The organism is Neorhizobium tunisiense (assembly GCF_039631515.1).
GTDB lineage: Bacteria > Pseudomonadota > Alphaproteobacteria > Rhizobiales > Rhizobiaceae > Neorhizobium.
In genome coordinates, this window is record NZ_JBDIUU010000004.1 from 227,737 (window position 1) to 341,369 (window position 113,633).

The 113,633-nt window shown below is 59.9% G+C and carries 107 protein-coding genes and 6 pseudogenes (2 of these 113 only partly in view); 55 read left to right on the forward strand and 58 right to left on the reverse strand.

Features of this window, described 5'->3' with window-relative positions; genetic code table 11:
* A protein-coding gene (locus ABCW43_RS17375) for an iron-siderophore ABC transporter substrate-binding protein (RefSeq protein WP_345926651.1) crosses the window boundary here: on the reverse strand, positions 1-617 show its 5' portion. Its footprint begins 394 nt before the window's first position; only the first 617 of its 1,011 coding nucleotides appear in the window; it begins with the start codon at positions 615-617; its stop codon lies off the left edge, out of view.
* A 312-nt stretch (positions 618-929) separates the two neighbouring features.
* Between ABCW43_RS17375 and ABCW43_RS17380 the strand changes: the two genes are divergently transcribed.
* On the forward strand, positions 930-3,068 hold the full coding sequence (locus ABCW43_RS17380; protein ID WP_345926653.1) for a TonB-dependent siderophore receptor: 2,139 nt from the start codon (positions 930-932) through the stop codon (positions 3,066-3,068).
* Between the two features lie 10 nt (positions 3,069-3,078).
* On the opposite strand, the gene ABCW43_RS17385 is transcribed toward ABCW43_RS17380, so the two are convergent.
* Positions 3,079-3,966 (reverse strand): helix-turn-helix domain-containing protein, encoded by an 888-nt coding sequence (locus ABCW43_RS17385; RefSeq protein WP_345926931.1) that lies wholly within the window; start codon positions 3,964-3,966, stop codon positions 3,079-3,081.
* Positions 3,967-4,118: 152 nt separating this feature from the next.
* On the opposite strand from ABCW43_RS17385, the pseudogene ABCW43_RS17390 reads away from it, so the two are divergent.
* Positions 4,119-4,303, forward strand: a pseudogene (locus ABCW43_RS17390) (5-deoxy-glucuronate isomerase); the annotation flags it as partial.
* Positions 4,300-5,061, forward strand: a complete 762-nt coding sequence (locus ABCW43_RS17395) for an SDR family oxidoreductase (protein WP_345926655.1) — start codon at positions 4,300-4,302, stop codon at positions 5,059-5,061. The pseudogene ABCW43_RS17390 and the gene ABCW43_RS17395, both read left to right, overlap by 4 nt.
* Before the next feature lie 92 nt (positions 5,062-5,153).
* Here the strand turns inward: ABCW43_RS17395 and kdgR are convergent, their stop codons facing one another.
* Positions 5,154-5,948, reverse strand: a complete 795-nt coding sequence (gene kdgR / locus ABCW43_RS17400; protein WP_345926657.1) for a DNA-binding transcriptional regulator KdgR — start codon at positions 5,946-5,948, stop codon at positions 5,154-5,156.
* 191 nt (positions 5,949-6,139) lie between these two features.
* Between kdgR and bglB the strand changes: the two genes are divergently transcribed.
* From bglB to ABCW43_RS17450, 10 genes are all read left to right on the forward strand, one after another.
* On the forward strand, positions 6,140-7,258 hold the full coding sequence (gene bglB, locus ABCW43_RS17405; protein ID WP_345926659.1) for a beta-galactosidase BglB: 1,119 nt from the start codon (positions 6,140-6,142) through the stop codon (positions 7,256-7,258).
* A 123-nt stretch (positions 7,259-7,381) separates the two neighbouring features.
* The gene (locus ABCW43_RS17410) at positions 7,382-8,665 is read left to right on the forward strand and encodes an ABC transporter substrate-binding protein (RefSeq protein WP_345926661.1); all 1,284 of its coding nucleotides are present in this window, start codon (positions 7,382-7,384) and stop codon (positions 8,663-8,665) included.
* A gap of 71 nt (positions 8,666-8,736) precedes the next feature.
* Positions 8,737-9,630, forward strand: coding sequence for a carbohydrate ABC transporter permease (locus tag ABCW43_RS17415; RefSeq protein WP_345926663.1), 894 nt, complete (start codon positions 8,737-8,739; stop codon positions 9,628-9,630).
* Between the two features lie 19 nt (positions 9,631-9,649).
* Entirely contained in the window at positions 9,650-10,528 is an 879-nt protein-coding gene (locus ABCW43_RS17420) for a carbohydrate ABC transporter permease (protein WP_445738970.1), read from the forward strand.
* 12 nt (positions 10,529-10,540) lie between these two features.
* Positions 10,541-11,635, forward strand: a complete 1,095-nt coding sequence (locus ABCW43_RS17425; protein ID WP_345926665.1) for an ABC transporter ATP-binding protein — start codon at positions 10,541-10,543, stop codon at positions 11,633-11,635.
* A 35-nt stretch (positions 11,636-11,670) separates the two neighbouring features.
* Positions 11,671-12,927: a Gfo/Idh/MocA family protein gene (locus ABCW43_RS17430; RefSeq protein ID WP_345926667.1), complete on the forward strand. Its 1,257-nt coding sequence runs from the start codon at positions 11,671-11,673 to the stop codon at positions 12,925-12,927.
* Positions 12,928-12,932: 5 nt separating this feature from the next.
* Positions 12,933-13,955, forward strand: a complete 1,023-nt coding sequence (locus ABCW43_RS17435) for a Gfo/Idh/MocA family protein (RefSeq protein ID WP_345926669.1) — start codon at positions 12,933-12,935, stop codon at positions 13,953-13,955.
* On the forward strand, positions 13,952-15,022 hold the full coding sequence (locus tag ABCW43_RS17440; protein ID WP_345926671.1) for a Gfo/Idh/MocA family protein: 1,071 nt from the start codon (positions 13,952-13,954) through the stop codon (positions 15,020-15,022). The genes ABCW43_RS17435 and ABCW43_RS17440 overlap by 4 nt, the downstream gene beginning before the upstream one ends.
* A gap of 338 nt (positions 15,023-15,360) precedes the next feature.
* On the forward strand, positions 15,361-16,389 hold the full coding sequence (locus ABCW43_RS17445) for a four-carbon acid sugar kinase family protein (protein WP_345926673.1): 1,029 nt from the start codon (positions 15,361-15,363) through the stop codon (positions 16,387-16,389).
* Between the two features lie 3 nt (positions 16,390-16,392).
* Complete coding sequence (locus ABCW43_RS17450; RefSeq protein WP_345926675.1) at positions 16,393-17,097, forward strand: FadR/GntR family transcriptional regulator; 705 nt, start codon at positions 16,393-16,395, stop codon at positions 17,095-17,097.
* 62 nt (positions 17,098-17,159) lie between these two features.
* On the opposite strand, the gene ABCW43_RS17455 is transcribed toward ABCW43_RS17450, so the two are convergent.
* The 3 genes from ABCW43_RS17455 to ABCW43_RS17465 are packed head-to-tail and all read right to left on the reverse strand — an operon-like array spanning position 17,160 to position 20,429.
* Positions 17,160-18,278, reverse strand: a complete 1,119-nt coding sequence (locus tag ABCW43_RS17455; RefSeq protein WP_345926677.1) for an iron-containing alcohol dehydrogenase — start codon at positions 18,276-18,278, stop codon at positions 17,160-17,162.
* Between the two features lie 10 nt (positions 18,279-18,288).
* Entirely contained in the window at positions 18,289-19,236 is a 948-nt protein-coding gene (pdxA, locus tag ABCW43_RS17460; RefSeq protein ID WP_345926679.1) for a 4-hydroxythreonine-4-phosphate dehydrogenase PdxA, read from the reverse strand.
* A complete protein-coding gene (locus ABCW43_RS17465; RefSeq protein WP_345926681.1) occupies positions 19,236-20,429 on the reverse strand; it encodes a sialidase family protein in 1,194 nt (397 codons plus the stop codon). Before ABCW43_RS17465 ends, pdxA begins: the two co-directional genes overlap by 1 nt.
* Positions 20,430-20,863: 434 nt before the next feature.
* On the opposite strand from ABCW43_RS17465, the gene ABCW43_RS17470 reads away from it, so the two are divergent.
* The 8 genes from ABCW43_RS17470 (at position 20,864) to ABCW43_RS17505 (ending at position 29,516) form a co-directional block, all read left to right on the forward strand.
* The gene (locus tag ABCW43_RS17470) at positions 20,864-22,363 is read left to right on the forward strand and encodes an ABC transporter substrate-binding protein (RefSeq protein WP_345926683.1); all 1,500 of its coding nucleotides are present in this window, start codon (positions 20,864-20,866) and stop codon (positions 22,361-22,363) included.
* A gap of 75 nt (positions 22,364-22,438) precedes the next feature.
* Positions 22,439-23,353 (forward strand): ABC transporter permease, encoded by a 915-nt coding sequence (locus ABCW43_RS17475; protein ID WP_345926685.1) that lies wholly within the window; start codon positions 22,439-22,441, stop codon positions 23,351-23,353.
* A gap of 11 nt (positions 23,354-23,364) precedes the next feature.
* Positions 23,365-24,288 (forward strand): ABC transporter permease, encoded by a 924-nt coding sequence (locus ABCW43_RS17480; RefSeq protein ID WP_345926687.1) that lies wholly within the window; start codon positions 23,365-23,367, stop codon positions 24,286-24,288.
* On the forward strand, positions 24,281-25,897 hold the full coding sequence (locus tag ABCW43_RS17485; RefSeq protein WP_345926689.1) for an ABC transporter ATP-binding protein: 1,617 nt from the start codon (positions 24,281-24,283) through the stop codon (positions 25,895-25,897). Before ABCW43_RS17480 ends, ABCW43_RS17485 begins: the two co-directional genes overlap by 8 nt.
* A gap of 36 nt (positions 25,898-25,933) precedes the next feature.
* Entirely contained in the window at positions 25,934-26,815 is an 882-nt protein-coding gene (locus ABCW43_RS17490; RefSeq protein WP_345926691.1) for a dihydrodipicolinate synthase family protein, read from the forward strand.
* Between the two features lie 408 nt (positions 26,816-27,223).
* On the forward strand, positions 27,224-27,997 hold the full coding sequence (locus tag ABCW43_RS17495) for an amino acid ABC transporter substrate-binding protein (protein WP_345926693.1): 774 nt from the start codon (positions 27,224-27,226) through the stop codon (positions 27,995-27,997).
* Positions 27,998-28,077: 80 nt separating this feature from the next.
* Entirely contained in the window at positions 28,078-28,758 is a 681-nt protein-coding gene (locus ABCW43_RS17500) for an ABC transporter permease subunit (protein WP_345926695.1), read from the forward strand.
* Positions 28,755-29,516 carry an amino acid ABC transporter ATP-binding protein gene (locus ABCW43_RS17505; protein WP_345926697.1) on the forward strand — a complete coding sequence of 254 codons (762 nt, stop codon included), beginning with the start codon at positions 28,755-28,757 and terminating at the stop codon, positions 29,514-29,516. Before ABCW43_RS17500 ends, ABCW43_RS17505 begins: the two co-directional genes overlap by 4 nt.
* 346 nt (positions 29,517-29,862) lie before the next feature.
* Here the strand turns inward: ABCW43_RS17505 and ABCW43_RS28850 are convergent.
* The 5 genes and pseudogenes from ABCW43_RS28850 to ABCW43_RS17530 all read right to left on the reverse strand — a co-directional run.
* Positions 29,863-30,472: pseudogene (locus ABCW43_RS28850) on the reverse strand (phospholipase effector Tle1 domain-containing protein).
* A gap of 339 nt (positions 30,473-30,811) precedes the next feature.
* Positions 30,812-32,149, reverse strand: coding sequence for a CHAP domain-containing protein (locus ABCW43_RS17515; RefSeq protein WP_345926701.1), 1,338 nt, complete (start codon positions 32,147-32,149; stop codon positions 30,812-30,814).
* Between the two features lie 11 nt (positions 32,150-32,160).
* On the reverse strand, positions 32,161-33,444 hold the full coding sequence (locus tag ABCW43_RS17520) for a hypothetical protein (protein ID WP_345926703.1): 1,284 nt from the start codon (positions 33,442-33,444) through the stop codon (positions 32,161-32,163).
* Between the two features lie 1,665 nt (positions 33,445-35,109).
* Positions 35,110-35,584: pseudogene (scpB, locus tag ABCW43_RS17525) on the reverse strand (SMC-Scp complex subunit ScpB); the annotation flags it as partial.
* Positions 35,467-35,733 (reverse strand): annotated as a pseudogene (locus ABCW43_RS17530) (hypothetical protein); the annotation flags it as partial. The pseudogenes ABCW43_RS17530 and scpB, both read right to left, overlap by 118 nt.
* 217 nt (positions 35,734-35,950) lie before the next feature.
* Here ABCW43_RS17530 and ABCW43_RS17535 point away from each other — a divergent pair.
* From ABCW43_RS17535 to ABCW43_RS17570, 8 genes are all read left to right on the forward strand, one after another.
* Positions 35,951-36,415, forward strand: a complete 465-nt coding sequence (locus ABCW43_RS17535) for a mobile mystery protein A (RefSeq protein WP_345926707.1) — start codon at positions 35,951-35,953, stop codon at positions 36,413-36,415.
* Between the two features lie 4 nt (positions 36,416-36,419).
* Positions 36,420-37,013 (forward strand): mobile mystery protein B, encoded by a 594-nt coding sequence (locus ABCW43_RS17540; RefSeq protein ID WP_345926709.1) that lies wholly within the window; start codon positions 36,420-36,422, stop codon positions 37,011-37,013.
* 45 nt (positions 37,014-37,058) lie between these two features.
* Complete coding sequence (locus ABCW43_RS17545; protein WP_345926711.1) at positions 37,059-37,229, forward strand: hypothetical protein; 171 nt, start codon at positions 37,059-37,061, stop codon at positions 37,227-37,229.
* 254 nt (positions 37,230-37,483) lie between these two features.
* On the forward strand, positions 37,484-37,714 hold the full coding sequence (locus tag ABCW43_RS17550) for a hypothetical protein (protein WP_345926935.1): 231 nt from the start codon (positions 37,484-37,486) through the stop codon (positions 37,712-37,714).
* On the forward strand, positions 37,711-38,355 hold the full coding sequence (locus ABCW43_RS17555) for a lysophospholipid acyltransferase family protein (protein WP_345926713.1): 645 nt from the start codon (positions 37,711-37,713) through the stop codon (positions 38,353-38,355). The genes ABCW43_RS17550 and ABCW43_RS17555 overlap by 4 nt, the downstream gene beginning before the upstream one ends.
* A complete protein-coding gene (locus tag ABCW43_RS17560; protein WP_345926715.1) occupies positions 38,352-39,299 on the forward strand; it encodes a phosphatidate cytidylyltransferase in 948 nt (315 codons plus the stop codon). Before ABCW43_RS17555 ends, ABCW43_RS17560 begins: the two co-directional genes overlap by 4 nt.
* Entirely contained in the window at positions 39,299-39,694 is a 396-nt protein-coding gene (locus ABCW43_RS17565; RefSeq protein WP_345926717.1) for a hypothetical protein, read from the forward strand. Before ABCW43_RS17560 ends, ABCW43_RS17565 begins: the two co-directional genes overlap by 1 nt.
* Complete coding sequence (locus tag ABCW43_RS17570) at positions 39,691-40,332, forward strand: CDP-alcohol phosphatidyltransferase family protein (protein ID WP_345926719.1); 642 nt, start codon at positions 39,691-39,693, stop codon at positions 40,330-40,332. Before ABCW43_RS17565 ends, ABCW43_RS17570 begins: the two co-directional genes overlap by 4 nt.
* Positions 40,333-40,434: 102 nt before the next feature.
* Here the strand turns inward: ABCW43_RS17570 and ABCW43_RS17575 are convergent, their stop codons facing one another.
* The 5 genes from ABCW43_RS17575 to ABCW43_RS17595 form a co-directional block, all read right to left on the reverse strand.
* Entirely contained in the window at positions 40,435-41,157 is a 723-nt protein-coding gene (locus ABCW43_RS17575) for an amino acid ABC transporter permease (protein ID WP_345926721.1), read from the reverse strand.
* Positions 41,158-41,160: 3 nt separating this feature from the next.
* Entirely contained in the window at positions 41,161-41,820 is a 660-nt protein-coding gene (locus tag ABCW43_RS17580) for an amino acid ABC transporter permease (protein WP_255742465.1), read from the reverse strand.
* 72 nt (positions 41,821-41,892) lie between these two features.
* A complete protein-coding gene (locus ABCW43_RS17585; RefSeq protein WP_345926724.1) occupies positions 41,893-42,738 on the reverse strand; it encodes a transporter substrate-binding domain-containing protein in 846 nt (281 codons plus the stop codon).
* Between the two features lie 98 nt (positions 42,739-42,836).
* The gene (locus ABCW43_RS17590; protein WP_345926726.1) at positions 42,837-43,607 is read right to left on the reverse strand and encodes an amino acid ABC transporter ATP-binding protein; all 771 of its coding nucleotides are present in this window, start codon (positions 43,605-43,607) and stop codon (positions 42,837-42,839) included.
* Between the two features lie 26 nt (positions 43,608-43,633).
* On the reverse strand, positions 43,634-44,782 hold the full coding sequence (locus ABCW43_RS17595) for an NAD(P)/FAD-dependent oxidoreductase (RefSeq protein WP_445738971.1): 1,149 nt from the start codon (positions 44,780-44,782) through the stop codon (positions 43,634-43,636).
* Between the two features lie 166 nt (positions 44,783-44,948).
* Here ABCW43_RS17595 and ABCW43_RS17600 point away from each other — a divergent pair, with 166 nt between their 5' ends.
* The gene (locus ABCW43_RS17600; RefSeq protein WP_345926730.1) at positions 44,949-46,067 is read left to right on the forward strand and encodes a LacI family DNA-binding transcriptional regulator; all 1,119 of its coding nucleotides are present in this window, start codon (positions 44,949-44,951) and stop codon (positions 46,065-46,067) included.
* Between the two features lie 85 nt (positions 46,068-46,152).
* Here the strand turns inward: ABCW43_RS17600 and ABCW43_RS17605 are convergent, their stop codons facing one another.
* Both ABCW43_RS17605 and ABCW43_RS17610 read right to left on the reverse strand, forming a co-directional pair.
* Positions 46,153-46,875 carry an RraA family protein gene (locus ABCW43_RS17605; protein ID WP_345926732.1) on the reverse strand — a complete coding sequence of 241 codons (723 nt, stop codon included), beginning with the start codon at positions 46,873-46,875 and terminating at the stop codon, positions 46,153-46,155.
* 72 nt (positions 46,876-46,947) lie between these two features.
* Positions 46,948-47,733, reverse strand: coding sequence for an IclR family transcriptional regulator (locus ABCW43_RS17610; RefSeq protein WP_345926734.1), 786 nt, complete (start codon positions 47,731-47,733; stop codon positions 46,948-46,950).
* A gap of 211 nt (positions 47,734-47,944) precedes the next feature.
* On the opposite strand from ABCW43_RS17610, the gene ABCW43_RS17615 reads away from it, so the two are divergent.
* The 5 genes from ABCW43_RS17615 to ABCW43_RS17635 are packed head-to-tail and all read left to right on the forward strand — an operon-like array spanning position 47,945 to position 53,286.
* Positions 47,945-49,465, forward strand: a complete 1,521-nt coding sequence (locus tag ABCW43_RS17615; RefSeq protein ID WP_345926736.1) for an ABC transporter substrate-binding protein — start codon at positions 47,945-47,947, stop codon at positions 49,463-49,465.
* Between the two features lie 41 nt (positions 49,466-49,506).
* Complete coding sequence (locus ABCW43_RS17620) at positions 49,507-50,427, forward strand: ABC transporter permease (RefSeq protein ID WP_345926738.1); 921 nt, start codon at positions 49,507-49,509, stop codon at positions 50,425-50,427.
* Positions 50,424-51,341 (forward strand): ABC transporter permease, encoded by a 918-nt coding sequence (locus ABCW43_RS17625; protein ID WP_345926739.1) that lies wholly within the window; start codon positions 50,424-50,426, stop codon positions 51,339-51,341. The genes ABCW43_RS17620 and ABCW43_RS17625 overlap by 4 nt, the downstream gene beginning before the upstream one ends.
* The gene (locus tag ABCW43_RS17630) at positions 51,341-52,312 is read left to right on the forward strand and encodes an ABC transporter ATP-binding protein (RefSeq protein ID WP_345926741.1); all 972 of its coding nucleotides are present in this window, start codon (positions 51,341-51,343) and stop codon (positions 52,310-52,312) included. Before ABCW43_RS17625 ends, ABCW43_RS17630 begins: the two co-directional genes overlap by 1 nt.
* Complete coding sequence (locus tag ABCW43_RS17635; protein ID WP_345926743.1) at positions 52,309-53,286, forward strand: ABC transporter ATP-binding protein; 978 nt, start codon at positions 52,309-52,311, stop codon at positions 53,284-53,286. Before ABCW43_RS17630 ends, ABCW43_RS17635 begins: the two co-directional genes overlap by 4 nt.
* Before the next feature lie 81 nt (positions 53,287-53,367).
* Here the strand turns inward: ABCW43_RS17635 and ABCW43_RS17640 are convergent, their stop codons facing one another.
* Both ABCW43_RS17640 and ABCW43_RS17645 read right to left on the reverse strand, forming a co-directional pair.
* Positions 53,368-54,729 (reverse strand): sigma-54-dependent transcriptional regulator, encoded by a 1,362-nt coding sequence (locus tag ABCW43_RS17640; protein ID WP_345926745.1) that lies wholly within the window; start codon positions 54,727-54,729, stop codon positions 53,368-53,370.
* Complete coding sequence (locus ABCW43_RS17645; RefSeq protein ID WP_445738960.1) at positions 54,726-56,255, reverse strand: sensor histidine kinase; 1,530 nt, start codon at positions 56,253-56,255, stop codon at positions 54,726-54,728. Before ABCW43_RS17645 ends, ABCW43_RS17640 begins: the two co-directional genes overlap by 4 nt.
* Between ABCW43_RS17645 and ABCW43_RS28855 the strand changes: the two genes are divergently transcribed.
* Both ABCW43_RS28855 and ABCW43_RS17650 read left to right on the forward strand, forming a co-directional pair.
* The gene (locus tag ABCW43_RS28855) at positions 56,241-56,597 is read left to right on the forward strand and encodes a hypothetical protein (RefSeq protein WP_445738961.1); all 357 of its coding nucleotides are present in this window, start codon (positions 56,241-56,243) and stop codon (positions 56,595-56,597) included. The genes ABCW43_RS17645 and ABCW43_RS28855 overlap by 15 nt on opposite strands.
* 203 nt (positions 56,598-56,800) lie before the next feature.
* Positions 56,801-58,144 (forward strand): dicarboxylate/amino acid:cation symporter, encoded by a 1,344-nt coding sequence (locus ABCW43_RS17650; protein ID WP_445738962.1) that lies wholly within the window; start codon positions 56,801-56,803, stop codon positions 58,142-58,144.
* 123 nt (positions 58,145-58,267) lie between these two features.
* Here ABCW43_RS17650 and ABCW43_RS17655 read toward each other — a convergent pair whose 3' ends face one another.
* From ABCW43_RS17655 to ABCW43_RS17670, 4 genes are all read right to left on the reverse strand, one after another.
* On the reverse strand, positions 58,268-58,489 hold the full coding sequence (locus ABCW43_RS17655) for a hypothetical protein (RefSeq protein ID WP_345926749.1): 222 nt from the start codon (positions 58,487-58,489) through the stop codon (positions 58,268-58,270).
* Positions 58,490-58,716: 227 nt separating this feature from the next.
* Positions 58,717-59,721, reverse strand: a complete 1,005-nt coding sequence (locus ABCW43_RS17660; RefSeq protein ID WP_345926751.1) for a sensor histidine kinase — start codon at positions 59,719-59,721, stop codon at positions 58,717-58,719.
* Complete coding sequence (locus ABCW43_RS17665; protein WP_445738963.1) at positions 59,718-59,942, reverse strand: hypothetical protein; 225 nt, start codon at positions 59,940-59,942, stop codon at positions 59,718-59,720. The genes ABCW43_RS17660 and ABCW43_RS17665 overlap by 4 nt, the downstream gene beginning before the upstream one ends.
* Positions 59,943-60,071: 129 nt before the next feature.
* Positions 60,072-60,281 carry a cold-shock protein gene (locus tag ABCW43_RS17670; RefSeq protein WP_046632143.1) on the reverse strand — a complete coding sequence of 70 codons (210 nt, stop codon included), beginning with the start codon at positions 60,279-60,281 and terminating at the stop codon, positions 60,072-60,074.
* 405 nt (positions 60,282-60,686) lie between these two features.
* Between ABCW43_RS17670 and ABCW43_RS17675 the strand changes: the two genes are divergently transcribed.
* The 4 genes from ABCW43_RS17675 (at position 60,687) to ABCW43_RS17690 (ending at position 63,901) form a co-directional block, all read left to right on the forward strand.
* Positions 60,687-61,295 carry a J domain-containing protein gene (locus tag ABCW43_RS17675; protein ID WP_345926754.1) on the forward strand — a complete coding sequence of 203 codons (609 nt, stop codon included), beginning with the start codon at positions 60,687-60,689 and terminating at the stop codon, positions 61,293-61,295.
* Between the two features lie 190 nt (positions 61,296-61,485).
* Entirely contained in the window at positions 61,486-61,782 is a 297-nt protein-coding gene (gene groES, locus ABCW43_RS17680) for a co-chaperone GroES (RefSeq protein ID WP_210012046.1), read from the forward strand.
* A gap of 63 nt (positions 61,783-61,845) precedes the next feature.
* On the forward strand, positions 61,846-63,480 hold the full coding sequence (groL, locus tag ABCW43_RS17685) for a chaperonin GroEL (protein ID WP_345926758.1): 1,635 nt from the start codon (positions 61,846-61,848) through the stop codon (positions 63,478-63,480).
* 157 nt (positions 63,481-63,637) lie between these two features.
* Positions 63,638-63,901, forward strand: a complete 264-nt coding sequence (locus ABCW43_RS17690) for a hypothetical protein (RefSeq protein WP_345926760.1) — start codon at positions 63,638-63,640, stop codon at positions 63,899-63,901.
* A 63-nt stretch (positions 63,902-63,964) separates the two neighbouring features.
* Here the strand turns inward: ABCW43_RS17690 and ABCW43_RS17695 are convergent, their stop codons facing one another.
* The gene (locus ABCW43_RS17695; RefSeq protein WP_345926762.1) at positions 63,965-64,267 is read right to left on the reverse strand and encodes a YkgJ family cysteine cluster protein; all 303 of its coding nucleotides are present in this window, start codon (positions 64,265-64,267) and stop codon (positions 63,965-63,967) included.
* 380 nt (positions 64,268-64,647) lie between these two features.
* Here ABCW43_RS17695 and ABCW43_RS17700 point away from each other — a divergent pair, with 380 nt between their 5' ends.
* Entirely contained in the window at positions 64,648-64,851 is a 204-nt protein-coding gene (locus ABCW43_RS17700; RefSeq protein WP_037079265.1) for a cold-shock protein, read from the forward strand.
* A 100-nt stretch (positions 64,852-64,951) separates the two neighbouring features.
* Here the strand turns inward: ABCW43_RS17700 and ABCW43_RS17705 are convergent, their stop codons facing one another.
* From ABCW43_RS17705 to ABCW43_RS17730, 6 genes are all read right to left on the reverse strand, one after another.
* Positions 64,952-65,110 (reverse strand): hypothetical protein, encoded by a 159-nt coding sequence (locus tag ABCW43_RS17705; protein WP_345926766.1) that lies wholly within the window; start codon positions 65,108-65,110, stop codon positions 64,952-64,954.
* Positions 65,111-65,242: 132 nt separating this feature from the next.
* Entirely contained in the window at positions 65,243-66,160 is a 918-nt protein-coding gene (locus ABCW43_RS17710; protein WP_345926768.1) for an SMP-30/gluconolactonase/LRE family protein, read from the reverse strand.
* Positions 66,161-66,184: 24 nt separating this feature from the next.
* Entirely contained in the window at positions 66,185-67,132 is a 948-nt protein-coding gene (locus tag ABCW43_RS17715) for an ABC transporter permease (RefSeq protein WP_345926770.1), read from the reverse strand.
* A complete protein-coding gene (locus tag ABCW43_RS17720; RefSeq protein WP_345926772.1) occupies positions 67,129-68,070 on the reverse strand; it encodes an ABC transporter permease in 942 nt (313 codons plus the stop codon). Before ABCW43_RS17720 ends, ABCW43_RS17715 begins: the two co-directional genes overlap by 4 nt.
* On the reverse strand, positions 68,067-69,530 hold the full coding sequence (locus ABCW43_RS17725; RefSeq protein WP_345926774.1) for a sugar ABC transporter ATP-binding protein: 1,464 nt from the start codon (positions 69,528-69,530) through the stop codon (positions 68,067-68,069). The genes ABCW43_RS17720 and ABCW43_RS17725 overlap by 4 nt, the downstream gene beginning before the upstream one ends.
* A 93-nt stretch (positions 69,531-69,623) precedes the next feature.
* Entirely contained in the window at positions 69,624-70,640 is a 1,017-nt protein-coding gene (locus tag ABCW43_RS17730; protein ID WP_345926776.1) for an ABC transporter substrate-binding protein, read from the reverse strand.
* Between the two features lie 240 nt (positions 70,641-70,880).
* Between ABCW43_RS17730 and ABCW43_RS17735 the strand changes: the two genes are divergently transcribed.
* The gene (locus ABCW43_RS17735) at positions 70,881-72,119 is read left to right on the forward strand and encodes a GAF domain-containing sensor histidine kinase (protein WP_345926941.1); all 1,239 of its coding nucleotides are present in this window, start codon (positions 70,881-70,883) and stop codon (positions 72,117-72,119) included.
* Positions 72,116-72,832, forward strand: coding sequence for a response regulator (locus ABCW43_RS17740; RefSeq protein ID WP_345926778.1), 717 nt, complete (start codon positions 72,116-72,118; stop codon positions 72,830-72,832). The genes ABCW43_RS17735 and ABCW43_RS17740 overlap by 4 nt, the downstream gene beginning before the upstream one ends.
* A 239-nt stretch (positions 72,833-73,071) precedes the next feature.
* On the opposite strand, the pseudogene ABCW43_RS28860 reads toward ABCW43_RS17740, so the two are convergent.
* Both ABCW43_RS28860 and ABCW43_RS17745 read right to left on the reverse strand, forming a co-directional pair.
* Positions 73,072-73,269: pseudogene (locus ABCW43_RS28860) on the reverse strand (hypothetical protein); the annotation flags it as partial.
* Positions 73,197-73,400 (reverse strand): hypothetical protein, encoded by a 204-nt coding sequence (locus ABCW43_RS17745; protein WP_345926780.1) that lies wholly within the window; start codon positions 73,398-73,400, stop codon positions 73,197-73,199. The gene ABCW43_RS17745 and the pseudogene ABCW43_RS28860, both read right to left, overlap by 73 nt.
* 182 nt (positions 73,401-73,582) lie before the next feature.
* Between ABCW43_RS17745 and ABCW43_RS17750 the strand changes: the two genes are divergently transcribed.
* The 4 genes from ABCW43_RS17750 to ABCW43_RS17765 all read left to right on the forward strand — a co-directional run bounded on the left by ABCW43_RS17750 (position 73,583) and on the right by ABCW43_RS17765 (position 77,824).
* A complete protein-coding gene (locus ABCW43_RS17750; protein WP_345926781.1) occupies positions 73,583-74,254 on the forward strand; it encodes a response regulator transcription factor in 672 nt (223 codons plus the stop codon).
* Positions 74,254-75,591 (forward strand): sensor histidine kinase, encoded by a 1,338-nt coding sequence (locus tag ABCW43_RS17755; protein ID WP_345926943.1) that lies wholly within the window; start codon positions 74,254-74,256, stop codon positions 75,589-75,591. The genes ABCW43_RS17750 and ABCW43_RS17755 overlap by 1 nt, the downstream gene beginning before the upstream one ends.
* Positions 75,592-75,692: 101 nt before the next feature.
* Complete coding sequence (locus tag ABCW43_RS17760; RefSeq protein ID WP_445738964.1) at positions 75,693-76,580, forward strand: DUF3313 domain-containing protein; 888 nt, start codon at positions 75,693-75,695, stop codon at positions 76,578-76,580.
* A 398-nt stretch (positions 76,581-76,978) separates the two neighbouring features.
* Entirely contained in the window at positions 76,979-77,824 is an 846-nt protein-coding gene (locus ABCW43_RS17765; RefSeq protein WP_445738972.1) for a MipA/OmpV family protein, read from the forward strand.
* A 132-nt stretch (positions 77,825-77,956) separates the two neighbouring features.
* Here ABCW43_RS17765 and ABCW43_RS17770 read toward each other — a convergent pair whose 3' ends face one another.
* From ABCW43_RS17770 to ABCW43_RS17810, 9 genes and pseudogenes are all read right to left on the reverse strand, one after another.
* Complete coding sequence (locus tag ABCW43_RS17770) at positions 77,957-79,612, reverse strand: alpha-keto acid decarboxylase family protein (protein ID WP_345926947.1); 1,656 nt, start codon at positions 79,610-79,612, stop codon at positions 77,957-77,959.
* 35 nt (positions 79,613-79,647) lie between these two features.
* A complete protein-coding gene (locus tag ABCW43_RS17775) occupies positions 79,648-80,472 on the reverse strand; it encodes an MBL fold metallo-hydrolase (RefSeq protein ID WP_345926949.1) in 825 nt (274 codons plus the stop codon).
* Positions 80,473-80,562: 90 nt separating this feature from the next.
* Positions 80,563-81,585, reverse strand: coding sequence for a TIM barrel protein (locus ABCW43_RS17780; RefSeq protein ID WP_345926785.1), 1,023 nt, complete (start codon positions 81,583-81,585; stop codon positions 80,563-80,565).
* A gap of 135 nt (positions 81,586-81,720) precedes the next feature.
* Positions 81,721-82,658: pseudogene (gene iolE, locus ABCW43_RS17785) on the reverse strand (myo-inosose-2 dehydratase).
* Entirely contained in the window at positions 82,655-83,182 is a 528-nt protein-coding gene (locus ABCW43_RS17790; RefSeq protein WP_345926787.1) for a hypothetical protein, read from the reverse strand. Before ABCW43_RS17790 ends, iolE begins: the two are co-directional and overlap by 4 nt.
* Positions 83,179-84,303 carry a ferritin-like domain-containing protein gene (locus ABCW43_RS17795; RefSeq protein WP_345926788.1) on the reverse strand — a complete coding sequence of 375 codons (1,125 nt, stop codon included), beginning with the start codon at positions 84,301-84,303 and terminating at the stop codon, positions 83,179-83,181. Before ABCW43_RS17795 ends, ABCW43_RS17790 begins: the two co-directional genes overlap by 4 nt.
* Before the next feature lie 73 nt (positions 84,304-84,376).
* A complete protein-coding gene (locus tag ABCW43_RS17800; protein ID WP_345926790.1) occupies positions 84,377-86,248 on the reverse strand; it encodes a GMC oxidoreductase in 1,872 nt (623 codons plus the stop codon).
* A gap of 36 nt (positions 86,249-86,284) precedes the next feature.
* Positions 86,285-87,739: a glycoside hydrolase family 15 protein gene (locus tag ABCW43_RS17805; RefSeq protein WP_345926793.1), complete on the reverse strand. Its 1,455-nt coding sequence runs from the start codon at positions 87,737-87,739 to the stop codon at positions 86,285-86,287.
* 877 nt (positions 87,740-88,616) lie between these two features.
* Positions 88,617-89,588, reverse strand: a complete 972-nt coding sequence (locus tag ABCW43_RS17810) for a mannonate dehydratase (protein ID WP_345926951.1) — start codon at positions 89,586-89,588, stop codon at positions 88,617-88,619.
* 386 nt (positions 89,589-89,974) lie between these two features.
* On the opposite strand from ABCW43_RS17810, the gene ABCW43_RS17815 reads away from it, so the two are divergent.
* The 5 genes from ABCW43_RS17815 to ABCW43_RS17835 are packed head-to-tail and all read left to right on the forward strand — an operon-like array spanning position 89,975 to position 95,039.
* Entirely contained in the window at positions 89,975-91,519 is a 1,545-nt protein-coding gene (locus tag ABCW43_RS17815) for an ABC transporter substrate-binding protein (protein ID WP_445738973.1), read from the forward strand.
* Between the two features lie 26 nt (positions 91,520-91,545).
* Positions 91,546-92,574 (forward strand): ABC transporter permease, encoded by a 1,029-nt coding sequence (locus tag ABCW43_RS17820; protein ID WP_345926797.1) that lies wholly within the window; start codon positions 91,546-91,548, stop codon positions 92,572-92,574.
* On the forward strand, positions 92,571-93,473 hold the full coding sequence (locus ABCW43_RS17825) for an ABC transporter permease (RefSeq protein ID WP_345926799.1): 903 nt from the start codon (positions 92,571-92,573) through the stop codon (positions 93,471-93,473). The genes ABCW43_RS17820 and ABCW43_RS17825 overlap by 4 nt, the downstream gene beginning before the upstream one ends.
* Positions 93,460-94,305 (forward strand): ABC transporter ATP-binding protein, encoded by an 846-nt coding sequence (locus ABCW43_RS17830; protein WP_046630264.1) that lies wholly within the window; start codon positions 93,460-93,462, stop codon positions 94,303-94,305. Before ABCW43_RS17825 ends, ABCW43_RS17830 begins: the two co-directional genes overlap by 14 nt.
* Positions 94,302-95,039, forward strand: a complete 738-nt coding sequence (locus tag ABCW43_RS17835; RefSeq protein WP_345926802.1) for an ABC transporter ATP-binding protein — start codon at positions 94,302-94,304, stop codon at positions 95,037-95,039. The genes ABCW43_RS17830 and ABCW43_RS17835 overlap by 4 nt, the downstream gene beginning before the upstream one ends.
* 147 nt (positions 95,040-95,186) lie before the next feature.
* Here the strand turns inward: ABCW43_RS17835 and ABCW43_RS17840 are convergent, their stop codons facing one another.
* The 16 genes from ABCW43_RS17840 to ABCW43_RS17915 all read right to left on the reverse strand — a co-directional run bounded on the left by ABCW43_RS17840 (position 95,187) and on the right by ABCW43_RS17915 (position 112,211).
* Entirely contained in the window at positions 95,187-95,591 is a 405-nt protein-coding gene (locus ABCW43_RS17840; RefSeq protein WP_345926804.1) for a type II toxin-antitoxin system VapC family toxin, read from the reverse strand.
* Positions 95,588-95,821, reverse strand: coding sequence for an AbrB/MazE/SpoVT family DNA-binding domain-containing protein (locus ABCW43_RS17845; RefSeq protein ID WP_345926953.1), 234 nt, complete (start codon positions 95,819-95,821; stop codon positions 95,588-95,590). Before ABCW43_RS17845 ends, ABCW43_RS17840 begins: the two co-directional genes overlap by 4 nt.
* A 270-nt stretch (positions 95,822-96,091) precedes the next feature.
* Positions 96,092-96,355 (reverse strand): hypothetical protein, encoded by a 264-nt coding sequence (locus ABCW43_RS17850; RefSeq protein ID WP_345926806.1) that lies wholly within the window; start codon positions 96,353-96,355, stop codon positions 96,092-96,094.
* Between the two features lie 92 nt (positions 96,356-96,447).
* Positions 96,448-96,684, reverse strand: coding sequence for a hypothetical protein (locus tag ABCW43_RS17855; protein ID WP_345926807.1), 237 nt, complete (start codon positions 96,682-96,684; stop codon positions 96,448-96,450).
* Positions 96,685-97,617: 933 nt separating this feature from the next.
* A complete protein-coding gene (locus ABCW43_RS17860; RefSeq protein ID WP_345926809.1) occupies positions 97,618-98,445 on the reverse strand; it encodes a class I SAM-dependent methyltransferase in 828 nt (275 codons plus the stop codon).
* 80 nt (positions 98,446-98,525) lie between these two features.
* A complete protein-coding gene (locus tag ABCW43_RS17865; protein WP_345926811.1) occupies positions 98,526-99,239 on the reverse strand; it encodes a ThiF family adenylyltransferase in 714 nt (237 codons plus the stop codon).
* A 64-nt stretch (positions 99,240-99,303) separates the two neighbouring features.
* Entirely contained in the window at positions 99,304-100,752 is a 1,449-nt protein-coding gene (locus ABCW43_RS17870) for an aKG-HExxH-type peptide beta-hydroxylase (RefSeq protein ID WP_345926813.1), read from the reverse strand.
* 268 nt (positions 100,753-101,020) lie between these two features.
* The gene (locus ABCW43_RS17875; RefSeq protein WP_345926815.1) at positions 101,021-102,718 is read right to left on the reverse strand and encodes a S8 family serine peptidase; all 1,698 of its coding nucleotides are present in this window, start codon (positions 102,716-102,718) and stop codon (positions 101,021-101,023) included.
* A gap of 33 nt (positions 102,719-102,751) precedes the next feature.
* Positions 102,752-103,774: a phosphatase PAP2 family protein gene (locus ABCW43_RS17880; protein WP_345926817.1), complete on the reverse strand. Its 1,023-nt coding sequence runs from the start codon at positions 103,772-103,774 to the stop codon at positions 102,752-102,754.
* Between the two features lie 39 nt (positions 103,775-103,813).
* Positions 103,814-105,637 carry an AfsR/SARP family transcriptional regulator gene (locus tag ABCW43_RS17885; RefSeq protein WP_345926955.1) on the reverse strand — a complete coding sequence of 608 codons (1,824 nt, stop codon included), beginning with the start codon at positions 105,635-105,637 and terminating at the stop codon, positions 103,814-103,816.
* A gap of 445 nt (positions 105,638-106,082) precedes the next feature.
* Entirely contained in the window at positions 106,083-107,153 is a 1,071-nt protein-coding gene (locus tag ABCW43_RS17890) for an ABC transporter ATP-binding protein (RefSeq protein WP_345926819.1), read from the reverse strand.
* Positions 107,150-107,977, reverse strand: a complete 828-nt coding sequence (locus ABCW43_RS17895; protein WP_345926821.1) for a carbohydrate ABC transporter permease — start codon at positions 107,975-107,977, stop codon at positions 107,150-107,152. Before ABCW43_RS17895 ends, ABCW43_RS17890 begins: the two co-directional genes overlap by 4 nt.
* A complete protein-coding gene (locus tag ABCW43_RS17900; protein ID WP_345926823.1) occupies positions 107,974-108,876 on the reverse strand; it encodes a carbohydrate ABC transporter permease in 903 nt (300 codons plus the stop codon). The genes ABCW43_RS17895 and ABCW43_RS17900 overlap by 4 nt, the downstream gene beginning before the upstream one ends.
* A 73-nt stretch (positions 108,877-108,949) precedes the next feature.
* Complete coding sequence (locus ABCW43_RS17905) at positions 108,950-110,182, reverse strand: ABC transporter substrate-binding protein (RefSeq protein ID WP_345926825.1); 1,233 nt, start codon at positions 110,180-110,182, stop codon at positions 108,950-108,952.
* Positions 110,183-110,259: 77 nt separating this feature from the next.
* Positions 110,260-111,165 (reverse strand): sugar phosphate isomerase/epimerase family protein, encoded by a 906-nt coding sequence (locus ABCW43_RS17910; protein ID WP_345926826.1) that lies wholly within the window; start codon positions 111,163-111,165, stop codon positions 110,260-110,262.
* A gap of 11 nt (positions 111,166-111,176) precedes the next feature.
* Positions 111,177-112,211: a Gfo/Idh/MocA family protein gene (locus ABCW43_RS17915; RefSeq protein WP_345926828.1), complete on the reverse strand. Its 1,035-nt coding sequence runs from the start codon at positions 112,209-112,211 to the stop codon at positions 111,177-111,179.
* 144 nt (positions 112,212-112,355) lie between these two features.
* On the opposite strand from ABCW43_RS17915, the gene ABCW43_RS17920 reads away from it, so the two are divergent.
* Together ABCW43_RS17920 and ABCW43_RS17925 are read left to right on the forward strand one after the other, a co-directional pair.
* Positions 112,356-113,372, forward strand: a complete 1,017-nt coding sequence (locus ABCW43_RS17920) for a LacI family DNA-binding transcriptional regulator (RefSeq protein WP_345926830.1) — start codon at positions 112,356-112,358, stop codon at positions 113,370-113,372.
* A 224-nt stretch (positions 113,373-113,596) separates the two neighbouring features.
* Positions 113,597-113,633, forward strand: partial view of a chromate resistance protein ChrB domain-containing protein gene (locus ABCW43_RS17925; protein ID WP_345926832.1) — the 5' end (the start) only. The gene runs 776 nt beyond the window's last position; the window shows 37 of its 813 coding nt (coding positions 1-37); it begins with the start codon at positions 113,597-113,599; the stop codon falls past the right edge of the window.

Sequence of the window (113,633 nt, forward strand, 5' to 3'; positions counted from 1 at the left end):
AACATCGCCGATTTGCCCTGGAGCTCAGGGTGTCCGCCAACCACCTTGGCGATGTCGGCTTCGATCCTGGCGATCAACGCGTCGCCCTGAGGGGCCATGCCCATCCCGGCACTGTTCAATCGTATCATGTCGCGCCAGTCGGTCGACCAGGGCGCTTCGGGATAGGCGACGACCGGTGCGATCTGGCTCAGCGTGTCGTAGTCCGATTGGCTCAAGCCGGAATAGGATGCCAGGATCACATCGGGCCTGGTGGCGGCAACCGCCTCGAAATCGATGCCGTCCCCTTCGTCGAAAAGCACCGGCTTGCCGGCATGGAGCGCGGTCAGCCTTTCGGCTACCCAGGGCAGCACCCCGTCGCCGTCATCGTCGCCGAAATTGGCCCTGGCGAAGCCGACCGGCACGACGCCGAGCGCCAGTGGCACCTCATGGTTGGCCCAGGCGACGGTCGCTACCCGTTCGGGCTTTTGAGGAATGATCGTCGTGCCGAACGCGTGCTTGATGGTGATTGGATAGGCCGTTCCTTCGCCCGCCCAGGCGCCTGCCCCGGCGCTGCAGAGCGCAACCACCCAAACGCATATCGCCGCCATTTTCACGGCCGAAAGCAATAACCGCAGCATCGTCAAACTCCGCAGACTTAAGTGGACTTCCACTTTCAGGTTAAGAAAGCCGCGTCAACCGCCCTGCAAGTCCTGATCGACAGGAGGACTGAGATTTCCGTGGGATCCTACAAAGCGCGGGAAATTTACAATACTAGACAAACATGCTCAAGTTAATAGCCATCCCCGGGGCATATCAGACCAAGCCATTGCGGCCGCCATGACCGGGAGAAATCTCCTCGCGGGGGGTGTCAGGATGTCGTTCGGGATGGTTCCCCAGACCTGGCATCAGTCTCGGCGATTTCTCGCCGCATCAACTTCTGGAACGTGAATATGGACAATGAAAGAACAAGCGCTCGCTCAAGACCGGCCCTTATCCGCTACCGGAATGCGGTCCTTCTGGCTTGCACGGCGCTTGTCGCCTTCACGCCGACCATCGTGCTTGGCCAGGAAAATTCGAACGACGATACGACACTCGCACCGATCGTCATCCAGGGCAGCGGCGCCGGCCTCGATACCGAGAACGATTCGAAGTCGATCGTCGCGACGAAGACGACCGGGGGCGGCAAGATGGTGACAGATATTCTGGATACGCCCGCCTCAGTCTCCGTCATCACATCCAAGGAAATCCAAGAGCGTGGTGCAAGCAGCGTCGAAGAGGTCTTGCAATACACCGCAGGTGTCACCGCCGACTTCTATGGCTCCGACGACCGTTTTGACTATTTCAAGATCCGCGGCTTCGACGCTTACATGTACCGCGATGGACTGCTCATCGGCCGGCCGTTCGGCGGACTTCGGGAAGAAGCCTACGCCTTTGAGCGCGTGGAAGTGCTCAAAGGTGCGAATTCTACCGGTTTTGGCGTCTCCGACCCAGGCGGTTCGGTGAATTTTGTCACCAAACGGCCGAAGAGCGAGCGTTTCGGCGAAGCCTACGTGACGGGTGGCTCCTTCGACCACGCCGAAACGGGCTTCGACTTTGGTGACAACATTACCGAGGACGACACGTTGTCCTATCGCCTGACCGGCAAGTTCAAACGAGCCGAGGAAGAATACGACTATTCTCAGGACGACGAAAACTTCATTATGGGCGGACTGACCTGGCGCCCGAGTGGCGACACCAGCCTGTCCGTCGTCTATGATCATCTGGACCGCCAGGGAGTACCTGGCGGCGGCGGGCACCCTGTGGGCTCGAATTTCGACCGAAGCCTATTCCTGGGCGAACCGGACTACAACTACCGCGATGTGAACCGCAATACGCTCAGCGTCATGTTCGACCATGACTTCGGCTCTGGCCTGACGTTCAACTCAAGTGCGCGTTACAGCAACACCAGGAGCAATTTCGGCTATGCTTACGTAGCGGCTGCACCGGCGGCGGGTACGACAACCGTGGACCGAGACTTCTTTGCAAACGACTCGTCGGCTGAAAACTTCGTTATCGACGCGCACCTGCAATATGACGCCAGTTTCGAGAATGTGGACAGCCGCAGCCTGTTTGGGGTCGAATATAACAACCATCACGGCACAACCAACAATTACTACGGCGATGCACCGGACATCGACTACACAAATCCGGTCTATACCGGGCGGCCTGCCTCGGTCCCGCTCTACCAGAGCCTGGTCAACGACCAGAAGACCAAGGCGATCTATTTCCAGCAGGAACTAACCTTCTGGGAAAAACTGACCGCGACGGTAGGACTACGAAACGACTGGCTTGATCTCGAACAGACGAACAACCTTGCTGTTGCTCCAGCCAGTCCCCTCACCCGGGCCGACGTCGCCGAGTTTACGAAACGGGCGGCGCTCAGCTATAAGATAACTGACGAAATCGCCACCTATGTAAGTTATGCCGAGTCGGCGGTCCCGGCCACAATTGGCCTGGAACCGGAGCGTGGCGAACAGTGGGAGGTCGGGGTCAAATACCGGCCATCCGATTTTCCGGCGTTGTTCAGCATCGCGGTCTACGATCTGACCAAGGAAAACATCACACTCAACATTGGCGCCCCGCCCGTGGCAACCCCGGTTGGCAAGGTCAAGTCCCGCGGGGTTGACTTCGAGGCCAAGGCCGAGATGACGAACAACCTCAGCCTCACCGCCGCCTATTCCTATATTGATACCGAGATCGTTGAAAATGCGGGTGCAAACGAAGGCAACCGTCTTGCCATGGTGCCGGAACACACGGCTTCAGCCTGGGTAAACTACACACTGGAAGCGAACGGGCCACGAGGCGACATGACGTTCGGGCTCGGCGCACGCTACATGAGTTCGTACTTCGTCAACAACGCCAATACGGTAAAGTCTGACCCGAGCGTAGTTTTCGATGCGGCATTCACATACGCGATCCAAAAAAACACGACGTTCCAGCTCAATATCAGCAATCTGTTCGATGAGAAGCACGTGGCCAATGGTGGTTTCGGGGCCGATTGGTACAATCCCGGTCGCGCGATCTTTGCGACGCTGCGCCAGACCTGGTAGCGCAATTGTCCTAATGGCTTTGCCGCATCCGGCGCCAGGCGGCTGGCGTATCGCCCGCAATCTGCCTGAACGCCTTCGTCAAATGTGCCTGGTCGGTGAAGCCTAGCTGGGCCGCGATTTCTGCAACGGCCAGATCGCTTTCAACGAGCAGCCTTTTCGCCAGGTCGATGCGCCTTGCCAGTTGCCATTGCAGCGGCGTTTTACCCGTGGTCTGCTTGAAGACATTGGCAAACCAGCTTTCCGAAAGGCCGACGGTCGCCGCCATTTCGGCTACCGTCAGGCGGCAGTCGCTCAAGCCGTCGATATGGGACACCAGCTTGTTCATCTGCGCTTGGGTCAGCCGGCCATTGGCCTTTTCGGCTTCATGGTCGGGGATGTCGAGAAGACCGGCGACAATGCTGCCCACAAGACTTTCGGCATAGACGGCGTGCTTTGACGGGCTTGATATTTCGTCAACCAGCAAACCCGCCAGCGTCTCGATGGCGCCGACATCCTGAAGCTCCACCGGCCGGCGCACCGCGGCCAGAGCGGCAGAGGCCCCAACCGAGGGCGACAGGAACCGGAGCAACCGATCCTTGTGCATGTGCAGGTTGAGGTGCGAAAAGCGGTGTTTGGTTTCGCTGCTGGTCCACATGGGAACGCCGGCGGGAACATAGACCGCACGGGTCATCGGACGGTAGTGCTGCGAGCCGTCCCGGTTCGACATGCGAATTCGAGCCGACACGTCGTTGAAGAAAATCATAATGCGCGGGTCGTCCGCCAAATAATAGCCCGTGGCGCCTGACTGACTTTCCGCTTCCCAGAAGACACTCACCAACCCGTCGAAACGACGCCATCTGACCGGAGCGACAACCCTTATCCCCTCCGTATGCCAAGTCATCGAATGCCAATAACTCAACCCGGTATCCTTCGCCATCTGCCACTGGAATCATCTACCTGCCACCACGGCGTATCAAACAGATTCTCCGGGCGACGCCTCATAATATGAGAAGTGGTGTCAGGTATATAAAGCCTGCGGGCGGATAGTAAAGCTCCGCGCCGCAAAGCCCGCTGACCCGCCGCAGCGACACCTTCCTTCTTGACAAAAGAGTGCATCCGACCTTCACCTCACTTGGCCATAGGGGGTAGATCTTCACGATCCTGGTCGACCGGCATCGCCGCGGCATGATCCTCGTCACGATTATCTTTTGAATGCCTTTCCCGGTATTCAGGCCATGCGGGAGAAATTTCTATGAACATTCAGCATCCACTTTTCGACCTGCACGGGCGCCATGCCGTCCTCACCGGTTCGAGCCGGGGCCTCGGCCTTGCCATGGCACGCGGGCTCGCCTCCGCCGGAGCCCGAGTCACGCTGAACGGGCGCGACGAGGCCACGCTTTCCGCAGCCGTAGAACAATTGAAGACGGAGGGCTACGAAGCCTCCGGGCTGGTCTGCGACATAACCAGGGCCGACGAAACGGAGGCCGCGTTCGCCGCCATCGGAGCGGTCGATATCCTCGTCAACAATGCCGGCATCCAGATCCGCGCGCCCTTCCTGGAGCACAGCGCCGAAACCTGGCGGCGGATGTTCGACACCCACGTGATGGGCGCGGTGCTTCCCTCGCAAGCGGTGCTGCCTGGCATGATTGAACGCGGCAGCGGCAAGATCATCAACATCTGCTCGCTGATGAGCGAAGTCGGTCGCAAGACCGTCGTGCCCTATACGACAATGAAGGGCGCGCTGAAGATGCTGACCCGCGGGATGGCGACGGAGTTGGCGCATCACAACATTCAGGTCAACGGCATCGGCCCGGGCTATTTCGCGACCGCGATGAACCGCGCGCTGAAGGACGATCCGGCATTCGACACCTTCGTGAAGAACCGCACGCCCGCCGCTCGCTGGGGTCAGCCGGAGGAACTTTCCGGCGCCGCAATCTTTCTGGCCTCTCCGGCATCGGACTTCGTCAACGGCCAGGTTCTCTATGTCGATGGCGGCATCCTGGCGGCTCTTTGAGGCGCTTCGCTTCCGCAATGTCCGATCGGCGTCAACAAAAGCGGCGCATGTGCCTTCATGGATCCGTCAGACGTCGGTGAAGCCGTCAGGCGTTAGCTTTTTGCCGGCTGGTAGCCGAGCCCGGCCGAGGCGGTGAGCCCTGCCATACGCAGGAGTTCGACGTATTCGGATTTCCGACTTTCATCGAAGCGGAACAGCGGAAAGGAAATCGACAGCGCGGCGATCGGTTTTCCGAGGTAGTTGAAGATCGGCGCCGCCATGCACCGCACACCCGCCTCGCTCTCTTCCACCTCTTCAGCAAAGCCACGACTGCGGGTTATATGCAGTTGCTCAAACAGTTCCTGCGGATCGGTAATGGTTCGCGGCGCGAGCTTCGTCAGTTCCATCTTGCTGATCCGCTCGCGGATCTCATCGTCATCGCGCCATGCAAGAAGCGCCTTCCCAAGCGAGGTGCTGTGCAGCGGATTGCGCAGCCCGAGCGTCGATTTCATCGAAAGACTGTAGGCCGAATCGTATTTGTGAATGTAGACCACCTTCTGGTCGCGATCGTCGAGAATACCGAGATTGACGGATTCGCCGGTTACCCGCGAAAGCTTTCCCATCGCTTGATCCGCCACGCGCAGCAGATCCGTCTGCTCGGTCAGCGAGCGTGCGCCCAGGCTGAAGAGTTTCAGCGTCAGGCCGTATTTTTCCGTCTCCGCATCCTGCTCCACATAGCCGAGTTCAACCATGGTCTGCAGCAGCCGATGCGCCGTGGTCTTCGACGTCATGGCCCGTTGAGCGAGATCCGCGAGGCTCACCTTCTTTCCCTCGACCAGCGCCTCCATCACGGCGAAGACCTTGAGGACGGCGGCGACATTTTCGGTTTTTGAGTTCAACTCGGACATAGCGCTTGTTCTATTTTTTTCGAAATCCTATTCTGGAATTTAGAAAAACCTGTGTCAAGATTACGGATGGGACATTTGGAAGGTTGGCTGAGAACCACAGTGTAACAGAAAAACACGGTTGAAAAGCCATAAGGAGTGTGATTTCCTAAAATCCGGAACAACATTCCGAATATTTGTGGAGGACGTCCGGCATGCATCCGCTGCTGCGGCAAAAGCAACACCTGATCCAGCGCGGCGACGTGTGCGGTCTGATCGATCGGCTGATCGACAACCTTATCCATATCGAGGATCGCACCGGCGAATTCCTGCTGCGCCTCGACGACGGCCGGGTCATCGACACCAAAGGCTGGGCGGGCTGGGAATGGACCCATGGCGTGGCGCTTTTTGGCCTTCTCAAATATTGGCAGCTGACCGGCAATCAGAAGGTGATGGACATCATCGTCGACTGGTTTGAAGCCCGGCTTGCGGAAGGAACCCCTACAAAGAACATCAATACGGTCGCACCGTTTCTGACGCTTGCCCATCTCTTCGAGCTCACGGGAGATCCGCGGTGGCGGCCCTACCTGGAAACATGGGCCGAATGGGTCATGCACGAGATGCCGCGCACCCGCGAAGGTGGGCTGCAGCATATCGTCTATAACAGTGTCAACGATCAGCAGATGTGGGACGACACGCTGATGATGAGCGTGCTGCCGCTCGCCAAGATCGGCCTCGTGCTCAAGCGCCCGGAATTCGTGGAAGAGGCAAAATACCAGTTCCTGGTTCACGCCCAATATCTGTGCGACACGCAGACCGGTCTCTGGTTCCACGGCTGGACGTTCGACGGCAATCACAATTTCGCCCGCGCTCGCTGGGCACGCGGCAATAGCTGGATCACGATCGCCATTCCGGAATTCATCGAGCTCCTGGACCTTGCGGAAAACGATCCCCTCCGCCGCCATCTCGTATCCCTGCTCGGCCGGCAGGCCGCAGCGCTGAAACTCCACCAGCACCCATCAGGCCTGTGGCATACGCTGATCGACGATCAGTCGAGTTATCTGGAAGCCTCGGCGACGGCCGGTTTTGCCTATGGCCTGATGAAGGGCGTACGCAAGCGGCACCTCGGCAGCGAGTACCTGGAAACCGCCGAGCGGGCCATGAAAGGCGTGATCGACAACATCAGCCCGGAGGGAGAACTCCGGCAGGTATCCTTCGGCACGGCGATGGGTAGCGATCTCGATTTCTACCGGCAGATCAAGCTGACCTCCATGCCCTATGGGCAAGCGATGGCCATGCTGTGCCTGACTGAACTTTTGCGCAGCTTCGTTTAGCAATCTGCGTCGAGGAAGAATGGAGCATGTCCGGCGGGAGGAGCCGGCATGCAGCCAAGCCATGAACAACCATAACGCATCCGGTGCCGATGAGGCGCTCCGGGTCAGAAGGAGGAGGACGAAATGACCAAACTGACGAGACGGGCATTATTGGGCACCATGGGTGCGGCGGCAGCCGCGTCCGCGCTTCCGACCATGCCGGCGTTTGCTGCCGATCGCTCGATCCGGCACTATTGGTGGGGCAATCCGGAGCGCGACAAGCGCACCTTTGCCGTTATCGACACATTCCAGAAAAAGAATGCCGGCATCAAAGTCTCCGGCGAAACGATCGGCTGGGGCGACTACTGGACTAAAATGGCGACCCAGACCGCCGGCCGTAACATGGCAGACCTCGTGCAGATGGATTACCGGTTCCTGTTCGAATACGTCAATCGCGGAGCCCTGAAGCCGCTCGATGAGTTCGCGGGCAAGAGCCTGATGATCGCCGATTTCGACAAGGGCCCCCTTGATGGCGGCAGGGTCGATGGAAAGCTCTATGCCCTCAACATCGGCTCGAACAGCCAGGTCATGGTCCACAATACGCGCGCCTTCCAGGAAGCGGGCATCGATGCCGACCTGATCAACTGGACCTGGGACGATTTCGCCAAGGTGTGCGAAAAGATCACCTCCAAATCCGGCGGCAAGATGAAGGGGTCGGACGATCTGTCCCTGATGATCGAGACCTTCGAATCCTGGGTTCGCCAGAACGGCCGCGAATTCTACGGTCCCGACGGCAAGGTCACGGCGACAGTCGGGGACGTCACCGGCTGGTGGCAGATGTGGGCTGATCTGCGCAAGGCAGGGGTCGTTCGCGACAAGAACAAGACCGTCATTCTCGACCCGCCGATTGCCGAGTCGGGTGTCGCCGTCGGCGACACCGCCATGTCGCACTATTGGTCCAACCAGTTGGTCGGCATCCAGGCTGTGTCCAAGGACAAGATCGGTGCCGCCATGGTGCCCCACAAGGCGGGCGGCAAGCCCGGCCAGTTCATCAAGCCCTCGATGTTCCTGTCTCTCAGCCGAGACGCGAAGGACACGGAGGCCGCGATTGCCTATATGAACGCCTGGGTCAACGATCCTGAGATTACAGGAATTCTCGGTCTGGAACGCGGTATCCCTTGTTCGCCGAAGGTCCGCGCCGCGCTGGCCCCGAAACTCACCGAGGTGGAGAAGCTATCGGTCGATTATTTCACCGCGATCCAGAGCAAGGTCGGCCCGCTGCCCTTGCCAGCGCCCAAGGGAGCCGGAGAGGTACGAGACGCCTTCATGCGCATCGGCACCGATGTCGTCCTTGGCAAGGTGGAAGTGGCGAAAGCCGCAGGCACCTTCATCGAGGATGCCCAGGCGATCATCGAACGCGCCCAGTAACAGGCGCTGGATATCGAGGCCCCGGTCACTTCCGCCGCCGGGGCCTCTCTTCCGACAACAAGGTCGTTTCGATGAGACGTTTTTTTGCACGCAATGCTCCGGCCTATGTGTTTCTTCTTCCATGGCTGATCGGGTTCTTCCTGCTCGCCCTGGGGCCTATCCTTGCGTCGCTTTATCTTTCCTTCACCCGCTATGACATGGTGAGCGCGCCCCGATGGATCGGCTGGGGTAATTACGAATACATGTTCACGCGGGACCGCCGCTTCTGGAAAGCGCTGGAGGTGACGTTTACCTATGTCGCTCTCGCCGTGCCCGCCCGCCTGATCATGGCTCTCGGCGTCGCCATGCTGCTCGACAAGGGCTTGCGCACGATCGGCCTTTACCGGGCAATCTTCTACCTGCCGTCGCTGCTCGGCGCTTCCATTGCCATCGCCATCCTGTGGCGCCAGCTTTTCGCTGCCGACGGCGTCGTCAATCAGGTTCTGGCTATGGTGGGAATTCAGGGAGCCTCGTGGATCACCGATCCCGACACCTCGCTTTATACGCTGGTCGTGCTGGCCATGTGGCAGTTCGGCTCCCCCATGCTGATCTTCCTGGCGGGTCTGCGCGGCATACCGCGCGATCTCTACGAGGCGGCGGAAATCGACGGGACACCCGGCTGGCGGCAATTCACCCGCATCACCTTGCCACTTCTTGCTCCGGTGATCTTCTTCAATCTGGTGCTGCAGACCATCGATTCCTTCAAGACCTTTTCCAGCGCCTTCATCATCTCCAACGGCACCGGCGCTCCGGCGGACAGCCTGCTGTTTTATACGGTCTACCTGTTCAACGAAGCCTTCAAATTCTTCCGCATGGGTTATGCATCGGCGCTTGCCTGGTTCCTGCTGGTCATCATAGCGACCTTCACCGCGATCGCTTTCTTCACTTCCAAATATTGGGTGCACTATGAAAACGAGCGCGACTGATCTGGAGCTCGCCATCCAGATGGACGAGGCCGCGCGCGTAGCTCACGAGCTGCGGCTGAAGCGCGACAGACAAAACCGCAATGGCCGGATCCTGAAGCATATCTTCCTGATCATCGTGTCCTGCGTCATGCTCTATCCGCTGTTCTGGCTGCTCGCCTCCTCCTTCAAGCCGGAGAACGAGATCTTTGGCAGCCTGACGCTCTGGCCTTCCGAGTTTCGGCTCGACAATTACACCAAGGGCTGGTACGCCCTGCCGATCTCCTTCACCGTCTTCTATGTGAATTCGGCGATCGTCACCGGCCTGTCGGTGATCGGAAACCTGGTCTCATGCTCGTTTGCGGCCTATGCCTTCGCGCGATTGAGCTTCACCGGACGCAGCTTTTTCTTCGCTCTGATGATGATGACCCTGATGATCCCCTATCACGTGGTTCTCATCCCCCAATATGTTCAGTTCCTGAACCTCGGCTGGGTCGACACCTATCTGCCCCTGGTGGTGCCGCGTTTCCTCGCCTCCGATGCCTTTTTCATCTTCCTGATGGTGCAGTTCTTTCGGCAATTGCCGCGCGAGCTGGATGAAGCCGCCATGATCGACGGCTGCTCGCCCTTCAAGATCTATTGGGCAATCATATTGCCGCTTTCGCTGCCGGCCATGGGCACGGCCGCGATCTTTTCGCTCATCTGGGTTTGGGAGGATTTCCTCGCCCCGCTCATCTACCTCAACGACATCAAGAGCTACACCGTGCCGCTGGCACTTCGCCTCTTCCTCGACCAGGAAGGGCAGTCCGCCTATGGCCAGATGTTCGCGATGTCGGTCCTCTCACTGGTCCCGGTCGTCATCTTCTTCGTCCTGTTCCAGAAACTCATCGTGCGCGGCATCGCCACCTCCGGAATGAAATAGGGAACAAGACGCATGGCAGGATTGACGCTTCGAAACGTCGGCAAGCGCTATGGGGCGCTGTCCATTATCCAGGGGCTGAATCTGGACATCCACGACGGCGAGTTCCTGGTTCTCGTCGGACCATCGGGCTGCGGAAAGTCGACGCTGCTGCGCATGATCGCGGGCCTCGAAGACATCAGCGAGGGAACGGTCTCGATCGGCGGCAAGGTCGTCAACGACCTGCCCGCCTCCAGGCGCGAACTGTCCATGGTGTTTCAGAGCTACGCCCTCTACCCCCACATGAGCGTGCGAAAGAACCTGGCTTTTGGTCTCCAGAACTTCAAGGTATCGCGCACCGAGGTGGAGCGGCGGGTGGCGGAGGCGGCGCGCATCCTGCAGATCGAGCAGCTTATGGACCGCAAGCCACGCCAGCTTTCTGGTGGCCAGAAGCAACGTGTCGCCATTGGCAGGTCGATCGTGCGCGAGCCGCAGCTTTTCCTGTTCGACGAGCCGCTTTCCAATCTGGATGCGGAGCTGCGCGTGCAGATGCGGGCGGAACTGGCCTCGCTCTACGCCCGCCTCGGCACCACCATGATCTATGTGACCCACGACCAGGTCGAAGCGATGACCATGGCGAGCCGGATCGTGGTCCTGCGGGGTGGCAAGGTCGAGCAGCTCGGCACGCCCCAGGAACTTTATACCCGGCCGCAAAACCTCTTTGTCGCGGGCTTCATCGGCTCTCCGAAGATCAACATGCTGCAGGCGAAAGCGACGCGCGGAGCGGGCAGGACCATTGTCTCGGTGGCCGGCATGCCTGACTTTGCGATTGCCGAGCTTCCGACCGACGATCAGGCGCTGACCTTGTGCGTGCGGCCCTCGTCTCTGCGTGTCGGCAGTGGCGATGTCACAGGCCAAGGCACAATCCGGCTGGTGGAATACCTGGGCAGCGAGACCTTGCTGCACATCACCCTGTCTTCGGGCCAGGTTCTGCTGGCCACCGACAACGGGCGGACGCCCTACCGAATGGGTGACCCGGTCACCATCGGATTCGACCTTTCCGACCTTCACTATTTCGATAGCGCAGGTCAACGCATCGAACCCATCCAGAAAGAAAGCCAAGTACAGTGAAGATCGCTATTGTTGGATGCGGCTCGCGGCATCAGATGTTCCGCGAATCCGTTGTTGAAGATTACGCTGACAGACATGAGATCGTTGCCCTCTGCGATAGCAACGCGCATCGTCTCGGCGAAGCGGCGCAAGCTGCCTCAAAGCCCGGAACGAATGGTGTCGCCACCTACCTCGCCGCCGATTTCGACCGCCTGATCGCGGAACAGAGGCCAGATACGGTCGTCGTCGCAACGCCAGATTTCCTGCATGCCGATTACATTATTCGTGCCTTCGAGGCCGGCTGCGATGTCATCTGCGAAAAACCGCTGACGATCGATCTCGGCCGTCTCAAGCAGATCGTCGACGCCCAGGCACGCACCGGCCGAAAGGTCACGGTGACTTTCAATTATCGCTATTCACCGGCACGCACCCAGATCAAGGAGCTGATTTCCTCGGGAGCGATCGGCACGGTGACGGCGGTCGATTTTCGCTGGCATCTCGACCGGGTTCACGGCGCTGATTACTTCCGCCGCTGGCACCGCCAGAAGGAGAATTCCGGCGGTCTCCTGGTCCACAAATCCACCCACCATTTCGATCTTCTCAACTGGTGGCTGGGGACCGTTCCGACCGAAGTCCTGGCTTCCGGCCGCCGCGTCTTTTACCGCCCGGAAATGGCGGTGGAACTTGGTCTCGCAGGTCGTGGGCCACGCTGCAGCGACTGTCCCGTCGCCTACAAGTGCGATTTCCGCCTCGACCTCGCAGCCGACGAGAACCTGCGCAAACTCTATGTGGAGGCTGAGCAGGAAGACGGTTATTTCCGCGATCTCTGCGTGTTCGACGAAGAGATCGGCATCGAGGATACGATGCAGGCGCATGTCCGATATGCCTCGGGCGTCACCGCGAATTATACGCTGACTGCCTATTCACCGTGGGAGGGATTGGAGATCAAGTTCCAGGGTACCAGGGGCGACATCACCCATCGGCATGTCGAGGTTCATGGCGTGTTCGGCGGCAAACGCGCCCATGCGGATGAAGATGCGATCACCACGGAACACCACCTGGCCGGCGAGCCTCCGCGCCAGCTTGCCGTTCCGAAGGCTGCGGGAGATCACGGCGGCGCGGATCCGGTCATGTTGGGTTATATCTTCGACCCGGAAAACATGCAGCCCGACCCCTATGGCCGGGCCTCCGATCATGTTGCCGGCGCCTGGTCCATCCTCACCGGCATAGCCGCCAACGCTTCCATAGAGACGGGTTCGCTCGTCAACATCCAATCCATGCTTCGCGCGCGCGGCATCCGCCTGAACAGGTAGTTCCCATGGCTTTTAACCTTCGCATCGGCGTCATCGGCATAGACCACGGACACATCTACGGCATGATTAACGGCATGCTGGATGCCGGTGCCACGCTCGTTGCATGGACAACCGGCGAGGAGACGCCGGAGGCGGTCCGCAAGAGATTCCAGGAAACCTATCCGGATCTGCCGGCCCGGCCGATGCAGGCCATCCTCGACGATGAAAGCATCGTCCTTGTCCTGTCGGCCGGCATCAATAGCGAACGCGCCGATATCGCGGTGGCGGCGATGTCGCACGGCAAGGACGTTCTGGTCGACAAACCCGGCTGTACCAGCCTGGAACAGCTGGCAGCTATCCAACGCACGGTCGGGGAGACCGGGCGACGCTGGGTCGTGTCCTTTTCCGAGCGCGTCTCAGTGGAAAGCGCCACCCTGGCGGATCAGCTGGTCGCCGAAGGCCGGATCGGCAAGGTGGTTCAGACGGTTGGGCTCGGACCGCATCGCTTGAATGCCCATCTCAGACCGGACTGGTTCTGGGACAGAACTCGCTGCGGCGGAATTCTCGCCGATATCTGCGCCCATCAATTCGACCAGTTCCTGCATTTCACCGGATCGACCGAGGCACATGTGGTTTCGGCCCACGTGGCCAATGTCGCAAATCCGGATCGGCCTGCATTTCAGGATTTCGGCGAAGTGCTGCTGGAAGGCAATGGCGGGCGCGGTTATGCCCGGGTCGACTGGCTGACGCCGGACGGTCTTCCCGTCTGGGGCGATGGCAGGATGACCATTCTGGGAACGGAAGGTTATATCGAACTGCGCAAATACATCGATATCGCCGGCCACGACGGCCAGGACCACGTCTTTCTGGTCGACAAGTCGGGCGTGCAGCGGTTCGAGGCGAGAGGTGCCGGAAAACCGTTCTTCGCCCGCCTGGTTGCCGATCTGGAAAGGCGAACCGAGACTGCCATGACCCAGTCCCATGCGTTCCTGGCCACCCGGTTGGGGCTGCAGGCGCAACTCGTCGCGGAAGAGAACGCAGACCGATGACGGAGCGCATCCGTATCGCCGTCATCGGCGCGGGCATAGGCAAGGCTCATATCGCCGCCTATGCGCAATTGGCTGATCTGTTCGATGTCCGTTACGTCTGCGATCTCAATCTGCCTCGCGCTGAGGACGCGGCGCAACAGGCTCCAGGCAGTCGGGCTGTTCCAGATATCAACCAGGTCTTCGCCGACCCCCTCGTGGATCTGGTCGATATCTGCCTGCCGCCTCAACTGCATGCGCCGATGACGCTTGCCGCACTCGAAGCCGGAAAACACGTCGTCTGCGAGAAACCTCTCGCGGGTTCGATTGCCGAGGTGCGCCGGATCGCTGAGTGCTCCGCACGCACAGGACGGCAGGTCTTTCCCGTATTCCAGTATCGCTATGGCGCCGGCTACCGGGCTGCGCATGAATTGAAGGTGCGCGGGCTTCTGGGCAGGCCTTACGTGGTGGCGCTGGAGACACACTGGCAACGCGGACCTGACTACTACGCGGAGCGCTGGCGGGGCACCTGGAAAGGCGAGCTCGGCGGCGTGCTCGTCAGTCATGCCTGTCATATCCACAATCTGACGACTCATCTCGTGGGAGATGTCGTGGAGGTTGCCGCCTTCCTCGATACCCGCGTCAATCCCATCGAGACCGAAGATTGCGCCGTACTTTCGATGCGCACTGCAACGGGCGCGCTGATCACGTCCTCAGTCACCTTGGGTGCAGCCGGAAATAGCTCGCGGCTGAGAATGTGTTTCGAGCATGTCACGGTTACATCGGGCGCAGAGCCCTACCAGATAGGGGCAGGTCCGTGGAAATTCGAAGCCACCGACCCGTCGCGGCAGCCCGAGATCGATGCGGCAACTCGAGAAGTACCCGACGTGCTTCCACGATTTCCGGGATTATTCGCGGATGTCCATGCACGCCTCACCGGCGCACCTGACCTCTATCTGCCGTCGCTTCAGGAAAGCTATCATTCGATCGAGCTTGTCACGGCGATCTATGCCTCCGCAAGGGAAAGCCAGATCGTACGCCTGCCGCTTTCCGCAGATCATCCCTTCGCCGCGGGCTGGCTGCCGGGCTGAACAAGGCGGTATGCCGTTGCGAGAAATCGCGGAGCCCGAAAGGGTCGCTCAGGCAGCCGTCGCCCGCTCAGCCAGCTCTCTGGGCCTGGCCGCCGAGCTTGCCTTCAGAGCGGCTATTGCAACGAGCCAAAGTTTGAAAAACCGCGAATAGATTGGAGCGGGGGCCAAGGCCGACCAAGATCGATCCACATTTGGCTGCAGTCGCTCACTCAGGCTATCACGGTCGACCCTTCCCCGGCAGGCGATCGAGGGCGAAACTTGTCAAATACGCCAGTTAGCCAATTGACAATATAAGCAAATTTCGCTCAAAAAGATAACAACAGATTATGTGGTCCAATATGCTGGTTATTCTCGCCGACGACCTTACCGGCGCGCTTGATTGCGCGGCGCCGTTTGCCGGCAGGGGTTTGCATACCGAGATTGCGTTGAGTGCCGAGGCTATCGTATCGGTCCTGCAGCTGAGGCCGGCGGTTCTTTCAGTCAACCTCGGATCTCGTGAAGTCGAGGCGGAGGCTGCGCGGCAGGCGACCGCCGCGGCCCTCTCGTCCCTGCCATCGGACATCGTTCTGTTCAAGAAGATCGATTCCCGTCTCAAGGGCAATATCGCCGCCGAACTCGACGCGACGCCTTTTCAACTTGCTCTCGTCGCGCCTGCGATACCTGATTTTGGACGGAACGTACGAGCGGGACATATCGAAGGTTTTGGCCTGGACAAGCCGCTGAGCGTCACCAATGCGCTTGGCGTTCATGCGGAACGCGCCATCATTCCCGATACGCTTTCACAAGCGGACATGTCTGCGGCCCTGGCAACTGGCCGCGAGGCCGGGGCTGATCTTCTTGTCGGCGCCAGGGGCCTCGCCGAGGCGCTGGCTCGTCACATGACCGGTCGCCAAGTCGCCGAACCGGCCCTCCCTGAACCCGGCCCTGCCCTTTTTGTCATCGGGTCGAGGGACCCTATCACGCTCGCGCAAGTCGAAGAACTGCGCCAGGCGGTCGTGCTTGACTATATTGCCGCGCCAAACGGGCGTGCGGAGAGGATCGGACCGCTACAGCATTCCGTGACGCTGGTTCAGGCCACGCCGGATGCAAAGGACGATCCGCCGCTTCTGGTATCGGACAGGCTGGCGGCCAGCATAGTCCCGGACATGACCGCGCCGGTCGCCACTCTGCTTCTGTCGGGCGGCGCGACTGCCGAGGCCGTCTTGAAGGCAATGAAGGTCTCGAGATTCCAGCTTCTCGGAGAATGTCTGCCGGGCCTTGGCTTGGCTTATATCGATGGCCAATGCATCATCGCCAAATCCGGCGGATTCGGCACGCCAGGGACATTATCTGAGATCTCGAGAATAGCCATGGGCGAGAAGGGTTGAACGATGGGGCTTGAGAGCGGTACTGCCCGCAAGGGCCTTCCCGATATCGTCTTTGAACGGATGTTGCGCGCGATCAAGTCGGGGGCATACAGGCCGGATGAACGGTTGCCGACCGAACATGAGCTCGCCAACGAATTCGAAGTGTCGCGGCCAGTCATTCGGGAAGCGCTGAGACGGTTGCGCGAGCAGGGACTGATCTATTCGAGACGCGGTGCCGGCAGCTTTGTGAGGGCACTCGGCCTCCGCGAGCCGCTGGGTTTCGGCCAGTTGGAGAACGTCGCCGATCTCCTCAACTGTTATGAGTTTCGCATGACGATCGAGCCCGCCGCCGCCGCCGCGGCGGCAGTGCGTCACGACAAGGAAAGCCTGGCGGCTATAAAGCAGGCCCTGGAATTGCTGCGCGATGCCACGAACCGCCAGGCCCATCGCGAAGACGCCGACTATCAGTTCCATCTGGCTATCGCGCGGGCGGCTCAGAACAACTACTTCTTCACGGCGATGGAAGCCCTGAAGGATCACATTGCCGTGGGTATGAAATTCCACGGAGCCTCCGTGAAAAGAGAGGCGACCGGGCTGGCAAAGGTATTCGGCGAGCACGAGGCGATCGCCGATGCGATCACACGTGGAGACCAGGAAGCTGCGCGCCAGTTGATGCTGGACCACTTGAAGGGCTCACGCGAGCGCCTGTTTCAATCGTCGCAGCGGTGAAACTTGTACGCGCCCCACTGGAGATAGGGGCGTCCGGCGCCTGCAGCCGGACGATCGTCACTTCAAAATGCCGCCTCGTAGATCCCCAGCACATCGCGGACACTCATTTCGGCCGGGTTGTTATCCATCAGCCGCCGGATGGCATGCGCCTCAGCGGCATAGAGGGAAAGCTCGTCCTGTTTGGCGCCATGTGCTGCAAGCGACATCTGGATGCCAAGCGCTTCGCAGAAGTCGTGTGCGGACGAGCACAATTCACCCGAGGAGAGATTGTCGCCGAGGCCCAGAGCCACGGCCACTTCCGCAGTCTTCGCGGCAACGACCGGCTGATTAAAAGCCAGTACATGCGGGAAAACGATGGCATTCGCCAGACCGTGCGGCAAGTTGAGCCGCGTCCCCAGCGGATAGGCGATTGCATGGCCGGCCGCGGTATTGACCGGGCCAAGGCAAATGCCCCCATAGTAGGAAGCGAGCATCAGCCCTTCGCGGGCCTCCGTATCCTGCCCGTCCCTTACCGCACGCGCCAGATATCGGCCGACAAGCCCGAATCCCATCCGGGCAAAGCCATCGATCATCGGATGGGCGCGGCGGTTGGTAAAGGCTTCGACGCAATGAGCCATGGCATCGACACCCGTCGCGGCCGTCACAGCCGGAGGTACCGAATAGGTCAGTTCAGGATCGAGCACTGCGAAATCCGCGATCATATGCGGGCTTTCCACCGCGATCTTGGTTCGCTTGACCGGATCGGTGATGAGCGAGCGGATCCCGGCCTCCGAGCCTGTACCCGCCGTGGTCGCGACTTGGGCAAGTCGCGTGCGGCGACCGGCGACGCGATTGGGGCCGGCAACGTCTTCGAGAGTCTGCTCGGAATCCCACAGCACCGCGACAAGCTTGGCGACATCCAATACGGATCCGCCGCCAAGTCCGACGATCAGTTGCGGGCGGGCTCTGCGGGCGGCATCCAGCGCGGCATCCAGCGTCGCGGTATCCGGTTCGCCCGGGATGGCGTCGAATACGGAAAATTGGCCCGGTAGCCGGAGACGGTCAGCGAAGCCCGCCGTGATCGGCGTCGCAATGACCAGGGTCGAGGCGACATCGCCGGCCCAGACGCCAACCTGGCTGATCGTGCCGGCACCGATGGCGAGGCGTAGCGGCTGGTGGAGTGTGATGGGTGCGATGGCCATGACGTTTTCCTTACCGAACCCCCGCCACGAGCTTGCGCGCGTAGGCGATGGCAGAATTCATGTTGCCGTGATTGGCGATACCCTTGCCGGCGATATCGAACGCGGTGCCGTGATCGACGGAGGTGCGGTCGATGGGCAGGTCGACCGAGACGTTGACGGCCGTGTCGAAGGCGACAAGCTTGATCGGGATATGGCCCTGATCGTGATACTGCGCGACGACCAGATCGAAGGCCCCCGAATAGGCCCGGTGGAAAACCGTATCGGCGGAAATCGGACCGTGAACCTCGATGCCTTCGGCACGGGCAGCCGCGACGGCCGGCGCGATCTGATCGTCGTCCTCCGTGCCGAAGAGGCCGTTTTCACCGCAATGAGGATTGATGCCGGCAACCGCGATGCGCGGACGTTCATAGCCGATGCGCTTCAGATGCGCGTCACCGGCGCGGATCGTCGCCAGAACCCGTTCCGTCGTGGCGCGCCGGATAGCCTCCTGCAGCGACACATGGGTCGAGACGTGGATCACCTTCAGGCGATCGGACGCCAGGAGCATGTATGCCGCTGCCGAACCGGTGAGGCTGCGCAACATGCCCGTATGGCCGTCATAGTGATGGCCGGCGAGATTGAGCGCTTCCTTGTTGATCGGCGCGGTGACTATGCAGCCGATCGAACCAGCCTCGGCATCGCGTACGGCGCGCTCGATGAAGCGGAACGCCGCATCGCCGGCGACCGCCGACAGCTGCCCCCAGGGCAGAGGCGCGCCCTCGACCGGAAGGTCAACGACGTAAGGTGTGAGGTCGAGCGTGACCCCGACCGCATCGCGCGCCGCCTCCAGCGTCGGCAGATTGCCGTAGACCCGCGTTGCGGAGCGATCGGCATCAGACATCTCGGCCAGCGCCTTGACTGTTATTTCCGGACCGACGCCACACGGGTCTCCCATGGTGATACCGATGATATTGCTCATCAAACTCTCCCGTCAGTCGCGTCTGCCCAGCCCGCAGCCAGGCTCACGTATTTGATTGCCCGCCTGTGATAGGTATAGGCGATGTGCAACGCCCCGTCCGGCGTTTCCAGAAGCCATGGATAGGACATTTCCTTGTTCCGGCCATCGGTGGAATCGTTGGACAGGCAGGTGCCCGGCCCGTCTTCTATCAGGATCCGGACCGGAAAGCTTGACCCGCCATCATCCGAAATACAGACGCAAACCGGCGCGCGCGGCACGCCCCAAACGGGCACGCAGCCGCCCGTCGGATCGGCATCGGGTCTTTCGTCGCTCTCACCGAGTTCGTCGTAAAGCGAAACGCGGCGATCATCAGACTGGGCAGCGCTTACCGGGTTGCAGATCATCGCAAGCCGACCGTCCTTCAACCGAATAACCGCGATCGAGGAATTGTTGTTTGGCACATCCGTCGCCTCGGGCACCGACCAGGATCGGCCGCCATCGGCGCTTTCGCTCCAGTAGACGAAATCCGCCTGCCTGCGGCGGAAAAACGCCGCATGACCGCCCGCCGGCAAGGCGACAGGACTCATGTGGACGCAGCCGATCGATTGCGGCAATTCTTCGAGGTGCCAGGTTTGCCCGGCATCGCTCGATATCCCGATTGCCGCCGTGTCATGGCTTCCGTTCCACTTCTGGCCCGGGCGTTGAACACACCGGAAGATCGGCAGAAGCCATGCGCCGTCATCCCGCACCGTCAGCGGAGCCCGGACAAAACACCCTTGCGGCAGATCGAGGTAGCGGCCGGCCTCCGATGTCAGCCTTGTCGCGTCGTTCTGATCGCGCCGGATCTCGGCGATGCGGATACGGCATTGGTCCTGGTTACCGGAAGGCTGTGACGTATGGAAAAGCCAGAGCCGGTCATCGGGCGCGGTGAACAGAACAGGGTTCTGCTCGGAATGCGCATGATCGAAGCTCAGTCTCTGGGGCGGTCCCCAGAGGCCGGAGCCCGGCAGGAGGACAGACGCGAAGATGGATATGTCGGACTTGCCTTCCAGCGAACCGCCGAACCAGGCGCAGATCAGCGCGCCGTCGGCCAGGAGATGCAGGAAGCTTGCATGGTTCTGCACCATGGGGGAAGGCAGGAAGGCTTCGTGCCTTTCGGCTGCCACCACTCGTACCACACCGGTCATTGCCGCCGCTATTTCGTCAGGGCTCATAAAGCTCTCCTCTCGGCACCGAGAATTACCAGAAACACCAAGTTGTCAAGTTTTATAAAGTGCGCATACTGCCAACTCCGAGCACAACATAGGCATCAACCGACTGTATATAAACAATAATTTTTATCGTCATTTTTTCTTGACGAATAACCTAGCAAAACAATTTGACAAAGTATGCGGGACAGAACATGGTTTAAGGAAGATAGCACAGGAGGAATATGGCGATCGCGGTGCAGCGAATTACGGGACCCTGCCGTCGGGAGATATTTTCAGCCGAAGATTCGAGCACCCCACGATAGAGCCTCCGAAGTCGCCACCGATCTCCTTTACGGGTCGGCTCGCCAATCATCAAATCAGCCGTTCATCCACCGGGCTACGGCAGGTCGATCGGAACGGTGCCTGATCAATTTATATTCACTTGGGAGGTGAACCACATGAAGAAGATGCTGATGATGACTGCGCTGATCCTCGGATCTGCGCTTGCGCCGGTTTACGCAGGGTCCGGCCCGATCAAGATCGTGCTGCCCGAAGAAGCCGATCTGCTTGAGCCGTGCATGGCGACCCGTTCCAATATCGGTCGTATCATCATGGAGAATGTCAGCGAAACCCTGACCGAGCTTGATGTCCGCGGCAAGAAGGGCGTCATGCCGCGCCTTGCCGAAAAATGGGAGCAGACCCAGGACGGCAGCTGGCGGTTCCATCTCCGCCAGGGCGTCAAGTTCTCCAATGGAACGACGTTCGACGCCAAGGATGTCAAGCACAGCTTCGACCGCGTGATGAGCGACAAGAACGCCTGCGAATCCCGCCGCTATTTCGGCGGCATGAAGATCAGCGCCAATGTCGTCGATCCCTACACGATCGATTTCAAGGCCGACCCGGCCCAGCCGATCCTGCCTTTGCTGATGTCGCTGGTGACGATCGTTCCGGAAGAAACCCCGCTGGCATTCATCCGCGAGCCGATCGGAACCGGCCCCTATGCGCTGAAGAACTGGACGCCGGGTCAGCAGATCGTGCTGGCCGCCCGCAGCGACTACTGGGGCGCCAAGCCGCAGGTGACCGAGGCCACTTATCTGTTCCGCGCCGATCCGTCCGTGCGCGCGGCGATGGTGAAGGCCGGTGAAGCGGACCTTTCTCCGTCGATCTCGCAGCTGGATGCGACCGATCCGAAGACCGACTTCTCCTATCTCGACAGCGAGACGGTCTATCTGCGTCTCGACCACAACATTCAGCCGCTGAACGACGTGCGGGTTCGCAAGGCGCTCAATCTGGCCATCGATCGTCAGGCATTCATCGGCACGCTGGTACCGGATGGTGCCGTGCTCGCGACGGCGCTCGTTCCGCCGACCACGCAGGGCTGGAACCCGGACGTCAAGGTGTTCCCCTATGACCCCGAAGGCGCCAAGAAGCTTCTCGCGGAGGCCAAGGCCGCCGGCGTGAAGGTCGATACGCCGATCACGCTGATCGCCCGCACGGCAAACTTCCCGAACGTCACCGAAATCATGGAAGCTGTTCAATCGCAGCTCCAGGAAGTCGGCTTCAAGGTCGATCTGAAGTTTGTCGAAGTGGCCGAGCACGAGAGCTACTATTCCAAGCCCTTCAAGGAAGGTCGTGGCCCGATCATCGTCGCCGCCATGCACGACAACTCCAAGGGCGACCCGTCCTTCACCATGTTCTTCAAATATGCCTCGCAGGGCACCCAGTCGGGCTTCTCCGATCCCAAGGTCGACGACCTGATCAAGCGGGCCTCGGCGGCAGTCGGCGACGAGCGTGCGAAGCTCTGGTCGCAGCTGATCGCCTACCTGCATGACAACGTGGTCGCCGACGGCCTTCTCTTCCACATGGTCGGCTTCTCGCGCGTTTCGCCCCGCATCGACTTCAAGCCGACCATCGCCACGAATTCGATGCTGCAATTGTCCGAGATCGGTATCAAATAATCAGCGGAAACCGATTTCCGATCACGATCAAAGGGCGGCGGGTACCCATCCGCCGCCACAATAGTCGAGGGCGACATGCTCAGTTTCATTCGTAAGCGCTCCGTGGCGAGCTTGGTTTCATTGGTCGGGCTGCTCGTGCTGGTGTTTTTCCTGTCCCGCCTGACCGGCGATCCGGCCGCTCTCTTTCTGCCCGTCGAGGCCTCCGCCGAAATGAAGCAGCAGTTCCGCGAGCTTCACGGGTTGAACGATCCGCTGATGGTGCAGTTCGGCCGTTATGTCGGCGACGTGCTGACCGGGGATCTCGGGGAATCGCTTCGCAAGGCGCGGCCGGCGCTGGATGTCGTCACCGAAGCTTTCGTGTGGACGCTCTGGCTTGCCGTGATCACCATGTCGCTCGTCACGGCCGCCGCAATCGTCGTCGGCTCACTCGCAGCGTTCCGGTCCGGCGGCTTCTTCGATCGGCTCTCCTCGATCATTTCACTCATTGGCGCTTCGGTCCCGGATTTCTGGCTGGCCATCGTCGCGATCGTCGTCTTCTCCGTCAACCTCGCATGGCTGCCGACCTCCGGCACCGGCTCGATCCTGCACTGGATCCTGCCGATCGCCGTGCTGTTCGTCCGTCCCTTCGGCATCATCGTACAGGTGGTACGCGGCTCGATGATCGGCGCGCTATCCTCCGCCTATGTGAAGACGGCGCGCGCAAAAGGCGTCAAGGCCGGCCCGATCATCTTCATTCACGCGCTGCGCAACGCCATGCTGCCGGTCATCACCGTCATCGGGGACCAGGCGGCGAGCCTCTTGAACGGCGCCGTGGTGGTCGAGACGATCTTCGGTTTCCCCGGGGTCGGCAAGCTGATGATCGACTCGATCCTGCAACGGGATTTCAACGTTGTCCTTGCCGCGATCCTGGTGACCGCGCTGGCGATCTTCCTCATGAACCTGCTGATCGACCTTGCCTATGCGCTTCTCGATCCGCGTATCCGTCATTGAGGAGCGCAACGATGACTGTTTCCACTTCCGATACGACAATCACCCACGAGCCGCCCTTCCCAGTCCGCATGGCGCGCATGCTCTGGGCCGATAAATTCGCGCTTTGTGCGGTGATCTTCCTGTTCGTCGTCGTGGTGCTCGCCCTGATCGGGCCATCCTGGCTCGGCGACCTCGCCACCAAGCAGAACCTCCGCGGCCGCAACCTCGCGCCGTTCGACTGGAGCCGTGAATGGGTATGGTGGATGGGAGCCGACGCTCTCGGCCGGCCGCTGCTCGCCCGCATCATCGTCGCGACGCAAAACACGCTCATGGTCGCCGCCGGCGCGGTGATCCTGTCGTCGATCACCGGCACGCTGCTCGGCCTCGTCGCCGGCTTTTCATCACCTCGCGTCGGACAGGTGATCATGCGCCTGGCAGACGTGATCATGTCCTTCCCCTCGCTGCTGATCGCGGTGATCGTCCTTTATCTCCTGGGCTCCTCGATCCTGAACCTGGTTGCCGTCCTGTCGATCACCCGCATCCCCGTTTACCTTCGTACCACCCGTGCCGAGGTGCTGGAGATTCGCGAGCGAATGTTCGTGCAGGCGGCACGCGTGATGGGCGCTTCGCAAAAGCGCATCCTGTTCCGTCATATCCTGCCGGTCGTTTTCCCGACGCTCACCACGCTGGCGACGCTGGATTTCGCCTATGTCATGCTGGCTGAAAGCGCCCTTTCCTTCCTCGGCATAGGTATCCAGCCACCCGCGATCACCTGGGGGCTGATGATTTCGCAGGGGCGCCAATATCTCACCAATGCCTGGTGGCTCTCGTTCTGGCCGGGGCTCGCAATCATCATGACCACCTTGTCGCTGAACCTTTTGTCGAACTGGCTGCGCATCGCGCTCGATCCGGTTCAGCGCTGGCGCCTGGAAATGAAAGGCCGAAAGAATGGCTGAGCACTTGCTGGAAGTCCGCAACCTCTCGGTCGAGTTCCACACGGCCACCGGCGTCGTGCATGCGGTTCGCAACATCTCCTATCATCTCGACCGCGGCGAAACGCTGGCGATCCTCGGGGAAAGCGGATCCGGCAAGTCGGTCTCGTCCGCCGCGATCATGAACCTCATCGACCTGCCGCCCGGCCGGATCAGTGCCGGGCAGATCCTGCTCGACGGCAAGGACCTGCTGACCATGCCGCCGCAAGCGCGCCGGGAGGCAAACGGACGGCGGATCGCCATGATCTTTCAGGACCCGCTCAGCCATCTGAACCCCGTCTATACCGTCGGGTGGCAGATCCGCGAGGCGATGACGACCCACGGGATGCAGGCCGGACCCGCCAGGAGCGAAGCTGTGCGCCTGTTGACGCGGGTGGGCATTCCCGACCCGGAAGGCGCCATGGGCAAATATCCGCACGAGTTTTCCGGCGGTCAGCGTCAGCGGGTGATGATTGCGATGGCGCTCGCGCTGCGGCCCGATCTGCTGATCGCCGATGAGCCGACCACAGCACTCGACGTGACGGTCCAGGCCGAGGTGCTGGCGCTGCTGAAGGAACTGCAGCGGGAAACCGGCATGGGCGTGCTAATCATCACCCATGATCTCGGCGTGGTGGCCGAAACCGCCGATCGCGTGGTCGTCATGGAGAAAGGCGAGCTGGTCGAGAGCGGCACGGTACGCGACGTCTACAAGAACCCGACCCATCCCTATACCAAAAAGCTGATCGGCGCCGCCCCGGGAAAAGGCGAGATGCACATCGCGCAACTTTCGGGCGAACCGCTGCTCAGCGTCCGGGACATACGCAAACGCTACGGCTCTTTCGATGCGCTGAAGGGCGTCTCGTTCGACCTCAGGGCAGGCGAGACCATGGCAATCGTCGGGGAGAGCGGCTCGGGCAAATCGACGCTCGCCCGCGTTCTCCTGAGGCTGGACGAGCCGGATGCCGGCACGGCGCACTGGAAGGGGCGCGATCTCTTTCAGCTCTCGCCATCGGAACTCTACAAGCTCCGGCGCGACCTTCAGATGGTGTTCCAGGATCCCACCCAGTCGCTCAATCCCCGCATGACGGTGTTCCAGCTCATATCCGAAGCATGGGCCATCCACCGCGATATCCTGCCGAAACGCCGGTGGCGGGAACGGGTCGCGGAACTCTTGGTGCAGGTCGGTCTTTCGACCGAACACCTGAGCCGTTATCCGCACCAATTTTCGGGTGGACAGCGGCAGAGGATTGCGATCGCCCGGGCGCTCGCGCTCGAGCCGCAACTGATCGTCTGCGACGAAGCTGTGTCGGCGCTCGACGTGTCGGTGCAGGCCCAGGTCATTGCGCTTCTCGACAAGCTGCGCCGGGACATGGGCATCTCCTTCATCTTCATTGCCCACGACCTGCCCGTGGTCCGCGACTTCGCGGACTACGTCATGGTCATGCAGAAGGGTGAAGTGGTGGAATTGGGAACGGTCCGGGAGATTTTCGAGGCGCCCCGTCAAGCCTATACAAAAGCGCTCCTGGCGGCGAGCCTCGATCCGGACCCGGATGTTCAGGCCGAACACCGGGCAGCCCGTCTCAAACGTGCATGACACAACGCCAAACGGCGGATAAGCGGAGTTGATTGAATGACCAGAAATGCCTTTGTCGCACTCGTGACCTGTTTCAACGAGGACGAGACAATCAATTTCGAGGCGACGCGCGCACAAGTGCGCCGGCAGGTGGCGGCGGGCAACAACATCATGTGCGCCGGCACCAACGGTGATTTCACCGCCCTCACCCACGAAGAGAAGATCCGCCTGACGGAACACGTGGTCGACGAGGTTGCGGGTCGCGCGAAAGTCATCGTCAATGCCGGGATGCCGGCCACTTTCGAGACGGTGCAGCTCGCCAAGGAGTTTGACCGGATCGGAGTCGACGGCATCGCCGTCATCACCCCCTTCTTTATCGCCTGCACGCAAGACGGATTGGTCCGCCATTTCTCGACGGTGGCGGATGCGGTCAAGACACCGGTCTATCTTTATGACATCCCCGCACGGACCCAGAACCACATCGAGCCGGCGACGGCCGCAAAGCTTGCTGGGCACGGCAATATCGCCGGCATCAAGGATTCCGGCGGCGCTCAGGAAACTCTGGCAGCCTACCTTGAGGTCTCGAAAGAAAACCCGGGGTTCGAGGTTTATTCCGGCCCGGACCATCTCGTCCTATGGTCGCTGCAGAACGGTGCCGCAGGGTGCATATCTGGCCTTGGGAACGCCCTGCCTCACGTGCTCGCCGGCATCCTTGCTGCCTTCAACTCCGGCGACATCGCGGAAGCGGAGCGCCAGCAGGCGATCTACACCGCCTTTCGCACGGAGCTTTATGCGTTGGGATTTGCACCCGCCATGGTCAAGCGCTCGCTTTACCTTCAGGACAAGTCAGTTGGCGCGAGCAGACAGCCCGCCCTGCTTCCAGACGGGCCTCAGGACGAGAAAATAAGAGAGATCCTGAAAAAATACGAGCTGCTGTAGGGGTTTGACCCCGAGCTCGATGGCGCAACATGTGCTTTGAATGGAGGAGCCGACCGGCTTTTGCTGACCATAACCGTGGCCAGGTTTCCGAGACGCTCCGGTCATAATCTTATTTGGTGATCACGAAGACAGCGTCCGGTGCCCAGCTGATACAATTCGAGACGCTCGATCCCAAACGAACGGTGATCGGCGCGAACTGGCAGTCCTGCACTCATCCGTATGTGAGGGCAGAAGCTTCTTCGGTTACCAGCCACCGGCGTCGGTCCTCACCTCAAAGGCTCGCATGCCGGCACCCCACTTGAGCAAAATATTTGCATTTGCCGGTTTTATTCGCGGTTTTCTTTCAATCGCGACGTCCTATTTTCTGGCATCTAGTCGCCAGCAAGCACTGCTGAAAGGATGACCCAAATGTTCCGGCTGAAAACCATTGTCGCGGCGGCCCTTATTCAGGTGGCAGCCCTCACCCCTTCTCTCGCCGGCGAAAATCTCGCTGCCATCAAGTCCGCGGGCGTCTTCAAGATCGGCACCGAGGGAACATACGCGCCGTTCACCTTCCATGACGCAAGCGGTAAGCTCGTCGGTTTCGACGTGGAGATCGGGCAAGCCGTTGCCGCGAAAATCGGCGTCAAGGCCGAGTTTCTGGAAGGAAAGTGGGACGGTCTTATCGCCGGCCTCGATGCCAAGCGCTACGATACCGTGATCAACCAGGTCGGCATCACCGAAGCCCGCAAGCAGAAATACGATTTCTCCGAGCCCTACATCGCTTCCAAGGCGGTACTGATCGTTCGCCAGGACAATAGCGACATCAAGGGCTTCGCGGATCTCAAGGGCAAAAAATCCGCCCAGTCGCTGACCAGCAATTTCGGCAAGATCGCCGAACAAGCAGGCGCCGAACTGGTGGGCACCGACGGTTTCGACCAGTCGATCCAGCTCGTGCTGACACGTCGCGCCGACGCGACGATCAATGACAGCCTCTCCTTCCTCGATTTCAAGAAGCAGAAACCCGACGCGCCGGTGAAGATCGCCGCGCAGCAGGACAATGCCGATTATTCCGGTATCATCATCCGCAAGGGCGAACCGGAACTGCTCGGCGCGATCAACAAGGCATTGTCGGAGATCAAGGCCGACGGTACCTACCAGAAGATCTCCGACAAGTATTTCGGGCAGGACGTCTCGAAGTAGCCGCCAGTTCCCGCTCTTGACGTACATGGATATAGCGTCCGGCGCCCGCGCCGGACGTATCATTTTTTGAGGATCACGTCGTGCCGCATTGGCTTCAATTGATGTCGGATTCACTTCCGACCCTCCTATGGGCGGGCATCCGCTTTACGGTGCCGCTGACATTGTTATCCTTCCTGCTCGGGCTCATCCTCGGCCTGATCACGGCGGTCACCCGGCTGTTCGGTCCGGCGCCGCTCGCGCTGATCGCAAAGTTCTACGTATGGGTGATCCGCGGCACCCCGCTTCTGGTGCAGCTTTTCGTGATCTTCTACGGCTTGCCGAGCATCGGCATCCTGCTCGACGCCTTCCCCGCGGCGCTGATCGGCTTTACCCTGAATATCGGCGCCTACAGTTCCGAGATCATCCGCGCCGTCATCTCCTCGGTTCCAAAAGGGCAGTGGGAAGCGGCCTATTCGATCGGCATGTCGTGGCGTCAGGCGATGAGCCGCACCATCCTGCCGCAGGCGGCGCGCGTCGCCGTGCCGCCGCTTTCGAATACCTTCATCTCGCTGGTCAAGGATACGTCACTTGCCGCGGCGATCACCGTGCCGGAGCTTTTTCAGGCCGCCCAACGGATCGTCGCGACCACCTATGAGCCGCTGATCCTCTATATCGAGGCGGCCTTGATCTACCTGGCCTTGAGCTCGGTGCTGTCGTCATTGCAGAACAGGCTGGAAAAACGCTTCGCCCGTTATGGCGGCATGCTGGAGTCAAACCGATGATCGAGCTTTCCAACATCGAAAAGCGGTTCGGCGACGCGGTCATCCTGAAGGACATCAGCCTCGGCATCCCCGAAGGAAGCGTCACCGCGCTCATCGGTCCTTCGGGTGGCGGCAAAAGCACGCTGCTGCGCTGCATCAACCTCCTGGAGATCCCGACGGCCGGCTCCGTCCGTATCGGCGACGAAAAGCTCGTCTTCGAGCCGGGCATGAAGATCGGCTGGAAATCGATCCAGAAGATCCGACGCCAGACCGGCATGGTCTTCCAGAACTTCCAGCTCTTCCCGCATCGCACTGCGATCGAGAACGTCATGGAAGGGCTGACGACCGTTCTGAAATGGCCGCACGAAAAAGCCCACCGCCGCGCCCGCGAACTCCTCACCAAGGTGGGAATGGCGCATAAAACGGATGCCTGGCCGTCGGAGCTTTCCGGCGGACAGCAGCAAAGGGTGGCAATCGCCCGGGCGCTCGCGCCTTCGCCCCGGGTTCTGCTCTGCGACGAACCGACCTCGGCTCTCGATCCCGAACTGTCCGCCGAGGTCATCGATGTGCTCGGCCGGCTTGCAGCCGAGGGAACGACGATGGTGATGGCGACGCACGACCTGCGACTTGCCTCCCGGATCGCCAATCACGTCGTTTTTCTCGAGAGCGGGAAAGTGGTCGAATCCGGCAGCGCGCAGGCAATCTTTGGCGATCCGAGACAGGAACGTACTAGGAGCTTCATCTCATCGATCAACGCGGCGCAGACGACACATATCTAAGCGCCGTTCTTCCCGCCGAACGTGGGCGCCGGGCCTGCGCTTCCACATGCCGACGGATGACAAATCCGCATCTTCTGGCAGTATCCATATGGCTTACATCACAACAGCTGTAAAATCGCTTAACAAGTATCACATACCAGATCACAAAACCGAACCCGATCACCGAAAGGCAGAGGGTTATCCAGGACCAGACTCCAATTTCCCAGGGAATGACCGTCCAGCACAAGGCGGAGAGCACGGCCACAAGCAACGCAGCAACGGCGAGCATTATAATCTGCTGTAGCCGGTTAATGCCTAGCGCGCCTACAGTATCCCATACTCCGAGAAATATGGCACCGCGTTCGCTTCACCTGCGTTGTCCTGCGAAACAGATTTCGTGCGAAGCGCGCAGCCAGTTCCTGCCGCTGCCGTTTGAATTTTTCATCGCGCCGGCCGGAACCGTGTTGATAGACGTCTTTGACCGCCTCCGTTGCGATCCGGCGGGCGCTTTTGGATCTCGCTTGAGCTTCGCGCCGTCCGCGCCTTTTGTGGGCACACCACATTGGCCTAGGACGCCGCCGACACACCGTGTAGTGTACGCCCCACGGCTAAAGCCGAAGAGGCACATCTGGTTCCCACGACTGCAAGATGGCCGTGTAGCAGTCGATGATGTTTTTGATGATGCCGAAGCCCGTGGCTTGTGACAGTAGGTTATAAATTTTCCGGACAAAGCTGATCTTGACATCCTCAGCGTCGGAAGCCGAGCGCAGGCCTGTGTCATAGAACGCCAGTTGCTCCTCTGGATTGACGCGTGAATCGGGACCGCAACGCGTTGCCCGAAAAAGCTTGTACACGTTACTGCGGCGCTCGTCGGGAAGAAGGCCGCCTGCCTGCCCGGTACCATCGGAAAAGGTGAGAATGTTTTTAGGCATATTGCCGGCTCCACCCGAGACCGCACCCAAAGGTGGACGCCGCATCAACGGGAACTGTTATAATTCAACCGAGAGGAAAATTGCGGGGCACGTGAGAAAGCTCTCATGATTCCCGCATAAGTCGAGTCCTGAAGCTCGCTGGAGGCCAACGCGAGAATCGTCTGGTTCGAGGGCGCGGACATATTGCGCCTTGGTGATGAGCATGTAGGTGTCCGCGTCCCTTTGGCGAATGCTGAAACCGTTCCCGATCCAAGGGAATCATCAATCTCAAGGCTCAACGTTCCGGAGCAACAAGCTGTCAGGTCAAAGGCTGATCAACCGCAAACGGATTTTGGCGGCTGGATGGCAGCGATGCCTTGCGCTGGGCCGTTGAGTAGTGACTGGTCACGCCGGCCAACGGAAGTCTACAAAGTCAACGAGTGGAAAAAACTTCTCGCAAACGCAATCCGGCCCGCCGCCGCCCGGTGGGCGCGTGTTGCCGGACAGTAGCATCACGCCACCGTCCTTCAGTTCGGTGATGATGCCGACGTGACCAGTTGTGTCCCGCGAGTAGCTCTTGGTAACGCCTATCGCTCCGACCGCCGGACCAACGACGATCTTCGGCAGATTTCGCCAGGCAGAGGCAAAGCTGCGGTTCGGCAGCGCCTTGGCCGCTGCAGCCGCTGCCGCATCGCCTGAGTTTACCAGCGTCCAGCACAAGAAGGCGGCACACCAGGCTGTCTCATCAGACGTCCCTGCCCCAAAACCGACGGTTGAAAGATATTCCGCAATCTTTGGATTGCCGGTCGGACCAGGCACCTCCGATTGTCCAATCTCGGCTTTGCCGATATCAATCCACGGCGCCGCACCGCCGCCTTGCTGTGGCGCTTGCGGGAGTGGCCACCAATCTGGTGCGTCTTTGAGAATCTCGACGTTCGCTTCGTAGGACTGCTGAAGTCTCCCGGCAACCTCGTCGATGACGCCTGCAAGTGTGCGCGGCGTTCCGGAAGCCAGCAACAGGCTGCCGTTGTCTTCGAGTATCTTCTGGACGCGCACGTTGTCATTGTAGACGCCCATGAGAAGCGCATCTATCCGATCACTCTGCGCGCCGGCCAATATTTTGATGGCCGCTGGCCAGCCGAAAAAATGGTAGAGGTAAAGTTCAGCCGGGCTCGGCAGGCCATTGAAGCTGACCTGGTGACGTGTAATCGCGTCCTTCACGGTGTAGGCGGCGAGCGCCGCCTGTTTCGAAGGGCTGAGGATGTCGACAAGCCGAACACCCAGTGAAACGCCGATCTCCTTTGCTAGACCTATCCAGGTTTTCGGCTGGAACTGAAACGGACCGCATGCACCGTCGCCGTCATAGACTTCGGCCGCAATATCCACGCCTTTCCAGAACTGCCGAGTTTCGGTCCGAGCGAGCGCGAGCATGTAAGACAGATCAACCGAGAAGGACGAGCAGGCGGACGCGCAAAGCGCCGCGAAGTCTCTTTGGGAGATTTTCTCGCCGCTGAGCTTTTTTGTCACGACCCGCTCAGTTGGAACGAAACCGGTAGGACCAATCCCGCCTCCTGCGTCGACGGTAACCTGCGACCATTGAGGATCGGCTGCCGTCGGCTCGGAGGAGGTCAAAACATGGGCGGGATACAATGTTACAGGGTTTTGCTCATAAATGACCGACGGACTGTCCCCATGCGGGCTCTGACGCAGTCTGGTCGACATCCTCACTGACAAACTATCCATGCCAGTCTCTCCTATTTGAAGTAGGGATCAAGAAGGTCTCGCATCGTCGGGCTGTATCGGCCGTCTGCGATCATACCCCCTTTGGATTTTTGGATGGCGAGCATGACTTTGCGATTATCCGCGGTGAGGATAGCGCCAGTCAGGAATTCAGGTTTCGCCATGTTGTCCTTGAGAGCCGTGTCCAATGGCACGCCCTTGGCCTCGACATAGCCTTTCAGAGCTTTCTTTAACGTCGCCGTCTCGAGATCGTCTTTCAGCGCAAGATGCTCGTAGGTATTCTGATGCTTCGATGTATCGCAGGCCTGCATCTCAGCGATCGACTGCTTGGTACCTGCGTCGAGGTTGCCATTCGCTGGCTTGAGGTTGAAGCGCTGGACCGACTTGATCGCCTCTCTGGTCACGCTCAGTGGGCCGCCGATCTCCCCGTCATCCTTGACACAAAGTCGGCTCTGCAGACCCTTCATTTCCGACCTCGTGATATATAAGTCGCCCGTCATCAGGCCCGGCGAGCGCTGGTCAACGGGTATCGGTGGCGGAACGTAGATCCTGCCGCGCGAAATTTCTTGTGTTGTGGGGTTGATCGTAGCGATGTTGACGCTTGCGGTCTGCACGCGGCTGAGGGACGGAACCCCAAAGCCGGTGGTCCTGGCGACATATAGCGTACCCTGCAATGCCGCCTTGACCTGCGCTTCAATTGAAACCGGCAGGCAGAGATTAAGATAGCCTCGGACGCCTTCCATGGCCGCATTGCTCGAATCATAGTTCAGACGTTGTGCTGCGGCTCCGGCCCGATAGGCATCTGCCTGGTTGCGAACGAGCATCTGTACATCGGATGGATCCATCGCGAACAAAAGCGACGAACTGGCATTGTCGGAGAGCTGAGCAGCGAGGCCGAAAGACGCCGCTGTGATCAGGATGGCCTTTTGGGCCGCCTCAGTGAAACCAAGAATGGCCGTCGTCGAATTGCCGATGGCGTTCAGTTGCGCTTTCGTCGAGTCTCGGTCCCGCCTCAGACGGTAAAGCGCGCCTAGGTAGGCGTTGCATTGCTCGTCAACGTAGTCGAACCCTGCACGTGTTACCTCATACCAATCGACGGCACTCGTTAGCGAATATCCCGCCCGCTGCACCAGTGAATTGCGGACGTTTGCATAGTTATAAGTTGATGATCTTACCTCCGAATATTGTAGAATCGGAGATGGCCCGTAGGCAGCAGTTACGGTTTCTGGGGAAGATACGCACCCTGAAATAAGTGATGGGAGCAATACGAACACTCCCACTTTCGATGCTATCTTCATCGAAGCGTCCTCAACATTGTTGCTTAGAGTTTGCATGGGATTCGATTCGCTCGAAGAATTTCTCTGCAACCACAAGCATAATGTTGTGGATAAAATACTCATGGATCGCTCGGCGTTTGTAGCGCCGGCAAGAAAGCTCAAACATCAAGACAAGCTAAACGATCGATTTTTATAAGTTTTCTTGCAAGGATAAGTTGACTGAAATATTCCCGTGATCGAGGGGACTGTTATTTCGGGGATGAGCGATGCTCTTGATGAAGGTTGCACCCGCTTTCGCACTGGCCCTGTTCGCATCGAGCGCGCTGGCAGGGGTACGAACAGTGGGCGCTCTTCGGGAGAGCGTCGTTCTTTCTGGTGATGAAGACTGGAGAACCGAGGGCGATCTTGTCATCGACGGGGACGATACGATCACGACCAACGGTCACCGATTGAGCTGGATCGTCAAGGGCAATCTCGCGATCAACGGCAGCTTGCATGTGATCTCATTCAGCAAGCCCTCCAGGGAGAGCCAGATCACTCTGCCGCCACCGCCGGCCCCGAAGGCAGGCCCTGGGCCAACTCCCGGCTCTCCCGGTTTGCCGGGAGCGCAGGGGTCGCCAGGGAAACCAGGCAGACCTGGTCTATCGGGGGGGGGGGAACGTTCGTGCTCGCGGTCGATGGCGTTGCTTCAGGAACGCTGAGAGTGGACCTCATCGGCGAAGACGGTGAAAACGGCGGAGAAGGACAGAACGGAGGAGATGGCGGCGGCGACGCACAGGGACAGAAAGCAGTCGCCAATAGTGCATTCGGGATCCCGCTGGCCTGCCGGACCGGTTCAGGCTTTGGTGGCGTTGGCGGAAACGGCGGACCAGGCGGTACCGGAGGGCAAGGTGGCTCACTTGCGTTTACGGTCCAATCACCGTCGCAAAACTTCAAAATATTGTATTCACTTGGTGGCGGCACGGGTGGATCTGGGGGAAATCCGGGCGAGCCTGGCAAGGGGGGATTGGGGGGCGCGGGTGGTGTTGGCAACGCGGTCTGTGAGGGACGAGTGTCCGAGCGAAGAGGTCGCGATGGCCCCGGAGGGGCGCCGGGAGGCAATGGTGCTCCCGGAGCAGACGGCAGTGACGGAACAGCGGCTGTATTACCCACCAATATTGCAACGAGGATTGGGGCACCGCCATGAAAAGGATCAACTGCCAAGTGATACTTTGCAGTATCTGAATCGCGTTCCTGTTCATCTCCATCACAATATACGTTACTGGACTCATCCATCTGCGAGGACAGCCCGCTTACCTGGTGAGTGCAACTGGCCAATTGCAACAGGGGCAGCTGGTACCGGCAGACTGGAAGTCAAAAATCCAGGAGAAGTACGAAGCACCTCTTGCGAGTATCTACTCTCCTTGGATATTGGTGATGGTAGGGGCGGTCCTCGCCGCTCCCAGCGAGCGAAAGAACGAGTTGATATCGCCAGTGATATTCTTTGTCACAATTATCCTCTCGACCTTTTTCAATGTCCTGGTGTGCCTTCTGTTGTACTGGTCTTTGTTTAAAGCGGCCGCTCTCGACAATGCCATTCCGGTCAATCGGCCACTGTTCATCCTGCTCATTTCGATACTGGGCGCTTTCGTGACGTACAACTTTCCGAAGCAGGAAACGAACCAGCAGAGTGAGACAGCCCCTGATTTCCATGCCGAAGGCCGAAAGAAAGTGCTCGGTCGTCAAAAAGGTATAGGGGCGCCCGGCGTTGGACTGCGCGGACCGGAAGCGAGGAAGCCCGCACCCCGCAGCGCCGCAATCGTATCGCGGCTGACCTCCTTGCCAATACCTTCGACAGCTCACCGCGGGTGATCGGCTGGGAATATCCCACCGCCATCAGCACCATCGCCTTGAAGTCCGGCAGCGCCGCCGCCCCTCCCCGCGTCGGCGCCGACGAGGCCCGGATGGTCTCCGCGAACCGCGCCCGGGTGCGGTGCTGCCAACCACCGGCGACCGACATTAGTTCGTACGGCCGATCACGCAACTCCTCGATAAGGTCGTCGATCAACAGGTCGATGCTGCAATCCTTGCCGACCACCCGCGCCAGCGTCTCGCGGCTGACCGGCTCGGCCGAAGCAAAGACGACCGCCTCGACCCGCAGCATCCATTCCCGCCAGCACATTTTGGGCGGCAGGTCGTCGAGTTCACGATCGCAGAGCACGGCCTGCCGATCTTTCGCTTGACGCCGGCTGGTCTTGGCTGGAAGGAGGAGCGCCCGGATAACTCGCGCACCGCTTCAACGCTCTGGAGGCGCTCGAACAAGCGAATGGCCGCTTTTTGCTGTTTAGAGGAGCCGGCGGGTCAGGGTTATCAATTACCGAGCTGTCTCCAATCTCGCCGTTCGACTAACGAAGTCGTCTCAAAACGCCTTTATCCCGTGCTCATGTATTTATGTTTTATTTTCCCGCCCCGCTCTGATATAAGTGATCTATCATCGGATACATGCTCCTATATATGTGATTTTTTTGGCGCAAATGGACATAAGTTTATGAACGCAAGGCAGACTGCACTCGCTCGCAAACAACTCGAACGTCGTCTCGCACCGCTGCGCGAGCTTGACCTCATGACCCCGCCTCGTGGTTGGATGAAAGCCATCCGTGAAGCACTAGGCATGAGCACCCGGCAGCTAGCAGCTCGTATGGGCGCTGCACCCTCTCGAATTTCGGCCATAGAGAAGGCTGAGGTTTCCGGCGCAACGACGATCAAGACGCTACGCGAAGCAGCGGCGGCAATGAACTGCACGTTTGTATACGCTTTCGTCCCGGCCAAACCGCTTGATCTTATCCTTCGTGAGCGGGCGGCAGAAAAGGCGGGGCAGGACATGGCCCGACTCGATCACACGATGCAGCTGGAGAATCAGGCCTTGCTCAGATCGGATCTCGAGGAGGAACGTCGCAGGCTGGTCGATGCAATGCTTGCTGACTCACCACGACGCCTGTGGGAGGACGATTGAGCTCATGGAAGACGATCCTCTCTTTCTGGACGATGACGAAGCCAATACGCCGTTGACCGCTGAGGAACGAGAGCAACTCATTCCGTCCTACATCACCCTGCGGCATGAACTGAATGAGGCCGAGCAGGTCAACATTGGCGAAGGCTTGCGTTGGGCTACGTCGCGAAAGCGTGACGTCCTTGACCAGGATCTCCTAAACGAACTGCACCGTCGCATGTTTGGCGAGGTGTGGCGCTGGGCAGGGCAGTACCGCATGACAGCCCGGAACATCGGCGTTGATGCCTACCGCATCGCGATGGATGTCAGGCATACAGTCGAAGATGCCCGCTATTGGGTCGAGCACGGAACGTACCCACCCGACGAGATAGCCGTCCGATTCAGTCACCGATTGGTTGCCATCCATCCCTTCCCAAACGGAAATGGGCGGTTCTCTCGTCTGGTCGGCGACATGTTAGCCCGCCAGCTCGGACGGCCGCCCTTTACATGGGGTCGGTCGAACTTGATCGATGCTGGCGAGACCCGTGCGCGCTACGTCGCGGCACTTAGAGCGGCCGATGACCACGAGATCGGACCGTTGCTGGTATTCGCGCGCTCATGAATGTCTTCGAAATTGCCAGCGCGTATATGCAAAGGGAGAGTGGACATGAAAACCTTCACGCAGTCGCAATTGCAGGCAATTGCTGATGCCTTGGGAGATGCCGACTACGGCCTGACTGGCTCTGAAATTGGACCCCTGCTGGCGACAGTCAAGATCGTTGATACTGATCCGCAAAGAACCAAGCGCCACAAGACTGTACAATGCGTTTGCGTCTGACCAGAACAATCGCCAGCAGCGAACCCACATCATTGCATTCATTCGTAAGGCGATGAAACCCGAGCGTTCGCCAGAGACCCAGAGCGCTTCGAACCGATGAGGCTGAATCTTAACCGCGCCTTGGCATTTGCCGGGCTGGCTGTGAGGCTTCAGTCGAACTCGACGCCGTCGATGCCGCCGAAACACTTTCGCAAGCTACACGCCGAGCCTTAGAGTTGAGAGCCAACCTGACAAGCCGCGGCGTTCACCCTGATGTGCTACGTTTTTGCAGCGAAGAGCTACTTGCGGATAACTACTTCCACGCAGTTCTCGAAGCAATCCGGGTGGATTTCCGGTGTCCGGATGACCGAGACTGTTCAACGGGAAAGAGTGCGACGACATCGGTGCTGTTTTTCGTTGGAATGTTCCAAAGTCCCTTTCTTCCGACTGTGACAATGCTAGAGTCTGATCGGCGTTATCGCTCACGTCGACCGGGGGACGAATGAAGGCTTTTATAACAAAGGCCGCGGCGGCGGCGATCGTCGTGTTTGCCCGTGCTGTCACGGCGGTTCGCGCCATCTGGCCCGAGGAGGGCCTGCCGTCCCGCCCTTGCGTTTATTTCGCCAACCATTCCAGCCATGGTGACTTCGTTCTGGTCTGGACGGTGTTGCCGCCAAGGCTCCGTCGTCAGGCCCGTCCGGTTGCCGGCGCTGAATACTGGCTGAAATCGCCGCTTAATCGCTTCATCGGCAGCGACGTCTTCAATGCGGTTCTGATCGCCAGGGAGAAAGACAAGAGGACTGAGGATCCCGTCACGCAGATGGCCTCGGCGATCGACGCGGGCTCATCGCTGATCCTCTTTCCGGAAGGTACGCGCAACCAGTCCGACGCCCCTCTCCTTCCGTTCAAAAGCGGCATCTTTCATCTGGCGGCGGCACGCCCAGACATCGAGCTGGTCCCGGTCTGGATCAACAATCTCAACCGGGTCATGCCAAAAGGGGAGATCGTCCCGATACCACTGATCTGCACCGTCACCTTCGGTAGCGCCCTGCGCTTGGCGCCGGATGAGGCCAAGGACGCTTTCCTTGAACGCATGCAGACGGCTCTTCTAGCTCTGTCCCCCAAGCCTGCAGGGAGTGGTGAATGAATGCCGCGAGTTCCGATCTCTTGACGCTGGTGGCTGGTATCTTCGGCGTGCTTATTCTTGCATCGGCCATTGGTTACGTGCTGCAGCAACGCCTCTCGCCAAACGGTTCGAACGCGGCGATCGAAAACCTCAATGCCCGGATCAAGGCCTGGTGGATCATGGTTATCCTAATCGGCATTGCTTTCGTGGCGGGCCGTATCGGGGTTCTCGTTCTATTCGGTTTTTGCTCCTTTGCCGCACTCCGGGAATTTGTGACCCTCATCAATACCCGCAGGGCCGATCACTGGGCACTGGCGGCCGCCTTCTTCGTCGTGGTGCCGGTTCAGTATTATCTGCTCTGGGCTGAACAATACGGCATCTTCTCGATCTTCATTCCGGTCTATGCGTTCCTGCTGATGCCGATCATATCGGTGCTCAGGGGCGATACGGAGCGTTTTCTGATCCGCATTGCGGAGGTGCAGTGGGCATTGATGATCTGCGTCTTCTGCGCCTCGCACGTCCCGGCGCTGCTGACCTTGAACATACCGGGCTACGACGGTCGCAACGTGCTGCTGATCGCCTTCCTGGTGATCGTCGTCCAGCTGAGCGACGTGCTGCAATATGTCTGGGGCAAGCTGTTCGGGCGCACCAAGATCGCACCGAAACTGTCGCCATCCAAAACCGTCGAGGGCTTTGTCGGCGGCGTGATCAGCGCCACTCTGATCGGTGCCGCCCTCTGGTGGATAACCCCGTTCACACCTGTTCAGGCAGGGCTCCTCGCCTTCATCATCACGCTGATGGGTTTCTTTGGCGGATTGGTGATGTCGGCGATCAAAAGGGACCGCGGCGTCAAGGACTGGGGCAATCTCATCGAAGGTCATGGCGGCCTGATCGACAGGCTGGATTCCGTCGTCTTCTCGGCGCCGATCTTCTTTCATATCGTGCGCTACTGGTGGTCGCTGTGATGCCGGATGCGCTGAAACGACTTGCACGCAGCGGAACGGTGCATGTCCTGTTCGCGTTTCTTGCCATGGGCGGCTGGGCCGTCTTTGCCAATCGCGCCTATGCAATGCCAAGACCGCTTTATTCCGGCCTGGTGCAGGGCGTGATGTCTGCCTGCCTGACGCTCTTCCTGAAATCGGTGATCGACGGACTTTCGAAGCGCTTTGATGCCCTGACACGGTTATGGGCGCCGCCGCTCATTGCCTGCCTCGGCTCGACCGCTGTTCTCGTCGCGATCCATGCGGCGAGCGGCACACCGGAAATCCTCAAGACCGTCGCAGTTCCGCTCCTGGTATCGACGAGCTACGCCGCGATCTACAATTATTCGATTTCCGCAAGACGAGGTGCCGGGACATGACCGAGACAGGCGACAGGCGGCCGCTGGCAAGCCGCAACACCCGCTGGGCAGGCTCGATCGCGCGATGGATGGCGTCGAAAACCATCACCCCTAACCAGATATCCCAGGCCAGCATGGTTGCGGCGGCACTTGCCGGTGGCGCCTTCTATATGGCGGGACAGACGGCCGGTTGGGCGCGCATTGCCTGCCTGCTGCTGGCCGTGCTTTGCTGCCAGGGCCGGCTGCTTTGCAATCTGTTCGACGGCATGGTCGCCGTCGAAGGCGGAAAGGGAGAGCCGGACGGTCCGTTCTGGAACGAATTCCCGGATCGCATCGCCGATCTCCTGATCTTCGCAGGCGTCGGATATGGGATCGGCATGCCCGGCCTCGGCTGGGCCGCCGGCGCGTTTGCCGTCTTGACGGCTTACGTCAGGGAACTCGGCCGGGCCACGGGCAATCCCAGTGATTTCTCCGGCCCGATGGCCAAGCAGCACCGGATGGCAACGATCACCGCGGCAGGATTGATATCCATGTTTGAGCCGTTGTGGGGGGGATACAATCAGATCCTGATGATTGGTCTCGGTATCATCGCGCTCGGCGCTGCCTTCACCGCACTCCGCCGCTCAGGGACTTTGATCGTACGCCTCAAAACTCTCTGAAAAGGGGGCCCTAGAACAGGCCATCGCGGTGAACGACCAAAGTCGCTTTTCTGGGTGCGCCGAAGATTTCGGCCTGCACGATATCAAGCACAGGACGCCAGTTCAGGTCGTGCTGATCTGCAGGACAACCGTCGGCCGTGCAAGCCCGGTCTTGCCATTGGTCCGCTGGTATGGTTTCGCGAAATGCCGCTCGAGCTTCGCGCCCAAGGCAGAGATCGACCAGCAGAGAGCGAAATACACCACAAGAATGGAGCCATAGACCAGATAGGCCGGGCTTCCTCCGCGCGCGATGGTCGTCTGTTCGATTAGTATCTGCGCCGAGCGCAACAGTTCGTTGACACCGAGGACCGCGCCGAGAGAACTCGCCTGGGTGAGGCTGGTGACGAGGCTGACATAAGGGGGCAGAATGACTGGCATCGCCTGCGGGACGATGACCAGGAACAACCCTTTCCAGCCGCGCAGGCCGGATGACAGGGCCGCTTCCCGCTGGCCGCTCGGCACCGACAGCAGGCCGGCGCGAATAATATGCGCGCCGTTCGCCCCGCCCCAGACCGACACGCTGAGTGCGCTCGACCAGAACGGATTGAGCGACAGGCCTGCATGCGGCAGCACGAAATACACCATCAGCACCGTGACCATCAGCGGAATGTCGCGAAGGCATTCGACGAGAGCATAGACAGGCCCTCTCAGCCACCCCGATTGAGCGGAAAGACCGGCGGCGAAGATCACCGCGAAGAACGTGCCGCCGGCGATCATGACCGAGGAAAGAAACAGGGTATTCAGGAGGCCGTCCAACAAGAAAGACTGGAATTCCAGAAGCAGCATCGTCTACCTCCCGCCGAAAGGTCGGCTGAGACGCCGTTCAACCATGTAGCCAAGGCCAGAAATGGTGAAGACGCAGATCAGATAAATCACGCAGATCGAGGCGAACATCTCGATTGCCCGGAAATCGTAGGCGATCCGGTCGACGGCGACAAAAGTCAGCTCCACCAGGCCGATCGCCTGCAGGTATGCGGAATTCTTCACCGTCGCCACGATCGTATTCATCGCCGACGGCAGAGCGGCGCGGGTCGCCAGAGGCAGGATGATGAATATCGAATGTTGCCAGCGCTTGAGGCCGAGCGACGCCGACGCGTCATGCATTCCGCTGCCGACGGCCGCGAGACCGGCGCGGAAATTTTCGATCTGAAAGGCACTTGCCCAGGCCGTCAGCGCAATGACCCCGGACCAGAAGATGCTGAAGCGCAATCCGAGGCTGGGAAGGCCATAAAAGATGAAGAAAATCTGCACGAGATAGGGCGTGCCGCGAATGAATTCGACATAGGCCGTGACGGCATATTGCAGAGGCTTGATCCCGCTTTTTCGCAACACCGCACCCACCAGGCCGATAAGGCAGGACAGGAATATTGCGAGAAAGCTGACGATCAGCGTCGTTTTGAGGCCGGTCATCAGATCCGGCAGGGCCTCGAGAATATAAGCAAAGTCCATGGCCGTCATCCTGCTCGAAAACACCGGTGAACATGGGGTCCTGGCGGTCGAAACCGTCAGGACCGGGTTCGCTCACTTTGCGGCCGGCGGATCCGTTTCGAAGGATTTTACCATTTCCGTCGCGACGATCGGATCCTTGACGAAGGTCGGCACCGTCTTCGAGTAAAATTTCTCGTTCTTCAGTTTCTTGAGGACGCCATTGACGAAAGCCTTGAGCTCGTCTTCCCCTTTGCGGACGCCGACGCCATTGAAGCCGAGATCGACGGGTTCTTCCAGCGTACGAAATTCCGGATAGTTGCCCGCAAGTGTCGCGATGGTGATTGCGTCGCCCACATATCCGTCGGCACGGCCCTGCTGCAGGGCCTGCAGATTGTCGGCATTGGTGTTGAGCTGGACGAATTCCAGGCTCGGGATGCGTTCCTTCAGCCACTTCAGCTGCGAACCGCCCTTCATGATGAGCACCGACTTGCCGTCGAGGTCGGCCAGCTTCTGAACCTTGCTGTCCTTCGGTACGATCACCCGGCTGCTGCCCCAATAGTAGATATCGGAATAATCGATCACCTGTTCGCGCGACGGTGTCTTGCCGAGCGTCGCAATGATCAGGTCGATCTTTCCGCCCGTGAGGGAGGGAATACGGGCGTCCGTCGCCACGCAACTCAATTCCGCCTTTTCGGCTGCCCCGAAGGCGGCAATGCCGATTTGCTTCGCCATCTCGATTTCGATGCCGGCCGGCTTGCCGTCGGTGCCGGAAGCCCCGAATGGAGGAGAATCGCATTTGACACCGATGCGGATCACGCCGGCATCCTTGATCGCCTTGGGCACGGCCTGAGCCGTGGCGGGCAGCGCTGGAAGCGCAAGGACGGCAAAAGCGCCGAAAGCTACGGCCGTGCGGCGAAGCATGCTGATGGATGTGTACATGACAGTCGTTCCCTTTGTTTCATTGTTTTGCCCACCGAACGTTTGCCCGTCCGTATGCTTTTTGCCGCAACCGGTCCGGATGCAGAAAATCAGACCCGCTAGTGCAGTATCTGGCTGAGAAACGCCTTTGTCCGGCTCTCCTTCGGATTGCTGAAAAACTCCTCCGGCGGTGCTGTCTCGATGATCCTGCCCGCGTCCATGAACACCACCCGATCCGCCACCTGCCGCGCGAAACCCATTTCATGCGTGACGCACACCATGGTCATGCCGTCGCTCGCCAGCTGCGCCATCGTTTCCAGCACCTCGCGCACGAGCTCCGGATCGAGAGCCGAGGTCGGTTCGTCAAACAGCATGATCTTCGGGCTCATGCAGAGCGATCGGGCGATCGCCGCTCGCTGCTGCTGCCCGCCGGACAACTGGCTTGGATAGAAATCCGCCTTATCGGGAATCCGCACCCGCTCCAGATAGGCTCGCGCCACGGCCTCGGCATCCTTTCTCGCAACGCCCTTAACCCAACGGGGAGCCAGTATGCAGTTTTCGAGAACGGTGAGATGCGGATAGAGATTGAAGTTCTGAAACACCATGCCGACATCCTGCCGGACACGGTCGATGACCTTCCTGTTGTCCGTCAGCTCCGTGCCGTTGACGATGATGCGGCCCTTCTGGTGCTTTTCCAGGTAGTTGATGCAACGGATCATGGTGGACTTGCCTGAACCCGAGGGACCGCAAACAACAACCTTCTCTCCACGCCGAACGGTGAGGTTGACGTCGTGCAGCACTTGGAGGACGGAAAACCATTTGTCGACACCGGACAATTCGACGGCAATTTCCGGATCGGTCATCTCCGATTTTTTTCCCTTCGCCGTCATCTGCAATCTCCTCCCTGCAGCTCAGCTTACGACGCCAACGCTCGGCTTTTCTGCGCGAACCGGGCCGGCCGGAAATTCGCAAGCAGGGGGCTCGCCTCCCCGGTCACGATCTCGCGGGCGATGAGCTCACCGGCAATCAGGCCCAGTGTCGCGCCGCTGTGGCTGAAGGCGACGAAATAGCCCGGGATGGCCTCGAGCGGACCGATCACCGGTTCCCCGTCACCCGGTACGGGCTTCGGGCCGCAGTGATAGCTTTCCAGTTCGAGGGCCGGGTTGCCTTCGAGCACGTTCGAGGCTTCCGAAAGAAGACGCCGAAGCGTCTCCTCCTTCACCTCGTAGGCCCCATCGGAGCGGCTGTTGAGTTCTTCCTCCGACCACGCGGAATCGCAGACGACCGCACCATCCGGCGTCGGACGCAGCGCCACGTTCGGTGTATTGAGGACCGCGCGCACCGCGGACCTGAAAGGCTTCGATTTGACAAGAAGGGCGATCGGCGTTCCATCGGCAATGGCATGGCCAACCTGTTGTGCCATCTCCGGCACGGCTGCACCGGTGGCAATGAGAACCGCGTCCGCTTCTATATGGTTGCCATTTGCAGTCGAGACCCCGGCTGCACGCCCGGCTTTCATATTGACGACGGCCTTGCCGGCATGGGTTACCACCTGACCGCCGAGTGCCTTGAATTCCCGCACGAGGATGTCGATCAGGGAAGGCAGATCCACCCAGCCCTCACCCGGATTGAAAATCGCGCCCTGGCGCGAAATCGCAGCCACATTGATACCGGGCGTGACCTTCGCCACTTCTGAGGCGCCAAGGAGCTGGCAGTCATAACCGATCGACTGCTCGTGAGCGTAGGCTTCCGCAATCCGGTTCGACGCGTCATCCGCGTCCCACGTCAAACCGCCCTCGAAGCGCAGCCAGGCGGCGCCTTCATTGCGGCTTGCCAGTGTCCGATAACGATCGATGCCGACGACCCGTAGACGGTGATATTCGGCGGAACGGAAACGTGCCGAATTGAGCCATGCCAGCGACCGGCCCGACGCCCCGCTGGCGAACACCGCTTCCGTGACCAAGGTGACCTGCGCGCCCAGCCGAGCCAGATGAACCGCCGAGGAAACACCGAAGATACCGCCGCCGATGACGGCAATCCGCTGGCTGGAAGATGAGGTCGTCAACTGCATGTTCCTTCGTCCTTGATTGCCGTAGGGCTCGTCGGTTCGAGGCGAAAAAACCTCGCATTCTCCATGTGAGACCGGTATCAAGCCTATTTGAGACCGGTCTCACATGTCAATGGTGTGATTTTCTTGACGCCGTTTTTTTCTCAGCCTATGTCACGGACCTATGATGAAGAGAACGACGTCAAAGCGGCTTGTCACCATCTCGGACGTTGCGCAGAGCGCAGGTGTATCCAAGGCGACCGCCGCACGCGTTCTGGGTAGCTACGGTACCGCAAGCCCCGTCGTGAAGGAGAAGGTCCACGAGGCCGCGAAGAGGCTTGGCTATCAGGCCAACGAGCTTGCACGCAGCATGACGACCGGAAAATCGAAGACGATTGGGGTTGTCGTTGGCGACATCGAAAACCCGTATTTCGGCCAGGCCGTGCGCGGTATCAGCGATGCGGCGCGGGCTGCCGGGTTTGATGTCATTCTGTCCAATTCCGGCGAGGATGCCGCCAAGGAAAAGGCCGCCGTCCGCGTCCTGATGGGCAAGCGCGTGGATGGACTGATCGTTACGCCGGCCTCGGTATATGAGACGCAGCACCTGCATGAGGTCCAGCGATCCGGTCGACCTCTCGTCCTTCTGGACCGGACCATCCCGGATCTCGCGGTCGACGCCGTCGTTACGGACGACCGGCAGGCGGCCGAGGCCGCCACGCGAGCCCTGATCGAAGCCGGCCATCGCCGTATTGCCTACATCTCCGCCACGGAGTCGGACGACCCGATCTACCGGGGACCGCACCAGATCAATCTGAGCACGGTGATGGAGAGAATAAAAGGCGTCGTCGCGGCAAGCCTGTCTGCCGGTATCGAGCATCCGGAGCGCTATATCCGGCTGGGTGCCAACCGACGCGGCGAGGGTGACAAGATCATTTCCGAGCTGCTTCAGGGCCCCGACAGGCCGACTGCCATACTCGCGTCGGACAATGTGGTGGCGCTTGAAGTGTTCAAGACCCTTCGCAGACTGGGCATGTCCATCCCTCAAGACCTGTCGCTTGTCGCTTTCCACGATGCCGACTGGACGAGTGTGACCAGCCCGCCGATTACGGTGATCGCCCAGCCGGTCTACGACCTCGGCTTCGAAAGCGCGCAAATCCTTGTCCGACGCATTACCGGGGTGGGCGATGCGCCACGCTGCCGGGTGCTTGCGACCACACTCATCAAGCGGCAATCGATTGGGGCTCCGCCTGAAATCCAGGAGAACCGCGCCGTTTTTCAGAACAACGCCGCTAAAATCGGTTGATGCACGTCTAAATTGGCTTTGATTTCAACCACATCGTCGTCGCTCCAGCGAGCTACGCCGAACTCACTGAACGTTGTCACCGGCGTCAAACGGCCTCAATGCGGGCCCTGCGCCAAGCCTCGAACCGCTCAAGCGTTTCCTTGTTTGGCGGATAGACGCCAAGTGTCGATTTGCCTGACTCGATCTCCAGCTTCAGGAACTCTTCCTGCTCCTCCATTTCAATGGCCTCGTCAGCGATCTCGTCCACATATTCCCGGGGGATGACGATGACAGCCTCGCTGTCGCCGAAGATGATGTCGTAGGGATAAACCGCGACACCGCCGCAGGCGATCGGCTGGTTCATGTCGGAGGCATGGTGGGCAACCAGATTGGCCGGCGCCGCCGGCCCCATGCAATAGGTGGGAAGCCCGAGCTGGGCGATATCGGCCGTATCGCGAACGCCGCCATCCAGCACAAGGCCAGCGCATCCGCGGTAGACGAGGCGCCGGGCCAGCATCGCGCCAATCCCGGCAATCTCCGCCAGCGAGCGGCAATCGAACACGAGGACGTGCCCCTCGGGTATCGTGTCGATCGCCTTGCGTTGCTGATTGGACGGATCGGAACTGTAGGTCGAGCCGTCGATATCCTCCCGGGCAGGAATGTAGCGAACGGTGACAGCCGGGCCGATCATCGGCCTGTCGGCGCCGGCGAGCGGTCGCACGCCACGCACGGCGGTGTTCCTGAGCCCACGCTTCAGCAGCAAGCTACTCAGGCTCGCCGAATTTGTCCGCAAAAGCTTTGCGTGAACCGATGAGTCCAAAGCCGTCATGATAACCTCCGTCTGTCTGGCTGCGAGATCTAGCATAACGGCGCGATAGTTCAATAGAGAATTTATAGCTTCTTATTTGGACATTGGATGAACGCCGTTGATGACCTTCATCACCATGGCAGCGGCGTCGACGACCTCGCGCTTGATTGATCGAGCACGCTCCGGCGTCGCCTCGCCGATGAACGGCACGCTGACGGTGGCGACCAGGCGACTTGCGGAATCGAATATGGGGGCAGCAAAAGCTCGCAAGCCAAGGTTCGATTCCTGGTTGTCCTCCGCACTTCCGCTGCGGCGAATTTCCGCGAGCGCCTCCTTCAACGTCTCGGGATCGGTGATCGTATACGGCGTCCGGGCCTCCAGGCCGCCGGCGCAATAGGCCTCGATCTCGTGGTAGTCGGAAAACGCCAGGGCAAGCTTGCCGGCCGCACCGACATGCTTGCGTGAACGGCCGCCGACCTTGATGAACAGAGCGTAGTCGCCGGGGCTGGGGGCCGCAAATATCGTCATCATTTCATGGCCTTCGGGTGCCGCCAGCCTGAAGGATTCGTAGATCCTGTCGGCCGCGGCCGCCAAAACCGGCCTCGCCGCCTCGATCAGCGTCACCCTATCCGCACCGGGCGAAATCCGCCGCGCAAGCTGCACGAATTTCGGCCCCAGTTCGTAGGAAGCCCCGCCATTTACCCGAGCCACAAGTCCATGTGCGGTCAGTGAATTGAGGATGCGATATACGGTCGAACGAGGCACCCCGAGCTGCTCGACCAATGCGCCGAGTGAAATGCCGGTCTTCGCGTCAGCAACCGCCTCAAGCAGATGCGCCGTCTTTTCCACCACCGGGGAGCCATGCTTCGGTTCATTCATGAACTTCAGATTCCATATGCGGATTACCTATCTTGACTTCTTGAGATTGAACGAGCATGTTGGCATCGCAAGTGTCATATTTGACACTACGCACTTGCAGGAGGAAGTAAAGCCATTTGAGCGCGAGGCGTTCCCGCGGACCCGGATGACTTTGAGGAGAAGATCACCGAGGCGCCGTATGCGGCTCGTTTGGATTTGGAGGAGGGCTTTCATGAAGAAGATCACGGCTATCCCTGCGTTGAGCATGGGGCTTTTAATGTCGTTGGCGGCAAGCGTCGCAATTCCCGCTCGCGCGGCCCCGGACAGGCTGACGGTCGTCGTGACGGACGAGCCGAAATCACTCGATCCCTGCGATACGGACCTCTCGGGCAATTCACGCATTCTGCACAACAACATCACCGAAGCGCTCGTCAATCTCAGCCCCAAGGATGGTTCGGTCGTCCCGAGCCTCGCCACCAGCTGGCGGCAGGTCGACAGCCTGACCTGGGAGTTCAAGCTGCGCGAAGGCGTGACCTTCCACGACGGCAAGGCGTTCGATGCCAATGCGGTAATCGCGGCTCTGAAGCGGGGCCAGGATCCGGCGCTGGCCTGCGAAGTGGGGCTCGCCACGCTGAAAGGCCTCAAACTCAATGCAGAAGCCGTGAACCCGACGACCCTCCTCATAAAGACGGACGTCGTCGAGCCGATCCTGCCGAACAAGATGTCCGCGCTGGACATCGGTTCGCCGGCAACCCCTGGCGACACCAAGACGCGCACGCCGGCCGGAACGGGACCTTACAAGCTGGTCGCATGGACGCCCGGCCAGTCCGTCGGTCTGGTGGCCTATGAAGGCTATTGGGGCGACAAGCCGGCAATTCGCAACGCGACGATCATCTGGCGCGCCGAGTCCGCGGTGCGCGCCGCGATGGTCGACACCGGCGAAGCGCAGATCGCCTATGAAATCGCACCCCAGGACGGCACGACCGGACAGGATCATGCTTTCCCGAATGCCGAGACGTCGCTGTTGAGGATCGACGCGCAGATCGCGCCCCTCAACGACAAGCGCGTTCGCGAAGCACTCAATCTTGCGATCGACAGGGACGGTCTCATCGGAACGATCTTCCACAAGGACGCTCAAAAGGCGATGCAGGTCGTGCCACCTTCGGTCTTCGGCTTCAATCCCGACATCCCGGTCTGGACCTACGATCCGGAAAAGGCGAAGTCCCTGCTTGCATCCGCCAAGGCGGATGGCGTGCCGGTCGGCAAGGAGATCGTCATCTACGGCCGCATCGGCATCTATCCGAACTCGTCCGAAAGCCTGGAGGCCATTCAGGCCATGCTGGCGGATGCCGGTTTCAACGCCCGGCTTGAAATGCTCGAGACAAGCCCGTGGCTGAAGCGGCTGCTGAAGCCTTGGAGCAAGGACCGCCAGCCTTCCATCCTGCAGACGCAGATCGACAACGCCGAGGGCGATGCCGTGTTCACGCTGCCGAACCGCTTCACCACCGATGGCAACCAGTCGACGATTACGGACGCCGGTCTCGACAAGCTGATCGCCGATGGCTCGAAGGCAACCGGAGACGAGCGCAAGAGGCTGTTCCAGCAGGCGTTCAAGTACATCGCCGTCGATACGGTCAACATCGCGCCGCTCTTTCACATGGTCACGATCGCCCGTGTCGCCAAGGACGTGAACTATACGCCTGATGTGCAGGCCGGCAACGAGATCAAGCTGAAGTCGATCAGCTACCGTTGATCTGCCCGGACGACGGCTTGTATGTCGCTTGAGGAGAGCGGATGTCCTTCACCTATTTCCTGAAACGTGCGGCCTTCGCGGCGCTGGCGCTGGCGGCCCTGATGACATCCGCCTTCTTCCTCGTGCGGTTGACGGGTGATCCCGTCAATCTCTACCTGCCAATCGACGCTTCGGATGCGGCGCGCGAAACCATGCGCCTCCGTCTTGGGCTCGATCGCTCGCTCCTGGCCCAGTTCTTCGATTGGGCCTGGGATATTCTCAGCCTCGATTTCGGAATGTCTCTCTGGCACAATCGCCCGGCCATGGACGTGGTGCTGGAGGCGCTGCCGAACACGCTGGCACTCGGCGCCATCGCCTTGGCTCTGGCCTTCACCGCCGCGATCGTCATGGGATCCATTGCTGCCGTGAATGCCGGCGGCTGGATCGACCGGGGTGTCAATGTCCTGTCGCAGGCAGCCGCAAGCGTGCCGGATTTCTGGCTCGGCCTGATGGGCGTGCTTCTGTTTGCGGTCACCTTCCGCATTTTGCCGACCTCAGGCTTCGGCGGCCCGATTTATTGGGTGCTGCCCGTCGCCTGCCTGTTTGCCCGACCTTTCGGAACGCTGGTGCAGATCGTCCGCGGCTCGATGATTGAAGCCCTGAATGCGACATTTGTCCGGACGGCGCGGGCCAAGGGCGCGCGTGACGGACGGGTCACCTTCGTGCATGCGCTGCGCAACGCTCTCCTTCCGGCGGTCACGGTGAGCGGCGACCTGGCCGCCCAGTTCGCCGGCGGTGGCGGCGTCGTCGAGGTGGTCTTCGGGTTTCCCGGCATCGGCAAACTGCTGATCGACGGCATTCTGAAACGCGACTTCGCGATCGTCCAGGCATCGATCTTTGCCGTCGCGGTCGTGATCTTCGTCATCAATATCCTGGTCGACATGCTCTATGCCTCGATCGACCCGCGTGTGAGGGTCGAATGACCGACACGTCTGCCGAACTCCTCCCGACCCGCGAGCGCCGCAGCCGCCGCATTCTCTGGCTCCTGCGTGCGCTCGCGGGTGACCCGATGGCCGTCGCCGCGGCGATCTGGCTTTTGATCGTCGTGCTCGCCATCCTCACCGATTCCCTGTCGCTGCTGGGCGACAACCGCATTTCGCTGAAGGCGCGCAACCTGCCGCCGTTCGACTTCGGCCAGTCCTGGACCTTGTGGCTGGGTGCCGACGCACTCGGACGGCCGCTCCTCGTCCGCCTCATCCAAGCGACTTCGACGACGATCGGCATCGCCGTAGTGACCGTGCTGACAAGCCTGATCGGCGGAACGCTGCTTGGCGTGATCGCCGGGTATTTCGGCGGCGTCGTCGGAAACGTCATCATGCGGATCTGCGATATCATCCTCGGTTTCCCGACCCTGCTGGTGGCACTCTTCGGCCTCTATCTGTTCGGTCCGAGTGTCGGCAACCTTGTGATCGTGCTCGCCATCACCCGCATGCCGGCCTATATCCGCGTCGCAAGGGCAGAAACGCTGGAGGTCCGCGAACGACTTTTTGTCGATGCGGCGCGCGTCTTCGGCGGGGGGCCGACCTGGATCCTGCGCACCCACATCCTCCCGAGCGTCGCACCCACCATGCTGACACTCGCCTCGGTCAACCTCGCCATGGTCATGCTGTTTGAATCCGGCCTGAGCTATCTCGGCCTCGGTATTCAGCCACCTTCGGTAAGCTGGGGGCTGATGGTCGCCCAGGGCCAAGGCTATCTGTCGTCCGCCTGGTGGCTTGGCTTTTTCCCCGGTCTCGCCGTCATGCTCACCACCATGTCCTTCAACCTGCTCGCCAACTGGTTCCGGATCGTCAACGATCCGTCGCAGCACTGGCGTCTCGTGAAACGGAGGCGCTGATGGCTCTTCTCGAAGTCAAGGATCTGCAAGTCAGTTTTGATACGGCGTCCGGCCCTATATTCGCACTCAATGGCGTCTCCTTCTCGCTGGAACGCGGTGAAGTCCTGGCACTTCTTGGAGAAAGCGGCTCCGGCAAGTCTGTAACTGCATCTGCCATCATGGACCTCGTCCCCAATCCTCCGGGCGCGATCGACCGGGGTTCGATCCGCTTCGATGGGACGGAACTTCTGAAGCTTTCGCGCACCGAGCGGCGAGATCTGTGCGGCAGCCGGATCGCCCTCATCTTCCAGGACGCGCTTGCCGCGCTCAATCCCGTCTATCCGGTGGGCTGGCAGATCGCGGAGATGTACCGCATCCACGGCCGCAACCCCGCAGGCGGCGTAGAAAAGGCCGTGATCGACCTCCTGACGGCAATCGGCATTCCCGATCCTGAACGTCGGGCGCGGCAATATCCGCACGAATTTTCCGGTGGCATGCGCCAGCGTATCATGATCGCCATGGCCGTAGCGCTCGAGCCGGATGTCATCATCGCCGACGAGCCGACGACGGCGCTCGACGTCACGATCCAGGCGCAGGTGGTCGATCTTCTGGCGACAATCCGTAAACGCAGCGATGCCGGAATGATCTTCATCACCCACGATCTGGGTGTGGTAGCCGAACTCGCCGACCGCGTGGCCGTCATGTATGCCGGCCGCATCGTCGAGACCGCAAATGTCTTCGAACTCTTCGAGGATGCACGGCATCCCTACAGCGTCGGCCTGCTCGGCTCGCAGCCGCGCCTGGATACCGATGAGGACGAACTGGTGCCGATCCCCGGTTCGGCGCCCAATCCCCTCGCCCTTCCTTCAGGCTGCGCGTTCAGGACGCGCTGTCCGCGCGCCGAAGGGCTCTGCGCCGAGGTCGTCCCTCCCCTTGAAACTGTGGGGCCGGGCCGCCAGGCCGCCTGCCATTTCCCTGTATCGCCAGCATGAACCAGCCCCTTCTCAAAGTCGAACACCTTTCCCGGCACTTCGGCAGCGGCGCGACGCCCGTGCGCGCAGTCGATGACGTCAGCTTCGAGATCGCCCGCGGAGAGACGCTCGGCCTTGTCGGCGAAAGCGGCTGCGGCAAGACTTCCCTGGTGAGGACCCTCCTGAAGCTCGGGCCGGCGACCAGCGGCAGCGCCGTTCTCGATGGCGTGGAAATCACCAAAGCGAGTGGAAGGGAGTTGCATGAATTGCGCCGCAAGATGCAGGTCGTCTTCCAGGACCCCTACCAGTCGCTCAATCCGCGCCTGCGGGTCGATCGGCTGATCTCCGAACCGTGGGCGCTGCATCCGGGTGCCGTGCCGAAGGCCCGCTGGCGGGAAGAGACCGTCAAGCTGCTTGAATCCGTTGGTCTGCGTGCGGAACATGCGGACCGCTATCCTTCGGAATTTTCAGGCGGCCAGCGGCAACGGCTTGGAATCGCGCGTGCCCTGACACTCAATCCGACCCTCCTCGTCTGCGACGAGCCGGTCTCCGCCCTCGACGTCTCGGTCCAGGCACAGGTCGTCAATCTGCTCGCCAGGCTGAGGCGCGAGCGCAATCTGGCGATGCTTTTCGTCGCGCACGACCTTGCCGTCGTGCGGCACGTTTCGGATCGAGTGATGGTCATGTATCTCGGCAAGATCATCGAGACCGGGCCGAAGCAATCGATCTTCAGCGCGCCGGCACATCCCTATACGCAGGCCCTGATGTCGGCCGTTCCAACGCCGGACCCAAGGCTTCGCGGACATCGCAAGCGCATCGTCCTGGAAGGCGATCTTCCAAGCCCTGCCAATCCGCCAAGCGGCTGCCGATTCCGGACGCGCTGCTGGAAGGCCACTTCGATCTGCGCTGAACAGGAGCCCGGCCTGACGGCAAGAACGGCGGCCCCGGGGTTGCTGACCGCCTGCCACCATGCAAATGCCGAAACCGGACGTTGACGATGGCGGCCGATGTTTTCTGGGGCTTTCCGCCTCGGTATCACATGCGGGCCGAAAAAGTCTGCTTGGCGCCTTCAGATCCTATCTGGCTGGCTTGGCACTCTGTTCGAAGGAGGCGCGCTCTAACCCGTGCCGTTGGAGCTTGTCGTAAAAGGTCTTTCGCGGAATTCCAAGCGCCTCGATCGTCTGGCGGACGTCACCTCCCTTGCTGGCCAGTGTCTCCCGGAGGATTTCCGCTTCATGCTGGTTGAGGCGCTGGGGTAGTGTAAGGGTAGCAGCCTCTGGCGACACGATCGCCCTGTCGTCCTCGCCTGCAAGTCCGAGGACGAAACGCTCTGCAAAATGGGACAGTTCGCGAACATTGCCCGGCCAATGATGGGTTTCGAGGTGATGGCGGATAGAAGATGACAGAACGGGCGTCTGACGGTTGAACCTCCTGGCGGCCCGTTCGCAAAAGAACCCGAAGAGGAGGGGGATGTCGTCGCGCCGTTCGCGCAGCGGCGGAATCGAGATGGTGACGACGTTGAGCCGATAATAAAGGTCTTCGCGAAACCCGCCGCGTTGTGAGGGATCGCCAAGATCGACCTTGGCGGCCGCCACGACCCTGAGATCGATCGGCCGTGTCTCGTTGGTGCCGAGAGGTGCCACCTCACGCGCTTCCAGGACGCGCAGCATATGGATCTGCGTGGCGGGCGGCATGCTTTCGATCTCGTCGAGGAAGAGGGTGCCGCCACTCGAATATTCGATCCTACCGACGCGCTTTTTCTGCGCGCCGGTAAAAGCGCCGGGCTCGTGGCCGAACAGTTCGCTTTCGATGATGGTTTCGGGAAGCGCACCGCAATTGAGCGCGACAAAACTGCCTTTCGATCGCCGGCTCCATCGGTGGATCAGATTGGCAACCACCTCCTTGCCGCTGCCGGTCTCTCCGGTCACAAGAACATCGACGTCGGTATCGGCAATCTGGCGCAACGTTCTGCGCAGCCGCTCCATGGCCGCTGTCTGGCCGATGAGCGGCAGGTCGTCGCGTGCCTGCTCGGCCACATCGCGGAGCGTTCTATTCTCCAGTATCAGCCGCCGTTTTTCTGCGGCGCGGCGGATGGCCTGCACCAGACGGTCTGCGGCGAAAGGTTTGGTGATGAAGTCGTAGGCCCCATCCTGCATCGCCTTGACGGCCATCGGTATGTCGCCATGGCCGGTCATCAGGATGACGGGAAGGTCCGGGTCGAGCTTACGGACACGGCCGAAGAGCTGCAGCCCGTCGATCTCGGGCATGCGGATGTCGGAAACGATGACGCCAGCGAAACCATCGTCGATCCGGGCCAGCGCGTCGGAAGCCCTGGAAAATCGGGAAACCGTAAAGCCCGCAAGCTCGATCGTCTGGGCGGTGGCCTTGAGAAGGTCGGCATCGTCGTCGACCAGAACGACCGGTGTTGGATTGCTCATGATACCGCCTTGCGCAGATAAACAATAAAAGTCGTGCCGGTTTCGCCGCTTTCGACCTCGATGCGACCGCCATAGTCCGCGACGATATCCTTCGAGATGACCAGACCGAGGCCGAGGCCCTTTTCCTTGGATGTGTTGAAGGGCGAAAAGAGTGAACTTCTAACCGTTGGATCAATGCCGGGACCATTGTCGGAGACCTTGATCACGATCTCATCCGGCAGCGTCTCCACGGAGACGTTCACACTTGCCTCGGTTCGGCCCTCCAGCGCTTCCAAGGCATTCTGGAAAAGATTGATCAGCACCTGCTCGAGGCGGACGCGATTGCCGATGACGGCAAGGTCGGGTGGCGGCAGATCGATCGCGAGTATGTCCAGCCGGCCAGCGAAGCGGCTCCTTAAAAGAACGACCGCGCCTTCGATGGCACCCCGCAGATCGACGGCTTCAGGCGGCGTTCGTCCCTTGCGTCCGAAGGCCTTGAGTTCCTCGGTGATCATGCCGATCCGCTCGGTCAGGGCGGCGATCTCGCCGAGATTCTCCTCCGCCGATTCCTTCCGGTTCCGTTGCAGGAAGACACGTGCGTTGTCGGCATAGGCGCGGATTGTCGCGACCGGCTGGTTGATTTCGTGGGCAACCCCGGCAGCAACCTGACCGAGGATCGCAAGGCGGTTTGCCTGCACGAGTTCCTGCTGCACCACCTGCAGTTTCGACTCGGTGCTGCGGTGGTCGGCAATCTCTTCCTGCAGGAGGTCCCTTGCGCGGCTCAGATCCACTGTCCGTTCCGTGACACGGCGCTCCAGTTCCTCGCGCAGGGCTTTTTCCCCGGCGATACGATTGGCGATCACCTGCCGCCGCCTCAAAAGGAATGCGATCAGCGCCAGGATCGGAACGAGCACCGCAAGTGCGAGCAGCCGCGCTTCGCGTACCGCCGCTGCGGCGGACGGCTCGGTCGGCACGAGATATTCGAGGCGCCAGGAAGTCGATGGGACCGGCGTCAGAATGCGAACATACTCACCTTCGCTCGTTCCCGGCAGAATCGCTGAAACGATCGATGCGCCACCGGAGAGCGGCTCCTGCCGCACGATCGGAAGAGGCATCAAGGGTGCATCACCGAATTGAAGGCTATTGCGGATGGCGCCAAGTCGCTCCGCTGGCAGCGGCGCAGTTGTCATGAAGCGCCACGACGGAATGCTGGTGATCAAGACGACACCATCGGCGTCGGTGACATAGACGGGACGGTTGGCCTCGCGCCAATCGCTTTCGAGCTGGTCGAATTCCATCTTCACCACAACGACGCCGAGCGCGCCGGCCTCGCTTTCGGCGCGCCGGGAAATGTACAGTCCAGGACGCTTGCTGACGCTGCCCAAGGCGAAGTGCTCTGCCGTCCTGTTCTCCATCGCCCGTTGGAAATATTCCCGGAAGGAATAGTCGTTGCCGACGAAGCTCAAGGGTTCGCGCCAATTGCTGGATGCGACCGCAATGCCATCCCTGCCCGTGACGTAGAGAACGGAGGCATGGGTGCCGGCCACCAGCCCTTCCAGCTTTCGGTCCAGGGCAGCGATGGCCTCTGTGTTTCGGAACGCCAACGCCCCGACCACCTGTTGATCCTCAGCCAGGAGCAGGGGAAGCGCTCGCGGCCTTTCCAGCACCGCGCGCAACAACGCAACCTTGAGATTGGCATCGGCGCGGCCCTGGTCGAGGAGCGCTTTCACTGCGGAACTGCGGCCGTAAAGACCGGCGGCAAAAAGAGCGGAGCTCAGGAGCGCGGCAGCGGCAAGGGCAAAGACAGGCCATGGTGTCCACGCGAAGGCGGGATCCTTGACAGGTTTCTTTCGAAGGCGTTGCTCAAGCATCGTCGGATGTGTGCATAAATCCGCACAAAAAGCAAAGGCCGATGGCGGAAATCCGCACGGCAGATTTCAGGAACCACAGCCGCCACTCAGGCCGGCCACGAAGAATCAATGAGTTAGGCGTCAACCGTCCCTCTGGCACGCATGTTGCTCCGGCAAAGCCAGCAGCACACCTGCAGCAACAGTAACACCACCGCCCCGGGAGGCCAATTGGTTGGGGCGCCATGGAGGACATGATGAACGCAACGATTTCCGATGTGCCAACGCACGACAAGCTTCCTTTCTACCGCCACCTTTATTTTCAGGTTGTCGTGGCAATCGCCGCCGGCATCCTGCTCGGTCATTTCTACCCGGATGTAGGCGCGTCGCTGAAGCCACTCGGCGATGCCTTCATCAAGCTGGTGAAGATGATTATTGCGCCGGTGATCTTCCTGACGGTCGCAACCGGTATCGCCGGCATGGCCGACCTGCAGAAGGTCGGGCGCGTCGCAGGCAAGGCGATGATCTACTTCCTAACTTTTTCGACGCTTGCGCTCGCCGTCGGTCTGCTCGTCTCGAATATCGTCCAGCCGGGCGCCGGCATGCACATAGATCCGGCCACGCTCGACGCCAAGGCGGTGGCGACCTATACGGCGAAAGCCCATGACGCCACGATCACCGGCTTCCTGATGAATATCATCCCGGACACGATCGTCGGCGCCTTTGCACAGGGTGACATCCTTCAGGTGCTGTTCTTCTCGGTTCTGTTCGGCATCGCGCTCGGCATGGTCGGAGAACGCGGCCGACCGGTTCTCGATTTCCTGCAGGCATTGACCGCGCCGATCTTCCGTCTCGTGACCATCCTGATGAAGGCTGCCCCGATCGGCGCCTTCGGCGCCATGGCTTTTACGATTGGCAAATACGGTATCGGTTCGATTGCCAACCTGGCCATGCTGATCGGCACGTTCTATCTCACCTCGCTCCTTTTCGTTCTGGTCGTCCTCGGCGCCGTCGCCCGATACAACGGCTTTTCGATCATTTCCCTGATCCGCTATATCAAGGAAGAACTGCTGCTTGTGCTCGGCACCTCCTCGTCGGAAGCGGCATTGCCCGGACTGATGGCAAAGATGGAACGCGCCGGCTGCAAGCGCTCGGTCGTCGGTCTTGTTATTCCGACTGGTTATTCCTTCAATCTCGACGGGACCAACATCTATATGACGCTTGCCGCACTCTTCATCGCCCAGGCGACCGACACGCCGATCACACTCGGCGACCAGGTCCTGCTGCTGCTGGTCGCGATGCTGAGCTCGAAGGGAGCTGCAGGCATTACCGGAGCCGGCTTCATTACCCTGGCGGCGACGCTTTCGGTGGTTCCATCCGTGCCGGTCGCCGGCATGGCGCTGATCCTCGGCATCGATCGCTTCATGTCGGAATGCCGGGCGCTCACGAACCTGGTCGGCAATGCGGTCGCGACCATCGTTGTCGCGCGCTGGGAAAACGAACTGGACCAGACACAGTTTGCAGTCGCCATGGCAGGCGGCGACGCCGAAAACGCGGTATTGATACCGTCGGGCCAGCCTGCCGAATAATCGCCTGTTTCTATCGCAATCGGAAAGGGCGCCGCCGCGGCGGCCTTTCCCAATTTCCCGGCCGCCATCTCGATAGGGCCTGGCGCGAAGAGCACGTGCCTTCCGCCCCGATTCAACGCTGCCCTATTCTTCCGGCGCTCCTTCGAGCAGACCGTCATACACTTCGATGAGTGCATTGGTGATCGCCTGTCCCAGCGCATTGCCGGCGACGCGCACCTCGTCTTCCGTGCCGCTCCGCGAAGCTTTGGCCAGGTCGAAACCCTGTTCGCTGACGATCTGCTTGGCCACATCGATGGCCCAGAGCCCGAAGTCGCCGCGATTGTCTATCTTGATCGAGTCATCCATCGTGATCTGCCTATTGATGGATCCGGCTTCTATATCGCCTCGGCAATGATGGCCAGCCTCTATGAGCAGAATATCCGATCGGCCCGAAAGAAGCGGACGGAGGATTTCAGGCTGATTGAATACTCTCGACAGCCCGCCAATTCGCCGGAATTCCAGCTCGTCAATAAAAGGGGTCAAATTTTAGAAGGCACCGACGCTGCTGTGCAGGTGTGTCGGCTCATGGAAGGCTAGCGCGACAGTCGATCGCCATCCATGCGCAGGGTCACGAGCAATCCTTCCTCGGACCAGACGTGCTCGAGAGCGCCACCCAGATGACCAGCCAGCGTGCGGCGGAGAAGCTTGCTTCCATATCCACCAGGCCCCTCAGGGGTACTGACTTCAGGCCCTCCTCTTTCCGTCCAGCGAATTTCGACGTCGTCCCCAACCATCGTCCCCGATACATCGAGCGCGCCTTCCGGCACCGATAGTGCGCCATACTTCAAGGCGTTGGTTGCCAATTCGTGGACGACGAGCGCCAGGCCCGTCGCAGCCGCCTGGCCGACGCCGAGACGAGGGACGGCGACCCTGATCCGTCCGGCAAAAGCTCCGTCGTCATCATAGGGGGCGAGCAAAACGGTAAAGATGTCTCCGAGAAGCGCGGCATCGCCTTGGCCACTCGGTAGCGGACGAACAAGATCGTGGGCGCGACCGAGTGCGGTCAGCCGGTTGGTCAGTTGCTTCGTCATGTCTTCGATCGACGCAGACGATCGTGAGGTAATCAGGGTCAGACCCGACGCGATAGCAAGCAGGTTCTTGACGCGGTGGCTCATTTCGCCAGCAAGGAGTTCATGGCTTTCCTCGGCCTGCTTGCGCCCTGTGACGTCCAGAAAGATCCCCGTCATTACCCGGTTCTTGATGCCCGCATCACTGCCTTGCCCCCGTGCCGATACCCATCGCACCTCCGAGCCGACCAGTATCCGGAAGTCGATCTCGTAAGGGCCGATCACGGCGCGTGTCGCGACAAAGGCCGCCCTCACCCTGTCCCTGTCGGCCGGGTGTATTTTCTCGGACAGGTGCTCGAACGTCAGGGCGACATCGTGCGCGACGTTCCAGAGAGTAAAACCGTGACCGTCCATAACAAAACGGTCAGTGTCCACGTTCCAGGACCATAAGGCCACGCCCGCCGCTTGGATTGCGCCGCGCAGTTGCTCCAGTCCCCATTCGGGGCTGTGGGGGGTCACGGTGTTGTTCACACTTGCCTCTGCTTCGCGCGCTTCGCGAGCACCATGCTGAGAGCTGTATTCCGGTCGCGCTCCTCCCTGGCAAGGCGGGCTTCCCGAAGACGCAGGGTCTTCGCCTCCCGCACCTGCGCGACATAATCAAGCTCTTCGACCGCGTGGTCGCGAGCGAAAAACTGCGATTGAACCTGGTCAAAGGCCATCTCGGCCTGCTGCCGGGTCTTGCTGTGCGTCATGATTATTTCCTGTTTGCAAATATGCAGGGTCGAAAACCAGAAAAGGCCGGACATGATGCCCGGCCCTTTAAAAAATCAGCTTCCAGCGGTGCCAGTACATCCGTGGTCAAAGCGGAAGCCGCTTTTTGGTCAAGCAGCCTGCAGGTTGCAAGCCGACATCTTGCCGGACTTTGCGTCCCGTTCGAGTTCGTAGCCGATCTTCTGGCCCTCGACGATTTCCCGCATTCCGGCGCGTTCGACGGCAGAAATGTGCACGAACGCATCAGCGCCGCCATTGTCAGGCTGGATGAAGCCGAAGCCCTTGGTGGAATTGAACCATTTAACTGTGCCTGTGGTCATGATGATGAACCCTTTCAAAGCAAGATTGCGTGACCCCAGAGCCAAGGCCCTGCGGATGGTGATAGCGATTGATTTTGAAAGGGAAGTTCGTCAGGCGCGGTGCCAATCGCGCGGAAACCAAAGTTCAGCAAGCAAAAGATCGATAAACCATAAATAGAGGCTATCCGCAGATAAGTCAACTTTTAGTTTTGACATCCTGTCTGAACAGCCCTCAACGGGGATTTGCGGCCCAGTGGGACAACCTCAACATGGCTCTGGCGGCTAGCGCATCCTGCCGAAAAAGGCTCTCAAAGGGGGAGCTGAGCCCGCTCGGGTGGGCGCGGACTGTCGGGACAGCGAACTGGTGTTGCGGTTGGCCTGTCCATACTCCTTGCCTGCCGGTGCAGGACCGCCATATAAGGCGCGATGACGTCTGATTCAAAGATATTTGTCGGCCTCCGGTCGACCCGCAAAAAACCGGCTCCGCACCACGAACCGAACCATCCGAAATGCCAGTGGGACGGTTGCGAAAAGGGTGGCGCTCATCGCGCTCCTGTCGGGCGGGATGCCGAAGGGCTTTACCTGCTGTTCTGCACGGAGCATGTAAAGGAGTACAGCAAAGGTTATAACTTTGCGCCAAACCTCTCCGACCCTTTAATCGCGCGCTATCAGAGGGAAGCAGCAAGCGGTAGCCGCCCGACCTGGGGCACCGGCATCAACAAGGCCTCGGAGATGCCGCTCCCCTCCATGGCCCGCTCCGGTTCTGCAAAGGCGACGAACGCACGTAAAAGCGCTGCACAACGCCAGGCGGCAAAAGCGGATCTCCGGCAACGTAAGCTCAAGGTGCTAGAAGCCAAGGCCTTCGAGACGCTCGGCCTTTCGCCGGATGCAACGCCGGAGGAGATCAGAAGCCGCTACAAGCAGAGGCTCAAGATGCATCACCCGGACGCGAACCATGGCGAGCGCAACTCGGAGGATCAGCTTCGGGCGTCCATCGAGGCCCATAAGATCCTCAAGCTCAACGGCTTCTGCTAAACGTGCGGCAAGTGATCCGCTGGCGGTCTCGATGTCAGCGGTCCGGACCTCCGGCAAAGAGAGGTGGCGTCGCCGCGGATGCCGGATCACTACCAGAGCACGAATGGCGCTAGCACTCTCGGCGCAAGAGTGCTAAGAATATCCGACCGGGAACCCGCCATCGGGCTGCGCTCTCGCTAAGGAACCTAAAATGAACAATACCATTTTCCGGCCGTTGCACGACCGTGTCGTCGTGCGCCGTATCGAGGCTGAAGCCAAGACCAAGGGCGGGATCATCATTCCCGATACCGCCAAGGAAAAACCGCAGGAAGGCGAAATCGTCGCCGTCGGCACGGGCGCACGCGACGAGAACGGCAAGATCGTTCCCCTCGACGTCAAGGCAGGCGATCGCATCCTGTTCGGCAAGTGGTCCGGCACCGAGATCAAGTTCAACGGCGAAGACCTGTTGATCATGAAGGAAGCAGACGTCATGGGCGTCATCGCCTGATCGTCGACCGCTTCCTTATTTCCTTTTGACGAGACCATGGGGCCAACGGCCCGGGAGTTTTCCATGTCTGCCAAACAGATCAAATTCGGCCGTGATGCACGCGAGAAGCTGCTGCGCGGCGTCGATATTCTTGCCGACGCCGTGAAGGTCACGCTCGGTCCGAAGGGCCGCAACGTCGTCATCGACAAGTCCTACGGCGCGCCGCGCATCACCAAGGACGGCGTTGCCGTCGCCAAGGAAATCGAACTCGACGACAAGTTCGAGAACATGGGCGCCCAGATGGTCCGCGAAGTCGCGTCGAAGACCAACGACGTTGCCGGCGACGGCACCACGACAGCGACCGTTCTTGCCCAGGCCATCGTTCGCGAAGGCGGCAAGGCCGTAGCAGCCGGCATGAACCCGATGGACCTGAAGCGCGGTATCGACCTTGCGGTCACCGCGGTCGTGAAGGACCTGCTTGCCAAAGCCAAGAAGATCAACACATCCGAAGAGATTGCCCAGGTCGGCACCATCTCGGCCAATGGCGAGAAGGAAATAGGCCAATATATCGCCGACGCGATGCAGAAGGTCGGCAATGAGGGCGTGATCACGGTCGAAGAAGCCAAGACCGCCGAAACCGAGCTCGAAGTCGTCGAAGGCATGCAGTTCGACCGCGGTTACCTCAGCCCCTATTTCGTCACCAATGCCGAAAAGATGGTGGCCGAGCTTGAAGATGCCTACGTGCTGCTGCACGAAAAGAAGCTCTCCAACCTACAGGCCATGCTTCCTATCCTGGAAGCAGTCGTGCAGTCCGGCAAGCCGCTGCTGATCATTTCCGAGGACGTCGAAGGCGAAGCTCTTGCGACGCTCGTCGTTAACAAGCTGCGTGGCGGCCTCAAGATCGCGGCCGTCAAGGCTCCGGGCTTCGGTGACCGCCGCAAGGCCATGCTGGAGGATCTGGCGATCCTGACGGGCGGCACTGTCATCTCCGAAGACCTCGGCATCAAGCTCGAAAATGTCACGCTCGACATGCTCGGCCGCGCCAAGAAGGTCTCGATCACCAAGGAGAACACCACCGTCGTTGACGGCGCCGGCACCAAGTCCGACATCGAAGGCCGCGTTGGTCAGATCAAGGCTCAGATCGAAGAAACCACTTCGGACTACGACCGCGAAAAGCTGCAGGAACGTCTTGCCAAACTCGCTGGCGGCGTTGCCGTGATCCGCGTCGGCGGTTCGACGGAGATTGAAGTCAAGGAGAAGAAGGACCGCATCGACGACGCCCTCAACGCAACACGTGCAGCGGTCGAAGAAGGCATCGTGCCTGGCGGCGGCACAGCTCTGCTTCGCGCCTCTATCCTTCTCGATATCAAGGGCGAGAACGACGATCAGAATGCCGGGATCAGCATCATCCGCAAGGCTCTGCAGTCGCTGGTTCGCCAGATCGCTGAAAATGCAGGCGACGAAGGCTCGATCGTGGTCGGCAAGATCCTGGAAAGCGACACCGACAACTTCGGCTATAACGCCCAGACGTCTGAATATGGCGACATGATTGCCATGGGCATCGTCGATCCGGTCAAAGTGGTTCGCACGGCTCTGCAGAACGCAGCTTCGGTTGCCGGCCTGCTGGTGACGACGGAAGCCATGATTGCCGATCTGCCGAAGAAGGATGCCGCCGGCGGCGGCATGCCTGACATGGGCGGCATGGGCGGCATGATGTAAACGGGTTCCAGTCGGGAATTCGGAATAAGCCGTTCGCGGTGGGAGGGCTCCGTTCGATCGGGGCCCTTCGGTCGAATATGCAACGGCAGCGTTTCGTGGCAACGAATTTGGCTGGGCCGCAGCCGTTGCCAACCGTTCAGCGTACAATGAGGGCCAAATGATTGTATTGAACAGGCCGCGCAGTTCCGAACCTTATCCGGACAGGGATATCGGTTGTCAGGAGGCCCTGGAGCAGGTCTTTCTTCAGCTTGCGAAGGGACTGACGCCGGACGATATCGTGGCGACGGCGGGTGGCAATCTACCGCCCGTGTTGGCCGGCCTTGCAAAACGCGCCGAAAGCGTCGGCTGGACGCAGGAAGAAGCGGAAGTCGCCATCAGCGAACTGGCTCAGAACCTGCTGGATGACATGTCGCAGATGTAAGCTTTCTTTTCGGGGATCCGCGGCCGGTCCGGATGCCCGGGCGGGCAGAAATGTCAGTGGGCATTATGCAGAACTCAACCCGAAAGCGTCACGCGCCATCAAGCAGGCAGCGTCTCCCGGAACGCATTCGCGGCAAACGTCAGGCCTGATATCGTAGACCAGGCAGGATGTGCTGATACCGACCTGCCCAGACAATGCAGAACAGCGGGATCCTTCACAACGCATTCCTCCTTCGTCCGCAGCAACGAAACGTGCCGGCAGCAGATCGAGGGCAGCTTCGCTTTCCATGGAGAATCTTGGCCAATCGGAGGAGAAGGAGCAACACGCACCGCATGCCTGGCAATCAAGATCGTTCGATAAGGTCATGGCCATCTCTTATCACGACACCTCCAGAAACTCCACAAAGCCGCGCGGACTTCCATCGTCCCGGCATCAACGACCGTGGGGGCACTTTCCCATTCGGGCAGCCCGGTCGAAACACTGACGCCCTACCGGCCCGCGATGGAGGCCGCCGGCGCCACGACGATCGCCCGTCCTGCGCTTCCAACTGCGATCGCTCGGTTGCGACACTCGCTCGCACGTTCGAAGTGCTCGCGGCAAGAGGGGTATGACGGTGGCAGCGATCCGAAAGCACCCCCAACAACGTCCGTTTACGTAACAACGAAGTGCCGCATGCCTTGAAAGCGAGAAGAATGAGCTATAGGCTCCCGGTCGCGGCAACGGCCGTGCAAACATCAGGAGCCTTCATGCCTACCGGTACTGTCAAATTTTTCAACGAAGACAAAGGGTTTGGCTTCATCACGCCCGAGAATGGTGGAGCGGATGTGTTTGTGCATGTCTCTGCACTGGAACGAGGCGGATCTTTGAGAGAGGGACAAAAGGTAAGCTATGAGCTAGGCCAGGACCGCAAAACTGGAAAATCAAAAGCCGAAAACGTCAGCGCCCTTTAATCGGCAATGCGCGTTTAGACAACAAAACGGGGCAAGCCCAAAAAGCGAAGCCAGTGAGACGCCGGCGCATCAATTAGCAGCCGCCGGCCTCTCCGATCTCCTAATAGATGCCAAAGTACGATGCCACGCCTGAGACACCGGCGATGGTGGTAACGCGAGCTATGCTCGCTCCCTGGACATAAATCTCGCGGTCGCTCCAGGTCCCGGAGCCGTCGAGAGCTTCGCCAACCGCGACATCGAGATACAGCCCTATACGCATCCCCACTCGCTGCGTGCAGCCGGCGACGTCGTACGAGCCTCAACCACATGGACCATGGCTTCCGTCGCTGCGACAGCTATTCGCGATGATCTGTCAGCGAAAAATCCCATACTGCGTTCCTGAGCGGCGCAATCAGCCCAATGCCACGCCGTTGGTCGCCACGAATACGCAATAGAGCGATTTGGTGGCGGTGATGAACAGCCTATTCCTGCGCGGCCCCCCGAAGGTGAGGTTCGCGACCGTCTGCGGCACGAGGATCTTGCCGAGCAGCACCCCGTCGGGCGAGAAGCAATGCACGCCGTCGCCGGCGCTCGTCCAGACATTTCCTTTTACATCGACACGGAAACCATCCGGCAGGCCGTTGTCCAGACTGCAGAAAACCCGGTCATTGGTGAGGCGCTTGCCGTCGACGACATCGAACACCCGGATGTGCCGCGGCGCCTTGATGTCGTGGCTGGAGGCGGAGTCGGCGACGTAGAGTTTTGTTTCATCCGGTGAGAAGGCAAGGCCGTTCGGCTGTCCGAAATCGGTGACGGCCGCCTCAAGGTCGCCGCTCACCGGATCGAGGCGGTAGACGTTACGTGTATCCTGTTCGGGCTCGGCCTTGTAACCCTCGTAGTCGGACTTGATGCCGTAGATCGGATCGGTGAACCAGACGCTACCGTCCGAGCGCACCACGACGTCGTTCGGCGAATTGAGGCGCTTGCCCTGGTAGCGATCCGCCAGAATGGTGATCGACCCGTCGATCTCGGTCCGCGTCACGCGTCTGCCGCCGTGCTCGCAGGAAACCAGCCGGCCCTGACGGTCGCGCGTATTGCCGTTGACGAAATTCGACTGTGAGCGGAACACCGAAACACCGCCTTCCGGTGCCCAGCGCATCATCCGCTGGTTTGGGATGTCGCTCCAGATCAGGCAATTCAGGTCTGCAAACCAGACCGGCCCCTCCGCCCAGCGGCAATCGGAATAAAGCTCCTCGAGCGCTGCGCTGGCGACGATCAGCTGCCGGAAGGCTTCGTCGTGAATCTCGTAGATGGAGGTTTTCTGCGGCATGGGGTTGTGTCCGATCGGAGTTGTTCATCGGTTTGCCTGACGACCGCCGGCGAGCAGAATGACGGCGATGATGATGAGGCCGGTGAGGATGAGGCGGAACCCGGCGCCGAACCCATAGGTGTTGAGCATCGACACGACAAGGAACATGAAGAGAGAGGCGCCCCAGATTCCGGGAATATTGGAATTGCCGCCCGCGACGGCAGTACCGCCGATCACGACGACGGCGATCGACATGAGCAGGTATTCCGAACCCATATTGAGTGCTGCGCCGCCGGAGAAACTCGCAAGCAGGTAGCCGCAGATGGAGGCGAGGACGGCGCAGAGAATGTAGGTGACGAGCCGCGTGCCATCCACCGGAATCCCCGTCATGCGGGCAGCAAAGGTGCTCTGGCCGATCGCCGAGATCCAGCGGCCGTAGATTGTCTTTTCGAGCAGAACCCAGGCAATGACGGAGAGGATGAGCGCGACGATGGCGATATTGGGGATGCCGAGCAGATTGGATGTGGTGAAGCTCGCCAGTATCTCCGGAGGCTTGATGCGCAGGCCGCGGTTCGTCCAGATTGCCGTGGACTGGATGACGAAGCTCATGGACAGAGTCGCGATGATCGGCGGAATGCGGAGCAGCTTGATAAGCACGTAGTTGCCGATGCCGATTGCCAAGCCCAGCAGGATCGAGACGAGCAGGCCGACGACGATCATGCTGTCCTGTACGTCCATCAGCTTCAGCGCCAGCGTGCCGGAAAGCGTCATCGTGGCGGGCACCGAGAGATCGATATTGCCGGGGCCGAGCGTGATGACGAACATCTGGCCGAGGCCGACGATGACGGAGAAGGCTGCGAAAGTGAGAGCCGCCTGCGACAGCCCGAGCGAGCTTGCTCCGCCGGTGAAGAGGACGGTAACGATCCAGACGGTAATCGTGGCCGCGAAAGACCAGATCCAGGGTTTGGAGAAGAGAAGGCGCATACCGCTCATCGGGTCTTCTCCCGCTTTTCCAGCCTGTTAAGAAGGAGGCGCAGCGCCAGCACGACGATGAGAATCACGCCCTGAGCACCGATCTGCCAGTCGGGCGAAATGCGCATGAAGGACAGAAAGGAGCCGGCGAGGGTCAGGGTCAGGGCGCCAATGACGGCGCCGATCGGCGAGACCTTGCCGCCGACGAACTCGCCGCCGCCGAGGATGACGCCGGCGATCGACAGCAATGTATAGCGCAGAGCGATATTGGCATCAGCCGACGTCGTGAGGCCGACGAGAGCGATGCCGGACAGCACGGCAAAGAACCCGGCCAGCGCATAGGTACCCGCGCGGATGCGGATGACCGACCAACCGGCGCGTTCCACCGAGCGGACGTTTCCGCCCACGCCGCGGATCAGCACGCCGACCGAGGAGCGCATGATGACGAAATGGGTGACCAGCGCGATGACGATGCTGGCGACGATCGCCATCGGCACGAAGGGTGGCCGGGAGGTCATCAGCCAGCGCGCCCAGCCCGGGGCCTCGCCACCCGGAGATGGCAGCATAAGCACCGCAAGCCCGCCCCAGACGAAGCTCATACCGAGGGTCACGACGATCGAGGGCAGTTCTCGAACGTGAATGACGACGCCAATCACGGCGTAGGCCGCAATAGCACCAAGGAAAATCAGCACACCGATGGCGGGGGAGGCCTGCAGGAACGTCGCCGTCACGCAGGCGCAGAAGCTAACGAAGGCGCCCATCGACAGGTCGAGGTCGTTGACCGCCATGATAAGCATCTGCGCCACCGTCGCTAGCGCGATCGGCACCGCGAGATTGAAGAGCAGATTGAGGCCGGTATAGCTCATGGCGCGCGGCTGCATGTAAAAGACGGCGGCAAGCAACAGCGCCAGCGACGCGGCGGGGATGACAAGGCGGATCGTGCCGGTGGATATCCTCATGCCGCTTCGCCTCCGCTGAAGGAGGCTTCAAGCACATTCTTCTCAGTGATCTCGTCACCTGCGAGTTCGGCGACGATCGCTCCTTCCCGGAAGACATAGACCCGATCGCAAAGACGTATCTCGTCCATTTCGGTCGAATACCAGATGAAGGTACGACCGCCTGCCGCTTCAGAGCGGAGGATGTCATACACTTCCTGCTTGGTGCCGACATCGACACCGCGCATGGGGTCGTCCATCAGCACGATCCTCGCGCTCGTCGCCAATGCGCGGGCGAACAGCACTTTCTGCTGGTTGCCGCCGGAGAGCGACAGGATGCGGTTTTCCATATCCGGCGTGCGGATCTCGATGCGCTTCTTCCAGCCGTTGCCGAGCGCGCCTTCGCGATCATGGTCCACGATGGTCCGGGAGGAAAAATCGCCGAGGGAGGCGATGCTGAGGTTTTTCAGGATGCTCCAGAGCGGGAATATGCCGTTCAGGCTGCGGTCGCCGGCAACGAAGGCGATCTCCTTCCGGCGGGCCGGCCACCAGTTGCTGTTGCGAGAAAGGTAGAGATCGAGAAGTGTTTCCGTCTGGCCATGGCCTCCGAGGCCGGCAAGGCCGATTATCTCGCCGCGATGGGCTTCAAAGGCAAGACCGTGACCCCGTCGCGGTGGCATGGCAAGCACCGGCGCGCCGTTGCGTTTGTCGCCCGTGCGCTGCCACTCCTTTTCGCGCGCCACGTTGCCCATGGCTTCGACGAGGCTGCGTTTGCTGAACTCCGATGCGGAGCGATCGGCGACGACCCGGCCATCCTTCATCACCACGATGCGGTCCGAGGTGGAGAGGATTTCGCCCAGGATGTGCGAGATCAGCAGGACCGATCCCCCCTCGCCGACGAACCTGCGGATATAGGCCATCAGCTGCGCCGCCAGCCCAGCGTCGAGCGAAGAGGTAGGCTCGTCGAGAATGACGAGTTTCGGCCCTTGGTTCATGCCGGCGAAGCTGACGGCGATCTCGACCATCTGTCGCTCGGCGATCGAGAGGTCGTCGATCGTGCTGTCGCAGTCGATGCCGTGGCCGGGGAAAATATCCTGCAACTGCAGTTTGACGAGGACGCCTGCCCTGTTGCGCCAGTTCCAGCCGGCGAGTTCCGCGTGCATGATCCGGGCGTTTTCGTTGACCGTCAGGTTGGGGCAAAGCGACAGTTCCTGGAAGACGCAGCGAACGCCATTGGCTCGTGCGGTCGAGATGCCGTGCTGGGTGCTGAGACCGCCATAGCTGATTTCGCCTGCATGGGGGTTCAGGCCGCCGTTGATGACGTTGACGATCGTGGATTTGCCAGCACCGTTATGTCCGACCAATCCGACGCACTCGCCGGCATGGATGACAAGGTCGGCACCGTCCAGAGCCTTGACGGCGCCGAAGGTCACCTTGATGCCGCGGGCGGCAACGACCTCTTGTCTTGTTGTCACTTCATTCATGCGGAACACGTCATCGATAATGCAGGAGGCGGCCGGGCACGGATCGGGACACGGCGCGCAACGGCGCCGCATCCTGTCTTTGGGAGGATCAGCTTACTTGGCTGCGCTGATGACTTTCTGGGCGTCCTCCAGCGAATACTCGACATTGGCGACGCCACCCTTCTGGGTGCCGGCGAGATTGGTTTCGAGATTACCCTGGTCGATACGCAGGAAGGGGACCACGAGGTCCTTCTTCACCTGCTTGCCGTCAAGGATCTGCTGGGCCACCCAGAAGGCAAGCGTCGAAACGCCGGGAGCGATGGAGACGGACATCGTCTCGTAGCCGTTCTTGTCCTTCTGCTGCTTCCACCAGACCAGTTCGTCTTCGCGGTTACCCATGACGATGGTTGGAACGGGTCGATTGGCGGCGGCAAACGCCTGGGCCGCACCGTAACCATCGCCGCCCTGGGTTACGACGGCGGTGATTTCCGGAAGGCTCGGAAGGATGCCGGCGACCGCCCGCTGCGCGACGTCCTGCGCCCAGTCGCCGTTGACGGCACCGACGATCTTGAACTGCGGGTTTTTCCGAACGCCAGCCTGGATGCCCGCGTGGATTTCGTCATCGACCGAAACCCCTGCGAGACCGCGAATCTCCAGCAGGTTACCGCCCTTCGGCAGCTTCTTGGCGAGATATTCGACCTGGCTTTCACCCATTGCCTTGAAATCCACGGCGATGCGCCAGGCACACGGCTCGGTCACGATCCCATCGAAGGACACGACGGTGATGCCGGCATTGCAGGCTTCCTTGACGGCGCCATTGAGCGCAGTCGGCGACGCTGCGTTGATGACGATCGCGTCATAGCCCTGCAGGATCATGTTCTGGATCTGGGCGGCCTGCTCGGTCGCCTGGTTCTCGGCCGTCGTGAACGGATCGGCAGCGGCGACGATCTTCTTGGAGACGGCCTGCTTGGTGATCTTGTCCCAGCTCGTCAGCATGGCCTGACGCCAGGAATTGCCGGCATAATTGTTGGAAAGGGCGATCTTTTTGCCCGAAGTATCGGCCAGGGCGGAGACCGGCCCGGCAACGCAAGCGATGGCGACAGATGCAAAAAGCATCTTCCTGATGATCATGATTTCCTCCCTAGAGTTCCCGACGGGGTTCTCTCCGGGCCGCTCCTCAACGGTTGTCCGAAGATAGTGATTGCGCTGAGCCCCGTTTGCTCAGTAAAGCGAGCATGGAGGAGAAATCAGATGTTGTATAGGCGCATACAAGCAACCTTCTTGCGGGTAGTCGCGCAAAATTTGCGGGTTCCCGCAAGACAAGAGCAACAGCGAAGCGTCTAATAGTTGGAGGACTGGAGGATGTCCGTCATGCTCAATCCGGCGCCAAATGCGTTATTTGACCGCTATCTCGGTATTTCTCGATTGCTGGCAGGCCAACTCGATTTCAACTCGATCATCCAGGCGGTGGCGGCTGAAATCAGCCATATCATTCCGCACGATCATCTCGACGTCTGCATCAAGATGCTGGATGGGAAATACCACATCGCCTACGAGAGCGGGCTTGCGACCGCCTGGAGCCAGCAGCCACCGGCGCTGCTGACCGGTAGCCCGATCCGTACGCTGCTATCCGGCGAAGTGGATTTCCTGCTTTCGCCGGATGCTTGTGCCGATCCGCGCTTTCATTTCGACGGCGCTTTTTCGAGCCCGATAATCGAACTGTCCCTAAGAAGCCGACTACATGTGCCGCTCAAGGTGCAGGGCGATATTATCGGCGCCCTGAGCTGCTCCAGTCACGAGCGCGACAAGTACTCAATGGAGGATGTCGAGAACGCCCGCTCGATCGCCGATCTGCTGGCACCCTATTTCTTTGCGCTGAGGGCCGCCGAACAGGCCAAACGCTCAGCGATCGTCGAGACGGAGGCCCGCGCCCGCGAAGAGGGACTGCGGCTGGGTGCGCTCAAGCTGACCGAGGCGCTGGAGGCCGAGCGTCAACGGATCGGCATGGATTTGCACGACCAGACGCTCGCAGACCTGACACGGCTCGCGCGGCGCATGGAGCGGCTCTCGGGACTTCCAGACATGCATGGGGATGCGCTCGAACCGCTCTGCCGTACGCTGCAGCAATGCATGCACGATCTTCGCGAGATCATCGAGGAGGCCAAGCCGACCGTGCTGCAGCTTTTTGGCGTCGCAGAGGCGATCGAGAACCATCTGGAACGCTCGGTACGCGAAAGCGGCCTGCCCGTCGCCTGGCGGATGGTCGACGAGACGGGTGGAGCATTGCTCGACCTCGACAGGACCGTGGCGACCGCGCTGTTCCGCATTGTCCAGGAAGCGGTCAACAACGCGATCCGTCATGGGCAGCCGAAGACGATCCTGGTGCATCTGCGTACCCAAGGCGACACGCTGTCGATCGAGATCAGCGACGACGGGAACGGCCTGCGCATCGCCCGCGACAAGGCGGGGCACGGGATAGGCAATATGAAGACGCGAGCGCGGCTGATCTCGGCAAAATTCGAGATCGGCGGCAATCCCAGCGGGCGCGGGACGACCGCCAAGGTGGTACTGTCGATGGAACGCCGGCATGTTGCGGAGAGATTGGCATGAAAGTCTTGATCGTTGAGGACGATCCGCTGCACCGATCCTATCTGCACGAGGCGGTGCGGGCCGCATTGCCGGAATGCGACACGGTCCTCGAGGCGGAAAACGGCCATACCGGCGAGGTGCAGGCGCGCCAATCGCGGGCCGAGCATGTGGTCATGGACCTGCAGATGAGCGAGCGCAACGGCATCGAGGCTGCCCGCACCATCTGGCGCGAACGGCCGGACACCAAGATCCTGTTCTGGTCGAACTATTCCGATGAAGCCTATGTGCGTGGCGTGGCCCGTATCGTTCCGGAAGGTGCGACATACGGATATGTGCTGAAATCCACCTCCGACGAGCGGTTGAAGCTCGCATTGCGCGGCGTCTTCATTGAATCTCAATGCGTTATCGATCGCGAGGTGCGCGGCATCCAGCAGAAGAGCCTCGGGACTGCGCATGGCCTGAGTGACGCGGAATACGAAATCCTGGTGGACGTGGCGCTCGGCCTGACCGACAAGGCGATAGCCCAGCGGAAAAAGCTGTCGTTGCGAAGCGTCCAGAACCGCCTTCAGCAGCTCTATGAAAAACTGGACGTCTACGAGGATCCCGGCAACGGGCCAGAGGGTTGGTACAATCTTCGCATGCGCGCGGTCGCCGTCGCGCTGCTCCGCAAGGTATTGAATGCCAGCGCGCTCGAAAGAGGCGAGCGTGAATTGCGCAGCGCGCGCGGGAATTAGGCATTGGTGCTGAATAGCGAATCGGACTGGTTTTTTTGGAGCGTTATCGTGATTCACTTCAATTGGAGGTGAATCACGTGGAAAATCTCACCCTGCTGATCTTCCGCCGATTTTCCCGAGCTACATGGTGAACCGCCTCGAGAGAAAAATCAGGAGGACAAGCGGCCCTCCCAAAAGGGCCGCCATCATGATGGCGGATAGAAGAAACCTGCCGAATAGGCGGAGAATGGTTTTGCGGGTCATTGCTTTGCCGAATTCTGCGACTGAAGGCTGTTTTCGCGAACGGAATGCGTCCGCACTCTCCCCGCAATCCAGTGCGCCAGACGGTCGATGTAGGAAAGGATGACAGGCACCACGATCAAGGTCAGGAGGGTAGAACTGATAAGGCCGCCGATGACAGCATGCGCCATCGGAGCCGGTTGCTCGCCGCGACCGCCGCCACGACCTCCTTCACCCGTTCATTCGCATCGACCGCTCCACGTGCGGGATCGATGAACACGACAGCGATGTACACGCCTCCCAGAAGCATCCTCGCCTTGGTCAATCTCATCGTCCATTTCAAAGCCATAGCGACATTCCTTGGATGTAAAGCACGGCCACCTGCCGGCGGCGTCTTGCGTTTTGCGACTGGATGGCTCCGGTTGCTAGGCTTTGACAATTGCAGCAGCATTACCGGATGGTTCCCTCGTCCCCGTAATGCTGCCGCAATCTTCGCGGCGGAGAAGGACGCGACAGGAGAGCCAAGGGACGATGAGACTTCTATTGATAGAGGACGAGAGAGAGCTGGCTGACGCGCTGTCGGGGGCGCTGAGCAAACACGGCATCGTCACAGACCACACCACACATCTTGCGGACGCTTTCGAATTGACGCGCCAGAACAGCTACGACGCGATTCTTCTGGATCGGCGTCTGCCTGACGGCGAAGGGCTGACCTTCATTCCGATGTTGAGGCGGACAGGCACCGACACGCCGGTCATTGTGCTGACGGCGCGCAATGAGCCGTTGGAGCGGGTCGAAGGGTTGGATGTCGGGGCGGACGATTATCTGGGCAAGCCATTCCTCGTGGACGAGCTGATGGCCCGGTTGCGGGCGGTTCTGCGACGACCGCCAAGTCTGACGGAGCTTCAGATCACTGTGGGCCGGATGGTGATCGATCCCCTGCACTTGAGCGTGACCGTCGAATCGATCCCGCTCGACCTGCCCCGGCGCGAACTTCTCGTCCTGGCAGCGCTGGCCAAGCGGAAAGACAAAACCGTCCTTCGATCGACGCTCGAGGCCGCGGTCTACAATTATGAAGAAGAAATCCAGTCGAACGCGCTCGATGCGCATATTTCAAGATTGCGCAAAAGACTGCTGGATGCCGGCGCCGGCATCGCGATCCACAATATCCGCGGCGTCGGATATCTCCTGAAGGAGGAATGATGCGCGAGGCAAACAAGTCGAACCCGTCGCTTTGGTGGAGGCTGAGTTGGCGGCTTAGCCTCGTGATCGTCGCCGTGGTTGCTGTCGTGATCATCGGGCTTTGCGTATGGGCTACCACGAGAATGTCGCCGAACATTTTCGTGGAGGACAAAATCAGTGCCGCGGTGGCGACGGCAGTGGAACGCGATCCGCAGGGACGGTTCCAACTGCGCGATACGCCGGAACTGCGGTCGCTTAAAGTGCAGAACAAGGGGCTTTGGTATGTCGCGGCCACGACGGACGGTGCTTCGGTATCCTATGGCACCATACCTGCGCCCTATGCCGGGATTGCTCCTGTGGCGCACCTGTTCCAGGACGCGGACATACGGGGATCGGCCGGTACAAACGAGGTTGCGTCGATCGAGCGCGTAGAAACTGCGGTGGGGGAAGTCCGCATTCTGTCCGGCGGTTTCGCGGATAAAGGCTGGCCCGTTCTCACCCTTCTGGGCGGCACCTACCCGATTTATATTACTTTGATCGTCGTGGCCCTGCCTGCGATCTTCCTTACCGTCCCCCGAATTGTGCGCCATGCACTTGCAGGGGTGAGCGATGTCGCCGACAAAGCATCGCAGATCGAACCGCGCCGGCATGGAACACGGCTACCGGTGGAAGGTATTCCCAAAGAAGTCGCTCCGCTGGTGATCGCATTCAACGGCACGCTTGAGCGACTTGAGAGTGAATTGAAGAAACGCCAGCGCTTCCTGATCGACGCGGCGCATGAGCTCAGAACACCGATCGCCATCATGCAGACCCGGATCGATGGCATGCCCGAGGGCCCCGAACGCAGGCGATTGTTAAACGACGTTGCGCGTTTGGCCCTGACCGCCGAACAGCTCCTCGACTTCGAGCGTAACGACCAGGCAACCGATCTCCATGAAACGGTCGATCTCGTCGAGATCGCACGAACGGTGGTTGCCGACCTCGCGCCCCAGGCGATCGCCGCGGGCTACCAGATTTCCTTCCAGAGCGAGGTGGAAAGCGTTGAGCGGCGCGGCAGCCCTTCTGCCCTGCCAAGAGCGATCGGCAATCTGGTCCGCAATGCGATCGACCACGGCAGCAACAGGGGAATGATCACCATCTCGGTCTCGGCGGGCGGGCGGATCACCGTGGCCGACGAAGGGGCAGGCATACCCGCCGAACATCAGGAACTGGTTTTCGAACCCTTCTACCGCGTCACCCCAAAAAGCAGAGGCGCAGGCCTTGGTTTGAGCCTGGTGAAACAGATCGTCGCAAACCATCAGGGGCGAGTCAGCCTTCAAAGCGGCACAATCGGAACCCAGGTTGCAATCGAACTCTGACAGACGGCGCCATGCTCGCCCTATCCCGATCCTCTGTAATGCTGCGGCAATCCTTCCCCCGCACTGTCAACCCGGTACACCCATGACGGAGGCCCGACGGCGTGCGCAGCAATCCAACAATTGAACCATTTCTCCGACTTGCAGGATCTCCATCAACGTCAGCTTTCAGATCTCTATGTTTCGCCCTGCCTCTGACCCTGGCGGTGGCGGGATGCACCTCGGTGCCGCTGAAGGAAGCAGGTACCCTGACTTCCTACAGCAATCTTGGCGCGCCGAAGGGAACACTGGCCAAGAAGCGCCTCTATGTCGATGGGCGCCATCTGGCTACGGTAAGGACTGTCAGCATCGTGCCGACAACCTTCTCTTTCAGCGCCGCATCCCGCATAAAGACGGAAGCCGACCGCTCGCTGGTGTCGAACGCTCTGGACCGGGCGCTCTGCGTCGCGCTTAGCGACAAGTATCAGATGGTCTCGGCCGGCCAACCGGCGGATTTGACGATACGATCCGTCGTCACCGATATCGTCCCGACGAACAAGGCGGTGGCCGGGGTCGCAACCGCCGTAACCGTTGGCACCGGCTTTGTCCTGCCGGTCAGCGTGCCGCGCTTGCCCATCGGCCTCGGAGGATTGGCCGTCGAAGCGGAGGCAGTCGACGGCAGCGGCATGCAGAGCGCGGCGATGGTGTGGGCCCGCGGTGCAAATTCGATCCAGGACAAACCCCGCGTTTCCGAAGTCGGGGACGCCTATGGCCTCGCCTCCAAGTTCGCGTCCGACTTTTCGCGCGTGCTCATTTCCGGCAAGGAGCCGAAAGGATTGAACATCGCCCTTCCTTCAGGGCAGCGGATGCGGTCCTGGCTCGGCGGAAAACCCAAATACCCGGCGTGCGACACCTTCGGGCGGGCGCCTGGATTGGTGGGAGCCGTGGCGGCCAAGTATGGCGCGCCGCCGGAATGGACCGACAAGAAGCCGAAACCGACCATCACCCACTGACTTCACCCGAATGGGCCGGCATACCCGTCAGCGGAGCCGTTACCCTTTTTACGGAGAACCCGCGGTCGAGCCCTCCAGCGATCGGCTGGCTCCGTAGAGCGGCGTGGACGGGCGGAACACTGGCCGGCACCCCCAAGCTTTGTTCCGTTCGTCCGCTGCTCCTCGGCATTCGCAGCAGGATTGGTCGCTATGCTTCGCCCTGCCGCCCCGACATTGCCGGCTGGGTTCATCTCGACTTGTAATGCTGCGGCAATTCTTCAACCGCAACGTCTCACCGAAACCAGACCCGGTTTCTTTAGCTTTTATAATCAGGAGTTAATTTGGTGAGCCAGCAAGATCAACATCATCCGGAAGACCGGCGCCGCCATGCGGTCTTGAGCGGAGTTGAGGCTTCCGACATCATTCAGCGACGGTGGACGATAAAAATCTCGATCGCGGCATTGGCCGCAGCCTCGGCACTCTTTCCGGTCACGGCACTCGCGGCCGACCTTGAAGCAAACGACACGGCGATTGCCCCTCCCGAGCAGTTCGATACCGGACGCTACGGCGGCATTCGCGGCAAACTGCATGATTGGAAGGTAACGATCGGCGTCGGGGCGGTTTACCTGCCCGAATATGAAGGATCCGACGAATTCGAGGTGCAGCCGTTTCCGCTCGTCTCCGCCCAGTTTGGGGAGCGGGTGTATCTCGATACCAATGGCCTCACCGTCGATCTTTTCGAAACAAACGGCTTCAGGATAGGCGTGACCGGTGGCGTCGAGATGGGCCGCAAGGAGGACGACTCGGATTACCTGCGTGGTCTCGGCGACATCGACATGGGCGGCGTCATCGGCGGGATCGTCAGCTATGAGAGCGGTCCTTTCGGCGTCTATGCCAAGTTGGACAAGACCATAGGCGGCAGCGAGGGACTGACCGGCACTTTCGGCGCGAAGGTTTCCCATCGGTACGAACGGTTCATCTTCTCCGCCGATGTGTCCGGCACATGGGCCGACGACAAGCACATGGAGTCGTATTTCGGGGTGACATCGATCCAGTCAGCTCAATCCGGCCTAGTGGAACACGAAGCGAAGGCCGGGATCAAGCGCGTCGATCTCAAGGGCTCCATCACCTACATGATGACCGAGAACTGGAGCGTCACAGGCGCCGGCGGCGCCGGTTTCCTGCTCGGGGACGCCAAGGACAGCCCGATCGTCAAGGACGATATTCAACCTTTCGCCATGCTGGGGGTAGGATACAGGTTCTAAAAACAATGAGATCATGCGGCAGCTATGACGGCTGCCGCACGTCCGAAGTCATCTCACCATGACGGATCATATGCGGTCATGAACGCCTCAACTGAACGTTGCGGCGCCTTCCGGCGTCTGCGCGTTCACCGCCTAGTTCTGTTTCCACATTGCGTTATCGGGGATGGACCGGCTAGGCACGACCACCTGTATGATCGACGGACTGTTGACGTTTTCCAACGCGCCGAGGACCGCGTCCTTGAGTTCGCCGTATGTATGTGCCTCCCAACCTTGGCACCCGAAGACATTGGCGAGTTTGCTATAGTTCCAGCGGTGCAGGATGCACGAGTTGCGGAACGGTTTATCGGTTTGAAAGACCGATGCATCGGCGAGCCACTGCTCGACGCCGTAGACCCCGTTGTCGATGACGAAGACAATCGGATCCAGTCCGAAACGGGTTTGGGTGGAGAGGCATTGCGCGGTCATCTGGAAGCCGCCGTCTCCCGAAAAAACCATCACCCGCTGGGAAGCCTCCTTCGCCAGACACACACCGGTCGCAGCCGGCCCTATATAACCTATCGCCGAATAGGAGGATTGGACGATGAAGCCCCGGGGGGCGGCGATCTTAAGAAGCATGCTTCCGAAATAGTTCAGGCTTGCATCGCTTCCGACGATCGTATTGCCGTCGATGTAGTAACGAATGAAATCGTAGAAGCCTTGATAGCTGATCTCCTCCGTCGGATTGCCAAAGGCCGGCTCCGGATGGGTTTCCTGCGGCAGATCCCGGTGCGCGCACGTCAAGCTCTTCTCAAGCAAGCCATCGAGCAGATCGGCCAGTGAAATCTGGGCGTTGAACACGGCGCCGTACTTGAACGTATCGAGAGAAACAAATGCAGTTTTTTCAAAATCTATGGGCCAGCCGAGATCGTTGATGTCTGTCAGCCAGACGCCGAGCGCCAGGACGAAGTCGGAGCTTTTCATCAGCTCCTGGACTGAGGGAGACGAGGATTGCCCGTCGAACACGCCGGCGAATTGCGCATCCTCCTCCGACAGGATCGCCTTGCTCAACAGCTCGGTGACATAGGGGATCTGCAGCTGCCGGATCAGCTTTTCCGCCGTGTCCTGAAGCCCGAGCCGGTCGACCTCAACCCCGATCCAGAGCAGCGGATTGGAGGCCTGCTGCAATCTTTCGCCGATCTGCGCGATCGTTTGAGCCAGGCTGTCGCGGTCGGACAAGACCGGTGCAGCGCTCAGGGCGCTGGAAGGAGGCTGGCATTCCAGGTCCACCATATCCTCAAGCAGTTCGATATAGACCGGACGCCGTTGCGTGATGCACTGGGTCAGAGCATAGTCGATCAGCATGGGCGCGAGATGAGGACTGTCGATGCGCACCGCGGCGGCCGTGATATACTCGAAGACCTGCCGATCCGTCTCGCGTCCACTGATGAAGTGGTGAGCGCTGTAGCCGGTCTGGTCGAAGGTGAGCGTTTTCTTGATGCTCGGCGCACCGTTGATGAGAACGACCGGTACTCGCTCGACAAAGGATCCGGCGATGGCATTGGTCGCACAAAGCGCGCCGGCGGAATAGGTGACGCAGAGAGCTCCAATCCCCTTCAGCCGCGCATATCCGTCGGCGGCATAACCGGCGTTCAGTTCGTTGACCTCTTCTATGACCTGGATACCGCTCGTCTCGACATAGCTGGTCACCCATTCGATCGAATAGTCTCCGGCGACGGAGAACAGGTGCCGCAGACCCAGCTCGTGAAGCCTGTCGACCAGATACCGCCCAACCGAGTATTTTTCGCCCATGGCCTGTATGCTCCCATTTGTATGAAAGATGAAGGCTAGAATTGACGCGCATTGCCGAAGAGACGCGGCATGTAGATGTTGAATATTGCCGGGCATTTTCGTTCGGGATACTGTTCGAGCATGAAGCGCTTGAACTCTTCGTTCACCAATCCCCGGCCGGCGGCGTCCATGGCGATGGTCAGGTATTCGATGTTTCCTGCGACTTCGTTCCTGTCGGCCGGAACACCATGTCCGGCCAGAAACAGGTCGTAGTCGCTGAGCAACATCCCCTGCAAAACCTGTATCCAGTGATTCATGCTTTGCGTCAGATAGAGATGGGTGCCGCTGTAGATCAGATCCTGTGCGATGAACACGCCAAGATCGGGAAGCGCTATGGTGAGAAGAAAATCTATCTCGGTATCCACAACCTCATCGAAGACATATCTCACTCCGTCGATGATTTCCTCGCCGGCGCACGCCACTTCCTTGGGAATGGGGACCGTATCCGGTGCGAGGTTACCCATTTTCCAGTGGTCTTGCCTGGAGGCCTCGCCATCTTCCTTCAGAAATTCGATGGTCTCCGCGAGTGCATAGATGGGAATGTCGTTGAAGGCGGCTGCCAGGCCGAACCAGTGATCGGGGTGCCGGTGCGACAGATAGATCCGATCGATAGGCTTGCCGATGCTGTCGGCATATTCCCTGAACTTCAGCGCATAAGGGACGAGAAATTGTCCATCGACGAGGACAAGCTTGTTCTCGCTTTCGATGATGTGCGTCGCGTTGGCGATATTGTCATCGGTAAACGAGGAGATGAACGTGTGAAACCGCACACCACCTACTCGCCGCGCGATGATGATGGGATCCGGCAATTGCGCTACCATCGAAGCCTTCCTCTCTCGAAAATCATTGGATGCGGGATCAGGCAGACCTTGCAGCCCCGGACAGGCGCCGACAGGCCCGGCCACTCGCCATCATCGGCTGGGCGACCGGCCAAAGGCCGCAAGCTTGTCTTCCAATGTCTTCAGCCCGCTAAGAGCGACATCGTATGCGCTGTCGCGTCCCGTCTCCGGCTCGTCTTCGCCGGGCCGCCAGAAGCGTCTGCGCGTCATCCTCATCGAGCTGTCGAAGGGTGGGATGGCGTTGAAGACCTCCACCAGATAGGGGCCGGTATAAACCGGCTCGATCTCGCCCAGCATGATGTCCCAGGGAATCCAGCTATCGATCACCGCGCCGCGGTCCGGCGCCGAAATATGGATGTAGTTGAGCTGGTTCTTGCGTACGGCCCGGGCAATGTTGTCCTTGAAGATCGCCGGGCCTTGACTTTCCATCACGACCTGCGCCGTGTCGATCGTCACGCCGCACATGGGAATGTCATAGGTGTCGAGGAAATCGAGTGCGTCCGAGACCATGGTCGTGCCCGGCGTTTCCCAGTTCTTGACCGGTTCGATGGCGAGTTTCACCTTCTTTTCGCGCGCATATTCCGCCAGTTCCTTGAAGGGAGAGCTGGCCGCCGCGTAACGTGGCTTCAGCCAGTCCTGGAGTGCATCGCTCCAGATCTGGTCACCTGAATCGGTCAGCGGAAACACGCCATAGGGATAGAGGAAAGGACCCGACATGATCGTATCCTCTCCGCCGAGCACCGAGGTAATATCGACGCGTGACTTGAGATAGGCCAGAGCCTGCCTGCGCTGCTCCTCGTAAGGCGACGTGGGATCGAACGTCCGTGTGGTGCCGACGTTGGTCGTGAATTTCGCATCCCTGAAGCCCGCATGATCGAATGCCCTCTTCAGACGGACATAGTTGCCGACCTCGGTACGATGATCAGCCCCGGCCGGCCCGGTGGCGATGTGAAGATCGAAACCGGTATAGCCCATCTCGGTGAGAGCCTGCAGATGCCGGATAAGTATCCTTGTATAGGCCTCGTCATTCGGCCTCAGGTCCGCCGTAAACATGAAGAAGCTGAAATATATGTCTCGCTTGAATGGCTTTTCCATCGTCATCGCTCCAGCTATCTCTGTGTTTTGAAGTCCGGTTGATCTTCGTGACCGAATTTTTAGATGAGCACGGCCGTCTCACCATCTGTGATCTTCATGCGAAGCTCTTGCTGCGGGAAATTGCCGTCGCCGGGATCACCAGCCGAGCAGCTCGCGCAAATACGCCCGGCCCATTTTCGCGTATTGCAGCGGATTGGCCTTTGCCGGGTCCTGCTCGGCCTCGACGCAGATCCAGCCGGCGAAGTCCGCCGCCGCCAACGCCTCGAGAATCTCCGGAAAGGTGCGGATCGAGCCGTCACCCGGCACGGTGAATATGCCCGCCTCTATCCCCTGCTCGAAGGACAATCCCTTCGCATGGATTTCCGCAACGATATCTGCGCGCATGTCTTTCAGGTGAACATGTTTGATGCGGTGCGCATAAGTACGGGCAAGCGCCAGCGGATCGGCACCGGCCGCCGCCTGATGCGCGGTATCCAGAAGCATGTTGACCACGCCGGGATCCGTCTCATCCATGAGCCGGTGGATCGCTTCCGTTTTCATCACCCCGGTTCCCAGGTGCGGATGATAGCAGAGCCGGCGATTGCGGGCCTTCGCCTTCTCCCCCGCCTCGTGCAGGCCTTCGATCAATCGTTTCCACTGATCCTCGGAGAAGTCGGGACAATTGGGAAACAGGGCGACGGGAAGCGGGTTGACCGCTCCGCCGAACTCCGAAACGACCAGGTCGGCCCTTCGAGGATCGTCACTGTCGCATTCCATGGTTTCCAGAAAGTCGAGTTGAGTGTCGACATTGCTCAGCGTGTGCTGCTTCATCGACTTGATGGTGAAATAGGTGCTGACCCATGGTTCGGAAATCCGGAGCCCCTCAGTTCGAGTGCGGGCCGCAAGACCTTCGGGTCAGTGGGATATTTGTGGCCGACGCCACATCCGACATAACCAGCCAGCGCCATTTCGCTCAAAGCCTGTTCGTAGGGGATACCGATATCGATGTTGATGAAATCGTCATTCCACCAGAGCGTGGGGATGACGCCCAGCCAGACCTTGTCGGGCGTCAGGCGATGCAGATTTGTTGTCATGACATGATCCCAGCATTTTGAGGGTGAACGGAAACGGCATCGGGCTTTGATGTCGGGGATCCGGGAAAGGTCGGAATTTTCGGAGGATAGGCCCATGAGCCGTAGCCCGGCGCCTTGGCACCGGCAGGGTGGGCGCCGATCGCCTTCCAGAGCAACCCTTCCATATAGGCATCGGGAGAAACCACGAAGGTCGCATCCGCCGGCTTGGGCCCAAAGCGTTGCGTCCAGGCGTAGGGCAGTTCGAACCAGGTGCCGGAATACCAGAGCTTGATCAGCGCTCGTGCCACATCGCCCAGCAATTCGCTTCCCAAAATGGTCGCACGCAGCGCCTGGGCACGGGTGGGATCTTCGGGTGGTGGCAGAGCAACGAAGGCGGCTAGCAGTGTGTCGGTAATGTCGTCGCCAACAACCCTATCCAGCGTGCCGAGATAGGCTTCTGCCAAGCCTGTCCCAAGAAGATCGAAACGGGAAAAGGCGGTCAATTCGGCAGAGAGGGCAAGAAAAATCTCGATACGGTTGCTCATGCGACCGCCTCCGCCTGGCATGCAACGTCTTGCGCGGCAGTATCTCGGCCGATCTCGTAGGTCGGGCTGCCGTTCAGACCGGGATGGCCCGGCAACGGATTGCGGATGAGCTCGAGCATCATATTGCGGAACTCGAACATGACAGGCACGGCCTCGAGCAGCAGGCTCGGCTGCCCGTTATAGGCGAGCGTCAGAAGCTTCAGGAATTCTCCGTAGCGGTGATTGAATGCGATGGTCGCCTCGCGCAATTCCGAGCCGTCGGAAATCTCCGCCACTTTCAGATTCGGCTTGATGGGATAGGCGCCGTCCCAGTCGACCTGTAATTGCGGGCCGGTCGGGTGGCCGGGCTTGTCGCCCTTTAGGTAATATCGGCCTTTGACCAGCTCGTCGAAACGATAGTAGTGGGCGAGTTCGTGCTCATCATCGTCGTAAATGCCACCACCATCGCCTTCGCCCTGCTCGATGATGAGTTCGAGGGCGTCGATCGCGCTTTTCAGGTCGACAACGGGAAACAATTCGCCGCCACCGGAATAATAGTATTCCGAGGTGACCTGGCGTGATCTATCCCCCGTGAAAATGGTCTGGCCTTCCCGCTGCGCCCTCCCCTCCAGCTCCCTGATACCGTCCACGATGGCCGCGTAGAACTCGCCGATACTGTAGAAATGCAGTTCCTTGTTGCTCGGATGGCTGCCAAGCATGGTCTTATGCGGGGAAATTTTGCGGTGAACCAGCGGATTGCCGGCTCTCAGATGTTCAGGACGCGCAGCAGGCCGCTCGATTTTCAGGAAGGTCGTCAGCGCCTCCCGGCCGAATGCCTGGATACCGACCTCGAAATCCGTTTCACCATCCGGCAGATAAGCAGGATAGCTGGCAACGAAATCCGGCCGCGTGAGGTCCGGCGTGCCACCAACGGCATTCAGAACATTGGCTGCGATGGTGAGGTGCAGCATCTCTTCCACGACGATCACACGTAGAACCTGTGCCGCGTCCTGATTGACGCCGGGCATGATCGAATAGAGCGCAGTCAGATAGGGCGGGATCGTTGCGTGTTCGAGCTGCATCGCTCCATGGAGAATCTCTTGCAGCTCCTCAAGCGTCCTAATGCTGCTGTGCGTATGCATGCTCAAGCTCCGTTGAATGTAACTTGGGTGCGAGGGACCGTGCCGGTGTGGCCGCGCATATGCAGCCGTTTTCTCAATGCAGATATTTCAGGATGTCGCGGCCGCTGCGGAAGCACATAGCCGCCAGCGTCAAGGTGACATTGGCCGTGCCGATCGTCGGCATGCTGCCGCCGCCTACAAGGTAGAGGTTTTCATGGTCCCAACTGCGCTGGTTTCTGTCCACGACCGAGTTGGTTTTCGTCGTTCCCATGATATGTGTGCCGGCGAGGTGATTGCCCCCACGGATCGCATATCCTTGCCCCTCGTAGGCCACGTAGCCGAAGTCGCTGGGGTCGTAGCTGGTATGATCCTGGGCACCGAGACGTGCAAAAACGGTACGGGAAAACTGGCGGGCATAGGCAGCACCCCTCATGGTGTATTCCGGCACGGTGAAGGACAGGATGGGCCGCATGTTGCCCAACGCGTCCGTGAATTGAGGATCAACCGTGATGCGATTGCTTTCGACGGGCAACACCTCCAGCATGACCGCCAGCAACAGCTGCCGCGAGATGCGGTCGATCATGCCTCGCCGCAGATCCGCGCCATACAGGTTCCGGTCGTCCACCAATTCGAGAAGATCGGAGGTCGGCGCCCCCGTTGCCCAGCCCCAGCCGTCATTGTGGATATCGATGGCGAACGCTGCCTGCTTTTCGCGGAAAGGACCGTCCCTCAAGTCCACAATGCCGCCCGTCGAGCTGGTGCCGCGCATCGTGCCGCAGATCTGCGGCATCAGCGCCCAGTTCAAGAGATAGGCATGGTCCATGAGATTGCGCCCGACAAGGCCGCTGGTGCTGCGCAGGCCCGATGAGAGCATTAGGCGCGCCGTTTCAATAGCGCCGGCCGCAAGCACGAAAACCTTGCCCTTCACCGTGATCGTCTCATGCGCCGGAGAGGCGGAGTCGTTATAGACCTTCACCTCCAGGGCAACAACTTTCCCGCTGTCGGGATCGATGACCACCTTGGATGCAACGGCCTGCGGCAGCAGTTCGACCAGCGGCTGGCCACTCTTACCCCTGATCCGGAAAGCCTTGGCAAGCGTTTTGCCGGAGTGGTATCGGGCCTGGACGGGACAAAGCGGCACGCAATTTGTGTTGCCCTGGCAGCGGCCTCCCTCTTCCACCTGATGCGTATTGACCGCGCCGATCGGCCTGTAGCCCCTCCCGCCGTCATAGGCCGGATTGGGGATGCCATTGCGTGCTTGCGGATAAGGCCTGACCTTGAGCAGATAAATTTGGCCGTAAAGATCAACGCTTGTGCCATCGATACCGTTGTTGACCTGCTGGTCCAGATAAGACAGCGGCAGGCCGCGCATGGGAAAGACATAGTCGTCGGGGAAGGTCTGTCCCAGGTAGCTCTGGTCCCCGACATTGGCCGAGACGCCGATCTCCTCCTCGGCCAGGCGATAATCCTCCTCGATCTCTTCAAAGCTCAGAGGCCAGTCCAGCCCCTGCCCAAAATTGGTGCGGGACTTGAAATCGGAACGAAGCATGCGGGGGGTCTTTGCCTCCCAGTGCATGGTCGTTCCGCCGAAAATGCGGGTATATGTTGTGTCGCTGACATAGGGGCCGGATTGAACGATATAGGTCGAGCTGTCGGTCTCTCCCGCCTGCAGCTTCCGGAGCTGCGGGCTGCGAGGCATGGCCGCATTCGCATTCACGGGGAATGGCGATTGGTTATCCTTGGTCGCGGCCGAATAGAACGTCGTCAGGAGATCGTCGTAACCGACGAGACTGCGGTTGACACCAGTTCCCGCCTCCAGAACAAGCACGCGCTTGCCTGCTTCTGCGGCCTGCTTGGCGATGATCGCGCCGGATATACCGGAGCCGACGATGACGATATCGTAGTCGCTAGACCCGGCGACAGCCTGGGGGTCAGCCTTCAGCGCCGATTCAGATGGAAAAAGCACGTCAATCCTCCATATCTCGAAAAAGCGTAGGCGCCCTCAGGTGGCCGTGGCTAATGCTGCACCCGCAAGGTTCTGAGGATTCTTGCCTTTGGCTTTGCTGCTCCCACTGCTCACCGTCTTCCGGGCGACGGCGGAGCCGGCTCTGACCGCAGACAAGAAGGAAGCATAGCTCCACGTCAGGTTACGCACGCTTTTTTCGTAACCCGTGCTTCCATCGAACTGCTCGCTCAGCTCGTAGTGATCGCTGTGATAGACGACCGCACGCAGCATGGCGTCGGAGGAGGCGCGTAGCGCTGCTGCTGCATTCGCTGGAGTACTGGAAACACTGATGGAGAGTCCGTCGAAGAAGGGCTTGGAAAGGTCGTCAAGCGGGATGGTGCCGCCCGCCTCGATGGCATTGGCGAGCCGGTATTGAAACTCCGCGAAGTTGGCCGTGCACAGAGCCCAGGGATGCCCGCCGGTGACTGGCTGAGCGACGTCCCCGTCATAATGATCTCCGGGATAACGTCCGAATAGCGGACCAATGCCTTTACCGGCATCAGCGCCGTTAATTGGATAGAAGGTGGAAACCGACGGCTCGGCCCATTGGCGTCTCAGGATAGCAGCCGTCGCCAGGACTTTCGTATCCGTTGGCTCAATTGCGCCATAGCAAACAGAAGATATGATATCGATGTTTGCGTCATAGCCGGGTTGCGTGGCGGCATCGAGGACGCTCACATAGAGTTGCCCGTTCCAGTGAGCCGCAAGCTGACTTTCCAACCATGCAATCGCATCAGCGACCGCTGCAGGCACGGCAACGCCGATCAAATTCTTGGAAATCTCCCGGAAAAATCGCAGTTGCACGGCTCTCGCAAAGAAGGAGTACCCGACATACTCCTCCCACAGATTGGCGGTCTTGTTCTGATAGACCTGTAGGAGATATGACAGATTGGTTTCAACCAGCTGCTTGGCGAGGCTCTGCGTATCGCCGTCAAGCTGGTCGAAGGTAATCAGAAGCGCGATCGACTGAATGGCCGGACCGTCATTCTGTTCGGACCACGGGCGAATATCGCCGGCAACCGTAAAGCAGGCATGGCCGAGCGTCACCGCGGACGAGTTCTTGGCATTGGTTTGGCAGAGAGCGGCGAAGTTCACGTAGTCGACGAGAGCCGGAACGCCCCCACCTTTAACAGGCGGCAGATCCGCTGACGCGATCTCTATGGCGGTAATTGCGCTATCCCGAACCCAGTTGAACACGTAGTCCTGATCCACACCTGGTGTATTCGCGGGATAGGAAGGTGCGGCAATGACGCAGCCCGGTTTGGAAAAAACGCCCGAGCTTGCAGGATCTTCGATGACATAACCGCTGCTCGTTACGTTCCGCATCAGCAGCAGCAGGAAATAACGTGACAGAGCCACCAAATCGGTCTGAGCGAAAGCAGGCGCTGGAGTTCTTGCAGGCGTACTGGCGCCCACCGCCGGACCTAAACCGGCCGGGTTCGTGCTTATCATAGCTGGCTCCAAAATCAGTTGTGATCAGATCAGCAAGAAAATGCTCTGTTGCCACTCGGTGGAGATGCTCCGCCAACTTGACGCTGCAAAAGCATCTCAGCCCGCCTCATCCCCTCCCCGGAACTCAACATCCTTGGAACGGAAGAACCTTCACCGTTAAATGTTCTCGATCATCTCAGATATTACACTCGCAGATCGGGTGTTGATCCTGCTTCAGACATGCGAAAGCGATCCCCGGCACCAGGAAGTAGCCGAGTGTGAGCTGCCGGCGATACAGAAAACGAGGTCATCAGAGTCTTGAAAATGACGTCTAAGATGCGATCTCAGGGAAAACTTATTGGAAGACGAACAGTACGAATTACCGAACTATATACACGTTGCGCCGGCTACCAGCAGTCAACAAAGCCTATTCTCAGCCAGTCCAGGAAGACCAGATCGTCTTGTGCCAGAGGGCGCAGATATCGCTACCTATGCGAGATTTTCTCTCGAATACACATTTATCGCAAGTTGATTCCGGCCGCAACAGAAAAACTCGATCGCGAGATTATTTCTGGACGCGGCGCTTGGAAAGTCGGCCTGGATCCCTGGGCGCCTTCCTGAATTCGCATGAATCACTGCGGTCAGCGGTGGCGCCGAAATGGCCGGCCACGCGGAAAGCGTTGTTTATGACTTCGCGTGGAATGCATCATTTTACAACGCACACTCGCCGCCGCAAATCGGCGACGAGGCTTTGGATTTCGAGGCCCCTGTCACTGGCCCGACGACCCGGTAATGGACAATAGGCGACGTGTGATATCCCAAAAAATGGCACTTCTGGATCGAAGCCGCCGAGCCGGCAGCGTCGATCACCGACGTGGCGTATGGGTGGTCGTCAAAGTCACTGTTTCATCGCTTCGAGCAGGGCTGTGATATAGCCGTAGCAAAACGCAAAGGCTACGCCCGTGGGGTCGCGGCCGCTGATCGTGGGAACGTGATCCGGCATGATCATGTAGCGATAGCCGACCTCCTTATAGATTTTGAGGGAACGAACCATGTCCATGTCGCCCTCGTCCGGAAAGGTTTCCATGAAGGAGAGCTTTCCGCCCGCGATATTACGGAAATGCACATTGAAAATCTTGCCGCGTGTCCCGAACCAGCGGATGATGTCGTCGATTTCCTCTCTGGGGTTCTCCAACATCTCGCCGATCGAACCCTGACAAAAATTGAGACCGTGATAGGGGCTCTCGCGCATGAGCACGAACTTCTTCAGACCCTCGACGGTACCGAGCACGCGGGTAACGCCCTTGTAGCCGGGCGGGGTGTAGGGGTCATGCGGATGGCAGGCGAGCCGCACCCTGTTGCTCTCCGCGACAGGCACGACGCGTTCGAGAAAATAGTCGATCCGCTCCCAGTTTTCATCCTCCGACAGCACGCCCGCCAGACCCGGCGCGGCCTGCTGATCGGCCTTGTCCCAGCGAAACGCTTCGTTGAGTGACCCGCCCCGCCCGGGCTCCATCTGCGTACGCGGGATGCCGATCAGATTGAGATTGTATTTCACCGACGGGATTCCGGCCTTGGCCGTTTCCTCGATCAACCTGCACACCGCGTCGATCTGCCGGTCGCGGTCGGGACCCTTGAGAAGGATATCCGGATAGGATGCCTTCTCTATGGGCTGTGACGGAAGCGGAAGCTGGATCATGTCGAGGATGAGGCCGAAGCTTTCGATCTTGTCACGATGACGTTCGAGATCTTCCAGTTTCCAGCTCGAAGGCGCGCCGGGTGGGTCTGCGCAGATGTGTTTCAATCCCAGCTGCGCAAAAACGCGGTAATCGTCATCATCTCTCGCGCCAACTTGTGTGCCCACATACATTTTCATACCCTCCCTAAGCGTATCATATATCATACGACCTAATATGATTTCTCACCGGCTGTCGAGCATCTTCGTGCGGCAGGCGTGGAGATTGGTTTGGCGGAATTGTACCCTGAACAGCCAGCCGCCATCGACGACTCGCGCCGAGGTCTCCCAATAATATGTCCTGATAATGCGTATTATCTCAGGGATGAACCGCCGATTCATCATCCTGTGCAAAATAAAGGCTAACGGAAGGCTGTCGCGGCAAGCTTGCCATCCCCGGAAAAGTTGGCTAAGTCATCATACAACATATGAATGACCGGCTATGTCTTTGGTTCACTCTGGGAGGAGTTACAATGAAATACCTTTGCGCCCGATTGCTCGTCGGTGCGGCTTTTGCCGTGATGTCGTTCGGCACGCCAGTAGCTTTTGCCGAGACGCCTGCCAATCAACTTGTCATTGCGACCTCGCTTGCCCAGGTTCTCTCGCTGGATCCGCATCAGGCGACGGAAGCCAAAGCCAACGAGATCATGGCAAACCTTTACGATCGCCTGGTTTCGACCGACGGTTCCGGAAAGATTTCCCCGCAACTCGCCGAAAAGTGGGAGATCGATGATAAGGGGATTACGTTCCATCTGCGCAAAGCGGAATTCGCCTCGGGCAATCCGGTCACTTCCGCAGACGTGGTATACTCGATCACCCGCCTCCTGAAACTCGACCAGGCCGCGGCCGCCAATCTCAAGCGTGTCGGCTACAACGGCGGCAACGTTGAAAAGCTGGTAACGGCGCCTGACGAAAAGACGGTCCGCATAGACCTGTCCGGCGAGGTCACGTCGGAACTCCTGCTCTATCGCCTGGCGATGGTCATCGCGAGCGTTGTCGACAGCAAGGAACTGAAGAGCCATGTCGTCAACGACGACTGGGGCAATGCATGGCTACGCACAAATTCGGCAGGCTCGGGCCCTTTCACGCTGAACAAGTGGACGCCGAACGAGATCGTCATTCTCGACGCCAGCAAGAATTACGTCGCCGGACCGCCGAAGATGCGTCGCGTCGTGGTTCGCCATGTGCCTGAAAGCCAGGTCGAGCGGCTGATGCTCGAACGTGGCGATATCGACGTGGCGAGCGCACTGACCGCGACCGATCTTGCAACGTTCACCGGCAAGCAGGGTTTTGAAATTCAGCGCGTACCCACAGGGGGCTTCTATGTCCTGTCGATGAACGCCGGCAAGGAACCGCTTTCCAATCCGAAGGTCCGCGAAGCGATTGCCTACGGCATCGACTACAAGGGCATGGAAAAGGCGATCATGGGGCCATACGGCCGCGCACGCACGGTTCCCGTTCCGGAAAACTTCGAATTTGCTATTCCGAGCCCTGATTGGAAGCTGGACGTGGCAAAGGCAAAGGCCTTGCTGGCGGAAGCCGGCTACAAGGACGGCTTCACGCTGAACCTGAAGACGATCGCCCAGACGCCGCGCATCGATCTTGCAACCGCGATCCAGGCCTCGCTCGGCCAGATCGGCGTGAAGATCAATATCATGCAGGGCAATGGTGCCGATATCATCGCCGCGCACCGAGCGCGAGATTTCGATCTCCTGATCCCGCAGACTGGTGCCTATATGCCGAATGTCCTGGGCGCGATGGAACAATTCTCGAGCAATCCGGATAATTCGCTGAAGGCCAACAATGCGGGCAACTTCGTATGGCGCTCCGGCTGGGACATTCCCGAGCTGACGGCCATCACCGCCAAGGCTGCGCTGGAGCCGGACGCGAAGAAGCGCGGCGCGCTTTACGTTCAGATGCAGGAAATGTTCGTTGCCCAGAAACCTGCTGTTCTGCCGCTTTTCGAACGCTACGAACCGATCGTCCTGACGAGCCGTGTGGAGGGCTATGTCGGGCATCCGAGCCAGACGACACGTCTGGAAGGCGTCACCAAGACCGATAAGTAACTCAACGTCAGGTCAGGCAGCCGATCATGAAGGAACTTTCGTTAGGCGAGCTGGGACGACGACTTCTACATCTCATCGTCAGCCTGTTCATCCTGTTGTGCGTCACCTTCGTGATCGGCCGCGTCATGCCGACCGATCCGGTCGGGGCCATTGTCGGCGAACTCGCCGATCCGAAAGCCTACGAGGCCATGCGCGTCCGGCTTGGCCTCGATCTGCCGCTCTACCAGCAATTCTTCGTTTATGTCTGGGGACTGCTGCATGGCGATATGGGCACGGCCATCCTGACCGGCAACCCGGTTACCAAGGACCTGTCCCAGGCATTTCCGGCAACGCTGGAACTTGCGACGCTCGCGGTGTTGATTTCCACCCTGATCGGCGTTCCTCTCGGCCTGGCGGCCGGTCTTTTCAGGGATAGCGCGATCGACAAGTTCGCCCGCGTCTTCGCGCTGGTGGGACATTCGATCCCGGTCTTTTGGTTCGGTATCGTGGGGTTGGTCATCTTCTATGCCGGCCTCAACCTGGTCGGCGGGCCGGGCCGCGTCGATGTCTTCTACGAAGGCCTGATCGAGCCGACCACGGGGCTGATGCTGGTCGACACCCTGCTCGAAGGCGAGACTGAGATATTCTGGAATGCCCTCTCGCATATCATTCTGCCGGCCTGCATCCTCGCTTATATGGCCATGGCCTATATCACGCGCATGACCCGCGCGTTCACGCTGGAGCAGCTGAACCAGGACTATGTCATCGCCGCACGTGCCAAGGGCGTCGGTCCGGTCCGCACGGTCATCAGCCACGTCCTGCCCAATATCGCCGTTCAATTGATCACGGTCCTCGCGATCTCCTACGGCAACCTGCTGGAAGGCGCCGTGGTAACGGAGATCGTATTTTCCTGGCCGGGCATCGGTCAGTACATGACCAATGCGCTCATGATCGGCGACATGAACGCAATCCTCGCGGCGACCATCATTGTTGGTTTCATCTTCATGTTCCTCAATTTCGTTGCAGACATTGCCTACGCGCTTCTCGATCCGCGTACCCGGGAGGCCGCACGATGAGCAATATAGCCCAGGACGACGCCAGCATCCGGCCGCCGGCAATCGGCACCCGGATATGGAACTCGACCGCCCGTATTCTGCACAAGCTCGCCGACGAGCCGCTTGGCATGATTGGTTTCATCATCCTCGCCATCCTGGTTGTGGTCGCGATCTTTGCGCCGCTGATCGCGCCTTACGATCCCGCGGCCCAGACATTGAGCGACGCGCTTCAGCCTCCAAGCTTCGCGCATCTGGCCGGCACGGACGAATTCGGGCGCGATATCTTCAGCCGTCTCGTTCACGGCACGCGCATCACGATCCAGACGGTCCTGTCCGTCTCGGTGATTGTCGGCCCGATCGGCCTGGTGATCGGGGTCGTCGCAGGCTTTTTCGGCGGACGCACCGACGCCATCCTGATGCGGGCGACGGATATCGTCCTGTCTTTTCCATCGTTGATCCTGGCGCTTGCCTTCGCCGCCGCTCTCGGGGCCGGTTTGGGAACCGCGATCGTCGCCATTTCGCTGACGGCATGGCCGCCGATCGCCCGGCTCGCACGGGCGGAGGCGCTTGTCGTGCGCAACGCGGATTACGTGGCCGCCGCCCGGCTTTACGGCGCTTCACCGTTGCGCATCCTGCTTCTCTATATCGCTCCGATGTGCATTCCCTCGGTGATCGTGCGGCTGACGCTCAACATGGCAGGCATCATCCTGACGGCGGCTTCCCTCGGCTTCCTCGGCCTTGGCGCGCAGCCGCCGCTGCCGGAATGGGGCGCGATGATCTCCAGCGGGCGAAAATTCATGCTCGATTACTGGTGGGTCGCGGTGATGCCCGGCGTCGCCATTCTGCTGACCAGCCTTGCCTTCAACATCGCCGGAGACACGCTTCGCGATCTATTGGACCCGCGCCATGCCAGATCTTGATGAAACGCCTGTCCTGTCCGTTCGCGACCTGAACGTCCGCTTCGGCCGAAACTCCATTCCGGCGGTCTCCAACGTCAGCTTTGATGTCGGGCGGGAGCGCATCGGCATCGTCGGCGAATCCGGTTCGGGCAAATCGACAACCGGCCGCGCCATCATGCGGCTCCTGCCGCAACGCGCCGCCGTGACCGCCGAGCGAATGGATTTCCTCGGCAGCCCGTTGCTGGAAAAGACCGAACGGCAGATGGGAGGCCTTCGCGGCAAAGACATCGCCCTGATCATGCAGGATCCGCGCTATTCGCTGAACCCTGTCCTGACCATCGGAAAGCAGGTTGCCGAGGCCGCAAAGCTGCATCTTGGCGTCCGCGGCAAGGATGCCGTCGCGCGTGCCCGCGACATGCTGGCGAGAGTGCGCATCAACGATCCCGATCGCGTCCTGTCTCTTTACCCGCACCAGATATCCGGCGGCATGGGCCAGCGCGTGATGATTGCGATGATGCTTCTGGCGCGCCCCAAGCTCGTGATCGCCGATGAACCGACGTCTGCGCTCGACGTCAGCGTCCGCAAGGACGTTCTGATGCTGCTTGATGAACTGGTACGGGAGAACAATTCCGGCCTGATCCTCATCAGCCACGACATCCGCATGGTCGCAGCTTTTTGCGAGCGCATTCTGGTCATGTATAGCGGCCGCGTCGTCGAAACGCTGAGCAGGCTCGAAGATGCGGCGCATCCCTATACCCGAGGCCTGATAGCCGCGATGCCGGATCCCAAACATCCCGTCCGGCGCCTGAAAGTCCTCGATCGCAAATCCATCGAAGTGGAGACCAATCCATGATCAAGGTCGAAAACCTCGATGTCGTTTATGGCTCCAAGGATAAGAGCAATCATGTCGTACGCGGTGTCAGTTTCGCCGTGAGCCGCGGCGAGACGCTCGGCATCGTCGGTGAATCCGGTTGCGGCAAGTCGACGGTGCTGCGCTCGCTTGCCGGCCTGGAGGGCGCATGGACAGGATCGATCTCGTTTGACGGCAAGCCGGTCGGCAAGGTGCGGACACGCGAAGAACTGAAACTTGCCCAGATGGTGTTTCAAGACCCCTACGGGTCCCTGCATCCGCGGCACCGCATCGGGACCGCGCTCGCCGAACCCATCCGGTCGATGGGCGGTGGCGATGGTTGGGCAAGGGTCGCGGAGGCACTGCAACAGGTCGGCTTGCCGGCGCATTTCGCCAGTCGTTTCCCGCATGAACTTTCCGGCGGCCAGCGTCAGCGCGTGGCGATTGCACGCGCCCTGATCCTGTCGCCGCCGATCCTGCTTCTCGACGAGCCGACGTCGGCGCTCGATGTCTCGATCCAGGCGGAAGTGCTCAATCTGCTCGCAGACCAGCGGGAGGAGCGCAGTCTGACGTTCATCCTTGTCAGCCACGATCTCTCCGTCATCTCCCATATGTGTGATCGGGTCCTCGTCATGCAGAATGGCGTATTCGTCGACGAACTCAGCAGAGAGGATCTGCAGGCGGGCGTGACCCACGCGAGCTATTCCCGCGAGCTGTTTGAGGCCAGCTTCTTGTAGCTCATACACTCCAAACCGGCGACCTGTCGGACAGGAAGGTCGCTCGCTTCGCGACTGGCACCGGCGCGACAAGTTCAGGGTATGAACTGCACCGAGGCTGCGATCCTATAACCAAAGCAGGGAGACTTCGCGCCGCCTCATATGGCATCACGAATCCGGGGTGATCAGCTCAATTGTCGGGAAGTAGGTTCGATAACGGCCGATGTCCCGCGTCAGCAGGGGCAGTTTCCACACAGCTGCCTGCGAACCGATGAAAAAGTCCGGTAACACGCCAGTGCGCGAACCGCCGGCCCCGCGGTATTGCCTGAATACCTTTCCAGCGAGAAACAAGGCCGCGCGCGGTAACGAAGTAAGCTCTAAGCCGGCTTCTTCGATGAAGGCATCAAGTTCTTCGATGCGTTCATAACGAACAGCGAGTTCTGCGTAGATTACCTCGTTGATCAACAACGGCCCTGCGAGGCTGGCAGCTTCCAGCTGCGCTACGGACCAGTCCGCCCAGATCGGATCATTGGTCACAAGATCGAGCAGTACATTTGTGTCAACGAGCGTCACGCTTCGCCACGTGTCATCGCCATGATGGCATCGGTACCGAGCCCCTTCCCGGCATGGCCACGAAGTCTTTGGAAGCGGCTTGCCGGCTGCTTCTTGTCAGCCCTTGTTAGTACAACGCTTCCATCGGCAGCTCGATGGAAATTGACCTTGCTGCCGGGAACGATTCCGAGCAGGTCCCGAACCGCCTTCGGAATCGTGACCTGCCCTTTTGCTGTGACTGTTGTCGCCATTTTCCGTGACCTTGTAATACCGTATAGCACAAAGGTATTACCATCGAGGACGAAGATCAATGCCATGTGGCTTTTCGGCGAAAATGGAGCTTGGGACGGATGGCCATTCATCGGAACCAGGTCATTGAGGCGACGCGATGGACGAAGCCTTCGAAGTGAACAGTTCTGCGATCGTATCGGGTGGCGAAGCGGTGCGGAAAAAGCATATGAGCCATCAGCGACAGAAAAGCGCCGGGAAATCCCGGCGCTCTATATTGGAACCGTCGGTGGTTATCGGGCGCGGACCACGCCGTCGTAATAGTCACCGCTGTCGATCATCGGTACCGCCGGATTATCGAGACGCCGATCATGCTTCAACGGATAGCCATAACGGGTGACCGAGGGGATACCCAGTGAATCCGCCGTGACCGCCAGTTGGTCGCGGTCGGGAGAGGCGCCCTCATAATACTCGCCTTCCTGCGCAAAGGCACTGCTGCCTGCAATGGCGGATGCCACCAGAGTGGCGAGGATGGTGGAGATGACAGAGTTTTTCATAGTCGTTGTTCCTTGTTTAGCCTGATCGGCTTCTGGTGCGACCCAGCCGATCGATGTCTTGAACGAACTGTTTGGATGCTTGCTTCTGGGGTCTACTGCCGTTCGTCGCCGGCAAGCCGGTTGTCGCGACGGGTTGGGGCGCGGACCTGCGCCACCTCACGCGTGACATCGGCTTTTGCCTTGGCTTCGGCGGCATCCCCCGGCGCGGTGGACGAAACCTCGTTTCCGGTGGACAACCGATGGCCGTCATAAGCCAGGACATGCCCGGCAAACGAAGCCATGCAGGCCGCGGCGACGAGGAAGGCAATCTTCTCTATATGCACAGTCATTTTTCACTCCATTGTTTGGCGAAACCCGCCTCTGCGGACGTCGTGTTTGATTTTAAGTCTGGCGAGACAGCAGTCGCTGCCCGCGATTTCCCGAATGACTGGAGGATCCCCTCTCGGCCCGTTGAACGGTATTGCCGAAGCTCTCCGGAACTCCTCATCCTTCGGAGACGAAAGTAGGCACGAGACCAACCCCACCGGCTTGACGCAGTTGTGAGCGCAGATGCCCCGGCCGATCGGTGATGTGTTGCCGGAGACAGCCAATGCCAGCCAGCCGGACTGTGTTCTTCACCGTCTTTCGTGATGAGACTTTCTCTCGAACCCGTCATCGCCCCGCCAGCGCGGCGTTAAACTTCCGTAAAAAATTGCGGTGGCGAGAAAAACAATGGGGAGAGTGAGGCAAATAGAATTTTGTATTTCAGCGAACGTATAAATATATTCCGATAGAATATCACAACGACGGAATTTTTAAAAGAATAGTTTCTGTCTCGCGATGCCGATAACGCTTGGATTAACCTGACAGATACTCGAAATCCGCGCGCGAATTCGTCGTCGAGCCTAAAAGTTTCCGATCCTATCTCGCGCGGCATGTGGGCGGCTTGATATTGTGATTGTGTCAGGCGTCCCCGGACGCCTTGAGCTATGGGAGATGATCGCCGCAAATCAAACTGAAATGGAATGCGCACCGGGCGTCGCTTGAAGGCTCTCCCGACGTGACTAACGTTGCAACCGTCGCCGCAATAACCAACCAGCGAAGCCTGGACGGGGAAATCTCGACGTCTGCCCATTGGGGGAAAATCTTACGTGGCCGAAATCAAGAATTTTATCGCGACACTGGGGTCGTAGAAGCTTGGCTTCCACAGCGGATGTTTGCCCGAACCCGGCCTGCTGTTTTGAGAATCCGGAAGATAACCTGAATTGATGCCGATCCCGGTCTTATGAATATGCGCCTGGGAGACTAACTGCCCTTGCTGCCTCAATCCAAAAGCTGCGCCGGGCCACAGTCGGGCGGCGAGCGGAAGCATGGCGATTGGACGTGACCGCTTCGAACGCCAACGGGACTTCTGAGCGTTCGCGTTGCGTCACGCCTTCGGCAATGATCTGTTCGCCGGCGCGCGCGACCAGTAGATATGGGTGTCGGTGATGCGCCAGCTTGCTGATCAGCCGGCGGCGTTTCGCCATCGCCTCCGCCAATTCCTGCATCTTCGGAACCGTGTGCAAGATATCGCGCGCCAGCCGGGCTGCGGCACTGTCTTCGAAATGGAACCGAGGTAGCCGCTTGATCTTCCCGACACTCAACCCCGCGTCTTCGTGAACCGACACGATGTCGTTCAGTCCGTCGGGCACCCACCCCAGGCCGAACATCTCCTTCTCCTCCTGGCGAAGAGAAGGAGGTGCGTCGGCGTCGTAGATATAGTGGCAATCCATCAGGAGACCGCCGGGCCTCAGGCATCTCGCCACCATTCGGTAGAGATCCAGCGGCCGCTCGAAAAAGGCAGCACTTCCTCCGCATATGATGACATCCGCCTCCGATACGATGTCTGGGAGTGCGGCAATGTCGACGCAGGAAAATATCGCCGTCGAGACCTCCAGCCGTGCCACCTCGCGCGCAACCTCGATGATCGCGGGATTTTCGTCCACGCCGATCACTTCGGCTCGCGGAAAGGCCCGTGCAACCCGGCGGCTGATCCAGCCGGTATTGCAGCCGAAGTCGACAATCTTGCGCGAGCCGCTGGGAAGGGCAGCAAGAATCGCCTCCATCATTGCTTCCCCGCCGGGCGGTACGTTCTTCTGCTTCAGAGCCGCGACGACCGAGAAATAGTAGTCCTGGGAAGAGAGGGGCTTCATGGCTGACACACCTTGCAATCGAGGTTCTTGGAAACCGGATGGAGTGAGGCATGGCCCGTGGCCGGATTGAAGAGCCAGCGATGGCCGCGCAATGAACTGCGGTGGGTAAGGCGTTCGATGGCGATCTGCGAAACCGCAAAACAAGCGATCAGGGCGTTATCGGCCGGCGACGGCGGCGCTGCGCGCGCCGTGTCCACCGATGCCAGCGATGTCGAGCAGCAGAAAGGGCAGGCATCATCCGGTTGCGCCACCAGTGGCCCGGTGACACAAAACGGTCCGATCTGGCCGACATGCAGGTAAGGCGGAGGCTCCGACGCCGTCGCATGATATTCCGCCAGGAATTGGCGGGCCAGGGAAACGTCGTCCTCTGCAAGTATCAGGAAAGGTTTACGTGTCCGGGCCAGAGTGAGCCGGGCAGCTTCCGCCCCATCGGCGAACTGGGTCATGATCGCAACCGCGGCGGAAAAGCGGGAGGCGAGATACGTTGCCAACCGGTCACTCTTTAATCGGCCGGTATCTTCCGTCCCACAGGTCATCCGTTTTTGGCTGCTCTCTTCGATGCAGTCGCCGTCCACGAGGAAGAAATTGCGAGCCCCGAGCGCTGCGAGCTGGGAGGCGATCTGGGAGCCGAGGCTTCCGCATCCGACAATTACGAAATCCGTGTCGTGAATGACATCAAAGAGATCGGCATGATATTCGAAGGCTATCATGATCGTTTACCTTGCTTGAACCGGCCGGGAACTTCTGAGAATTCAAAGGAACCGCGCTCAGCCATCACGCATGCTCCATCACTGTCGAAGTTGACGTTCCCGCCAGCGCGACATCCTGGATGCAAAGCTCACAGGGTGGCTGTCTGGCGGCTTTGCGGATCATATGGAGCCGGCCATCGTACCAGAGGCTGAGACCATCCCCGCTGCTCTGCAGCATCGGGCGGCCCATTCTCGGGTCGATGGGCTGCTCGCCCCGCAGAAGCACCTGCCCAAGATCCCAGGCCTGACGATCCACGACGCACAGGCGCTGGGCATAATAGGCTTGGCGCCGATCCGTCGGCTCGCACTCCAGAAGTCGGTCGATGAGCGCCAAGATTGCGGTGCCCCAGGATGGAATGACGGCGATGTCCCGGAGGTCGAGAAGAACATCGCCGCCCAGACGCTCGATCCCCTCGCGGGCGATATCGATGAGCGGAATCAGGCGGGCAGCATACGCAATAACAAAAGCTGCTTCCCGCGCGCGGTGCTCAGGCGTTGCTCTGAAAGGCAAGCATGCGATGCGGACGGCGCACTCCCAGGGAATGGCGTAGGCCGTATGCACGATGCTTTCGAGCGTCTGTAAACTGTGTGTGTATGGCGATACGTATCGGAGCTCGGCGGGCAGCGATGACGGCGCGGCCGCCGTATACAGCCGCAGCAGGACATGCCCCGCTTCGCACAGAAGCTCGGCGGCAGTCGCCGGATAGTCTTCGGCGTCCAGCTTTTCCTGCGACAGGACCGCGACGGCACTCCCCGGCAAGTCCCCGGAGCTGGAGAACGAGCTTATCGCACCGCGCCGGGTGCCGATATAAAGTGTGTGCAGCCCTGCAGTCAGCCGTTGATAGCCACCGGGATCGACGCTCGAAATCAATTCGATTGCCTTGGTGAGATGATCGTCGATCCGGTCCAGGTCATGGTCGCTCATCTGGGGTTGCTCGAAGCCGGGATCGGCCTGCCGGCAATGAGCGATGCGCTTGCGCATCGTACGGCTCGCTTCCAGACTGTCGATCAGGACGAGACCGATACCACAGGCAAGCCGGCGGGCGGGACGGCGCTCGAGCGCAAGGTCCTCAGCCACAAGATCAGGCTGCAGGCTGTAGTCCACAACTTCAGAACTGGCGCCGTCGACGTAGCTTTCTAGCCCCCCCTGAAGCTCATCCATCCAAGCCGCCAGCGCGGGAGACCGGTAAGGGTCGCTTCGCACGGGCAGGAAGGCTGCGGTGGGAAGGAACGCGGCGGCATCATGATATCCGCCATCGGCAAGGCCTGGAAAATAACGGGCCAGCGCCTCGACCCTTTCTCCGCAACCCGGCAGCTCGGAAGCAGCGGCAAGAATTCGGGCATAACGGGGTCGCTGTTTCAGCATGTTGCCCGTTGCAGCCGCATTCACGAAACCGGACTTCGAAAAGAGCGGATTGCGCTGGAGCAAAGCTCTCGCCTGATCCGCCAACGGCTCAATCTGATAAGCAGACATCCTAGCTCTCCTCACCCCGGACGCTTCGAACCTCATCATGAGGCGCGCCACTTCAGGGAAGATTAGTTGCCGCCAGAACCGGCCGTACCGACGGCCCTCCGGCTTGAAACCACGATCTCGTCTAGTCTTCCGTTGAGAGGAGCTTCTTGTGGACCCGTCATCGGCACGCCAGCACCGCGTTAAACTTCCGTGAAAAGGAAGCTTCGCCGACAAAAAAGCCCCCTTTTTAGGGGGGCTTCAATCCTGGTAACCCTGCCGAGAATCGGCCTTACGGAGACAACACTGCGGCGATGGCTGCCGGGACATCGGGCAGGCCGAACCCGAAGAAGTAGCTCATATCGAGAGCATCTTCGCCATCCGCATTCATGCAGTCCGCGGTCAATGCGCGTAGCCCCGGCGCGACCATCGCATCCAGCCGGGCCGTAGACTGGAGGATTGACTTGACCGAAGGGCCGGAGAGCCGTGCATCGCCACCGTTCCGGGTCTTATGTGCCCGCTGGATCAAGGCGCATATGCCCCCCACCTGTGCTGAGGCTCCCGACGTGCCCCCGAACGTGGTGTAGTAACCTCCACCAATGCCGGGATTGGCCCCGGACGGCACCATCGACGACCATGGATCCGCCCCCCGGTCATAACCGAATGCGCCGGGAAGGTCGGTCGTCAGCAGTGAGAAGTGAGAATACCTATATTCCCGCAGCCCGAATGCCTCATGATCATGTTGCGCAGCGAAAGGGGACAGACGGTCGACGCGTAACTGATGACGATTGAAGACTTCGCCGTCATCGGATGGCGAGACGACCGTAAGCCCCTCTCCGTAATTGCTGTATCCCGACCGGTAACCCTCAACCGTGACCGCGCCGACAGCGATTATTCCGTTGTCATCGGCGGCCAGATTGGCCGGATAGATCAACTGACTTTCGCCGCTGTTTCCCGCAGCGCAAACGATTGGAATGTGATGGCTGATGGCGACGATGAGCTGCTTGAGGATATGCCAGGCTCTATCGGGGTTTGATCCCTTTTGCGGGGCTTTGGGCTCCAGTTCGGCGCCCCCCTGCTCGGCCAACGATATACGCGCGAACAGATCGGCAGCAATTTGATTTTTCCAGCGTTCGAGATCAGCCTTCAATTCGTTCTTCGGAATAACTCGGCTGCGCTTCGGGTCCGGTAAGCCGCGTGGCAGGACGATAACATCGACGCGTTGATGATAGGCGTAGAGAAATGCGGCGATGAACTGCAGGACATCGTCCTCGAAAGACGTCCTGATCGAGATCACCCGGGAGAAGGGATCGACACCGAAATAGGGAAGAACGTTGCGATTGGCGCTCGGGCATGGCGTGCCACCAGCACCGTAGAATACGCCCTCGGGGAGAGCCGAGGGATCTCCGTCCTGCGTCGCTACGGCCGGTTCACCGGCGATCAGGCCGGCACAGCAGGTGCCATGGGAAGCAAAAAGCGACTCCGGGTGGAACAACCGTCGGACGACGCCCTGCGAGGCCGCATATTCCGCGACAATGTCGTCGAGATATTCCCGATCGTCGTTGGATAGGCCGAGATTTCCCAATGGCGCGATATCAAGCCCCGCGAAGAACGCCTGCTTTTCTTCACGGTCGAAGGATGTGGTCGCATCGAGGATTTCGGCGACGCGCGAACCGTAGCGGTGGCTCGTAAGGTCGATCGAGGCTTCACGGTCAAGCCTGGTCGCCAGATTCGGATGATCGGGCGCGATCCCAACATCGATCAGCGCCACACGGGCTGGATGGATGGAACCGGCAGCGGCAATCGTATCCCAGACACTTCCCCCGATCTCCGGGTCGGGGACCGGCCGCGCCGCAGTCTCGTTCTCGGACGGCGGTATGATTGGCGGCGAACCATAATCGGCATCGATGACACCCAACGCCGTCAGATGCCAGAGATAGTAGTAATTCATCGGCGCGGCCTGCGGCGCTTCCATGTCGGCGGACGTCATGATCTTCGTTCTCCCCAAAGAATAAAATCAGCCTCAAACCCATTCGTCGTGGACCGCCTGGAAAAGCGGCCCGAACGCATCATGGAGGTATGGAGCGAAACGCCGCGCCAGGTCCCGGCCAGCTTGCGTGTCGCTCGGATAATGCAATCCGGCCCATTCGCGATTTTCAGCAACATTCTGCGCGATACGGGCGAGTTCATCCGTTGCCGGATGTTCGGGCAGGATCGTCGAGAAAGCGAATACGATCGAAAAGCACTGGAAGGCATGGTTGCTGGGATAGGATTCGTGCACCGGCACGGGCAGAAGCGGTCGCAACAGGGATTCGAACTGGTTCGGCCGGAGCCTGTTGAACTGGCTCTTGTAGAGAAGCCCGACATATTCGCAGGCGGTCAGGATCGCCTGAAACAATCCCTCGGTCTGTTCGTAGCCGCCAATGTCCTCGATATACAAGGCACGGGTAAATTCCGACACGGAAATGGTCGCCTCGGCCTCGATGTCGGGCAATCGCCGCGCCCGCTCACGATCGCGCCGCTGCATGGAAAGCAGTACCGCTGCTTCCAGTCGGGTATAATCCGGACCGGGTGGCGGCGCGATGTCGAGCATTTCCCAGGTAAAGCGCCGTGCGGCCGTAAACGCGTTGCGCGATGGCTGCTGGTGCAATCGGCGCAATTCGAACGCCGGAATGAGTTGCGATACGCCGAGGCTCGCGCCGTCCATCGTCGACTTGTTTTTGTTCTTATTCTTATTTTTGTTCTTATTCTTGTTCTTGTTCAGCGTGGCCTTGTTGAGCACCGACTTGTTTGCAACGCCCTTGTTGAGAACCGAGGCTGCTGCCATTGCCGCCATCATCAACGGCGGCTCATCCATGGGTAGGTCCTCCTCAGGCGAATGAGCAGGCGCAGGTGGAACGGGGGGAGACGGCTCCACCGCCTCCGGAATGGCCTCGACAGGCCTCGGTTCGCAAGGGAGAACCGTATCCGGCTCAACCCTAAATCTATATGAATTCAGAAAATCTACAATCTTTGATTGCGCACCCAAATTTGCTTCCCCTACCATGCCCCGGCCTCCCCAAATGAGATCATCGTGAATGTTGCCTTAGCGAATTCTGGCGCCAGCCTTGATCAGGCCGTCGAGCAGCAGCTTCCCGCCGCCCGTGCTGAGCAGTGGATAGCCCGTGCCGCGAAACGAGGTTATGGAAAACCCGTTTTCAACCTTATCAAGCCGTTCCACATATTGGCGTGCAGCCTCCAAATTGCCCGAGTGAGCGTGGCTGGAGGCGAGATAGCGCAACAGGCTATTGAAGTTCGGCCGGGAATGCAGGGCATCCTCGCCCGCCGCTATGGCTGCCACGTGGTCTCCCGCCAACCCGGCACTGATACATTTCGTCGTATCGAAGTAATATTTATGAGGGCTGTAGACACCGAGTTCCTGAACCCACCGCGCCATTGCACTGGCCCTCTCCGGCTGCCCCGCATAGCAATGCAGCATGGCATAGAGATCCCAACCCAGCGGCAAAGCCGGGTTCAGACGGATCGACTTCTCGAACAGGCCGGCTGCGTAATCGTATTCCCGGAACAGGAAAGAGTGGACGTGTCCGACCAGCGCCAGCGAGACGGAATTATTCGGATCGAGTTCAAGGGCCTTTCGCGCATAGGCCTGCGCCTCTTCGATCACATGCGCATCCAGCGCGCTAAAGCGCTGGCCGACCTGGAATGTGCGGATGAAGGACAGCCAGGCGAAGGCAGACGCTCGTGGCTGATAGTGAACCTGCTCCTGCAGCTGCCTCTCCGCTTTCTCGAGATCGCCTCTCGAAAGCCGGAAGATCGCGTTGACCGCATCGATGAAGAGACCATCGCGGGTCAGGCGACCGTCGCCGGCGCTCAACTCCTGAAACAGCGACAACTGGTCGACCGCCTGGCTGATCAGAGCCGCGGCGACCCCGTATTCGGACCGTTCCATCTGGGTGCGTCCGATCATGCGGCTGCCGAGCCATATGATCCGGTTGTCGAGCAGATGCTTGATCGCCAGCTCCACCAGCACCTGACTGCCATCGAACGTCAGCCGCAGTTGGAGGCACAGTGGAAGGCCCATCTTTCGATCCGGTTGCCCAAGATGCGGGTCGAAGGAGAGATCAGTAATGCCGAGCCCCAATCCGTCGAAGATCGCCTTGGCGAGCAGGTTCTGAAATTGCAATGCCGCGATCTGCCCCCCATCTCCGGCGCCGATGACAATCGGCGGCTGGAGAGCGATGGTCCACTGAATATTGTCCGGCGACGGCGGCTTGTCCGGATCATTACCCTCAGCTGCCGAGGGAATATTGGCCGGGCGCTGGTCAGGCAAGCCTGTCAAAGGCAAGAGCGCTGAGAGCGTGCTGACGTCGCGGCGAGGTTGCTGGCGAGGTTCGAACACGTCGTCGACGCGCCCTTCTTCGATGCGTCGGTACCAGTTCTGTCTCTCGACCGTCAGCCAGTCTTCGAATTCAGGATCGCGGATATCCATGCCTTCGAGCAGTTCGTCGGTGATCTGGTCGACAAGGCGCTCGCTGCGCAGCATCTCCTCGGTGTCGAGCGCGATGCGGTCCATGTCCAGCCACACGGTGTTCTTGTCGGCGATGATGAGATCGCGGGACGAACCCAGGGCTTTATGAATATCCAGCAGGGCCTGTCTCAGGCTAGCAGCCGCCTGATCCTCGGATCGGTCGCTCCACAATTTGTCTCTCAGCCAAACCCGCGAGCGGGATCCCCGCGCAGACAGAGCAAGCATTGCAAGGATCGCCTGGGCCTTCTGGGACCTGGGTGTTGCGGATTTTCCTTTGCTGTCGACGAGACTGAACGGGCCAAGCAGGTACATCCGGAACACTGCATGTTTTGCATCCATGCGATCCATTGGCCCAACTCGTCTTGTGCCCCTCTCGATCATCTCATCGAACCTGGGCTGCCCGTCCAGCAGGCAGTCTGACACAAAAGCGGCCCTTGACAAGAGCGCGACAGGCGTACTTTCGATTCGGTAACGCATGTGCGCGTTGTGGCCATCGACGAACTGAAGCATGAAGAGCATCCTTGGAAACCGCAAAGTTGCCCTAGCGCGCCGCTGTCAAAGCAGCGTCAAAACAGCGTTAAAAGCAGGGGCTCGATGAGTTGCAGCGAAGCGGAGTCCTGCATTTCTCGGCTTGCTGAACCATTGTTTCGATCCGAGGCGTCGGGTTACCCGAACAATCTGGACACGATCCAAGGCGCGGTCGTCGTTATGCGGAAACATCGGCACGACGTACCTCAAAGCTGCTGTCTTCGAGGTGGATAGAGACCGCAGACGGGCGTCGGATTTGCCGTCATCGGGCACCTGACGGCATCCCAGGCCCGAGGCCTCATTTGATGCGCTGGTCGGTCTCGGCGTCAAACAGATGGACATCGCCTCCGGCAAACCTCAGCCGGATGGTTTCGCCGGCCATCACCGCAGCCCTACCATTCAAGGCGACGACAATCTCAGGCGTTGTGGCAGTCGTGATGAACGTCATGGCGCCGGTCGTTTCAACCGCCGCAACGTCCACCTTGAAGCCGGCGGCATCAGGCCCGGCCAGAGTAAGATGTTCCGGGCGGATGCCGACGATCAGGGCGCGCTCGGCCGGCAGCGGACAATCGAAAGGAACAGTTTGCGGCTCGGCAAGATCCAGAACAAGGGCTCTACCGTCAGGCGTGGATCGCGCCGGAATGAAGTTCATCGCCGGCGACCCGATGAAGCCCGCGACGAAGCGATTGGTTGGCCGGTCATATAAATCGAGCGGCTTGCCCTGCTGCTCGATCACGCCGTTGCGCATGACGACGACGTGGTCGGCCATCGTCATGGCCTCGACCTGGTCATGGGTCACATAAACCGAGGTCGCGCCGAGGCGATCATGCAACGCCCTGATCTCCTTGCGCATGTGGACACGCAACGCTGCGTCGAGGTTCGAGAGGGGTTCGTCGAAAAGGAAGGCCTGGGGGTTGCGGATGATGGCGCGGCTCATCGCGACGCGTTGACGCTGCCCCCCCGACAATTCCCGGGGGTATCGGTGCAGCAGGTTCGACAGTCCGGTAATGGCCGCGACATCGGCGGCGGCCCTTTTCCTCTCCGCCTTTCCAACCCCGTTAATCTTCAGGCTGTATGTCAGGTTTTGTTCGACGGTCATGTGCGGATAAAGCGCATAGGACTGGAACACCATGGCAAGATCGCGCTTTCGGGGTGGCACCCCGTTCATGCGCTTTCCAGCGATGACGAGATCACCGCTCGATATGGTTTCGAGCCCCGCAAGCGAGCGCAGCAGCGTAGACTTGCCGCAGCCGGACGGCCCGACCAGTGCGACGAACGCCCCCTTGGGAATGGAAAGATCGATATCCTTCAGTGCGTGGTAGGCGCCATAATATTTGTTGACGGCCGAGAGTTCGATTTGGTGGGTCATTTCAATGCTCCCGATGTGAGTCCGGACACGATGCGGCGCTGCAACAGAACGAAGATGGCAAGGATCGGCGTCACATACATGGTGGCGTAGGCCATGATGTTGTTCCACTCGCTGGTGTTCGGCCCCATGAAGGAATTAAGCCCGACGCTGGCGGGTTGGAGCTGGATGTCCTGGATCATCGATTTGGAATAGACGAATTCGCCGAAGGCCTGCATGAAGATAAGGATTGCGCTGACCAGAATGCCATTGCGCGCCAGCGGCAGAACGATATTGAAGAAGGCGCCGATGCGGGAATTGCCGTCGACCAGCGCCGCCTCTTCCAGTTCCATCGGCACGGCCATGAAGGTTGCGCGTACAAGCACGACAAAGAAGGGCATGCTTTTGGCGGTAATCGCCAGGATGACGGCAAGGCGCGGATATTCGAGCAGGCCCAGCTGAGAAAAGCCCACGAAGATCGGCGTTATCATTAGCGAGGCAGGCAGCACCTGAAACATCAGGATGAGGAAAAGCCCGATATCCACCCAGATGTTGCGATAGCGCGCCAGCACATAGGCACAGCCGGTGCCCAGGATCGCAATCAGGGATACCGCACCGAAGGCGATGACCGTGGAATTCCACAGGTAGCGGCCCATGTTCCGGCTTTCCCAGACATAGGCGAACGTGCTCCATTGGGCAGACGAGGGCCAGAAACTGGGCGGCGTGGCAAACATTTCCGAGCCGCTTTTCAGCGCTGTCACATACATCCAGTAGAGCGGGAACAGATAGATCGCCGCCATCACGACGGACAGGGCAAGCAACAGCCGGTTTCGCGCGACTTCACTCATCCGCGCACCTCATGGCGTGTGGAACGGACATAGACGGTTGCGGCGAACATCACGAAGACGGTCATGATGACGGAAATGGTGGCACCCTTGCCGAAATCATATTGCCGGAAGGAAAGATCCCAGGCCCAGTATTGCGCGACATTGGAGGAATTGTTCGGGCCGCCGTCAGTAATCGCGGCAAACAGATCGAACTGCTGCAGGGTGAAGATCAGCCCGAGCGCGATGATCGCGCCGATGGTCGAGCGCATCATCGGCAGGGTAATGGTCCAGAAGCGCTGCCAGGCATTGGCGCCATCCATTTCCGCCGCCTCGTAGAGATCTGCCGGAATGGCGGCAAGACCGGTCGCGAGCAGGATCATGTTGAAGGATGTGCCAAGCCAGATATTGGCCAGGATCACCGCCCAGAGCGAAAAATTCGGGTCAGACCGCCAGAAGATATTGCCGCTCATGAGGCCGGTTTGCTGCAAGAAAAAATTGAGTACGCCGAAATCACCCGACAGAATCCAGTTCCAGATGGCGCCGACGACGAGGCCCGGCATCACCCAGGAAACCAGAAACAGGCCCCGCAGCCAGGATGCGCCGGGAAAATTGATCCAGAAGAACAAGGCGAGCGCAAAGCCGACGAGGAACTGCCCCGTGATCGACCCCACCACGAAGACGATCGTATTCCTGAGGATGGATATGGTTTCGGGTTCGGTGAACAGGTCGACATAGTTTTTGAAGCCGACAAAGGGCCGGATGACGCTGCCAAGGCTAAACATGTCCACTTCCTGAAAGCTCATCAGGATATTGTAGAGCAGCGGAAGCCCTGACAGCGCCAGGAGGAACGTGAAGGGCACGCCGACCAGAACAAGGTCGAAGCCGCGGCCATCCGTTATGCTGGAGAACACTCTTTTCATCGGAACCTCGCTGAAGCCTGGATGAAGGCCCGGCGGGTGGGTGCCGGGCCGTCACTGCGGGATGGCGGTTGCCTCAGCCCCCGATCGACTTGATCTTCGCATCCGCCTGATCGAGGGCGGCCTTCGGTTCCATCTGGCCTGTCAGAGATGACTGTATCGCGTCCTGGATGGCCTTCGAGATCTTCGGCCATTCCGGCGAAGGGCCGCGAGGCTGCGCGTATTTCAGCTGTTCCACGAAGGTGGCGAGCGCGGAATCCTTCAGGGGGTTGCCCGTGGGCGGAACCGGAAGATCGGACCGGGCCGGAAGCTGGCCGAAATCCTTGTACATGGTCACATCCTTGGACGCGAAGAATTCCAGGGCCTTGAAGGCCTCCTTCGGATGCTTGGTGCTGGAAAAGATCGCCCAGTTGAAATCGCCCATGGCGGATGAACGCTGAGCACCCTCACTCGGCACTGGCAGAAGGGCCGTACCCCACTGGAATTTGGCATCTTTCAACATGCGGTCGATTTCCCAGGGTCCGGAAATCGCCATGGCCGCATTTCCGGCATTGAAGGTGGCCGTCGAATCCCACTGGCTTCGGGTGAGCGTATCCGGCGAGGCCAGCTTCTCATCCAGCATCTGCTTCCAGACCGAAAGAGCCTTGACGGCACCTTCGCTGTTGATCGTTTTATAGGTGGCGCCGCCCATCTGCGCCCAGGGCAGGAACTGGAAAGTGCCCTCCTCGTTGGCCTTGGCGGAAAAGGTGATGCCGTAGATGTTCTTGGACGGATTGGTGAGCTTTTTCGCCGTCGCCACCAGTTCGGTCCAGGTCTGCGGCGGCTTTTCGGGATCGAGACCTGCGGCCTTGAACAGATCCTTGTTGTAATAAAGTGCAATCGTGTTGGTCGCCTTCGGCACCCCGTAATATTTTTCGTCCCAGGTCACCGATTTCAGCGGGCCGGGGAAATAATTCTCCGGCTTGATGACCTTGGATTGCCGGATCATGTCGGTCAGATCCAGAAAGGCCTTGCGGGACGCGAACATGGCATGATTGGGATTGTCGATGGTGATGATGTCCGGCGCTTTGCCCGTGGAAAAGGCGCGCATCGCCTCGCTCACCACATCGTCGAATTGAAGCTGGCGATATTCGATCTGGATGCCGTTCTTCTGCGCGTTGAATTCCTTGATGAGGTTCGGCGCGGGCTGGATATCGCGGTCCAGCGACCAGAGAACGAGTTTCACATCCTCCGCTCTCGCGCTCATGCCGGCAAGTGACGCGCTGGCCAGAGCCAACGCGATGGAAATCATAGTCCTGCGGATACCCATGGTTCTCCTCCTTCTTGGTTATCCTCATTCTCATCCGGCTGACGCAGAGCTCCTTCTATGGTCAGCCGGCCTGCTCATCAGGCCGGATCGACGACGAATGTGCCGCCCCTTGCCTGTTTCAGATGGTTCAAGGCGTGGATCTGGCCCGTCATTTCCAAAGCGTCGCGATAGACGGGATCATGCCATCCCTCGATGTCGATGGAGCCCGACCAGCCGGCCAGCCGCAGTTCCGAAATAATGTCGGTCCAGTTGCTGTCGCCGAAGCCCGGCGTGCGCATGAAGACGAAGGGATGTTTTCCGAAGATGCCGTGCTCGCGGATCACGTCCCATCGGATGGTGGCATCCTTGCCGTGGACGTGGAAAATCCGCTTTGCCCATTTGCGGATCTGCGGCAAGGGCTCGATGAGATAGACCATCTGGTGGCAAGGCTCCCATTCGAGCCCGATATGCTCGTCCGGCGTCTCGTTGAAAATGAGTTCCCAGGCATCCGGGTTATGGGCAATGTTCCAGTCGCCGGTTGCCCAGTTGCCGTCCATGGCACAATTTTCAAAGGCAATACGGATGCCCTTGTCGGCGGCGCGGCGGGCAAGCTCGCTCCAGATCTGCCGGTAACGCGGCAGGCTTTCCGGCAGCGGCCTGTTGCGGATGCGCCCGGTGAAGCCGGCAACGCAAGTGGCGCCGAAATGATGGGCGTTGTCGATGCAGTCCTTCCAGCCCTGCAGCGTCTGGAGATCAAGCTCGGTTTCTTCCAGCGGGTTGCCGAACATGCCGATGGTGGAGATCGTGATGTCACGCTCGCCGATGGCCTCGCGGCAGCGCTTGCCAAGTTCGGCGATATCCTGTCCGTTGGTCGTCTGCCAGAAAAAAGGCTGGAAGCTTTCAAAGCCCATATCGGCAATCTGGGAAATCCGCTCGGCCGCCTGCCCTTTTGTGGCGCTGACCATGGTGCCGATGCGGATGGAATGGTTTAGCTGTCCGGTCATATTGCTGGCCCTTATGCTGCAAGGTCGATGGTTTGCCGTGACCTGGCGCTTTCAATCGCACCAAACACCATGGCAAGGCTCTTGATGTTGTCCTGTCCTGCGGTTTCCGGCACGCCGCCGGTTTCGATCGCCGAGAGGAAATCGGCAATGACGCTGGCATGGCCGTGGGTTTCCTCCTCCCTGGCGGGCGGCAGAACCTCGATCGGCGTCGCACCGCGCAGCAATCCGCTATCGCTTCCCGCTACCGAGGCGCGGAAGGCGTCTTCCCCGTCCCAGGTCAGCATTCCGTGCGAGCCGACAATGCGCCATTCGCTTTCCCAACTGGTGCGCTGGCCTTCCGCGCACCAGGAGCCGCGATAGGTGAAGACCACCTCGTCGGAGAACTGAAATACCGCATTGGCGCTGGCGCCATGGGCATACCAGGAGCCGGGCGGATTTGTTTCCAGGCAGTAGACGGAAAGCGGTGTCTTGCCGGAGACGAAACGGGCCGCATCGAAGGTATGGATTGCCATGTCCAGCAGCAGGACATTGTCCATCCGCTCGCGAAAGCCGCCGAAATGCGGAGCGATGAAGAAATCGCAGTGGATCGCGGTGATCTCGCCAATCGCGCCGCTCTCGACGAAGCGCCGCATGCGCCGCACCCCCGAAATGAACCGCCGGTTCTGCACGACGGAGTGGATGCGCCCCGCAGCTTCGGCCGCGCGGATGAGGTCTGCCGCCTCCTCCATCGAGTTCGCCATGGGTTTTTCGCTCAGCACGTGGCATCCGTGGGAAAGCGCGGCTTTCACGACGGAATGGCGGGCGGCGGGAATGACGACGTCAAATACAATGTCTGCACCGGTCTCGGTAAGTACCGCGGCAAGGTCGGATCCGACGGAGACGGATTGAAGAGAAAACTCGGCGGCCAAGGCCTGCGCAACCGACACATCAAGATCGACCAGACCCACGACGGTCAGCGCTTGCCTCAGTTTCGGCGTGGATTGGAGCGCACGCACCCACCCTTTGGCCATAGCTCCGCAGCCACACAAAACGACCTTGTATGTCACCGACATCCTCCATGCAATGTTTACGGGTCGGCACCTCCTGCGCATCCGTAAACGTTTACGGCACTATGAACGGATCGATTTTTTTGTCAATACTGCTTCCGAAAACGATTACGATCGTATCTTGAACCCTTGAAAGGCTTCCCTGTGACAGGCATCCGCCAACTTGCCGATTATCTGGATATCTCTATTGGCACCGTATCCCGCGCGCTCAATGGAAAAGCGGATGTGAATGCGGAAACCCGCAGGCGCGTGCTGGAGGCGGCGGAGAAGCTGGGTTACGTCCCCAACCAGTCGGGCCGCTCGCTGCGCAAGGGCTCGACCGGCGTGGTCGGTTTCATGATGCAGACTGGCCCGGAAATCACCAGCCAGGGAGACGCTTTCTTCATGAGCGTCTTCGACGGAGTGCAGACCGTGCTTAGCCGCCACAAGCTCGATCTCGTCGCCCTTCTCTGCTCTTCCAACGAAGATCCCTATGCCTATCTGCAACGCACCGTGGCGCGCGGTTTTGCCGATGCCATCATCCTCTCGGCCACCCGCCGCAATGATGCACGGTTCGAACTGCTGCACCGACACGACATTCCGTTCATCTCGCTCGGCCGCAGCCTGACCGATGTCGGCCAGCCGTGGATCGATCTGGACTTCGAAGGGATGGCGGAGGTCGCAATCAAACGGCTGGTCAAGGCGGGCCACAGAGATATCGGGATCATCTGGCCCCATGGCGATCTCAACCTGGGTTACCTGTTCGCCGAACGATGCCGCGAGGTGCTCGCGGAACATGGGCTTGCCCTCCGCGAAGATCATATCTTTCGGGCAAAACCGAGCGAAGCGGGGGGCTACGCTGTAGCCCACGAGATCGCATCCAGATCCCCACGTCCGTCGGCAATCGTCCTGGTCAATGAGATACTGGTGACAGGGCTCTACAAAGGACTTGAGGACGCAGGCGTCAAGCCGGGCAAGGACATTGCAATCATCGGTCGCTACAGTCCTCAGACCCAGTTCCTCTCTCCAGCGTTGACCTGTTTCACGTTGTCGCTTCGTGATCTGGGCATCAGCCTGGCGGAGCATCTGCTGTCAATCATGCCAGCCTATCAGTCACATTACGTCGGACAGACACCCCGCGTGATCTGGCCTATGACATTGATCGAAGGCACAAGCGGCTGAACCGCGAACTCGGCGTATATCCGAGGTTGTCGCGGAAGATGGCGCTTCAGCCATGGTCCGCCTTGAGGAGATCGCCGTTCGGGCTGACGAGTTCGTAAAGGCTTCGCAAAACGCTTGACATCCGGACTGGCTGAGGCAAATTCTCTGCCATGGGGTTGCGATCACCCCACGAGGCCACGGCCGAAGAATCGCGTCCACAAACCCGCTGGAACGGAGGACGCGTTATGCCGTCATTTCTAGAAATCACACCTGACAAGCTTG

Bases quoted from the DNA above. Each gene is read 5' to 3' on its own strand.
- ABCW43_RS17380 (WP_345926653.1), top strand. From the start codon at position 930: ATGGACAATGAAAGAACAAGCGCTCGCTCAAGACCGGCCCTTATCCGC.
- ABCW43_RS17395 (WP_345926655.1), top strand. From the start codon at position 4,300: ATGAACATTCAGCATCCACTTTTCGACCTGCACGGGCGCCATGCCGTC.
- kdgR (WP_345926657.1), bottom strand. From the start codon at position 5,948: ATGTCCGAGTTGAACTCAAAAACCGAAAATGTCGCCGCCGTCCTCAAG.
- bglB (WP_345926659.1), top strand. From the start codon at position 6,140: ATGCATCCGCTGCTGCGGCAAAAGCAACACCTGATCCAGCGCGGCGAC.
- ABCW43_RS17410 (WP_345926661.1), top strand. From the start codon at position 7,382: ATGACCAAACTGACGAGACGGGCATTATTGGGCACCATGGGTGCGGCG.
- ABCW43_RS17415 (WP_345926663.1), top strand. From the start codon at position 8,737: ATGAGACGTTTTTTTGCACGCAATGCTCCGGCCTATGTGTTTCTTCTT.
- ABCW43_RS17420 (WP_445738970.1), top strand. From the start codon at position 9,650: ATGGACGAGGCCGCGCGCGTAGCTCACGAGCTGCGGCTGAAGCGCGAC.
- ABCW43_RS17425 (WP_345926665.1), top strand. From the start codon at position 10,541: ATGGCAGGATTGACGCTTCGAAACGTCGGCAAGCGCTATGGGGCGCTG.
- ABCW43_RS17430 (WP_345926667.1), top strand. From the start codon at position 11,671: ATGTTCCGCGAATCCGTTGTTGAAGATTACGCTGACAGACATGAGATC.
- ABCW43_RS17435 (WP_345926669.1), top strand. From the start codon at position 12,933: ATGGCTTTTAACCTTCGCATCGGCGTCATCGGCATAGACCACGGACAC.
- ABCW43_RS17440 (WP_345926671.1), top strand. From the start codon at position 13,952: ATGACGGAGCGCATCCGTATCGCCGTCATCGGCGCGGGCATAGGCAAG.
- ABCW43_RS17445 (WP_345926673.1), top strand. From the start codon at position 15,361: ATGCTGGTTATTCTCGCCGACGACCTTACCGGCGCGCTTGATTGCGCG.
- ABCW43_RS17450 (WP_345926675.1), top strand. From the start codon at position 16,393: ATGGGGCTTGAGAGCGGTACTGCCCGCAAGGGCCTTCCCGATATCGTC.
- ABCW43_RS17455 (WP_345926677.1), bottom strand. From the start codon at position 18,278: ATGGCCATCGCACCCATCACACTCCACCAGCCGCTACGCCTCGCCATC.
- pdxA (WP_345926679.1), bottom strand. From the start codon at position 19,236: ATGAGCAATATCATCGGTATCACCATGGGAGACCCGTGTGGCGTCGGT.
- ABCW43_RS17465 (WP_345926681.1), bottom strand. From the start codon at position 20,429: ATGAGCCCTGACGAAATAGCGGCGGCAATGACCGGTGTGGTACGAGTG.
- ABCW43_RS17470 (WP_345926683.1), top strand. From the start codon at position 20,864: ATGAAGAAGATGCTGATGATGACTGCGCTGATCCTCGGATCTGCGCTT.
- ABCW43_RS17475 (WP_345926685.1), top strand. From the start codon at position 22,439: ATGCTCAGTTTCATTCGTAAGCGCTCCGTGGCGAGCTTGGTTTCATTG.
- ABCW43_RS17480 (WP_345926687.1), top strand. From the start codon at position 23,365: ATGACTGTTTCCACTTCCGATACGACAATCACCCACGAGCCGCCCTTC.
- ABCW43_RS17485 (WP_345926689.1), top strand. From the start codon at position 24,281: ATGGCTGAGCACTTGCTGGAAGTCCGCAACCTCTCGGTCGAGTTCCAC.
- ABCW43_RS17490 (WP_345926691.1), top strand. From the start codon at position 25,934: ATGACCAGAAATGCCTTTGTCGCACTCGTGACCTGTTTCAACGAGGAC.
- ABCW43_RS17495 (WP_345926693.1), top strand. From the start codon at position 27,224: ATGTTCCGGCTGAAAACCATTGTCGCGGCGGCCCTTATTCAGGTGGCA.
- ABCW43_RS17505 (WP_345926697.1), top strand. From the start codon at position 28,755: ATGATCGAGCTTTCCAACATCGAAAAGCGGTTCGGCGACGCGGTCATC.
- ABCW43_RS17515 (WP_345926701.1), bottom strand. From the start codon at position 32,149: ATGGATAGTTTGTCAGTGAGGATGTCGACCAGACTGCGTCAGAGCCCG.
- ABCW43_RS17520 (WP_345926703.1), bottom strand. From the start codon at position 33,444: ATGAAGATAGCATCGAAAGTGGGAGTGTTCGTATTGCTCCCATCACTT.
- ABCW43_RS17535 (WP_345926707.1), top strand. From the start codon at position 35,951: ATGAACGCAAGGCAGACTGCACTCGCTCGCAAACAACTCGAACGTCGT.
- ABCW43_RS17540 (WP_345926709.1), top strand. From the start codon at position 36,420: ATGGAAGACGATCCTCTCTTTCTGGACGATGACGAAGCCAATACGCCG.
- ABCW43_RS17545 (WP_345926711.1), top strand. From the start codon at position 37,059: ATGAAAACCTTCACGCAGTCGCAATTGCAGGCAATTGCTGATGCCTTG.
- ABCW43_RS17555 (WP_345926713.1), top strand. From the start codon at position 37,711: ATGAAGGCTTTTATAACAAAGGCCGCGGCGGCGGCGATCGTCGTGTTT.
- ABCW43_RS17560 (WP_345926715.1), top strand. From the start codon at position 38,352: ATGAATGCCGCGAGTTCCGATCTCTTGACGCTGGTGGCTGGTATCTTC.
- ABCW43_RS17565 (WP_345926717.1), top strand. From the start codon at position 39,299: ATGCCGGATGCGCTGAAACGACTTGCACGCAGCGGAACGGTGCATGTC.
- ABCW43_RS17570 (WP_345926719.1), top strand. From the start codon at position 39,691: ATGACCGAGACAGGCGACAGGCGGCCGCTGGCAAGCCGCAACACCCGC.
- ABCW43_RS17575 (WP_345926721.1), bottom strand. From the start codon at position 41,157: ATGCTGCTTCTGGAATTCCAGTCTTTCTTGTTGGACGGCCTCCTGAAT.
- ABCW43_RS17580 (WP_255742465.1), bottom strand. From the start codon at position 41,820: ATGGACTTTGCTTATATTCTCGAGGCCCTGCCGGATCTGATGACCGGC.
- ABCW43_RS17585 (WP_345926724.1), bottom strand. From the start codon at position 42,738: ATGTACACATCCATCAGCATGCTTCGCCGCACGGCCGTAGCTTTCGGC.
- ABCW43_RS17590 (WP_345926726.1), bottom strand. From the start codon at position 43,607: ATGACGGCGAAGGGAAAAAAATCGGAGATGACCGATCCGGAAATTGCC.
- ABCW43_RS17600 (WP_345926730.1), top strand. From the start codon at position 44,949: ATGATGAAGAGAACGACGTCAAAGCGGCTTGTCACCATCTCGGACGTT.
- ABCW43_RS17605 (WP_345926732.1), bottom strand. From the start codon at position 46,875: ATGACGGCTTTGGACTCATCGGTTCACGCAAAGCTTTTGCGGACAAAT.
- ABCW43_RS17610 (WP_345926734.1), bottom strand. From the start codon at position 47,733: ATGAATGAACCGAAGCATGGCTCCCCGGTGGTGGAAAAGACGGCGCAT.
- ABCW43_RS17615 (WP_345926736.1), top strand. From the start codon at position 47,945: ATGAAGAAGATCACGGCTATCCCTGCGTTGAGCATGGGGCTTTTAATG.
- ABCW43_RS17620 (WP_345926738.1), top strand. From the start codon at position 49,507: ATGTCCTTCACCTATTTCCTGAAACGTGCGGCCTTCGCGGCGCTGGCG.
- ABCW43_RS17625 (WP_345926739.1), top strand. From the start codon at position 50,424: ATGACCGACACGTCTGCCGAACTCCTCCCGACCCGCGAGCGCCGCAGC.
- ABCW43_RS17630 (WP_345926741.1), top strand. From the start codon at position 51,341: ATGGCTCTTCTCGAAGTCAAGGATCTGCAAGTCAGTTTTGATACGGCG.
- ABCW43_RS17635 (WP_345926743.1), top strand. From the start codon at position 52,309: ATGAACCAGCCCCTTCTCAAAGTCGAACACCTTTCCCGGCACTTCGGC.
- ABCW43_RS17640 (WP_345926745.1), bottom strand. From the start codon at position 54,729: ATGAGCAATCCAACACCGGTCGTTCTGGTCGACGACGATGCCGACCTT.
- ABCW43_RS28855 (WP_445738961.1), top strand. From the start codon at position 56,241: ATGGGTGCCGGCCACCAGCCCTTCCAGCTTTCGGTCCAGGGCAGCGAT.
- ABCW43_RS17650 (WP_445738962.1), top strand. From the start codon at position 56,801: ATGGAGGACATGATGAACGCAACGATTTCCGATGTGCCAACGCACGAC.
- ABCW43_RS17655 (WP_345926749.1), bottom strand. From the start codon at position 58,489: ATGGATGACTCGATCAAGATAGACAATCGCGGCGACTTCGGGCTCTGG.
- ABCW43_RS17665 (WP_445738963.1), bottom strand. From the start codon at position 59,942: ATGACGCACAGCAAGACCCGGCAGCAGGCCGAGATGGCCTTTGACCAG.
- ABCW43_RS17670 (WP_046632143.1), bottom strand. From the start codon at position 60,281: ATGACCACAGGCACAGTTAAATGGTTCAATTCCACCAAGGGCTTCGGC.
- ABCW43_RS17675 (WP_345926754.1), top strand. From the start codon at position 60,687: ATGACGTCTGATTCAAAGATATTTGTCGGCCTCCGGTCGACCCGCAAA.
- groES (WP_210012046.1), top strand. From the start codon at position 61,486: ATGAACAATACCATTTTCCGGCCGTTGCACGACCGTGTCGTCGTGCGC.
- groL (WP_345926758.1), top strand. From the start codon at position 61,846: ATGTCTGCCAAACAGATCAAATTCGGCCGTGATGCACGCGAGAAGCTG.
- ABCW43_RS17690 (WP_345926760.1), top strand. From the start codon at position 63,638: ATGATTGTATTGAACAGGCCGCGCAGTTCCGAACCTTATCCGGACAGG.
- ABCW43_RS17695 (WP_345926762.1), bottom strand. From the start codon at position 64,267: ATGACCTTATCGAACGATCTTGATTGCCAGGCATGCGGTGCGTGTTGC.
- ABCW43_RS17700 (WP_037079265.1), top strand. From the start codon at position 64,648: ATGCCTACCGGTACTGTCAAATTTTTCAACGAAGACAAAGGGTTTGGC.
- ABCW43_RS17705 (WP_345926766.1), bottom strand. From the start codon at position 65,110: ATGCGTATAGGGCTGTATCTCGATGTCGCGGTTGGCGAAGCTCTCGAC.
- ABCW43_RS17710 (WP_345926768.1), bottom strand. From the start codon at position 66,160: ATGCCGCAGAAAACCTCCATCTACGAGATTCACGACGAAGCCTTCCGG.
- ABCW43_RS17715 (WP_345926770.1), bottom strand. From the start codon at position 67,132: ATGAGCGGTATGCGCCTTCTCTTCTCCAAACCCTGGATCTGGTCTTTC.
- ABCW43_RS17720 (WP_345926772.1), bottom strand. From the start codon at position 68,070: ATGAGGATATCCACCGGCACGATCCGCCTTGTCATCCCCGCCGCGTCG.
- ABCW43_RS17725 (WP_345926774.1), bottom strand. From the start codon at position 69,530: ATGAATGAAGTGACAACAAGACAAGAGGTCGTTGCCGCCCGCGGCATC.
- ABCW43_RS17730 (WP_345926776.1), bottom strand. From the start codon at position 70,640: ATGATCATCAGGAAGATGCTTTTTGCATCTGTCGCCATCGCTTGCGTT.
- ABCW43_RS17735 (WP_345926941.1), top strand. From the start codon at position 70,881: ATGCTCAATCCGGCGCCAAATGCGTTATTTGACCGCTATCTCGGTATT.
- ABCW43_RS17740 (WP_345926778.1), top strand. From the start codon at position 72,116: ATGAAAGTCTTGATCGTTGAGGACGATCCGCTGCACCGATCCTATCTG.
- ABCW43_RS17745 (WP_345926780.1), bottom strand. From the start codon at position 73,400: ATGGCTTTGAAATGGACGATGAGATTGACCAAGGCGAGGATGCTTCTG.
- ABCW43_RS17750 (WP_345926781.1), top strand. From the start codon at position 73,583: ATGAGACTTCTATTGATAGAGGACGAGAGAGAGCTGGCTGACGCGCTG.
- ABCW43_RS17755 (WP_345926943.1), top strand. From the start codon at position 74,254: ATGCGCGAGGCAAACAAGTCGAACCCGTCGCTTTGGTGGAGGCTGAGT.
- ABCW43_RS17770 (WP_345926947.1), bottom strand. From the start codon at position 79,612: ATGGGCGAAAAATACTCGGTTGGGCGGTATCTGGTCGACAGGCTTCAC.
- ABCW43_RS17775 (WP_345926949.1), bottom strand. From the start codon at position 80,472: ATGGTAGCGCAATTGCCGGATCCCATCATCATCGCGCGGCGAGTAGGT.
- ABCW43_RS17780 (WP_345926785.1), bottom strand. From the start codon at position 81,585: ATGGAAAAGCCATTCAAGCGAGACATATATTTCAGCTTCTTCATGTTT.
- ABCW43_RS17790 (WP_345926787.1), bottom strand. From the start codon at position 83,182: ATGAGCAACCGTATCGAGATTTTTCTTGCCCTCTCTGCCGAATTGACC.
- ABCW43_RS17795 (WP_345926788.1), bottom strand. From the start codon at position 84,303: ATGCATACGCACAGCAGCATTAGGACGCTTGAGGAGCTGCAAGAGATT.
- ABCW43_RS17805 (WP_345926793.1), bottom strand. From the start codon at position 87,739: ATGATAAGCACGAACCCGGCCGGTTTAGGTCCGGCGGTGGGCGCCAGT.
- ABCW43_RS17810 (WP_345926951.1), bottom strand. From the start codon at position 89,588: ATGTATGTGGGCACACAAGTTGGCGCGAGAGATGATGACGATTACCGC.
- ABCW43_RS17815 (WP_445738973.1), top strand. From the start codon at position 89,975: ATGTCGTTCGGCACGCCAGTAGCTTTTGCCGAGACGCCTGCCAATCAA.
- ABCW43_RS17820 (WP_345926797.1), top strand. From the start codon at position 91,546: ATGAAGGAACTTTCGTTAGGCGAGCTGGGACGACGACTTCTACATCTC.
- ABCW43_RS17825 (WP_345926799.1), top strand. From the start codon at position 92,571: ATGAGCAATATAGCCCAGGACGACGCCAGCATCCGGCCGCCGGCAATC.
- ABCW43_RS17830 (WP_046630264.1), top strand. From the start codon at position 93,460: ATGCCAGATCTTGATGAAACGCCTGTCCTGTCCGTTCGCGACCTGAAC.
- ABCW43_RS17835 (WP_345926802.1), top strand. From the start codon at position 94,302: ATGATCAAGGTCGAAAACCTCGATGTCGTTTATGGCTCCAAGGATAAG.
- ABCW43_RS17845 (WP_345926953.1), bottom strand. From the start codon at position 95,821: ATGGCGACAACAGTCACAGCAAAAGGGCAGGTCACGATTCCGAAGGCG.
- ABCW43_RS17850 (WP_345926806.1), bottom strand. From the start codon at position 96,355: ATGAAAAACTCTGTCATCTCCACCATCCTCGCCACTCTGGTGGCATCC.
- ABCW43_RS17855 (WP_345926807.1), bottom strand. From the start codon at position 96,684: ATGACTGTGCATATAGAGAAGATTGCCTTCCTCGTCGCCGCGGCCTGC.
- ABCW43_RS17860 (WP_345926809.1), bottom strand. From the start codon at position 98,445: ATGATGGAGGCGATTCTTGCTGCCCTTCCCAGCGGCTCGCGCAAGATT.
- ABCW43_RS17865 (WP_345926811.1), bottom strand. From the start codon at position 99,239: ATGATAGCCTTCGAATATCATGCCGATCTCTTTGATGTCATTCACGAC.
- ABCW43_RS17870 (WP_345926813.1), bottom strand. From the start codon at position 100,752: ATGTCTGCTTATCAGATTGAGCCGTTGGCGGATCAGGCGAGAGCTTTG.
- ABCW43_RS17875 (WP_345926815.1), bottom strand. From the start codon at position 102,718: ATGACGTCCGCCGACATGGAAGCGCCGCAGGCCGCGCCGATGAATTAC.
- ABCW43_RS17880 (WP_345926817.1), bottom strand. From the start codon at position 103,774: ATGGTAGGGGAAGCAAATTTGGGTGCGCAATCAAAGATTGTAGATTTT.
- ABCW43_RS17885 (WP_345926955.1), bottom strand. From the start codon at position 105,637: ATGATCGAGAGGGGCACAAGACGAGTTGGGCCAATGGATCGCATGGAT.
- ABCW43_RS17890 (WP_345926819.1), bottom strand. From the start codon at position 107,153: ATGACCCACCAAATCGAACTCTCGGCCGTCAACAAATATTATGGCGCC.
- ABCW43_RS17895 (WP_345926821.1), bottom strand. From the start codon at position 107,977: ATGAGTGAAGTCGCGCGAAACCGGCTGTTGCTTGCCCTGTCCGTCGTG.
- ABCW43_RS17900 (WP_345926823.1), bottom strand. From the start codon at position 108,876: ATGAAAAGAGTGTTCTCCAGCATAACGGATGGCCGCGGCTTCGACCTT.
- ABCW43_RS17905 (WP_345926825.1), bottom strand. From the start codon at position 110,182: ATGGGTATCCGCAGGACTATGATTTCCATCGCGTTGGCTCTGGCCAGC.
- ABCW43_RS17910 (WP_345926826.1), bottom strand. From the start codon at position 111,165: ATGACCGGACAGCTAAACCATTCCATCCGCATCGGCACCATGGTCAGC.